At 72.9% G+C, this 112,768-nt stretch carries 102 protein-coding genes, 2 tRNA genes and 4 pseudogenes (1 of these 108 cut by a window edge); 60 read left to right on the forward strand and 48 right to left on the reverse strand.

The features are described from left to right. Positions 1-689, forward strand: a pseudogene (locus ABD363_RS13585) (hypothetical protein); the annotation flags it as partial. A gap of 135 nt (positions 690-824) precedes the next feature. On the opposite strand, the gene ABD363_RS13590 reads toward ABD363_RS13585, so the two are convergent. Further along, positions 825-2,135 carry an ABC transporter substrate-binding protein gene (locus tag ABD363_RS13590; RefSeq protein ID WP_344603011.1) on the reverse strand — a complete coding sequence of 437 codons (1,311 nt, stop codon included), beginning with the start codon at positions 2,133-2,135 and terminating at the stop codon, positions 825-827. A gap of 117 nt (positions 2,136-2,252) precedes the next feature. On the opposite strand from ABD363_RS13590, the gene ABD363_RS13595 reads away from it, so the two are divergent. Together ABD363_RS13595 and purU are read left to right on the forward strand one after the other, a co-directional pair. Beyond that, positions 2,253-2,753 (forward strand): SCO4402 family protein, encoded by a 501-nt coding sequence (locus ABD363_RS13595; RefSeq protein WP_344603012.1) that lies wholly within the window; start codon positions 2,253-2,255, stop codon positions 2,751-2,753. Between the two features lie 57 nt (positions 2,754-2,810). After that, positions 2,811-3,692: a formyltetrahydrofolate deformylase gene (gene purU, locus ABD363_RS13600; protein ID WP_344603014.1), complete on the forward strand. Its 882-nt coding sequence runs from the start codon at positions 2,811-2,813 to the stop codon at positions 3,690-3,692. Positions 3,693-3,786: 94 nt separating this feature from the next. On the opposite strand, the gene ABD363_RS13605 is transcribed toward purU, so the two are convergent. Together ABD363_RS13605 and ABD363_RS13610 are read right to left on the reverse strand one after the other, a co-directional pair. After that, a complete protein-coding gene (locus ABD363_RS13605) occupies positions 3,787-5,247 on the reverse strand; it encodes a maleylpyruvate isomerase N-terminal domain-containing protein (RefSeq protein ID WP_344603231.1) in 1,461 nt (486 codons plus the stop codon). 38 nt (positions 5,248-5,285) lie between these two features. Further along, positions 5,286-5,867, reverse strand: coding sequence for a sigma-70 family RNA polymerase sigma factor (locus ABD363_RS13610; RefSeq protein ID WP_344603016.1), 582 nt, complete (start codon positions 5,865-5,867; stop codon positions 5,286-5,288). A gap of 296 nt (positions 5,868-6,163) precedes the next feature. Here ABD363_RS13610 and ABD363_RS13615 point away from each other — a divergent pair, with 296 nt between their 5' ends. The 3 genes from ABD363_RS13615 (at position 6,164) to ABD363_RS13625 (ending at position 8,497) form a co-directional block, all read left to right on the forward strand. Further along, positions 6,164-6,538, forward strand: a complete 375-nt coding sequence (locus ABD363_RS13615; protein ID WP_344603233.1) for an STAS domain-containing protein — start codon at positions 6,164-6,166, stop codon at positions 6,536-6,538. A gap of 179 nt (positions 6,539-6,717) precedes the next feature. After that, a complete protein-coding gene (locus ABD363_RS13620) occupies positions 6,718-7,230 on the forward strand; it encodes an EF-hand domain-containing protein (protein ID WP_344603018.1) in 513 nt (170 codons plus the stop codon). A 784-nt stretch (positions 7,231-8,014) separates the two neighbouring features. Then, the gene (locus ABD363_RS13625; RefSeq protein ID WP_344603235.1) at positions 8,015-8,497 is read left to right on the forward strand and encodes an ATP-binding protein; all 483 of its coding nucleotides are present in this window, start codon (positions 8,015-8,017) and stop codon (positions 8,495-8,497) included. Positions 8,498-8,936: 439 nt separating this feature from the next. Here ABD363_RS13625 and ABD363_RS13630 read toward each other — a convergent pair whose 3' ends face one another. After that, a complete protein-coding gene (locus ABD363_RS13630; RefSeq protein WP_344603020.1) occupies positions 8,937-10,004 on the reverse strand; it encodes a GlxA family transcriptional regulator in 1,068 nt (355 codons plus the stop codon). Between the two features lie 71 nt (positions 10,005-10,075). Here ABD363_RS13630 and ABD363_RS13635 point away from each other — a divergent pair, with 71 nt between their 5' ends. After that, complete coding sequence (locus ABD363_RS13635) at positions 10,076-11,563, forward strand: MFS transporter (protein ID WP_425577983.1); 1,488 nt, start codon at positions 10,076-10,078, stop codon at positions 11,561-11,563. On the opposite strand, the gene ABD363_RS13640 is transcribed toward ABD363_RS13635, so the two are convergent. Continuing rightward, on the reverse strand, positions 11,466-12,677 hold the full coding sequence (locus ABD363_RS13640) for a flavin-containing monooxygenase (protein WP_344603023.1): 1,212 nt from the start codon (positions 12,675-12,677) through the stop codon (positions 11,466-11,468). The genes ABD363_RS13635 and ABD363_RS13640 overlap by 98 nt on opposite strands. Before the next feature lie 217 nt (positions 12,678-12,894). Here ABD363_RS13640 and ABD363_RS13645 point away from each other — a divergent pair, with 217 nt between their 5' ends. Further along, a complete protein-coding gene (locus ABD363_RS13645; RefSeq protein ID WP_344603025.1) occupies positions 12,895-13,518 on the forward strand; it encodes a GNAT family N-acetyltransferase in 624 nt (207 codons plus the stop codon). A 160-nt stretch (positions 13,519-13,678) separates the two neighbouring features. On the opposite strand, the gene ABD363_RS13650 is transcribed toward ABD363_RS13645, so the two are convergent. The 3 genes from ABD363_RS13650 to ABD363_RS13660 all read right to left on the reverse strand — a co-directional run bounded on the left by ABD363_RS13650 (position 13,679) and on the right by ABD363_RS13660 (position 15,919). Continuing rightward, positions 13,679-14,344 carry a pyridoxine/pyridoxamine 5'-phosphate oxidase gene (locus tag ABD363_RS13650; protein WP_344603027.1) on the reverse strand — a complete coding sequence of 222 codons (666 nt, stop codon included), beginning with the start codon at positions 14,342-14,344 and terminating at the stop codon, positions 13,679-13,681. Positions 14,345-14,373: 29 nt separating this feature from the next. Continuing rightward, entirely contained in the window at positions 14,374-14,832 is a 459-nt protein-coding gene (locus tag ABD363_RS13655; protein WP_344603029.1) for a pyridoxamine 5'-phosphate oxidase family protein, read from the reverse strand. A 451-nt stretch (positions 14,833-15,283) separates the two neighbouring features. Beyond that, positions 15,284-15,919 carry a TetR family transcriptional regulator gene (locus tag ABD363_RS13660; protein ID WP_344603237.1) on the reverse strand — a complete coding sequence of 212 codons (636 nt, stop codon included), beginning with the start codon at positions 15,917-15,919 and terminating at the stop codon, positions 15,284-15,286. A 134-nt stretch (positions 15,920-16,053) separates the two neighbouring features. On the opposite strand from ABD363_RS13660, the gene kbpA reads away from it, so the two are divergent. Together kbpA and afsK are read left to right on the forward strand one after the other, a co-directional pair. Then, a complete protein-coding gene (kbpA, locus tag ABD363_RS13665) occupies positions 16,054-16,776 on the forward strand; it encodes an AfsK-binding protein KbpA (protein ID WP_344603031.1) in 723 nt (240 codons plus the stop codon). 220 nt (positions 16,777-16,996) lie between these two features. Beyond that, positions 16,997-19,379: pseudogene (gene afsK / locus ABD363_RS13670) on the forward strand (protein serine/threonine kinase AfsK). 127 nt (positions 19,380-19,506) lie between these two features. Here the strand turns inward: afsK and ABD363_RS13675 are convergent. Together ABD363_RS13675 and afsR are read right to left on the reverse strand one after the other, a co-directional pair. Further along, positions 19,507-19,695 (reverse strand): hypothetical protein, encoded by a 189-nt coding sequence (locus ABD363_RS13675; RefSeq protein WP_344603033.1) that lies wholly within the window; start codon positions 19,693-19,695, stop codon positions 19,507-19,509. A 211-nt stretch (positions 19,696-19,906) separates the two neighbouring features. Then, positions 19,907-22,861: an SARP-family global regulator AfsR gene (afsR, locus tag ABD363_RS13680; protein WP_344603035.1), complete on the reverse strand. Its 2,955-nt coding sequence runs from the start codon at positions 22,859-22,861 to the stop codon at positions 19,907-19,909. Positions 22,862-23,189: 328 nt separating this feature from the next. Here afsR and ABD363_RS13685 point away from each other — a divergent pair, with 328 nt between their 5' ends. Continuing rightward, entirely contained in the window at positions 23,190-24,008 is an 819-nt protein-coding gene (locus ABD363_RS13685) for an endonuclease/exonuclease/phosphatase family protein (RefSeq protein ID WP_344603037.1), read from the forward strand. Positions 24,009-24,099: 91 nt separating this feature from the next. Here ABD363_RS13685 and ABD363_RS13690 read toward each other — a convergent pair whose 3' ends face one another. Further along, entirely contained in the window at positions 24,100-25,623 is a 1,524-nt protein-coding gene (locus tag ABD363_RS13690; protein ID WP_344603039.1) for a CehA/McbA family metallohydrolase, read from the reverse strand. A gap of 255 nt (positions 25,624-25,878) precedes the next feature. Here ABD363_RS13690 and ABD363_RS13695 point away from each other — a divergent pair, with 255 nt between their 5' ends. Together ABD363_RS13695 and ABD363_RS13700 are read left to right on the forward strand one after the other, a co-directional pair. Then, positions 25,879-28,464, forward strand: a complete 2,586-nt coding sequence (locus ABD363_RS13695; RefSeq protein ID WP_344603041.1) for a bifunctional FO biosynthesis protein CofGH — start codon at positions 25,879-25,881, stop codon at positions 28,462-28,464. Positions 28,465-28,531: 67 nt separating this feature from the next. Beyond that, positions 28,532-29,095: a hypothetical protein gene (locus tag ABD363_RS13700; protein WP_344603043.1), complete on the forward strand. Its 564-nt coding sequence runs from the start codon at positions 28,532-28,534 to the stop codon at positions 29,093-29,095. Here the strand turns inward: ABD363_RS13700 and ABD363_RS13705 are convergent. From ABD363_RS13705 to ABD363_RS13720, 4 genes are all read right to left on the reverse strand, one after another. Further along, positions 29,088-29,606 (reverse strand): DUF2165 domain-containing protein, encoded by a 519-nt coding sequence (locus ABD363_RS13705; protein WP_344603045.1) that lies wholly within the window; start codon positions 29,604-29,606, stop codon positions 29,088-29,090. The two genes, ABD363_RS13700 and ABD363_RS13705, sit on opposite strands and share 8 nt — an antisense overlap. Positions 29,607-29,739: 133 nt before the next feature. After that, positions 29,740-29,871 (reverse strand): hypothetical protein, encoded by a 132-nt coding sequence (locus tag ABD363_RS13710; protein WP_344603047.1) that lies wholly within the window; start codon positions 29,869-29,871, stop codon positions 29,740-29,742. A 190-nt stretch (positions 29,872-30,061) separates the two neighbouring features. Further along, complete coding sequence (locus ABD363_RS13715) at positions 30,062-30,250, reverse strand: DUF397 domain-containing protein (RefSeq protein ID WP_344603049.1); 189 nt, start codon at positions 30,248-30,250, stop codon at positions 30,062-30,064. Further along, positions 30,247-31,059: a helix-turn-helix domain-containing protein gene (locus ABD363_RS13720; protein WP_344603051.1), complete on the reverse strand. Its 813-nt coding sequence runs from the start codon at positions 31,057-31,059 to the stop codon at positions 30,247-30,249. Before ABD363_RS13720 ends, ABD363_RS13715 begins: the two co-directional genes overlap by 4 nt. A 110-nt stretch (positions 31,060-31,169) precedes the next feature. Here ABD363_RS13720 and ABD363_RS13725 point away from each other — a divergent pair, with 110 nt between their 5' ends. The 3 genes from ABD363_RS13725 to ABD363_RS13735 all read left to right on the forward strand — a co-directional run bounded on the left by ABD363_RS13725 (position 31,170) and on the right by ABD363_RS13735 (position 33,505). Next, on the forward strand, positions 31,170-31,604 hold the full coding sequence (locus ABD363_RS13725) for an ATP-binding protein (RefSeq protein ID WP_344603053.1): 435 nt from the start codon (positions 31,170-31,172) through the stop codon (positions 31,602-31,604). 226 nt (positions 31,605-31,830) lie between these two features. Beyond that, positions 31,831-32,124: a hypothetical protein gene (locus tag ABD363_RS13730; RefSeq protein ID WP_425577984.1), complete on the forward strand. Its 294-nt coding sequence runs from the start codon at positions 31,831-31,833 to the stop codon at positions 32,122-32,124. 265 nt (positions 32,125-32,389) lie between these two features. After that, the gene (locus tag ABD363_RS13735) at positions 32,390-33,505 is read left to right on the forward strand and encodes an ADP-ribosylglycohydrolase family protein (RefSeq protein WP_344603055.1); all 1,116 of its coding nucleotides are present in this window, start codon (positions 32,390-32,392) and stop codon (positions 33,503-33,505) included. A 123-nt stretch (positions 33,506-33,628) separates the two neighbouring features. On the opposite strand, the gene ABD363_RS13740 is transcribed toward ABD363_RS13735, so the two are convergent. The 3 genes from ABD363_RS13740 to ABD363_RS13750 form a co-directional block, all read right to left on the reverse strand. Continuing rightward, positions 33,629-35,200: a sodium:solute symporter family protein gene (locus ABD363_RS13740; RefSeq protein ID WP_344603057.1), complete on the reverse strand. Its 1,572-nt coding sequence runs from the start codon at positions 35,198-35,200 to the stop codon at positions 33,629-33,631. A 222-nt stretch (positions 35,201-35,422) separates the two neighbouring features. Then, positions 35,423-37,408: an MFS transporter gene (locus ABD363_RS13745; protein WP_344603059.1), complete on the reverse strand. Its 1,986-nt coding sequence runs from the start codon at positions 37,406-37,408 to the stop codon at positions 35,423-35,425. Between the two features lie 241 nt (positions 37,409-37,649). Beyond that, positions 37,650-40,196 (reverse strand): D-alanyl-D-alanine carboxypeptidase, encoded by a 2,547-nt coding sequence (locus ABD363_RS13750; protein WP_344603060.1) that lies wholly within the window; start codon positions 40,194-40,196, stop codon positions 37,650-37,652. Positions 40,197-40,425: 229 nt separating this feature from the next. On the opposite strand from ABD363_RS13750, the gene ABD363_RS13755 reads away from it, so the two are divergent. From ABD363_RS13755 to ABD363_RS13765, 3 genes are all read left to right on the forward strand, one after another. Next, entirely contained in the window at positions 40,426-41,181 is a 756-nt protein-coding gene (locus ABD363_RS13755) for a GOLPH3/VPS74 family protein (protein ID WP_344603062.1), read from the forward strand. 347 nt (positions 41,182-41,528) lie between these two features. Continuing rightward, positions 41,529-42,386 carry a helix-turn-helix domain-containing protein gene (locus ABD363_RS13760; RefSeq protein WP_344603064.1) on the forward strand — a complete coding sequence of 286 codons (858 nt, stop codon included), beginning with the start codon at positions 41,529-41,531 and terminating at the stop codon, positions 42,384-42,386. Positions 42,387-42,633: 247 nt separating this feature from the next. Next, positions 42,634-42,825: a DUF397 domain-containing protein gene (locus ABD363_RS13765; RefSeq protein ID WP_344603065.1), complete on the forward strand. Its 192-nt coding sequence runs from the start codon at positions 42,634-42,636 to the stop codon at positions 42,823-42,825. Positions 42,826-43,428: 603 nt separating this feature from the next. On the opposite strand, the gene ABD363_RS13770 is transcribed toward ABD363_RS13765, so the two are convergent. Next, on the reverse strand, positions 43,429-43,938 hold the full coding sequence (locus ABD363_RS13770) for a glutathione peroxidase (RefSeq protein ID WP_344603067.1): 510 nt from the start codon (positions 43,936-43,938) through the stop codon (positions 43,429-43,431). Positions 43,939-44,051: 113 nt separating this feature from the next. Then, positions 44,052-45,098 (reverse strand): winged helix-turn-helix domain-containing protein, encoded by a 1,047-nt coding sequence (locus ABD363_RS13775; RefSeq protein ID WP_344603069.1) that lies wholly within the window; start codon positions 45,096-45,098, stop codon positions 44,052-44,054. Positions 45,099-45,172: 74 nt separating this feature from the next. Between ABD363_RS13775 and ABD363_RS13780 the strand changes: the two genes are divergently transcribed. The 4 genes from ABD363_RS13780 (at position 45,173) to ABD363_RS13795 (ending at position 48,061) form a co-directional block, all read left to right on the forward strand. Further along, complete coding sequence (locus ABD363_RS13780; protein WP_344603071.1) at positions 45,173-46,411, forward strand: MFS transporter; 1,239 nt, start codon at positions 45,173-45,175, stop codon at positions 46,409-46,411. An 80-nt stretch (positions 46,412-46,491) separates the two neighbouring features. Continuing rightward, on the forward strand, positions 46,492-47,031 hold the full coding sequence (locus tag ABD363_RS13785; RefSeq protein WP_344603073.1) for a phosphatase PAP2 family protein: 540 nt from the start codon (positions 46,492-46,494) through the stop codon (positions 47,029-47,031). A 179-nt stretch (positions 47,032-47,210) separates the two neighbouring features. After that, a complete protein-coding gene (locus ABD363_RS13790; RefSeq protein ID WP_344603075.1) occupies positions 47,211-47,582 on the forward strand; it encodes a phage holin family protein in 372 nt (123 codons plus the stop codon). Further along, on the forward strand, positions 47,579-48,061 hold the full coding sequence (locus ABD363_RS13795) for a DUF3618 domain-containing protein (RefSeq protein WP_344603076.1): 483 nt from the start codon (positions 47,579-47,581) through the stop codon (positions 48,059-48,061). Before ABD363_RS13790 ends, ABD363_RS13795 begins: the two co-directional genes overlap by 4 nt. Before the next feature lie 159 nt (positions 48,062-48,220). Here ABD363_RS13795 and ABD363_RS13800 read toward each other — a convergent pair whose 3' ends face one another. The 3 genes from ABD363_RS13800 to ABD363_RS13810 form a co-directional block, all read right to left on the reverse strand. Continuing rightward, entirely contained in the window at positions 48,221-50,647 is a 2,427-nt protein-coding gene (locus tag ABD363_RS13800; RefSeq protein ID WP_344603078.1) for an excinuclease ABC subunit UvrA, read from the reverse strand. A gap of 324 nt (positions 50,648-50,971) precedes the next feature. Continuing rightward, the gene (locus ABD363_RS13805; RefSeq protein ID WP_344603080.1) at positions 50,972-51,388 is read right to left on the reverse strand and encodes a VOC family protein; all 417 of its coding nucleotides are present in this window, start codon (positions 51,386-51,388) and stop codon (positions 50,972-50,974) included. A gap of 5 nt (positions 51,389-51,393) precedes the next feature. After that, positions 51,394-51,816, reverse strand: a complete 423-nt coding sequence (locus tag ABD363_RS13810; protein ID WP_344603082.1) for a helix-turn-helix transcriptional regulator — start codon at positions 51,814-51,816, stop codon at positions 51,394-51,396. Positions 51,817-51,991: 175 nt separating this feature from the next. Between ABD363_RS13810 and ABD363_RS13815 the strand changes: the two genes are divergently transcribed. Then, entirely contained in the window at positions 51,992-52,396 is a 405-nt protein-coding gene (locus ABD363_RS13815) for a hypothetical protein (RefSeq protein WP_344603084.1), read from the forward strand. A gap of 94 nt (positions 52,397-52,490) precedes the next feature. Next, positions 52,491-52,805, forward strand: a complete 315-nt coding sequence (locus tag ABD363_RS13820) for a hypothetical protein (RefSeq protein ID WP_344603085.1) — start codon at positions 52,491-52,493, stop codon at positions 52,803-52,805. Positions 52,806-53,117: 312 nt separating this feature from the next. Here the strand turns inward: ABD363_RS13820 and ABD363_RS13825 are convergent, their stop codons facing one another. Further along, positions 53,118-53,576 carry a nuclear transport factor 2 family protein gene (locus tag ABD363_RS13825; RefSeq protein ID WP_344603087.1) on the reverse strand — a complete coding sequence of 153 codons (459 nt, stop codon included), beginning with the start codon at positions 53,574-53,576 and terminating at the stop codon, positions 53,118-53,120. Between the two features lie 1,723 nt (positions 53,577-55,299). On the opposite strand from ABD363_RS13825, the gene ABD363_RS13830 reads away from it, so the two are divergent. Next, positions 55,300-56,274, forward strand: coding sequence for a GNAT family N-acetyltransferase (locus ABD363_RS13830; RefSeq protein WP_344603089.1), 975 nt, complete (start codon positions 55,300-55,302; stop codon positions 56,272-56,274). An 89-nt stretch (positions 56,275-56,363) separates the two neighbouring features. After that, on the forward strand, positions 56,364-56,639 hold the full coding sequence (locus ABD363_RS13835; RefSeq protein ID WP_344603091.1) for a helix-turn-helix domain-containing protein: 276 nt from the start codon (positions 56,364-56,366) through the stop codon (positions 56,637-56,639). Between the two features lie 89 nt (positions 56,640-56,728). Here the strand turns inward: ABD363_RS13835 and ABD363_RS13840 are convergent, their stop codons facing one another. Next, positions 56,729-57,034 carry a hypothetical protein gene (locus ABD363_RS13840; protein WP_344603093.1) on the reverse strand — a complete coding sequence of 102 codons (306 nt, stop codon included), beginning with the start codon at positions 57,032-57,034 and terminating at the stop codon, positions 56,729-56,731. A gap of 158 nt (positions 57,035-57,192) precedes the next feature. Between ABD363_RS13840 and ABD363_RS13845 the strand changes: the two genes are divergently transcribed. Next, positions 57,193-57,660, forward strand: a complete 468-nt coding sequence (locus ABD363_RS13845) for an SUKH-3 domain-containing protein (RefSeq protein ID WP_344603094.1) — start codon at positions 57,193-57,195, stop codon at positions 57,658-57,660. 251 nt (positions 57,661-57,911) lie between these two features. Here ABD363_RS13845 and ABD363_RS13855 read toward each other — a convergent pair whose 3' ends face one another. Next, entirely contained in the window at positions 57,912-59,132 is a 1,221-nt protein-coding gene (locus ABD363_RS13855) for a lipase family protein (RefSeq protein WP_344603096.1), read from the reverse strand. Positions 59,133-60,214: 1,082 nt separating this feature from the next. Between ABD363_RS13855 and ABD363_RS13860 the strand changes: the two are divergent. After that, positions 60,215-60,651 (forward strand): annotated as a pseudogene (locus ABD363_RS13860) (ATP-binding protein). Between the two features lie 1,303 nt (positions 60,652-61,954). On the opposite strand, the pseudogene ABD363_RS13865 reads toward ABD363_RS13860, so the two are convergent. Both ABD363_RS13865 and ABD363_RS13870 read right to left on the reverse strand, forming a co-directional pair. Further along, positions 61,955-62,752: pseudogene (locus ABD363_RS13865) on the reverse strand (transposase); the annotation flags it as partial. A gap of 198 nt (positions 62,753-62,950) precedes the next feature. Further along, positions 62,951-63,370 carry a spore-associated protein gene (locus tag ABD363_RS13870; RefSeq protein ID WP_344603098.1) on the reverse strand — a complete coding sequence of 140 codons (420 nt, stop codon included), beginning with the start codon at positions 63,368-63,370 and terminating at the stop codon, positions 62,951-62,953. 83 nt (positions 63,371-63,453) lie between these two features. Between ABD363_RS13870 and ABD363_RS13875 the strand changes: the two genes are divergently transcribed. Then, positions 63,454-63,705: a helix-turn-helix domain-containing protein gene (locus ABD363_RS13875; protein ID WP_344603100.1), complete on the forward strand. Its 252-nt coding sequence runs from the start codon at positions 63,454-63,456 to the stop codon at positions 63,703-63,705. Beyond that, on the forward strand, positions 63,671-64,042 hold the full coding sequence (locus ABD363_RS32635) for a winged helix-turn-helix domain-containing protein (protein WP_425577985.1): 372 nt from the start codon (positions 63,671-63,673) through the stop codon (positions 64,040-64,042). Before ABD363_RS13875 ends, ABD363_RS32635 begins: the two co-directional genes overlap by 35 nt. Before the next feature lie 108 nt (positions 64,043-64,150). Here the strand turns inward: ABD363_RS32635 and ABD363_RS13885 are convergent. Continuing rightward, positions 64,151-64,959 (reverse strand): IS5 family transposase gene (locus ABD363_RS13885; RefSeq protein WP_344603104.1). Its coding sequence is split into 2 segments (ribosomal slippage): positions 64,151-64,603 and positions 64,606-64,959, totalling 807 coding nucleotides; the frame shifts between segments, so codons are not numbered across the junction. A gap of 659 nt (positions 64,960-65,618) precedes the next feature. Here ABD363_RS13885 and ABD363_RS13890 point away from each other — a divergent pair. From ABD363_RS13890 to ABD363_RS13900, 3 genes are all read left to right on the forward strand, one after another. Further along, positions 65,619-65,933 carry a hypothetical protein gene (locus ABD363_RS13890; protein WP_344603105.1) on the forward strand — a complete coding sequence of 105 codons (315 nt, stop codon included), beginning with the start codon at positions 65,619-65,621 and terminating at the stop codon, positions 65,931-65,933. Between the two features lie 581 nt (positions 65,934-66,514). Beyond that, positions 66,515-67,732, forward strand: coding sequence for a DUF262 domain-containing protein (locus ABD363_RS13895; protein ID WP_344603106.1), 1,218 nt, complete (start codon positions 66,515-66,517; stop codon positions 67,730-67,732). 29 nt (positions 67,733-67,761) lie between these two features. After that, positions 67,762-68,790: a HEPN domain-containing protein gene (locus ABD363_RS13900; protein WP_344603107.1), complete on the forward strand. Its 1,029-nt coding sequence runs from the start codon at positions 67,762-67,764 to the stop codon at positions 68,788-68,790. Positions 68,791-69,154: 364 nt separating this feature from the next. On the opposite strand, the gene ABD363_RS13905 is transcribed toward ABD363_RS13900, so the two are convergent. The 4 genes from ABD363_RS13905 to ABD363_RS13920 are packed head-to-tail and all read right to left on the reverse strand — an operon-like array spanning position 69,155 to position 70,743. Then, positions 69,155-69,520 carry a hypothetical protein gene (locus tag ABD363_RS13905; protein WP_344603109.1) on the reverse strand — a complete coding sequence of 122 codons (366 nt, stop codon included), beginning with the start codon at positions 69,518-69,520 and terminating at the stop codon, positions 69,155-69,157. Further along, the gene (locus ABD363_RS13910; protein WP_344603110.1) at positions 69,517-69,864 is read right to left on the reverse strand and encodes a hypothetical protein; all 348 of its coding nucleotides are present in this window, start codon (positions 69,862-69,864) and stop codon (positions 69,517-69,519) included. The genes ABD363_RS13905 and ABD363_RS13910 overlap by 4 nt, the downstream gene beginning before the upstream one ends. Further along, complete coding sequence (locus tag ABD363_RS13915) at positions 69,858-70,289, reverse strand: ATP-binding protein (protein ID WP_344603112.1); 432 nt, start codon at positions 70,287-70,289, stop codon at positions 69,858-69,860. The genes ABD363_RS13910 and ABD363_RS13915 overlap by 7 nt, the downstream gene beginning before the upstream one ends. A 46-nt stretch (positions 70,290-70,335) precedes the next feature. Continuing rightward, entirely contained in the window at positions 70,336-70,743 is a 408-nt protein-coding gene (locus ABD363_RS13920) for an NUDIX hydrolase (RefSeq protein ID WP_344603239.1), read from the reverse strand. A 107-nt stretch (positions 70,744-70,850) separates the two neighbouring features. Here ABD363_RS13920 and ABD363_RS13925 point away from each other — a divergent pair, with 107 nt between their 5' ends. The 10 genes from ABD363_RS13925 to ABD363_RS13970 all read left to right on the forward strand — a co-directional run bounded on the left by ABD363_RS13925 (position 70,851) and on the right by ABD363_RS13970 (position 77,777). After that, a complete protein-coding gene (locus ABD363_RS13925; RefSeq protein ID WP_344603114.1) occupies positions 70,851-71,639 on the forward strand; it encodes a GntR family transcriptional regulator in 789 nt (262 codons plus the stop codon). A 167-nt stretch (positions 71,640-71,806) separates the two neighbouring features. Further along, positions 71,807-72,163: an SCO3933 family regulatory protein gene (locus tag ABD363_RS13930; protein WP_344603116.1), complete on the forward strand. Its 357-nt coding sequence runs from the start codon at positions 71,807-71,809 to the stop codon at positions 72,161-72,163. Beyond that, complete coding sequence (locus ABD363_RS13935; protein ID WP_344603117.1) at positions 72,163-73,539, forward strand: FtsK/SpoIIIE domain-containing protein; 1,377 nt, start codon at positions 72,163-72,165, stop codon at positions 73,537-73,539. The genes ABD363_RS13930 and ABD363_RS13935 overlap by 1 nt, the downstream gene beginning before the upstream one ends. A gap of 86 nt (positions 73,540-73,625) precedes the next feature. After that, positions 73,626-74,273: a DUF2637 domain-containing protein gene (locus ABD363_RS13940; protein ID WP_344603119.1), complete on the forward strand. Its 648-nt coding sequence runs from the start codon at positions 73,626-73,628 to the stop codon at positions 74,271-74,273. A gap of 43 nt (positions 74,274-74,316) precedes the next feature. Further along, complete coding sequence (locus ABD363_RS13945) at positions 74,317-74,508, forward strand: mobile element transfer protein (protein ID WP_344603121.1); 192 nt, start codon at positions 74,317-74,319, stop codon at positions 74,506-74,508. Positions 74,509-74,523: 15 nt separating this feature from the next. Further along, on the forward strand, positions 74,524-74,718 hold the full coding sequence (locus ABD363_RS13950) for a hypothetical protein (RefSeq protein ID WP_344603123.1): 195 nt from the start codon (positions 74,524-74,526) through the stop codon (positions 74,716-74,718). A gap of 25 nt (positions 74,719-74,743) precedes the next feature. Next, positions 74,744-74,989 (forward strand): SpdD protein, encoded by a 246-nt coding sequence (locus ABD363_RS13955; RefSeq protein WP_344603125.1) that lies wholly within the window; start codon positions 74,744-74,746, stop codon positions 74,987-74,989. Positions 74,990-75,149: 160 nt separating this feature from the next. After that, entirely contained in the window at positions 75,150-76,451 is a 1,302-nt protein-coding gene (locus ABD363_RS13960) for a replication initiator (protein WP_344603241.1), read from the forward strand. Beyond that, positions 76,444-76,626, forward strand: a complete 183-nt coding sequence (locus tag ABD363_RS13965) for a helix-turn-helix domain-containing protein (RefSeq protein WP_030642747.1) — start codon at positions 76,444-76,446, stop codon at positions 76,624-76,626. The genes ABD363_RS13960 and ABD363_RS13965 overlap by 8 nt, the downstream gene beginning before the upstream one ends. Beyond that, positions 76,626-77,777, forward strand: coding sequence for a tyrosine-type recombinase/integrase (locus tag ABD363_RS13970; protein ID WP_344603128.1), 1,152 nt, complete (start codon positions 76,626-76,628; stop codon positions 77,775-77,777). The genes ABD363_RS13965 and ABD363_RS13970 overlap by 1 nt, the downstream gene beginning before the upstream one ends. 68 nt (positions 77,778-77,845) lie before the next feature. Here the strand turns inward: ABD363_RS13970 and ABD363_RS13975 are convergent. The 3 genes from ABD363_RS13975 to ABD363_RS13985 form a co-directional block, all read right to left on the reverse strand. Next, positions 77,846-77,921: transfer RNA gene (locus tag ABD363_RS13975), tRNA-Arg, on the reverse strand. Positions 77,922-78,387: 466 nt separating this feature from the next. Further along, positions 78,388-80,073 carry an IclR family transcriptional regulator domain-containing protein gene (locus ABD363_RS13980; RefSeq protein ID WP_344603130.1) on the reverse strand — a complete coding sequence of 562 codons (1,686 nt, stop codon included), beginning with the start codon at positions 80,071-80,073 and terminating at the stop codon, positions 78,388-78,390. Between the two features lie 119 nt (positions 80,074-80,192). Continuing rightward, positions 80,193-81,467, reverse strand: coding sequence for a M6 family metalloprotease domain-containing protein (locus tag ABD363_RS13985; RefSeq protein ID WP_344603132.1), 1,275 nt, complete (start codon positions 81,465-81,467; stop codon positions 80,193-80,195). Positions 81,468-81,740: 273 nt separating this feature from the next. Between ABD363_RS13985 and ABD363_RS13990 the strand changes: the two genes are divergently transcribed. Further along, positions 81,741-82,421 carry a TetR/AcrR family transcriptional regulator gene (locus tag ABD363_RS13990; RefSeq protein ID WP_344603134.1) on the forward strand — a complete coding sequence of 227 codons (681 nt, stop codon included), beginning with the start codon at positions 81,741-81,743 and terminating at the stop codon, positions 82,419-82,421. 245 nt (positions 82,422-82,666) lie between these two features. Further along, entirely contained in the window at positions 82,667-84,196 is a 1,530-nt protein-coding gene (locus ABD363_RS13995; protein WP_344603135.1) for an MFS transporter, read from the forward strand. A 214-nt stretch (positions 84,197-84,410) separates the two neighbouring features. On the opposite strand, the gene ABD363_RS14000 is transcribed toward ABD363_RS13995, so the two are convergent. After that, entirely contained in the window at positions 84,411-84,929 is a 519-nt protein-coding gene (locus ABD363_RS14000) for a MarR family winged helix-turn-helix transcriptional regulator (RefSeq protein WP_344603137.1), read from the reverse strand. A 146-nt stretch (positions 84,930-85,075) separates the two neighbouring features. On the opposite strand from ABD363_RS14000, the gene ABD363_RS14005 reads away from it, so the two are divergent. Further along, entirely contained in the window at positions 85,076-85,837 is a 762-nt protein-coding gene (locus tag ABD363_RS14005; protein ID WP_344603243.1) for a dioxygenase family protein, read from the forward strand. A 471-nt stretch (positions 85,838-86,308) separates the two neighbouring features. Continuing rightward, positions 86,309-87,307, forward strand: coding sequence for a sigma-70 family RNA polymerase sigma factor (locus tag ABD363_RS14010; protein ID WP_344603139.1), 999 nt, complete (start codon positions 86,309-86,311; stop codon positions 87,305-87,307). Between the two features lie 486 nt (positions 87,308-87,793). Here ABD363_RS14010 and ABD363_RS14015 read toward each other — a convergent pair whose 3' ends face one another. Next, complete coding sequence (locus ABD363_RS14015; protein ID WP_344603141.1) at positions 87,794-88,759, reverse strand: helix-turn-helix transcriptional regulator; 966 nt, start codon at positions 88,757-88,759, stop codon at positions 87,794-87,796. Between the two features lie 241 nt (positions 88,760-89,000). On the opposite strand from ABD363_RS14015, the gene ABD363_RS14020 reads away from it, so the two are divergent. From ABD363_RS14020 to ABD363_RS14030, 3 genes are all read left to right on the forward strand, one after another. After that, a complete protein-coding gene (locus tag ABD363_RS14020) occupies positions 89,001-89,762 on the forward strand; it encodes a DeoR/GlpR family DNA-binding transcription regulator (protein ID WP_344603143.1) in 762 nt (253 codons plus the stop codon). After that, the gene (gene pfkB, locus ABD363_RS14025; RefSeq protein WP_344603145.1) at positions 89,759-90,706 is read left to right on the forward strand and encodes a 1-phosphofructokinase; all 948 of its coding nucleotides are present in this window, start codon (positions 89,759-89,761) and stop codon (positions 90,704-90,706) included. Before ABD363_RS14020 ends, pfkB begins: the two co-directional genes overlap by 4 nt. 220 nt (positions 90,707-90,926) lie before the next feature. After that, entirely contained in the window at positions 90,927-93,059 is a 2,133-nt protein-coding gene (locus ABD363_RS14030) for a PTS fructose transporter subunit IIABC (RefSeq protein ID WP_344603147.1), read from the forward strand. Between the two features lie 62 nt (positions 93,060-93,121). Here ABD363_RS14030 and ABD363_RS14035 read toward each other — a convergent pair whose 3' ends face one another. Then, a complete protein-coding gene (locus ABD363_RS14035) occupies positions 93,122-93,868 on the reverse strand; it encodes a DUF6227 family protein (RefSeq protein WP_344603149.1) in 747 nt (248 codons plus the stop codon). Between the two features lie 504 nt (positions 93,869-94,372). Further along, positions 94,373-95,416, reverse strand: a complete 1,044-nt coding sequence (locus tag ABD363_RS14040; RefSeq protein WP_344603151.1) for a P1 family peptidase — start codon at positions 95,414-95,416, stop codon at positions 94,373-94,375. A 373-nt stretch (positions 95,417-95,789) separates the two neighbouring features. Here ABD363_RS14040 and ABD363_RS14045 point away from each other — a divergent pair, with 373 nt between their 5' ends. Next, entirely contained in the window at positions 95,790-95,966 is a 177-nt protein-coding gene (locus ABD363_RS14045) for a hypothetical protein (RefSeq protein WP_344603153.1), read from the forward strand. A 143-nt stretch (positions 95,967-96,109) separates the two neighbouring features. Here the strand turns inward: ABD363_RS14045 and mscL are convergent, their stop codons facing one another. From mscL to ABD363_RS14075, 6 genes are all read right to left on the reverse strand, one after another. Continuing rightward, positions 96,110-96,586 (reverse strand): large conductance mechanosensitive channel protein MscL, encoded by a 477-nt coding sequence (gene mscL, locus ABD363_RS14050; protein ID WP_344603155.1) that lies wholly within the window; start codon positions 96,584-96,586, stop codon positions 96,110-96,112. 105 nt (positions 96,587-96,691) lie between these two features. After that, positions 96,692-97,168 carry a CpaB family protein gene (locus ABD363_RS14055; RefSeq protein ID WP_344603157.1) on the reverse strand — a complete coding sequence of 159 codons (477 nt, stop codon included), beginning with the start codon at positions 97,166-97,168 and terminating at the stop codon, positions 96,692-96,694. A 336-nt stretch (positions 97,169-97,504) separates the two neighbouring features. Beyond that, positions 97,505-98,347 (reverse strand): S-methyl-5'-thioadenosine phosphorylase, encoded by an 843-nt coding sequence (locus tag ABD363_RS14060; protein ID WP_344603159.1) that lies wholly within the window; start codon positions 98,345-98,347, stop codon positions 97,505-97,507. A 94-nt stretch (positions 98,348-98,441) separates the two neighbouring features. Further along, on the reverse strand, positions 98,442-98,744 hold the full coding sequence (locus tag ABD363_RS14065) for an FmdB family zinc ribbon protein (RefSeq protein WP_344603161.1): 303 nt from the start codon (positions 98,742-98,744) through the stop codon (positions 98,442-98,444). Positions 98,745-98,811: 67 nt separating this feature from the next. Then, on the reverse strand, positions 98,812-100,038 hold the full coding sequence (locus tag ABD363_RS14070; protein WP_344603245.1) for an MFS transporter: 1,227 nt from the start codon (positions 100,036-100,038) through the stop codon (positions 98,812-98,814). Positions 100,039-100,539: 501 nt separating this feature from the next. Beyond that, on the reverse strand, positions 100,540-102,051 hold the full coding sequence (locus tag ABD363_RS14075; protein WP_344603247.1) for a potassium/proton antiporter: 1,512 nt from the start codon (positions 102,049-102,051) through the stop codon (positions 100,540-100,542). A gap of 268 nt (positions 102,052-102,319) precedes the next feature. Between ABD363_RS14075 and ABD363_RS14080 the strand changes: the two genes are divergently transcribed. Beyond that, on the forward strand, positions 102,320-105,139 hold the full coding sequence (locus ABD363_RS14080; RefSeq protein WP_344603163.1) for a penicillin acylase family protein: 2,820 nt from the start codon (positions 102,320-102,322) through the stop codon (positions 105,137-105,139). 71 nt (positions 105,140-105,210) lie between these two features. On the opposite strand, the gene ABD363_RS14085 is transcribed toward ABD363_RS14080, so the two are convergent. Beyond that, positions 105,211-105,837: a 5-formyltetrahydrofolate cyclo-ligase gene (locus ABD363_RS14085; protein ID WP_344603165.1), complete on the reverse strand. Its 627-nt coding sequence runs from the start codon at positions 105,835-105,837 to the stop codon at positions 105,211-105,213. Between the two features lie 93 nt (positions 105,838-105,930). Here ABD363_RS14085 and galU point away from each other — a divergent pair, with 93 nt between their 5' ends. The 7 genes from galU (at position 105,931) to ABD363_RS14120 (ending at position 111,530) form a co-directional block, all read left to right on the forward strand. Beyond that, positions 105,931-106,842, forward strand: coding sequence for a UTP--glucose-1-phosphate uridylyltransferase GalU (gene galU, locus ABD363_RS14090; RefSeq protein ID WP_344603167.1), 912 nt, complete (start codon positions 105,931-105,933; stop codon positions 106,840-106,842). Further along, positions 106,839-108,176 (forward strand): molybdotransferase-like divisome protein Glp, encoded by a 1,338-nt coding sequence (gene glp / locus ABD363_RS14095; RefSeq protein WP_344603169.1) that lies wholly within the window; start codon positions 106,839-106,841, stop codon positions 108,174-108,176. Before galU ends, glp begins: the two co-directional genes overlap by 4 nt. Positions 108,177-108,289: 113 nt before the next feature. Then, entirely contained in the window at positions 108,290-108,769 is a 480-nt protein-coding gene (moaC, locus tag ABD363_RS14100) for a cyclic pyranopterin monophosphate synthase MoaC (RefSeq protein WP_344603171.1), read from the forward strand. Beyond that, complete coding sequence (locus ABD363_RS14105; RefSeq protein WP_344603173.1) at positions 108,766-109,296, forward strand: MogA/MoaB family molybdenum cofactor biosynthesis protein; 531 nt, start codon at positions 108,766-108,768, stop codon at positions 109,294-109,296. Before moaC ends, ABD363_RS14105 begins: the two co-directional genes overlap by 4 nt. A gap of 23 nt (positions 109,297-109,319) precedes the next feature. Next, complete coding sequence (locus ABD363_RS14110; RefSeq protein ID WP_344603249.1) at positions 109,320-109,952, forward strand: GNAT family N-acetyltransferase; 633 nt, start codon at positions 109,320-109,322, stop codon at positions 109,950-109,952. Between the two features lie 172 nt (positions 109,953-110,124). Next, on the forward strand, positions 110,125-111,372 hold the full coding sequence (sepX, locus tag ABD363_RS14115; protein WP_344603175.1) for a divisome protein SepX/GlpR: 1,248 nt from the start codon (positions 110,125-110,127) through the stop codon (positions 111,370-111,372). A gap of 84 nt (positions 111,373-111,456) precedes the next feature. Beyond that, positions 111,457-111,530, forward strand: a tRNA-Ala gene (locus ABD363_RS14120). Positions 111,531-111,669: 139 nt separating this feature from the next. Here ABD363_RS14120 and ABD363_RS14125 read toward each other — a convergent pair. Beyond that, positions 111,670-112,768, reverse strand: the 3' end of a protein-coding gene (locus ABD363_RS14125; protein ID WP_344603177.1) for an FtsX-like permease family protein. The gene runs 1,343 nt beyond the window's last position; the window shows 1,099 of its 2,442 coding nt (coding positions 1,344-2,442); the start codon falls outside the window, past its right edge; the stop codon is at positions 111,670-111,672.

Genomic DNA, 112,768 nt, shown 5'->3' on the forward strand with positions numbered 1-112,768 from the left:
GTCCGGAGCCGGCGATTACGATCGGCTCAGGCCGGGGCGCGGCCCGCGGTGACGGCGGGCGGGGCGGATCGCGCGTGCCGCTCATCGCGGCCGCCGGGGTCGGCATCGTCGTCCTCGGCGTCGGGGCCGGTGCGCTGCTGGCGGGCGGGGACGGCGACGACCAGGGCGCGCGGAACCAGCCCGTCTCCGCCACGGCTCCCGCGACCGGCGGCTCGGCCTCGCCGTCCGTCGACCCGGTGCGCCGGCAGGCCGTCGAGCTGGACAAGCTGCTGGCCGACAGCGGCGACAGCCGGGCCGCGGTGATCAACGCGGTGGCCGACGTGAAGTCCTGCGACAACCTGGCCCAGGCGGCGCAGGACCTGCGCGACGCGGCCGAGCAGCGCACCGAGCTGGTGACCCGCCTGGAGGGCCTCGCGGTGGACCGGCTGCCCGACCACGAGGCGCTGACCACCCACCTCACCAAGGCGTGGCAGGCGTCGGCCTCGGCCGACAACCACTACGCGGCGTGGGCCGACCAGGTCGCCGGCAAGAAGGGCTGCCACAAGGGGCAGGCCCGCGTCACCGGCCAGACGCAGGCCGGCAACCGGGCGAGCGGCACCGCCACCGCCGAGAAGGCCAAGGCCGCCGCCCTGTGGAACGCGATCGCGAAGACGTACGGCCTGACCGAGCGCCAGCCGACCCAGCTGTGACGGGCGCGGGGCGGCACCGCCGCGGCGCGCCCGCCCCGCCCTCGCCCGCCGCGCCCCGCCCCCCGCTCGGCCCGCGTCCCGTCCCCGGCCACCGGCGCCTGGCTTCCGGCCCCGGTCCGCGTCCCCGTCCCCGGCTCAGCTCATGTCGGCGCTCTCCAGCGTCTTCGTCGTGTCGACGAACCCCTTGCGGGCCGAGACCAGGCGGCCCTCCCGGACCACCTGCAGGGTGACGTTGGCGTTGACCAGGCGGGGGAAGCCGATCGAGGCCAGCTTGTCCTGGAACTTCCACCGGAGCGTCGGCGTGAGCCCGTCCGTGCCGACCTTCAGCCCGCCGTCCAGGGCCCGCGTGATGGCGTCGGCGGTCACCTCGCGGTCCCCGAGCGACTCCACGATCCGCTTGAACACCGTGTAGGCGATCCAGGTGGTCTGCACTCCGGCGTCCGCGGGGTCGATGTGGTTGTCGCCGAAGGCCGCCTCCCGGATCACCTTCCGCATCGGGTCCCAGCGCGCGTCGCCCGCCACCGGGTACCAGCCGGTGACGTACGACCCCTCGTAGGGGCCCGACGCCCCGCCGGTGGCGTTGATCGTCGTCTGGTCGACGCTGCCCAGCACGGTCGCGGTCCGCACCTCGGGGTAGTCCTCGCGGGCGCGCCGGAAGGAGTCCATGAAGGTGTCGGTGCGGTCCCCCAGCGCGGGCACCACGCACCCCGTGCCCGACGGGTCGGCGGTCGCCCGCTGCAGCGCCCGCTCCGCCTGCCCGCCGTACTCGGTGGCGTCCTCCCGCGCGAGCTGGTCGTGCGCGGCGGCGTGCCCGCCCGCCTCCAGACCCGAGTCGAGCAGCACGGGCAGCTGGTCGCCGGCGATGGTGTCGGGCCGGACCAGCGTGACCGGCCCGCAGGACGGGGCGAGCGCGCTGCCGAGACCGGCCAGCAGCGCGGGCTGCCCGCCGTTGACCGGGTAGGAGAGGGGGCTGGTGAACTCGGCGTTCGTGATGCCGTAGCCGCCGATGTAGGGGATGCCCGCGCCCTCCAGCGGCGGGAAGAAGGAGTCGGCGTGCTGACTGTAGGATCCGACGACCGCGACGGCGTTCTCCTTGACCGCGCGCCGGGCGCACTTGGCGGCGGACACGCTGTCGTTGTGCTCGTTGCAGGTCAGGACGTTGAGCTTGCGTCCGTTGATGCCGCCCTGGCCGTTGATCCAGCGGGCGTAGGCGCGGGCGAAGGCGGGCATGCCGGGCTTGTTGGTGGCGGCCGTGTCCTGCGGCGCCCACGTCATGACGGTGATCGCGTCGTCCCCGGAGCCCCCCGTGGCCCCGGGGACGACGCCGCACCCGGCGGCGAGCGAGGCGCAGGCCGCCAGCGCGCCGGCGATCAGGACGCGGGCCCTGCGGGGGCGGGTGAGGAGGCCGGGGAGGAAGGTGCTGGGGGTGCGTCGCCTGCCGGTCATGAATCCACACGATTCCCTTACACGGAGAACCCGGGAGCGACCGGCGGTCAATGCGGGGTGACACGGAGGTGAATTGCGGGGGCCGGCGAGGTCCCCGAGAAAGGGAACGTACGATCGATGACCGTGCAAGGTTCGGAGAACTCTTCCCGCCGTGGCCGCCGCTCCTCCACCATGGGCGGCATGCCACTCAACGACATGCCGTGGTGGCGCTGGCGCAGCAATGTGCGTTCCGCGCTGCACATGCTCTCCGACCCCGTGTTCCAGCGGGACGTCTGGCTGGCCGGCGTGGACGGCTACGGCGACGTCACGGACGCGGTGTACCGGCTGGTCGAGGACACCTGGCTGGACCACTGGTCCGCGGAGAAGTACGTCGGCACGATCTTCCGCGACTCGCAGGAGGCGGCCCTCGTCGACACCGCCGTGCTGCGCGTGCTGCGGATCATGCACCAGGTCGGGCCGGACGCGCCGGTCGCCGCCTACCTGGAGCACCACGCCTGGCCCGAGGCGGTGCGGGCCGCGCGGGACGCCCACGTGCGGATGGCCGTGAGCGACGGCGAGGACCCCGACGCGCCGCCGAGCACCCTGGAGGTGCTGCGCATCCTGACGCGGTCCGCCTAGCGGGACGTCCCCGCCGGCGTTTCCCGGCGCCGCGCCGCGTGTGGGACCCTGTGCTGCATGAACGAGCAGTCCACCCGAGCCGAGGCCCCGGCCGACCAGTACGTCCTCACGCTCTCCTGCCCCGACAAGCAGGGCATCGTGCACGCCGTGTCGAGCTACCTGTTCATGACCGGCTGCAACATCGAGGACAGCCAGCAGTTCGGCGACCACGACACGGGTCTGTTCTTCATGCGCGTCCACTTCTCGGCCGAGGCCCCGGTGACGGTGGACAAGCTGCGCGCCAGCTTCGCGGCGATCGGCGACTCCTTCCAGATGGACTGGCAGATCCACCGGGCCGACGAGAAGATGCGCGTCCTGCTGATGGTCAGCAGGTTCGGGCACTGCCTGAACGACCTGCTCTTCCGCGCCCGGATCGGCGCGCTGCCGGTGGAGATCGCGGCCGTGGTGTCCAACCACACCGACTTCGCCGAACTGGCGGCCTCCTACGACGTCCCCTTCCACCACATCCCGGTGACGAAGGACACCAAGGCGCAGGCCGAGGCGCGGCTGCTGGAGATCGTGCGCGAGGAGCACGTCGAGCTGGTCGTGCTGGCCCGCTACATGCAGGTGCTCTCGGACGACCTGTGCAAGCAGCTCGCCGGGCGGATCATCAACATCCACCACTCCTTCCTGCCGAGCTTCAAGGGCGCGAAGCCGTACCACCAGGCGCACGCCCGCGGGGTGAAGCTGATCGGCGCCACCGCGCACTACGTGACGGCCGACCTCGACGAGGGGCCGATCATCGAGCAGGAGGTCGAGCGGGTCGGCCACGACGTCACCCCCGAGGGCCTGGTCGCGATCGGGCGGGACGTGGAGTGCCAGGCGCTGGCGCGGGCCGTGAAGTGGCACGCCGAGCGGCGGATCCTGCTCAACGGGCGGCGGACGGTCGTGTTCGCCTGACGCGCCCCGGCACGTGCCGCGCGGCTTCGCGTGAGGCGCGGCCGCGGCGGTCGGCGCGCCTCCCCGCCCGTGCGGCCGCCGCCGCGGGCGGCCGCTACATGCGGCTCAGCGACGCGGTGGCGAACAGCACGTCCCTGATCGCCTCCCGGTCCCCGACCTGCCCGGCGGCGGCCTCCTCCGGCGGCAGATGGCCCGCGGCCAGCCGGCAGAAGTCCGCGCTGTCCAGGGCGACGTGGGCCACCTGGTGGCCGGCGGAGCCCACCGCGCCGGGGGAGTCCAGCGGGATGAGCCAGTCGCCTCCGCCGGAGCCCTCGATCTCCAGCCGCAGACTGCGTCCCGCCGTGCCCGCCGGGACCAGGTGCCGGTGCCGGCCGGGTGCGGCGAGCCCGCTGCGGCGGCGCTCCGCCAGCACGAGCGGCAGCATGCGGGCGGCCAGGTCGAACATGGCGTGCCGGTGGCGCGGAGCGGGCGGGTCGTACGGGTAGTCCACCGCCTCGGCGATGTCCTCCGCGTGCACCCAGCACTCGAAGGCGCGGTCCAGCATCGCGTCGCGCAGCGGCAGCTCGAAGTCGCCGTACGGGACCGGCGTCCTGCCCGCGGCTCCGGTGAGGGACACCGTCCGCACCAGGCTGTGGCTCTGCTCCCGCCACGGTGTCCGCACCGTGCGGGTGGGCGGGAGGCGCGAGGCGTGCCAGTAGGCCTCGGTGCGGGCGCCCGGGGTCGGGGCCGGGGCGGTGATGTCGCCGAGCGGGTCGTCCAGCCCGAGGGCGACCGCGACCAGGCCGTCCACGCTCAGCAGATGCGCGATGACCCCGGCGACGGTGGTGCGGCGGCTCGTCGCCGCCCTGCCCTCGAACCAGCGCAGCCGCACGGGCGCGTGCCACTCGGCGTCGCCGATGTCCTGCAGCAGCGCGTCCAGGCGCGCGGTCTCGGCGTCGTAGGGCGCGGCCCATTCGGGCACCGGGACGCGCGGCGGGCGCCGCTGCAGGCAGGTGTCCAGCACGCGGGTGCGCAGGGCCGGGTCCAGGTCGAGGCTGTCCGGCCACTGCAGCAGCCCGACGGCGTCCCGCAGCCGCAGCGCCTCGTCGGCGCAGGCCCCGCACTCCCCGAGGTGCGCCTCGACGGCCGCCGCCTCCTCCCCGGAACAGGCGGCCAGCGCCCAGGCGCCGAGCAACGACTTCAGCACGGGGTGTTCCAGGGGGAGGGGCGGGGGCGGCGGGGTCCGGCCCGGGCGTTCCCCCGGCGCCGGCGGGAGCGGGCCGCCGTCCTCGACGGGGACGCGGGGCAGCGGGACGCGCGGGGGCCGCTCCCGGCGCCACCCGCCGCCGGGTCCGGGGCCGCCCGGCCGCGCCGGCCCGTCCGGGCCGCCGGTTCCGCCGGCGCGCTCCGGGGCGTCCGCGTCCCCGGTCCCGCCGCGGCCGCCCGGTCCGCCGGCTCCCCCGGGGTCTTCCGGCCCGTCCGGCCGCCCCGGTCCGCCGGGCCCGTTCCGGCTCCCGGCCCCGCCGTACGCCTCGTACCCGCCGGCCTCCTCCGGCTCCCCGCGCGTCCCGCGCATCCGGTACGTCCGGCACTCCTCGGACTGCCCCGTGCCCTTCACGCCGCGCCCCCGTGGCCGGGCCGCGGCGCGGCCCGGCCGGCGTGGTGGGCCGTGGACAGGAGCTGCAGGCCCAGGCGGAGGCGGCGGCGGGCCTCGTCCTCGGTGACGCCGAGGTCGGCGGCGGTCCGGCGGTAGTCGCGGCGCTGGAAGTAGGCCAGTTCCAGCGCGGCCCGCAACGGAGCCGGCATGGCCTGGACGATGTAGTCGGCGCGGGCGGCGACCGCGGCGTGCCGCACCTTGCGCTCCAGTTCCTCGGCGCTGCCGGGGCCGCCGCGGGCGAGGGCGGCGGTCCCGGTGGTGCGCAGCCGTTCCACGGCCAGGCGGTGGGCCAGCGCGGCGACCCAGGTGCGCAGGGGGCCCTGCCCGGGGTCGTAGGCGTCCGGATGCTGCCAGACGTGCGCGAAGACCTCGCGGGTGATCCCGTCGGCGGCGGGCTCGTCACCGAGCACCCGGTACGCGAGGCCGTGCACCAGCGAGGCGAACCGGTCGTAGAGTTCGCCGAGGGCCGCCGCCTCCCCGTGCGCGAGCCGCTGCTGCATCCCGAGGTCCCAGCGCGGCGGTACGTCCTGCTTCGCCATGCGGCCTCCTCACCCCTCGTCCGTGCCGGCGGCCGGCCCGGTGCCGCCGTCCTCTCGAATGTAATCGGCACGTCCGAGGCCGCACGCCCCTTTGCGGCAATGCGCGCCCCCGGGGGACCACAGGTGGTAAAGGGCCGTCCGGCACCCGATCGAACAGGATCGAATCGGGCAGGAACAAGCCTGTTTTGCAGGATTGCCGTTTGCCCTACGGCGTTTCAGGGAACGGCCGGTGGGCAGCCGCGCTCACAAGAAGCGTGAGGACTGCTTCCACTTGGGGGTTCCAGCGAGCGAAGGGCATGGTGGTGGCGCTCAACGTGACCGATGACGAGCATGGCGGATGGGCCGTGCTCCGGGTGTCCGGCGAGCTGGACCTGATGACGTCGCCGGTGCTGCGTCAACGGGTGCACGACGTGGTGGCCGCCGGCCGTCACCGTCTCGTCCTCGACCTCTCCGAGGTCCTGTTCTGCGACTCCAGCGGCGTCGGCGTCCTGATCGCCACCCGCCGCCTCATACGCTCCTGTCAGGGCAGGCTGTGCCTGATCCTGCCGGCCCGGGGCGCGGTCGACGGCTCGCACGTCAACCGGGTCCTGGGGGCGCTGGGGGTCCGCCGCCTGTTCGACGTCCGTCCCGACCTCGCCGCGGCGGTCGGCGAGGAGCCGCTGTCGGCCTAGTCGCCCGGGCCGGGCGGTACCCCGGCCCGCCGGAAGCTCACATCACGGTTCCGCCACGCCGTTGTCCCGGAATTCACCCGGTCCCGGCCCCGGCGTCGCTTCGCCGTGCCCGCACGTCCCCCGGCGTCGTACGCTCCGTGCGAGAAGCACCCACCCGACGTAAGGCGGCCGGAAAAGAGATGGTCAGCAGCGAGTACGAGCGCAGGATCGCGGCCAGGTTCGCCACCTTCGACCAGGACGGCAACGGCTACATCGACCGCGAGGACTTCAGCGGGGCGGCCAAGGCGCTGCTCGCGGAGTTCGGCACCGCGGCCCGCTCCGACAAGGGGCAGGCCCTGTACGGCGGTGCCGAGGCGTTCTGGCAGGGCATGGCGGGGATGGCGGACCGGGACGGGGACCAGCGCGTCACCCGCGAGGAGTTCGTCACCGGAGCGGTCAAGCGCCTGCGGGACAACCCGGACCGGTTCGCCGAGATCGCCCGTCCCTTCCTGCACGCGGCCCTGGCCGTCGCCGACGCCGACGACGACGGCGCGGCCACCCTCGAGGACGCCGCGCGGGCGCTGGAGGCGCTGGGCGTGCCCGGGGACGCCGCCCGCGCCGCGGCCGCCGCGCTCGACGCGGACGGCGACGGCAAGGTGGGCGAGGCGGACGCCGTGTCGGCCTTCGCCCGCTACTTCACCGTGTCCGAGTAGCCTCGCGCGCCCCGGCGGAGGACCGCGGGCGTCACCCTGCGGGTGCCGGCGCCCGCGTCCGGGGCGGCCGTCGGGCGAGGGCCGCGACGGTCCGCCGGCGCCGGGTCCGGATCCGGCGGAGGGTCCCGCGCTCCGTCGGCGGACCGCCCGGCGCCGGGCCCGCGGGACGGTGGCCGCCCCCCGCCGCCGGGCGGGCGGACCGGTGCCCGTCACGGAGGCGATGTGACGGCCGGTGACGAGCCTTCCGAGGCCGGCCTCTTGGCCGTGGCGGCCCGGTGGGCCGCTGTCCTGCGGCGTCGCCACCGCTCCTGAGCCGGTGTCACGGAGCGTGGCGCAGGATGGTTACGGAGCGTTGATATCGGGTTGTGTCCCGTGTACGGCTCGTCACGGCCCGGAGTCGGCGTTCCGCTCGGGTACCGTGAGGCAGATGCGAGTGGTTCCGAGCGCGAGCCGAGCCGGCGCCGCCCCCGGGGCGGCCCCGGATCCGGCGGTGCACGCCGATGATCGCAGGTCGGCGGGGTGGCTGACCGCCGCCTGTTCGGATCGCCGCGACGAGCGTCGCACAGTATGCCGTACGGGTACTCCTTCGCGCTGGAATATGCCCGAAGCGCTTGTTGGGGTGACTGTACGTCAACCATGCTGTCGCACAAGGGGGTCACGTTCCGTGATCCCTGCCTCGGTCGTCGTCCCGGCCGTGCAGAAGACGGCCACGACCGTGGCTCCCGTGAGGCGCGAGCCTCTGTGTCCACCGGTTCGGATGGTGTGAGCGGTGCAGGTGCTTCAAGTGCAGCTGGAGATCCGGCCCGACCCCGCGGAGGTCGGACGAGCCCGGAGATGGGCCCGCTCGCGGCTCGCCGGGACCGGGATAGGGGCCGACGAACCGCTCGCCGAGACGCTGGTCCTGCTCGTCTCCGAGCTGGTCACCAACGCGGTGGTGCACACCGGGTGTCCCGCCGTGCTGCGGCTGTCCCTGCCGGGGACGGCCGCCGAGGGGACCACCGTCCGCCTCGAGGTCGCCGACGCCAGCGACCGGGCGCCGGAGCCCCGGTACGCGGACGGCGACGCGACCGGCGGCCGGGGCCTCGCCCTCGTCGACGGGCTCGCCGACCGCTGGGGCTGGGTCCCCGAGGGCGCCGGCAAGCGCATCTGGTGCGAACTGGACCACTGCGCGCAGCGCCGGGCGGACGCGGCGGCCTGCGGCGGCGATGCCGCGGTGTGCGGGGACGGGGCGCCGGCGTACGACGGGCTGGCCTACGAGGTGGTCTGAGCCCCGTCGCCGGTCCCGTTGCCCGTGCGGCGGGCGGGAGTTCGGCGCCGGGGCGCGGGGCGCGGGCGCACGGAGTCCGGGTCCGCCGGGAAGGGGACGGTGCGGTGCGCCGGTCGTGCTTCCGTGCGCGGCCGTATGAAAGGGATGTAACGGACGAATCGCCAAACCGCTGTTGACGCCTCGTGACGGGGTGATCACCCTTGAGGGCAGCGATTCGCCGTGAGGGGACGGCGAGGACTCCGGTGACAGGAGCCCTCGTCGAGTGCGGGTCGTGATTCGGCGTCGGTTCCGTCGGGGGCCGTGGGGGTGGGAGCGCCGGAGTCGGATGGCGGCGCGCGGTGCCGTGCTCGGGGCGGGCACCGAGGCGCCGCCACCCGGCCTCTTCCGGGGACGCCCGGCGTGACGGCCGCCCGGCCGGCCGCGCCCGTCCGACCGGGCGTCAGCGCACGGCGGTCCCGGCGCCGCCGCGGTTCCCGCCGCCTTCGACCCCGCCGCCTCCCGTCCGGAAGGTCCGGCGGTACGCGGTCGGCGTGACGCCGAGCGCCGCCTGGAGGTGCTGGCGCATCGACTGGGCCGTGCCGAAACCCGCCTCCCGGGCCACCTGGTCGACGGACAGGTCGGTGGACTCCAGCAGGTGCCGGGCCCGTTCGACGCGCTGCCGGGTGAGCCACTGCCCGGGGCTGACGCCGACCTCCTCGCGGAAGCGGCGCGTGAAGGTGCGTACCGACATGGCCTCCTGCTCGGCCAGGTCGCGCAGCTGGATCGGCTCGTGGAGGCGGCCGAGCGCCCAGGCGCGGGCGGTGGCCGTGGACGCCTGCTGCGGATCGGGCACCGGCCGCTCGACGTACTGCGCCTGCCCGCCGTCGCGGTGGGGCGGTACGACCGTCCGGCGGGCCACCTCGTTGGCGACGGCCGTCCCGTGGTCGCGGCGCACGATGTGCAGGCACAGGTCGATCCCGGCGGCGACCCCCGCGGAGGTCAGGACGTCGCCGTCGTCGATGAACAGCACGTCCGGGTCGACCCTGATCCGCGGGAACAGGCGCTGGAGGCGTTCGGCCTCCGCCCAGTGGGTGGTGGCGGGGCGGCCGTCGAGGTAACCGGCGGCGGCGAGGACGTAGACGCCGGTGCAGATGGACGCGAGGCGCGTGCCCGGCCGGATGCGGGCGAGCGCGGCGGCCAGTTCGCCGGTCAGCACGCCCTCGGTGAACACCGGGCCGAGTTCGTAGGAGGCCGGGACGACCACGGTGTCGGCGGTGGCGAGGGCCTCCGGGCCGTGGTCGACGTGGATGGTGAAGTCGGCGTCGGTCACGACCGGGCCCGGCGGTCGGACGGAGCAGGTGACGACCTCGTACAGCGGCCGGCCCCGGTCGTCCCGGGGGCGGCCGAAGATCCGGTGCGGGATGCCCAGTTCGAAGGGGAGCAGCCCGTCGAGGGCGAGGACGACGACGCGGTGCGGACGGTGGGCGGGGCCGTCGGCCGCGGGGGCCGGGCCCGATCCTTCGGTCATGGCCCGATCCTAGCGAGTGCTGTCCTTCGGGCCACTCGATGAAGACGGGCCCGTACCGGAAGCTCTACGGCGTGACCCAGACGACCGGAACAGAGAACACCGCACCGACGTCCGGACCGGACCGGACCCGCGCGCGGCGGGGCCGCCTGACGACACCGCACCGCGCCTGGTTCGTCGCCGCCGTCACCTTCGTGACGATCATCGGCGCCGCCGCCTTCCGCTCCCTGCCCGGACTGCTCATCGACCCGCTGCACCAGGAGTACGGCTGGTCCCGCGGCACGATCGGCGCCGCGGTCTCCGTCAACCTCGCGCTGTACGGGCTGACCGCGCCGTTCGCGGCGGCGCTGATGGACCGCTTCGGCATCCGGCGGGTCGTCGCGGTCGCCCTGACCGTGATCGCGGCCGGCGCGGGCGCCACGGTGTGGATGACCTCGGCCTGGCAGCTGATGCTCTGCTGGGGCCTGCTGGTCGGCCTCGGCTCCGGCTCGATGGCGCTGGCGTTCGCGGCGACGGTCACCAACCGCTGGTTCACCGAGCGGCGCGGCCTGGTCAGCGGCATCCTCACCGCCGCCTCGGCCTCCGGGCAGCTGATCTTCCTCCCCCTGCTGTCCTGGATCGTCGAGACCCACCACTGGCGTCCGGCGGCCGTCACGGTCGCGCTCGCCGCCCTCGCGGTCGTGCCGTTCGTCTGGCTCCTGCTGCACGACCACCCGGCGGACGTGGGGCTGAAGCCGTACGGCGCGAAGGAGTTCGTCGCCAAGCCCGCGCCCGTGCCCGGCGCGGCGCGGCGCGCGGTCGCCGTGCTGTTCTCGGCGCTGCGCACCGGCCCGTTCTGGCTGCTGGCCGGCACCTTCGCGATCTGCGGCGCCTCGACGAACGGCCTGATCCAGACCCACTTCGTGCCCGCCGCGCACGACCACGGCATGCCGCTGACGGCCGCCGCCTCCCTGCTCGCGGTCATCGGCGTGTTCGACGTGATCGGCACGATCGCCTCCGGCTGGTTCACCGACCGCTTCGAACCGCGCCGCCTGCTCGCGGTCTACTACGCCCTGCGCGGCGTCTCGCTGCTCTTCCTGCCGATCCTGCTGGCGCCCGCCGTGCACCCGCCGATGATCTTCTTCATCGTCTTCTACGGCCTCGACTGGGTCGCCACCGTCCCGCCCACCCTGGCCCTGTGCCGGGAGCAGTACGGCGACGACAGCGCGATCGTCTTCGGCTGGGTCCTCGCCTCCCACCAGGTCGGCGCCGCCCTCGTCGCCTTCCTCGGCGGCGTGGCCCGGGACGCGTTCGGCTCCTACGACGTGGTCTGGTACGCCTCCGGCGCCCTGTGCGCGGCGGCGGCCCTGATGGCGCTGGTGATCCGGCGCCGCCCGGCCGCACCGGCGCCGGGGCTCGCGGCGGCGGCCCAGGGCTCGCCCGGCGCGGCGGCGGGCCCCTCGCCCGGCGGCGGCGCCGTGCGGGTCAGCGGGGGATCCGGGACGCCGTCGCCCCGTGCTCCCGGGCGACGGCCTTCGCGATCCGCCGCGCGTCGCGGGCCAGCTCGCGGAGCATCCCGCTGATCGGGTTGGTGAAGCCGGTGAAGTACAGGCCGGGGGCGTTCCTCGGGGAGCGGGGGCCGTGGACGACCGGGCGGCCGCGTGCGTCGAGCACGCCGAGGTGGCCGACGAGTCCCTCCAGCGCGCGGACGTAGCCGGTGGCCGCGATCACGGCGTCCGGTTCGGCGCGGGTGCCGTCGGCGAGGACCACCGCGCCGTCCTCGAAGCCGTCCACGGCGGCCACGATCTCCACCCGTCCCCGGCGCACGGCGTCGACCAGGCCGACGTCCTGCACCGGGACGGCCCCCTCGGTCACCCGGCTGTAGAGGCCGGTGGCGGGCCGGTGCAGGCCGTGGGCCGACAGGTCGGGCACGCTGAGCCGGGCCACCGGGCGGGCGAGCCGGTCGACGAGGCGGACCGGCAGCCGCCGCACCAGGACGGCCGTGTACTGGGCGGCCCACCCGGCGGTGGAGCGGCGGACGATGTGCGGGGCGGTGCGGACCGACAGCCGCACCCGGGAGGCGCCGCCCTCCGCGAGGTCGACGGCGATCTCGGCGCCGGTGTTGCCGGCCCCGACGACCAGGACGTCCCGCCCGGCGTAGGGGGCGGGGCCGCGGTACTCCGAGGCGTGCAGGAACGCGCCGGTGTAGGTGGCGCGGCCGGGCCAGTCGGGTATGCGCGGGGTGTGGTTGTGGCCGGTGGCGACGACCACCGCGGCGGCGGCCAGCTCGCGGCCGCCGGTGGCGCGCAGCAGCCAGCCGGCGCCGTCGGGGGCGCGCTGGACGCGGGTGACCTCGACGCCGGTGACGATCTCCAGGCCGTGGTGCTCGGCGTACTTCTCCAGGTAGCGCACCATGTCGTCGCGGGACACCCACCGCCCGAACCGGCGCGGCATCGGCAGCCCGGGCAGGGCCGACAGCCGCCGGGTGGTGTGCAGGCGCAGCCGGTCGTAGTGGCGCCGCCAGGACGCGCCGACGCGGTCGGACCGCTCCAGGACGACGGCGCGGACGCCCCGGGCGCGCAGCGCGTGGGCGGCGGCGAGACCGCCCGGACCGCCGCCGATGACGTACACCGGGCGGTCCGCGGGGTGTGCGGACGCCGTCCCGTAGGGGGATGCGGACGCTGTGGAGTCGGCCATGGGCGGGAGCGTAATCCCGCGCCCGGTTGATGGGTCTCGGTCAAGACCGGAATTGGTTGCGGATCGGTCACGGATGTGGGCCGGCCGGACGGATCCGGTGACGCGCAGGGGGCGTTCGTGGCGGTGGTGTGTGCGGTGCGCCGCCGGGACCGGACCGCGGCGGCCGCGGGACGCGGGAGGCGAACTCGCGGAGCGCCCGGTGTTGTTGAATGGATCAATGGCCCGTGCACACGAGCGGTACCCGACCCCCGCCCTCCCCGAGGTGTCCGGCCACGGCCTGCGCCTGCGCCCCTGGGACGCCGCCTCCGACGCCGACGCCGAGGCGTGGCTGCGCGGAAACCGGGACCCCGAGTTCCGGCGCTGGAACACCCCCGTCCGGCCGGTCACGGACCTGCGCGGCGCGCGCGAGTCGCTGCGCGCGCGGATCCGGGCCGCCGCGGAGGGCCGGGGCGCGTCGTTCCGGATCACGGACGCGCACGACGGCACCACGCTGGGGCACATCGGCGTCAACGAGATCAACCGCGCCCTGCGCCTGGCCCGCGTCGGCTACTGGGTGCTCCCCGAGGCCCGCGGCCGGCACGTCGCCACCCGGGCCCTGCTGCTGGCCGCGCGCTGGGCGTTCACGGAACTCGGCCTGCACCGCCTGGAACTGGACCACGCGGTCGGCCACGAGGTCTCCTGCCGGATCGCCGAACGCTGCGGATTCCGGTACGAGGGCACCCTGCGCGGCGCCGTCTTCGCGCCGGAGCGGCACGACGCGTTCCGCGACGCGCACCTGCACGCCCGCCTGGCGACGGATCCGGAGCCGGAACCGTCGCCGGGGGAGGGCGGGGGGCCGTGAACCGGAGGCGGACCCCCCGGGGGCCGGCGGGACCATGGGACATGCGCTTCGACGACTGGCCGACCCGATCGGCAACGGCCTGTACCAGCGGATCGGGTACCGCCCGGTCGCCGACTTCGACGTCCACGTCCTCCACCACGGGCCGTCGCCCGCGCGGCCGTCAGGGCCACAGCAGGTCCCGGCGCCAGCCGTCCCGCGCGCGCCGGTAGGCGAGCCGCACATGCCGCCGCCGGGCGTCCCCCTGGAAGAACTCCACCTCGTCCGGCCGGACCCGGTACAGCGTCCAGGTCGGCACGGGGGCGTCCGGCTCGCGCCGCGCGCGTTCCCAGGCCGCCGCCGAGGCGCGCGCCAGCTCGCCGGGGGAGCCCAGGACCTCGCTCTGGCGGCCGGTCAGGGCGGCGGCCAGGGCGCCGGTCGAGCGGACGCCCAGATCCGCCCGGGACTCCTCGGGCGGGGCGGCGGCGACCGGGCCGCGCAGCCGGACCTGGCGGCCCAGGACCGGCCAGTAGAAGGCGAGGGCGGCGTACGGGCGGGCGGCGAGCTGCCGGCCCTTGCGGCTGGTGGCGTGGGTCGCGAAGGACCAGCCGTCCGCGTCCGCGCCGTGCAGCATCACGATCCGTACGTCGGGCAGGCCCGCCTCGTCCGCCGTCGCCAGCGACACGGTGTGCGGCTCGGTCTGCCCGGCCGCCACCGCCGCCGCGAACCACTCGGTGAACAGGGGCAGCGGGTCGGCGGGCGCGGCGGCCGGGTCGAAGGGCGGCAGCTCGGTGACGGCCGGGTCCCACACCCGCAGGGACCTCAGCAGCTCGGGAAGATCCGTACTCACTCCCCGATTGTCGCGTGCGGCGCCGCTCGTCACGCGGACGCGGCGCCCTCCGGGGCGTAGTCCGAGACGCCGCCGAGGTCGGACGACACCCACCGCTCGGGCCGCATGTGGACGACGACCTGCTCGCCGTGGCCGGTCCAGGCGAAGTCGACATAGGCGTCGACCCGGTCGGCCGGCAGGTAGCGGGCCGCGAGCTCCCTCAGCTGTTCGAGCGTGGCGGGGGCGGTGTCGACGACCGGGCCCTCGACCGACACGTACCGGATGGTGGGCTCCAGCCGGTCGACCATCAGCGAGAACCGGCCCGCCGCGCTGATCAGCTCGTACTTGCGGGAGTCCCGCCCGGTCATGATCCATACGGTGCCGCCGGGCGCGTACTGGTACCAGATCGGCACGGTGAGCGGGGCGCGTCCGGCACCCCCGTCGACCGAGAGGGCGGCGACGTGCGGCTCGGCCAGGAACCGGGCACGCTCTTCGCGGGTCAGGGGCATGTCGGGTCTCCTCCTGCGGCGCGATGTCCGTTCACCACGTCACAACACCGCCCGCGCGGCGATGTGTTCCCCGCGGGGGCCGCGCCGTCGGAGCACCGCGACCCGCCGCACCCGCGGCACCGCCCCGATGCCGGGCATCGCCGCCCCGGAGGTGCCCCGGAGGTGCGCGCCGGGCGGGACCGCGTGACAGGGGTGCGGTGGGACCGCGTGACAGGAGGTGCGCAACAGGAGTGGGTGACAGGAGGTGCGAGACGAGAGTGCGTGGCCGGGGGTGCGCGGCGGGGCCGTGTGACAGGAGGTGCGGGACGGGCTCGCGTGACAGGGGTGCGAGGCGGGATCGCGTGACAGGGGGTGCGCGACGGGGCCGTGTGACAGAAGTGCGGGACAGGAGGGGCGAGAGGGGACCGCGGGACAGGAGGTGCGGTCCAGGCGGCTGGTGCGCCGGCCGGGGCTACTTCGTCGGCTTCCTGCCGGTGATGCCCAGGTACACCAGCAGCGCCAGGTGGGGCCTGAGTTCGGCCTGCTTGACGCCCCAGGAGGAGAAGCCCTTCTGGTGCGAGGCCACCGACGCGAGCATCGTGACGATCGAACCGGCGATCGCCGCCGGGTTCACGTCCTTGTCGACCTTGCCCTTGGACTGCAACTCGGCGACGGCGTCGGACAGGGGGCCGTTCACCGAGTTCAGGACCTTCATGCGGAGCTTGTAGAAACGCTTGTCGCCCTCGGCGGCGCCGAGGTCGACGACCCGGAGGATCGCGTCGTTGCGGCGCCAGAACTCCAGAAACCCGTCGACGAGTTCCTGAGCGGTCTGCCAGCCGGCCTTGCCGACCCAGGAACGGCCCCGGACCAGCTCGGTCAACCCGGTGCCCTCCGCGGCCGTTTGCTCGGCGATCTCCAGGACGGCGCCCTCGACGTCCGGGAAGTACTGGTAGAAGGTCGCGGGCGAGGTGCCGGCCTTCCGGGCGACGTCGATGACCTTGACATCCCGGTAGGGAGAGGAGCTGAGCATCTCGCTGAGGCAGTCGAGCAGCTTCTGCCGGGTCGCCTGCCCGCGCCGGCCGGCCACCCGGCCGTCGACGGTCCGCACTTGTCCTGTCATGTCGTCAGCTTACCGAGGGGTGGGGGGAGCGCGATTCGGCCGACTGCAAATGGGGTGCGCGGGCGCGCGGAGGAAGGTGTGCCTGGTCTGCGCGGTGCGGAAGACCCGGTTACTTTGACAGCATGGCCGAAAACAGGGCATCCGGGTATGGAGAGGGCGTCCCCTGCTGGGTGGACGCGCAACTGCCCGACGTCGAGGCGGGCAAGCGGTTCTACGGGGAGCTCTTCGGATGGGTCTTCGAGGACCGCGCGGGCCCGGTCGCCTGGGCGCTGAAGGACGGTGCGCCCGTCGCCGCGCTCACGCGGAAGACGGACGGCCGGCTGCCCACCGTCTGGACGGTGTACTTCGCCACCCCGGACGCCGGGGCGCTGGCCGGGCGGATCCGGGCCGCCGGCGGCCAGGTCGTCTCGGCGCCGCGGCCGGTCGGCGAGCTCGGGGTCACCGCTCTCGTCACCGACCCCGAGGGCGCGGTCTTCGCGCTCTGGCAGCCGGGCGGCCACCCCGGCTTCGGCCGCCGCCACGAGCCGGGCACCTTCGCCTGGGCCGAGCTGTACACCCGGGACACCGACGCCGCCAACGCCTTCTACGGCGCTCTCTTCCACGAGGCCCTCTTCGGCCCGGGCGCCGACCCGGACTTCGGCCGGGCCCCGGTCGAGGACGTCTTCCCCGCCGAGATGCCGCCCCACTTCCTCGTCCACTTCGGCGTCGCCGACTGCGCCGCCGCCGCGGAGACCGTCGGCCGGCTCGGCGGGCGGGTGCGGACGCCGCCGTTCGACACCTCGTACGGCCGCGTGGCCGTCGTCGCCGACGACCAGGGGGCTCCCTTCGCGCTGCTTCAGCGCTGAACGGTTCCCGCCCCGCGCGGAACGACCCTTTTTGCGCCACGGAACGGCCGCGTTCCGCCCGGGATGACACGAGACACCCCGATTGTCCCCGGGTTCGCAACCAGCGCCTCGGCCAGGAAGAATCAGGGGGCGTGCCGCCATGGCGGTGCGGTGGTGAGACGCTGCACGGGGCCGCGTACATATGGCGGTGACGCGGCTCGTACGGGGAGGTGGCAGGCAAGTGGTGGAGCAGCTGACGCAGCACGATCCGCGGCGGATCGGGCCGTTCGAGGTGCTGGGACGGCTGGGGGCCGGCGGGATGGGGCTCGTCTATCTCGCGCGTTCGGCGTCCGGCCGGCGCGTGGCGATCAAGACGGTCCGGACGGAGCTCGCCGAGGACCAGCTGTTCCGTGTCCGCTTCACGCGCGAGGTCGAGGCCGCGCGGGCGGTCTCCGGCTTCTACACGGCCGCGGTCGTCGACGCCGACCCGCGCGCGGCCGTGCCGTGGCTGGCCACCGCGTACGTCCCCGCGCCCTCCCTCGAGGAGATAGTGAACGAGTGCGGGCCGCTGCCGGCCCAGGCGGTGCGCTGGCTGGCGGCGGGCGTCGCGGAGGCGCTGCAGTCCATCCACGGCGCCGGGCTGGTCCACCGGGACCTCAAGCCCTCCAACGTCCTCGTCGTCGAGGACGGCCCCCGGGTGATCGACTTCGGTATCGCGTCGGGCGTCTCGAACACCCGCCTGACGATGACGAACGTCGCCGTGGGCACCCCCGCCTACATGTCCCCGGAGCAGGCGAAGGACTCCCGCAGCGTCACCGGCGCCAGCGACGTGTTCTCCCTCGGCTCCACCCTCGTCTTCGCCGCCACCGGGCACGCCCCCTTCCACGGCGCCAACCCGGTCGAGACGGTCTTCATGCTGCTGCGCGAGGGCCCGGACCTGGACGGCCTGCCGGAGGAGCTGCGCCCGCTGATCGAGTCCTGCATGCAGCTGGACCCGGCGGCCCGCCCCACCCCCGCCGACCTCCAGGCCCAGCTCGCCCCGCACCTGTTCGGCTCGGGCTCCGACGACAGCGGCACGGCGTCGGCGTGGCTGCCGGAGCGGGCGGTGAGCCTGATCGAGGCGCGCCGCAACGGCCGCCCGCCCGTCACGGGCACCCGCGGCGGCGGACGCCCCACCGCACCCCCGGTGCCGCCGCCGCCCCCGCACGACCCCGTCGTCCCCGCCGCCCCGCCGGTGCCCGCCGCTCCTCCGGTGCCCGCCGTCCCGCCGGCGCCCGCGTCCGTCGGCGCCTCCGGCACCGGCACGGTCCGGCGGGCCGGCGCGGCGGTGCCCAGGTCCCGGCCCGCGCGTCGCCGACCTGCGCGCCGCCGTCAAGGCGCCCCCGCCGGAGGCCGCCCTCGCCGCCTCCTGGGCCAAGCCCCGCCCCGGCCTGGGCACCGCCGACCCCGCCGTGCCCGCGCCGCCGGTCCCGGCCGCGCCGCCGGAGCAGGCGAGCGGCTGGCGCCCGTGGCGGTTCCGCATGTCCAACGACGTCTGGGGCACCCCGGCGGTCGCCGACGACCTCGTCTACGTCACCTCCTTCGAGGTGCACGCCCTGGACGTGGCGACCGGCCGCCGCCGTTTCAAGACGCGGGACGTGGCCTGGTCGATGGCGGTCGCGGACGGCCGGATCCACGCCTCCGACGGCCCCACCCTGTTCGCCCTCGACGCCCGCGCGGGCACGGACCTGTGGCGTCTGCACACGGACGCCTGGGTGTACTCGCTCAAGGCCGGCCTGGGCACGGTCGTCACCGGCACGCGCGGCGGCGGCGTCCAGGGCTGGGAGGCCGCCACCGGCCGGAAGCTGTGGGAGATCACCGGCGCCCAGACCGACTTCGAGTCCCCGGAGGCCGGCCCGGTCCTGCACGAGGGCACGGTGTACGTCTGGCAGGACGCCCGCCTGCGCGCCCTGGACGCCCGCACCGGCGACGAGCGCTGGTCGTACCCGATCGGCGACGCGGCCTCCTGCGGCGGCGTCCCGGTCCGCGTGACGCACGCCCCGGACGGCTGCGTGTACGTCTGCGCCGGTACCCGGGTCCTGGCGCTGGAGGCCGCCGGCGGCCGCGTGCGCTGGCACTTCGAGGCCCCCGCGGTCTTCCTCTCCCCGCCCGCCTTCGTCCCCGGCCCGGCGGTCACCGGCGGCGGCGTCTACCTGGCCGACTACCTCGGCACGGTGTACGCGCTGGACGCCGCCGACGGCCGCGACCGCTGGCGCATCGCCACGGAGGCCCGGGCGTCGGTCGAGCCGGTGCTGGTGGCCGCGGGCCACGTCCACGTCGGCAGCGGCAAGGGCCTCTACACCCTGGACGCCGTCACCGGCACCCCCAAGTGGCGCTTCCAGGCGGGCGGCGACATCGTGGGCGCCCCGGCCGTGGCGGAGGGCCGTATCCACTTCGGCTCCACCGACCACCTCCTCTACACCCTGAAGGCCGACGACGGCCGTCTGCGCTGGAAGCTGGCGACGGGCGGCGAGATCACCGGCTCCCCGGTGGTCAGGGACGGCGTCGTCTACGCGTGCAGCAAGGACCGCTGCGTCTACGCGCTGGACGCGGAGAAGGGCACGGGCACGGCCCGGACCGCCTGAAGCGGGGCACGCGTCCCGCCGCCCCGGGACGGCCGTCGCGCGGAGGCGCGCAAGGGGCGCCGGACGCACGACGGCCGCGGCGGCTCCCCCTCCGCGCCGCCGCGGCCGAAATCGGTGAGGTGCGGGCTTACCGCGTCGGCTTGAACGGCTCCGACGTGGCGTGCATGTCCTTGGTCGTGAGGGGCTCACCGGTGGCGTGCATGTCCTCCGTCGTCAGACCGCCGTCGGCGGCCTGGGCGTCGTCGGCCGCGGCCACGCCGTCCGTCGTGCCGGTGGCGTGCATGTCCTGCGGCTTGGTGACCGGCTTGTCGCTCATGGTGCTGGCTCCGCTCGGTGTGTTCGTCCGTGGGTCGGCGGGCCCGCCCGGTCGCTCCCCCGAAGCCGGCCGGGCGGGCCCCGCCGGGCCGTGCCCCGGTTCGCCGGAGCACGGCCCTGTGCCGCGACCCGTCTGCCCCCCGACGCGACGGATCGACGGAGACAAGGATGGCGTGCGGTGATAAACGAACGATGAACGGGCCGGCGGCGCCTCAGGCGGCCCGGACCGGGCTCAGCAGTTCGCGCACCGCCGCCGCCTCGGGGGAGCCCAGTTCCTCGTAGATGCGCAGGGCCTCGCGCCAGCACACCTGCGCGCGGTCCGTCTGCCCGATGCCGGTGAGCGCGTGGCCGAGCATCGTCAGGACGTTGCCGCGCCGCCACGCGCCGCCGATCCCGCGCAGCACGGTGAGGGCCGTCTCCGCCTTGACGGCCGCCTGGGCGGGGCGCCGCGCGGCGAGGTCGACCTCGGCCAGGCGGAACAGGGTCATGCCCTCCCACAGCCGCTGCCGGCTGTCGCGGAAGACCTCCAGCGCTTCGCGGAGCCGGTCCGCCGCCGCGGTGAGCAGGCCGCTCTGGGTGAGGGCCATGCCCAGGGCGTAGCGGCCGTTCGCGCCCCGCATGGAGTTGCCCATGGCGTCGTAGATGCCGATGCCCCGCCGGGCCAGGGCCACCGCGCTCTGGGTCCGGCCGGTCGCCAGGTGGATGCGGGAGAGGTTGCACAGGGCGCTGGCCTCGCCCGGCCGGTCCCCCAGCGCGCGGAAGTGCTCGATGGCCCGGGAGAGGTGTTCCTCGCCGTCCGCGTGGCGGTTCTGGTAGAGCGCGATGATGCCGCGGGCGTTGCGGGCCCAGCAGACGGGCAGCAGGTCGTCCGCCGCGTGGGCCAGGCGGATCACCTGCTCCGCTTCCTGGTCCGCGAGGTCGAAGCGCCCGCCGTCGACGTGCGCGTGGGCCAGGGTCATCAGCGCGCGGGCCTCGGCCCGGGGCTCGCCGAACCGGCGTGCGGCTTCCAGGAGGGCCCGGGCCGTCGCCTCGTACTCCCTGGGGTTGGCGCCGGACTCCGACAGGTCCAGCGCGGCCCACAGCAGGTCGATGGCCCGCCGGAGGGTTCCGGGGCGGCCGGCGGACTGGCGGGCGAGGGCCAGCAGGCAGTTCGCCTCGGTGTAGAGCCAGTCCCGCGCGGCCCCACGGTCCGCGAACGCCAGCCCGGGGTGCCCGGTCGGCTGCAGGTGGTCCACCAGCCGGTCCCCGGGCCGTTCGATCGCGTACACCGCCGAGGCCGTGGCCAGGCAGAAGTCCAGCAGCCGCGACAGCGCCGCCGCCCGCTCGCCCGGCGGCCGCTCGTCCCGCTCCGCGCAGGCCCGCGCGTACAGCCGGACGAGGTCGTGGAAGCGGTAGCGGCCGGGGGCCGCCGACTCCAGCAGGGACGTGTCGACCAGGGACTCCAGCAGCTCCTCCGTGTCCGCCACGGGGAGGTCCAGCACCGCCGCCGCGGCCGCCAGGGAGATGTCCGGGCCGTCGGCCAGGCCCAGCAGCCGGAAGGCGCGGGCCTGGGCGGGTTCGAGCTGGCCGTAGCCCAGTTCGAAGGTGGCCTTGACCGCGAGGTCGCCGGCCCGGAGCTCGTCCAGGCGCCGGCGTTCGTCCGCCAGCTTCGCCGCCAGGACCGAGACCGTCCAGGTGCGGCGGGACGCCAGGCGGGAGGCGGCGATGCGGATCGCCAGCGGCAGGAAGCCGCAGGCCGCGACCACGTCCAGGGCCGCCTCCCGCTCCGCGGCGACCCGTTCCTCGCCGACGATCCTGGTGAACAGCGCCAGCGCCTCGTCCGGGGCCATCACGTCCAGGTCCACCAGGTGCGCCCCGGCCAGGTCCACCATCCGCACCCGGGACGTGACCAGGGCCGCGCAGCCCTCGGTGCCGGGCAGCAGCGGGCGCACCTGGGCGGCGTCCCGGGCGTTGTCCAGCAGCACCAGGACCCGCCGGCCGGCCAGGACCGACCGGTACAGCGCCGCCCGTTCCTCCAGGGAGTCCGGGACGGCCGCCTCCGGCGTGCCCAGGGCCCGCAGGAATGCGCCGAGCACCGTCTGGGGCTCCGCCGCCCGGGACCCCGCGCCCTGCAGGTCCACGTACAGCTGCCCGTCGGGGAAGGCCGCCCGCGCCTGGTGGGCCACGTGCACCGCCAGTGTCGTCTTGCCCACGCCGCCGATGCCCGCCACGGCCGACACCGCCATCACCCGGCCGTCCGCGGCGGCCAGGATCCCGCTCAGCTCGCGGACGAGGGCGGCCCGGCCGGTGAAGTCGGGCACGGTGGCGGGGAGCTGGGCCGGGCGGACCGGGCCCGCCGCCGGTTCGGCGACCGGGGAGGAGGGCTCCGCCAGGCCCGGGTCGGCGCGCAGGATGCGCTGCTGGAGCTCCGTCAGGCCCGGGCGCGGGTCGACGCCCAGCTCGTCCGCGAGCAGGCGGCGCGTGTCCGCGTACACCGCCAGCGCCTCCGCCTGCCGGCCGCTGCGGTACAGCGCCAGCATCAGCAGTTCGCGCAGCCGTTCGCGGAGCGGGTGGGCCGCCGTCAGGGCCGTCAGCTCCGAGACGGCCTCCGCGTGGCAGCCCTGTTCCAGGTCCATGTCCAGGCGGGTCTCCAGGAGTTGCAGGCGCCACTCCGCGAGGCGGACCCGCTGCGTCTGCGCGTACGGGCCCGGTACGCCCGCCAGCGGCTCCCCGTCCCACAGGGCCAGTGCCCGGCCCAGCACCTCCCGGGCGTGGCACAGGTCCCCGGCGGTGCGCGCCTTCTCCGCCTCGGCCGCCAGGTCCTGGGCGACCGCCAGGTCGAGGGCCCCTTCGGCCAGTCCGCGGATCGCGTAGCCGCCGGACTCGCTCACCAGCACGCCGGGGTCCAGGATCTTGCGCAGCCGGGAGGCGTACGTCCGCAGCGCCGCCAGCGCCCGCGAGGGCGGCTCCTCGCCCCACAGGGCGTCGATCAGCTCCGCCGCGGTGGCCGTGCGGCCCTCGCGCAGCAGCAGGGCGGCCAGCAGGGCGCGCTGCTGGGGGGAGCCGGTGTGCAGCGGTTCGTCGCCGCGCCAGGCGCGCACCGGACCGAGGACGCCGAAGCGCAGCACCGCCGACTCCGCCGAGGAGCCGGGCCGCCTCTGCTCCGGCACGCGCGGTCCACCGTCCATCGCCGTCCCCCTAGGCATCCTGAGCAACCCTGTCAGTTTGCCTTGTCGGCACGGACCCCGTCAGCCGCCCGAGCCACCGATCACAGCCGGTGCACGCGGGGCCACGGGTCCCTCACGTCTTCTCCTCGTGCCGTCGTGCGCCGGCGTGCCGACGACCCGTCAGGCGGGGCGGGCGGCCCGCCGTCCGGCGGCACGGCGCGCGGGCGGCGGGGCGCGCGGGGAGCCGGGACTCGTCCGGCGCGGAATCCGGGGTATCCGTTTCCCGGTGCCGCCAAGGTTGTTGCTGTTTCAATGGGTGCGGGAGCGGATCGGTGAGGACGGTGCGGTCATGCGGATCGTGACCTGGAATCTGTGGTGGCGGTTCGGGCCGTGGGAGGCGCGGCAGAAGGCGATCCTCGCCGTGCTGCGGGACCTCGGGCCGGACGTGGTCGGCCTGCAGGAGGTGTGGTCCGCCGACGGGGAGAACCTCGCGGAGTGGCTGGCCGGAGCGCTCGGCATGCACTGGACCTGGGCCGCCTCGCCGGTGCCCGGGCCGTGGCGGCGGCGGATCGGGGACCCGGCCGTGGACATCGGCAACGCGGTGCTGAGCCGCTGGCCCGTCGTCGAGCGGGACGTGCTGCGGCTGCCCGCGCCCCGGGAGCTCGACGACGGCCGGCTCGCCCTGTACGCCCGGCTGGCCGCCCCCGGCCACCAGGTGCCGTTCTTCACCGCCCACCTCGCCTCCGCCCTGCACGCCTCCGCCGTCCGCCGCGACCAGGCCGCCGCCCTCGCCCGCTTCGTGGCCCGGCACCGCGGGGACACCGGCTTCCCGCCCGTCGTCACCGGGGACTTCAACGCCTGGCCGGACTCCGACGAGATCCGGTTGCTCGGCGGGTACCGGACGGCGCCCGCCGTGCCGGGCCAGGTGCTGTTCGACGCCTGGCAGTACGCCGAGCCGGGCGCCCCCGACGCCACCTGGGACGCGGCCAACCCGTACGTCGCGGCCGGGCACGAGCCGAGCGCGCGGATCGACTACATCCACGTGGGGCCGCCCGGCCCCGGCGGCCTCGGCCACGTCCGCGCGGTCCGCCGGGCGGGCGACGGCCCGGTGGACGGCGTATGGCCGTCCGACCACGCCGCGGTCGTCGCCGACCTGGCGGAGACCTGACCCGGCGGGGGCCTGACCCGGCGGAGGCCCGAGCGGCCGAGCCGGTCCGGGCGGCGCCCCGGCGGCCCCGGCCCCCGGCCCCGGGCGGGTGTCAGCGGCGGCCCAGGAAGATCGGATTGGTGAAGGCGGCCAGGGCCCCCGGCACCGGCCCCGCCGCCGTCTCGTGCCGCACCTCCGCCCGGACGTAGGCCGCGTACGACGCCGTGGTCCGCCACTCGACCACGCCCGACCCGGCCACCGGCAGCGGGGAACTCGTGTACAGCACGCCCTGGTCGGTGACGAGGCGGACCGTGCAGCGGGGCGCGCCCGACACCTCCAGGCGGACCGTGACCGGGTCGTCGCGGTCCACCTCCAGCCGCTCCCCGACGCCCGCGTGCCGGCCGCGCCCGCCGCTCGCGGTGAACGCCAGCGTCACGTTCTTCGACTCGGCGACGTACGACCGTCCCGCCCGGATGCCCTCCTGGATCGCCCGCCGGGTCAGGTCGTCGGCCAGGACCACCGTCTGCGGGTGCCCGACGGCGTCCGGGTCGCGGTGGGCGTCGCTGCTGCCCATCGCCGGGATCCAGTCCCGGCCCTCCCGCACGGCGGCGACCAGCATGCCGTCCCAGTCCGCGAGCGCCACCTCGTCGTCGGGCGTCCAGGGGCCGTTCCACACCTCGACGGCGTCCGCCTCGCCGAAGCCGAACTTCCAGTTGCAGCCGATGCAGGTGGCGTGCGGGTGGGCGGGGACGACGAGTCCGCCGGCCCGGCGGATCTGCCGGGCGAAGCGGCCGAAGCGGTTGTCGCGGGCCCGGTAGCGCCAGTCGACGAAGGTCCCCGGGTCGGTGCCGAGCGCCACCAGGTGGCCGTTGCGGGTGGTGACCTCCTCGCCCAGCAGCACCAGCAGGTCGTCGCCGGCCACGTCGGCCCAGTGCGCGTGCCCCGCGTGCGTGTTGTGCTCCGAGGTGTTGACGAAGTCCAGCCCGGCCGCCCGGGCCAGCGCCCCGATCTCGGCGGGGGTGCGGCGGCCGTCGGAGAACCAGGAGTGCAGGTGGCAGTCGCCCCGGTACCAGGCCCGGCCCCGCCCCTTCGCCCGCTCCGGCGGGTACACCGGCTTCGCGGCCGCGCCGGGTTCGCCGTACGTCAGGGTGATCGTGACCTCGTACGCCAGGCCCTGCGGGGCCACCGTGTACGGGCCGAGCGCGATGTGCCAGGTGCCCTCGCGCACCGGGCCCGGGAGGTAGCCGGGCGTCGCCTCGTCCGCGCGCAGGAAGAACTCCGTGCGGGCCCCGCCCGACCAGCCGCGGAAGCCCCGGCCGCCCAGGTCGGTGCCGCGTTCGTCGAAGATGCCGATGTCCAGGGCGTTGCCGGGGGTGCCGGCCGGGACGGACGGCCGGTCGTAGGTGTAGGAGACCCTGATCTCCCGGACGCCGGAGGGGACCTCGACCGGCAGGTACACGAAGTCCGGCGAGCCGGGCGGCAGGGTGCCGCGCACGGTCCGCGTCGCGTGGCCGCCGCCGGCCCGGGCGGCGCCGTTCGCGAAGGTCACGCTTCCCAAGGTAAGGGCGGCCGCGGCGCCCGTCACGAACAGGGCGCGTCTGGCCGGGCCGGCGCCGTCGCGGTGGTCCTCGCACATGCTGCTGCTCCCAGGGGTCGTCGCGGGACAGGGCGGGGTGGTGCGGGGTGGTACGGGGCGGTGCGGGATGGTGCGGTGCCACTCTCGTACGCGGCGGTGAACCGCCGTACAAGACAGGGGAATCTGCGGTTGGCGAAGGACCGGCGCGCCGATGGTCCCGGCCGGCCGGTGCGGCGGGTGGCGCCCGGGCCGGCCCGCGCGGCGTCCCCCCGGGGCTGGGCCCGGCGGTGATCGACCCGACCGTATCCTCGAAGGATGACGACTTCCGCGACCCCCGGAACCGGCCCCACCGAGAACTCCATGCGTCGCGCCCTCAAACGCGCCCGGGACGGCGTCGCCCTCGACGTGGCCGAGGCGGCGGTGCTGCTCCAGGCCCGCGGGGCGCACCTGGACGACCTCGCCGCGTCCGCCGCCCGGGTGCGGGACGCCGGCTTGGCGGCGGCGGGCCGCCCCGGCGTCATCACCTACTCGAAGAGCGTCTTCATTCCGCTGACCCGGCTGTGCCGGGACAAGTGCCACTACTGCACGTTCGCCACCGTGCCCGGCAGGCTGCGCCGCGCCGGGCACGGGATGTTCATGTCGCCGGACGAGGTCCTGGACATCGCCCGCAAGGGCGCCGCCCTCGGCTGCAAGGAAGCCCTGATCACCCTCGGCGACAAGCCCGAGGACCGCTGGCCCGAGGCGCGCGAGTGGCTCGACGCGCACGGCTACGACGACACCATCGCCTACGTCCGGGCGATCTCCATCCGCATCCTGGAGGAGACGGGCCTGCTGCCCCACCTCAACCCGGGCGTGCTGACCTGGACCGACTTCCAGCGCCTGAAGCCGGTCGCCCCGAGCATGGGCATGATGCTGGAGACGACCGCGACCCGCCTGTGGTCCGAGCCCGGCGGCCCGCACCACGGCTCCCCGGACAAGGAACCCGCCGTGCGCCTGCGGGTCCTCCAGGACGCCGGCCGCTCCTCCGTGCCCTTCACCTCCGGCATCCTCATCGGCATCGGCGAGACGTACGAGGAGCGCGCCGAGTCCCTGTTCGCGCTCCGCAAGGTCTCCCGCGCCTACCACGGCATCCAGGAACTGATCATCCAGAACTTCCGCGCCAAGCCCGACACGGCGATGCGCGGCATGCCGGACGCCGAACTCGACGAACTGGTCGCCACGGTGGCCGTGGCCCGGCACATCATGGGCCCGGCGGCCTGCCTCCAGGCCCCGCCCAACCTCGTCGACGCCGAGTACGAACGCCTGATCGGCGCCGGCATCGACGACTGGGGCGGCGTCTCCCCGCTCACCATCGACCACGTCAACCCCGAGCGCCCCTGGCCGCAGATCGAGGAACTGGCGGAGAGGTCCCGGGCGGCCGGTTTCGAGCTGCGCGAACGCCTGTGCGTCTACCCGGAGTTCGTCCGGCGCGGCGAGCCCTGGCTGGACCCGCGGCTGCGCCCGCACGTGGCGGCCCTGGCCGACCCGGCCACCGGGCTCGCCCGCGAGGACGCCGTCGTCGAGGGCCGCCCCTGGCAGGAGCCGGAGGAGGTGTTCACCGCGTCCGGCCGCACCGACCTGCACGCGTCCATCGACACCGAGGGCCGCACCGCCGACCGCCGCGACGACTTCGACGAGGTGTACGGCGACTGGGACGCCCTGCGCGAGGCCGCGGCGCCCGGCATGGTCCCCGAGCGCATCGACACCGACGTGCGCTCCGCGCTGCGCACGGCGGCCGACGACCCGACCAGGCTGACCGACGCCGAGGCGCTCGCCCTGCTGCACGCCGACGGCCCGGCGCTGGACGCCCTGTGCCGTGTCGCGGACGACGTGCGCCGGTCGGCGGTCGGCGACGACGTGACGTACATCGTCACCCGGAACATCAACTTCACCAACGTCTGCTACACCGGCTGCCGTTTCTGCGCCTTCGCCCAGCGCCGCACCGACGCCGACGCCTACACGCTCTCCCTGGAGCAGGTCGCGGACCGCGCCCAGCAGGCCTGGGAAGTGGGCGCGGTGGAGGTGTGCATGCAGGGCGGCATCCACCCGGACCTGCCGGGCACCGCGTACTTCGACATCGCGAAGGCGGTCAAGGAACGCGTCCCCGGCATGCACGTGCACGCCTTCTCCCCGATGGAGGTCGTCAACGGCGCGACCCGCACCGGCATGTCGATCCGCGAGTGGCTGACGGCGGCCAAGGAGGCGGGCCTGGACTCCATCCCGGGCACGGCCGCCGAGATCCTCGACGACGAGGTCCGCTGGGTCCTCACCAAGGGCAAGCTCCCCACGGCCACCTGGATCGAGGTGATCGAGACCGCGCACGAGCTGGGCATCCGGTCCAGCTCGACCATGATGTACGGCCACGTCGACCAGCCCCGGCACTGGCTGGGACACCTGCGCACCCTGGCCGGCATCCAGCAGCGCACGGGCGGCTTCACGGAGTTCGTCACCCTCCCCTTCATCCACACCAACGCCCCCGTCTACCTCGCGGGCATCGCCCGCCCCGGCCCGACCATGCGGGACAACCGCGCGGTGACGGCGATGGCGCGCCTCCTGCTCCACCCCTGGATCCCCAACATCCAGACCAGCTGGGTGAAGCTGGGCACCGAGGGCGCGGCCGAGATGCTCCGCTCCGGCGCGAACGACCTGGGCGGCACGCTGATGGAGGAGACGATCTCGCGGATGGCGGGCTCCTCGTACGGCTCGTACAAGTCGGTCCGGGACCTGGTGGCGGTGGCCGAGGCCGCCGGCCGCCCGGCGCGCCCGCGCACCACGTTGTACGGGGAGGTGCCCGAGGAGCGGCAGCGGGCGGCGGCGGCGTCGGACGGGCACCTGCCGGAACTGCTGCCGGTGCTGGACTGACCGGCGGAGGACGCACAGTACGATGATCGGACCCCACGGTGAGGGGGGTCTGTAGCTGAGGAGATGCGTGCCCGTGATTCCCTCGTGGGCCTGGGTGACCGGTCTGACCGTGGGAGCGGTTGCGGCGGTGGCCGTCCTTGCCGTCCAGGCGGACCAGGGGCCGCGCCCCGCCGCCGCGACGGCCCGGCCGAGCGCCTCGCCGTCCCCGAGCGCGAGCGCGAGGCCCAGCCCCGCCGCGTCCGCCCCGGTGCGGGTACCGGACGGTTCCGGCACCGGGCGGCGCATCGTCTACTCCCTCGGGCAGAAGCGGGTGTGGCTGATAGACGCCAGCGACGCCCCGCGCCGCACCTTCCCGGTGTGGCCCGGCACGGTCAGCCCGGACCCGGGCACCTACACGGTCGGCACCCGCAACGAGGCCACGACCGGCAGCGACGGCGTGCAGATCGAGCACATCGTCTACTTCACCGCCAAGTCCGGCGTCTCGATCGCCTTCTCCAACGCGGTGGACGGCGCGTCGCCCCCGCCGCCCGCCGCGGGCGCCCGGACCGGCGGCATACGGATGCGCAAGGCGGACGGGGCGGCGCTGTGGACGTTCGGCACGGCGGGGACGACGGTGGCGGTCGTCAAGTAGCGTCGCCGGCCTGCTCGCTCGCCCCGGACGGCAGATGGTTCACGAGCAGCACGACCCCGCTGAACACGAACACCCGCGTCGCCGCGTCCAGCCCGTTCCAGTCCTCCGACTGCCACATCGCGAACCACTCCCCGCCGATCGCGATGAACCCGGCGCCGAACAGCAGCATCACCATGAGCAGGCCGTAGGTGGAGAAGCGGCGGGCCCGCGGCTGATCCCGCCGGGCCCACAGCCACGTCCCGTACCCGAGCACCAGCGCGGCGACGGTCTCCCACACGATGATCGCGACATAGGCGGCGTCCTGCAGACCCTCGTTCGTGATCGCCCGCCACATCAGGTCCTCGTCCCTGAACGTGGTGTCCATGGCCAGCACATGCCGGACGAACTGCTGGTTGGTGCCGAAGTCCGTGATGTTCCCGAGGGCGACGAGCGCCATGTAGAGGGCGACGGACGCGGTGAGGAGGGTCGCGGTCAGGGGGAGGGCGCGGGACGCGCGTGCGGTGGTGGCCATGCCGGGAGTCTTCCCGGCATGGCTGGATATTGCCCGTATGTATTGAGCCAGAGATGAGGCCTCGGTTCATCGCACGCCGTAGGCGCCGGCCGCGCCCGTTGGTGTCGGTCCGGCGTCGTTGACCACGTCGAGCTCACGGCGCGGTCACCTCACCGTGGTCCCCGCCCGGCAACTGGCGGGTGAGCCGCGCGGCCAGTTCGGGGTCGGCGAGGATGCGTGCCGTCGCGCCGTTCGACGACGACTCGGTGAAGGCGGGCATGGGCATCCGGTTGGTCCACGTCCTGCGTGGCGTCGAGCAGTTCGGCTGAGAACCGCTTCGGTTCGTCCGTCGACAGGTGACGGGCCCACGGGGAGACCGAGGGGAGCGACGCCCACGGCCGCTTCACGCTGTGGGTCACGGCTGACCGGACCCCTCTGCCGGGCGGGACGCCCTCCGCGATGTCCGCGAGCGGCGTTCAGCGCCGTGCCGCGAATCCGAGAAATTCTGTCCATGCGCCGCCGGTGAAGGCGAGCCGTGCGCCGTTCCTGTCCTTGGAGTCGCGGACGTGGACGGTGGTGCGGGCGGGGGATATGGCGACTTCGACGCAGTCGGCGTCGTCGTTGCCGCTGTAGCTGCTCTTGAACCACGTCAGCGCGGAGGTCATGTCACTTCTCCCAACACTTTTTCGATGAAGGCCCGTGATTCACGGGGTGTGAGAGCCTGCGCCCGGATCATTCCATAGCGCATCTCCAAGATCTGGGCTTGTCGAGGATCAGTAATCACTCGGTCGTGCAACTGGCCCACGGAGTGCCCCAGTGTCTTGCCGTCCCTGAGCTTCAGGAGCCGGAACGAGCCCATCATGCCTGCGTGGTCCTCTCGGCTCGTTGGCATGACTTGGATCTCGACGTGCCGCAACTCGCTGATTTCCAAAAGGCGTTGAAGCTGCCGGCGCAGCACCATTCTGCCCCCGACGGGCCTCCGCAGTGTCGCCTCTTCTTGGACAAACGTGACCAACGGTCGGGGTGTGCGCTCGAAGACTGCCGCCCGTGCCATGCGTGCGGCGACAAGGCGCTCGATCTCGTCCTCCGTGTATGCGGGCAGCCGCATCTCATACAACGCCTGTGCGTACTCCGGTGTCTGCAACAGGCCGTGAACGGTGAGAGCGGCGTAGGCCCCCATCTCGACGGCTTCTTCCTCCAATTTCGTCAGGTCCCGGACGCTCTTCGGATACCGGGCCTTCTCCACGTCCTCCTTCATCGCGGACAGCTTCCCGCCCGCCCCCAGCACCTCGTCGGCCTTGTCCAGGAACTCCGGTTTGGGGATCCGCCTGCCCCGTTCCACGGACGAGACCATGTCCTCGCCGTACCCGATCGCCGCGCCGAGTTCCGCCTGCTTCAGTCCGGCGGCCTCGCGCCACAGCTTGATCTGCCGTGCGACCGTCCTGACGACGGCCGCGGCCTCCTCGTCCTCCACGTCTTCCCCTCCCGACGGAGCCGTACGATCCCGGCGCGCGACCGAACAGTCACGCTCCGTACCAGGGTCGTTGCTGTTCAGGGTAGGGACGGATGGCCACGCTGGGTGACATGAGCCAGAAATCCCTCCCCCGGATCACCCGCCCCGCCCGCCACTTCACGGTTCGGTTGTCCGCGACCCGAAGGGGTGCTCGACTCGCCCGGCTGCTCACCGAACGCCAACTCGACGACTGGGGCGACCCGTTCGGGTCCGCCGCGCAGGTCGTGGCCGAACTGGCGTCGAACGCCGTGCTCCACGGGCGCGTACCGGGACGGGACTTCCGGCTCGGTCTCGAGCTGCGCCCCGACGGCACCCTCCGCATCGAGGTCACCGACGCCCGGGGCGACCGGATGCCGCGCGTCCCCGGCCCGGCGGCGCCGGACGCGGAGTCGGGCCGGGGCCTGCTGCTGGTGGCGGCGTACGCGGACCGGTGGGGCGTCGACGCGGCGGCCGCCGGGTGCAAGACCGTGTGGGCCGAGCTGGCACCGGACCGCGCGGACCCGTGACCCGGTGCGGCGCCGCGCCGAGGACCGAAGGGCCGGGAAAGGCGGGGACCGCTTCACTGCCCCCGCCGACCACCCGCAAGGGTGAACATCGCCGACCCGGCTGGCGGGCGAGGCGTTCCGTGGGGGAGCGTCGGCCACGGCAACCGTGCCCGTACATCGGCCCCGCCGGATCCGGACCGGCATCCCGGCGGGAGGCCCGATCAGCGAGGAAGACGAGACCTCCCCTATGACCGACCAGCACCTCGACGTGTTCCAGCACACCTCGTCCGGCCGCTCCGACGGCGGCGTCGAGCACGTCGGCGAACCCCTGCGCGGCGATTTCATCGTGGTCGCGAACGACCTCCTCCAGCACCCGGAGCTGTCCCTGGCGGCGATCGGCCTCGCGGTCCACATCCAGTCGCTGCCCGCCGGCACCCCGATCGAGGTCGAGGCGCTGGCCGCGAGGTTCCCCGAGGGGGAGGACCTGATCGCCGACGCCCTGCGGGAACTGGAGGCGCACGGGTACCTGGCGTCCGCCTAGGAGCGCCCGCACCGGCCCCGGACGCGCCGCGGGACGCGGCCGCCCGGGCCGCGCCCGGCCGGTTCCCGGCCCCGGCGGGCCGTGGGGCGGAGGCGGGACCGTGACCGGCTGCTCCCGGAATCCCGTACCTCGTCCGGCCGGTGACCGGCCGGCCACGATCACACCAGTCACACCCCGCGTTCACTTGCGCCCCCTGACCCCCCGTCCTCGTTCGATTACAGTGCTGGGCGTCGTACGGACGGACGGTTCCCCCGGGGAGGACTAGGTGAGTGCGACCGCTGGTGCCGTCTGGGGGCGTACCGAGCAGCAGGACTTCCGCAGCCGGGTGCGCGGGACCCTGCTCGGGGTGGCCGTCGGGGACGCGCTGGGGGCACCCGTGAACGGGCTGGACCTCGGGGGGATCCGGGCGGCGTACGGCGGTGAGGGGCTGCTCGACCTGGCCCCCGCGTACGGCAGGCGCGGTGCCGTCACCCACCTCACGCAGCTCACCCTGTTCTCCACGGACGGGCTGATCCGCGCCCAGGTGCGGCGCGACACCGGCGCCTGGCACCCGCCGACCGACCTGCACCGGGCGTACCGGCGCTGGGCCGCCACCCAGCGGGACTGGGGCCCGGACGAGCGGCGCGAGGAGGACGGCTGGCTCGCCCGCGAGGAGTGGCTGTACGCCCGGCGCGGCCCCACCCGCGCCCTGCTGCTCGGACTCGGCGACGACACCATGGGCACCCCGGGCGCGCCCAAGAACCCCGCCGAGCCCGGGCCCGAGGCCGCCGCCCGCTCCGCGCCCTTCGGACTGCTGGTCGGCTGGGACCCGCACCTGGTCGCCCAGCTCGCCGTGGAGTGCGCGGCGCAGACCCACGGCCACCCCGTCGCCTGCCTCGCGGCGGGCGCGTACGCCGTGATCGTGCACGCGCTGGCCCGCGGCGACGACCTCGACGGCGCGGTGCGGCGGGCGCTCGCCCTGCTGGCCTCCCGACCGGGGCACGAGCCGGTGTCCGAGGCGCTGCGGCACGCGCTCGGCGCCGTGCGGCAGGGGGCGCCGACACCGGAGCGGGTGGCCCGGCTGACGGGGGAGGGGACGGCGGAGGCGCTGGTGGCCACCGCCGTGTACTGCGCCCTCGTCGGCGAGGACGTCCGGCACGGGCTGTGCCTGGCCGTCAACCAGGACGGGCCCTCCGCCGTGGCGGGCGCGCTGACCGGCGGCCTCCTCGGCGCGCTGCACGGCGAGACGGCCCTCCCGCCCGCCTGGGTGGTCGAACTGGAGGGCCGCCCCACGATCCTGGAACTGGCCGACGACTTCGCCATGGAGATGACCCAGGGACCGGCCCTGCACGGCCCGTCGGGAGCCTCGCCGGGGTGGCTCGCCCGGTATCCCCGGGGCTGAGCCCGCGCCCGGCCGGGGCTCCGGGACCGTGACCGTGACCACGGCAGGGGCCCGGGCCCGGGAACCGCCATGGCCGTTCCGGCCCGTCGTCCTCGTCGGCGGTTCCGGTTCGCGCCGGCTGTCTCAGTCCTTCGCCCGGGTCCCCACCGGGTTCTCCCGTCCGCCGGCCGGCGACGGGACCGCCGCCGCGGCGGCGCCGTCCCCGTCCGTGTTGACCTGCTCGATGATCGCCAGCCGCTCCGGGGTGTCCTCCGGCTTCAGGTAGCCGATGAGGACGTAGAGGACCAGCGACACCGCCAGCGGGATCGACACCTGGTACTGGAGCGGGACGCCGCCGTCGACGTTCCAGCTGATCGGGTAGTTGACCAGCCAGAAGGTGAGCAGACCCATCGACCAGCTCACCAGCGCCGCCGTCGGGCCGGAGCGGCGGAACGGGCGCAGCAGGCCCAGCATCATCGGGATCGCCATCGGGCCCATCAGCCCGGCCACCCACTTGATGACGACCGTGATGATGTCCTTGAAGGCGGGGGAGTTGACCTGGGTCGCCGCCGCCATGGACAGGCCGAGGAAGACGACGGTGGCGATCCGCGCCACGCGCAGGCCCTGGCCCTCGCTCCACGTCCGCGCCCGGGCCCACACCACCGGCATGCAGTCGCGGGTGAACACGGCCGCGATGGCGTTGGCGTCGGAGGAGCACATGGCCATCGTGTGGGAGAAGAAGCCGACGATGACCAGGCCCAGCAGGCCGTGCGGCAGGAGCTGCTCGGTCATCAGGGCGTACGAGTCCGAGCCGTCCGGCTTCTGCGACTCCACCAGCAGCGGCGACATCCACATCGGGAAGAACAGCACCAGCGGCCAGACCAGCCACAGCACCGCCGACAGCCGCGCCGAGCGCTCGGCCTCCTTCGCGGTGGGCGTGGCCATGTAGCGCTGGGCCTGGTTGAGCATGCCGCCGTTGTACTCGAAGAGCTTGATGAACAGGAAGGCCAGCAGGAACACCGTGCCGTACGGGCCGACCAGGGGTTTCTCGTGGCCGTGCAGCTCCGGCTGGTCCCACACGCCGAAGAAGCCGCCGTGGTCGTCGAGCCGCACCACGACGGCGAGGAACATGGCGACGCCGGCCAGCAACTGGATGACGAACTGGCCGAGTTCGGTCAGGGCGTCCGCCCACAGGCCGCCGATGGTGCAGTAGACGGCGGTGATGGTGCCGGTGATGAGGATGCCCTGGTTGAGCGAGATGCCGGTGAAGACGGACAGCAGCGTGGCGATCGCCGCCCACTTGGCGCCCACGTCCACGATCTTCAGCAGCATCCCGGACCAGGCGAGCGCCTGCTGGGTCTTCAGGTCGTAACGGTTCTTCAGGTACTCCAGCGGGGAGGCCACACGGAGCCGGGAGCGCAGCCGGTTGATGCGCGGCGCGAACAGCTTCGACCCGATGGCGATGCCCAGCGCGATCGGGAAGGACCAGGTGACGAAGGAGGTGACACCGTAGGTGTAGGCGATGCCCGCGTACCCGGTGAACATCACCGCGCTGTAGCCCGACATGTGGTGCGAGATGCCGGAGAGCCACCAGGGCATCTTGCCGCCGGCCGTGAAGAAGTCGCTGACGTTGTCCACGCGCTTGTGCGACCAGACGCCGATGGCGACCATCACGGCGAAGTAGCCGATGAGCACGGCCCAGTCGAGACTGTTCATGTGCCCCCTTCCAGGGTCCGCCTTGTGAACGGCTCGCTCATCGTGGGTGCGGTGAAGCGGGCACGACAAGCGCACGTCAGGTCAAGGGGAAGTAAAATAGTTCCACTTGATGACTTGCGTTCACGAGTCTGAACCGAAGAAGGGGGGTTCGGCGTGGTGCCGGACCCCGGCGCGGACCGGCGGGCCCGGCCGCCCGACTCGACTCCTCAGCTCCTGAGTTCCTCAGTTCCTCAGTTCCTCCGGGCACGGCGTCCCGCGCGGCAGCTGGTAGGGCGCCGCCAGCCGGTAGGTGCCGGGCCTCGGCGCGAGCAGCTCCGTCCACCGGTCGCCGTGCTCGTCCTCCTCCGCCGGCATCAGGCAGCCGTTGACGTTCTCGTACGTCTTCGGGGAGCCGTCGGGACGGTTCCGGGAGGCCTCCGTCTCCCGCGGGGCCTCCAGACTCCGGCCCTCCGCGTCGACGACGCTCAGCCACGGCGAGTACGGGATGCGGACGAGGACGCGGCCCGCCCGCCGCACGTCGAGCGTCATCCCGCCCTGTTCGGCCCGCTGCACGACCGCGTGCGGCCCGGCCAGCGGGGTGGGGTCGGTCACCTTGAACAGCTGCCAGTTCGCGTCGCCCCAGACCTGCTTCAGGTACGGCAGGCCCCGCTGCACCAGCTCCCGCTCCCGCTCGGCGCCGTCCCCGTCCGGATCGTCCTTCGGCACCACCACGAAGTGCACCGCCCAGCGCCGCAGCCACTCGTGGTAGTTGGCCGAGTTGAGGGTGCCGTCGTAGAAGAGCGGGTTGCGCTCCATGTCGGCCTGGCGGTTCCAGCCGCGGGCCAGGTTGACGTACGGGGCGAGCGCCGAGGCCTCGCGGTGGGAGCGGGCCGGGACCACCTCCACCCGGCCCTTCTCCGCGCCGACCTCCTGCAGTTCGTTGACCAGGGGCGCCAGCTCGCGCGCCCAGGCGGCGGCGGGCGTGGTGTGCACGACGTCGTCGACCGACTTGTAACCGATCCAGACGGTGAAGCCGGCGAAGGCGACGACGATCGCGTACCACCTGCGCGAGCGCGGCACCGCGAACGGCAGCGCGGCCGCCAGCGCCACCCCGGCGAACAGCATCGCCAGCCGGGTGATGTTCGAGCCGATCTGCGAGCTGATCAGCCACACCAGCACCACGCCCAGCCCGTACACGGCGGCCGTGAGCCGGACCGTCCGCCACGCGCGGGGCACGAGCAGGAGGACGAGCACCGAGTACGCCAGCGGCAGGATCGCCGAGGCGAACGTCATCGGCTGCGTCCCCGAGAACGGGAACAGCCACGCCGACACCGCCACCACGGCCGCCGGGGCGAGCCCCAGCGCCCAGGCGCCCGGAAGGCGCTTCTGCAGGAACAGGGCCACGGCCACCAGGCCGACGAACAGACCCGCCACCGGCGACGCCATGGTGGCCAGCGCGGCCAGCGGCGCCGCGCACAGCGCCTTCGCCCAGCGCCGGTACCGCCACCGGTACGGCCAGCAGAACACGACGGCGACCGCGCCCAGCGCGAACACGGTGCCGAGCCCGAACGTCACCCGCCCCGACACGGCGTTGCAGAACAGCGCGTACACGCCGGCCAGCGCGGGCCGCATCGGCCGCTCGACGGCCCCCCGGCTGCGCGTCAGGATCAGCGTCAGCAGCCCGGCCGACAGCGTGCCCGCGATCATCATCGTCGTACGGACCCCGAGCACCGACATCAGATACGGCGACACCACGCTGTACGACACCGGGTGCATCCCGCCGTACCAGGCCAGGTTGTACGCCGAGTCGGGGTGCCGGCCGACGAACTCCGCCCAGGCGTCCTGCGCCGCGAGATCGCCGCCGCTGTTGGCGAACGTGAAGAACCAGACCACGTGCAGCGCCCCGGCGAGCCCGGTGACGGTGAGCACCGGATGGCGCAGGAGACGGTCCCGGAGGCCCAGGAGAGCGGCCCTGGCACGGGAGGCCGGGGCGGCCGGCGCGGGACGGCCGCGATCCGCGTCGCGGCCGGGGGAGCGGTCCGGCGCGTCGTGGTCGTGGTCGTGGTCCGGGCCGCCGGTGGTGCGGTCCCGGTCCGGGCCGCCGGTGCGCAGGGGGACGCGGCTCATGGCGTCGTGGTCGGCGGCGCGCGGGACGCGCGGCTGTATTCGCGGGCCGCTCACCGGGCCCGGATCGGCGTCGTCGGCGCGTGTCGGTTCCGCAGTGGCCACCTGAAGGCACTCCCCGTGTCCCGCATTCCGTTCTCGGCCGCATCCCGTTCCCGTGCGGTTCACAGCCGCGTCCGTGCGACCGGCGACCTGTCCCGGTCCGGGACGCTAGCACGCGGGACGGGCCCCGCCGTGCCCGGTTCCGGCCGACCCGGCGGCCCGGAGCCGGGCCCCGCCCGGACACGCGGCGGCCGCCGCCCCCTCGGGGGCGACGGCCGCCGTACCGTTTCCCGCCGGCTTCCGGTCAGCCCAGACGGGTCAGCTTGTCCGTCCAGCCCGGTTCGGCCAGATCCCTCTGCAGGGCGACCGGGACCCGCACCGCGCCGCTGTCGCCGCCGTCGCCCACGGTCAGGGTGCCCACCTTGGTGCCGGCCCCGGCCGTGTGCGGCAGATCGTCCGCGGCGAACGTCAGCTCGACCTTCAGTCCGGCCCAGCCGACGGCCGTGACGTCCTCGGCGGCGACGACCGGCGTGTGGTTGCCGAGGCCGTCGTCGACGTAGCCGACCACGTCGCCCTTCTTCAGGATCGTCGCCGTGGCGAGCGCGTCCTGCGCGGCGCGGATCAGCTTGTCGCCCGCGTCCAGCGCGCCGCCGAGGATGGTGTTGTCCGCGCCGCCCTCCGGCTGCCGCACCACGGCGCCGACGATCCGGCGCGTCTCGCCGCCGATCTCCTTCTTCGCGGCGAAGACGAGGTTGCCGAGCGCCGAGGTGGTGGTGCCGGTCTTGATGCCGACGACGTCGTTGGAGCCGACCAGACGGTTCCAGTTGTCGTGCGGCTCGCCCTTGTAGTCGACGTACGACATCATCGCGGCGACCTCGCGGAACACGGGCTGCTCCATCGCCGCCTTGGCCAGCTTCACCTGGTCCACGGCCGTGCTCACCGTCGTGTTGTTCAGCCCCGACGGGTCGGTGTACGTCGTGTTGGTCATGCCGAGGTCCTCGGCGGCGTCGTTCATCTTCTGCACGAACGCCTTCTCGGACCCCGCGTCCCAACGGGCCAGCAGCCGCGCCACGTTGTTCGCGGACGCGATCAGGATGCCCTCCAGCGCCTCCCGCTGGGTGATCGAGTCGCCGGCGAACACGTTGACGGTCGACTCCTGCCCGGCGTCCGACTGGTCCTCGGCGGCCTGGTCGATCTTGATCTTCGGGCCCTCGGCGCCGCTCTTCAGCGGGTGGTCCCGCAGGATCAGATAGGCCGTCATGACCTTGGCGACACTGGCGATCGGCACGGGCTTCTGCGCACCCGACGAGCCGAACGAACCGATGCCCTGCACATCCAGCGCGGCCTGCCCGTCGGACGGCCACGGGATGTCGACCGCGCCGCCCTCGAAGGTGTAGGTGGAGTCGGCGGTGAGCTGGAGCGTGGGCTCCGGCAGCGGACGCACGGTCTGTACGACCGCGAAGACGATCAGCAGCAGCAGGACCAGCGGCGTCCAGATCTTGACCCGCCGCGCCAGCGTCCGCAGCGGGGTGGGCGGGGGCGGCGGAGTGTTCGTCAGCTCGGCCAGCAGGTCCAGCGGCGGCTTCGGCGGCAACGGCTGCTGCGTGGTGCGCTCCGGCCCGACCTGCGGCACGGGCGCGGTGGCGTCCGCCGGGGGCACCGCGGACGGCGCCGTGGTGGCATCGCCCGGCCTCGGCCTCCGCGTCGAGGGGTCGTCGAGCGGCTTGAGCGCGACGAACCTGCTGGTCCGCTCGGCCTCCTGCTCGGCCGTCTTCCCGGCCTCCTGCCCGGCCGTCTTCCCGGGGGCCTTCTCCGCGGGCTTCCCGGGGGTTTTGCCGGTGCCCTCGGCGGGGGCCTTGCGGGCGTCCTCGGCGGCGCCACCGGCGGGCTTCCCGCCGGAGGTCCTGCCCGCGTTCCCGGCCGCGCCACCCACCTTGAGCATGGTGGTGGGCTGGTCGACGCCGGAACCGGAAGGCCGTACGGCCTTGAAGACGGTGGTCGGCTGGTCGACGGCCGTCTCGTCGGCCCCGGACGCGCCGGAGGACTTCGCCGCGGGGCCCCCGTCGCCGTCCTCGCCGTCCGCTCCGGCTCCGGTCCCGGGCGCGTCGTCCGGCTCGGGCGTGTCGTCCGGCTCGGGTGCGCCACCCCGCTCGGGCGTGTCGTGCGAGCCGTCCCGGTCGTCGTCCCCGGCTCCGGGCGTGTCGTCCGCCCGGGTCCCCGAGCCGGCGCCGCTCCTGCCGGACTCGCCGGCCTTCCGGGCGGCGTCGGCCTTCCGGGCGGCGTCGGCCCCGGGCGCGGCCTCGTCGGCCGCGTCGCCCGCGGCCGCGTCGCCCGCGGCCGCCTCGTCCGCGGCCGCGTCGCCGTTCTCGGCCTCCGTGCGGCCCGTACGGCCCGTGACGTCCTCAGAGCCCTCCGCCCCGCCGTCCCGGGCCTGCCGGGCCTCCTGCGCGGCCTCAGCGGCCTTCTCGCCGCCCCGGGCGGTCTCCTCGCGGCCGCCGGGCGCCTCGGGCGCCTTCGAGCCGGGGGAACCGGAGCCCTCCGCCTGCCCGGAACCGGAACCCGCGTCCTCTACGCCCCCGTTCGTCCCGGCGTCCCGCGTGTCCTCGTCCTCCCCGGCCTCCGGGGCCACTTCACGCACCGACAGCACCCGGGTGGCCGTGTCGACGCCCCCGTGCGCCGTGGTCGCCGTCTCCCGGGCCACCGCCAGCCGCGGGTCGCGCCGCTCCGCCGTACCGCTCTCCTCGGTCCTCGCCTCGGGAACCGGACCCGCGCTCCCCGACGTCGGTTGTGCCGACGACTCGCGCTGCTTCGAACTGTCGGGGGACTCGCCCGCCACCGATGCCTCCTCCATGCGCCGCACGCACCGCGTGCGCCTACCGAACCCGAACGGTGTACCGCCCGCCCGGACAACAGCTCCACCGCGCTGTCCGAACCATGTACCAGTGTCCTGTGTGCGGACCTGACCGAGGCGGTAGACGAGAACGACATACCTGCCGGTTCCCTCACAAACAGGTCACGTGCCCTCGACAGACCAATGTGAGAGGGGTCACCCTGTCATTCATCCACGCGGGGAGGCATGGATGGGCAGGAGCCGCAGAACACTTCCGGAGGAGCTTCTGCTGCTGGCACTGGACCCGGCCACGGGTACCACTGCGCAGCCGCAGTCGCTCGACCTCGGTCTGGCCGGAGCGCAGCTAGTGGAGCTGGCGCTGGCCGGACGGATAGCCCCAGACGGGGATCGTATCGCCGTGGTGGTGCCACGGCCGACAGGAGATCCAACTCTGGACAGCGCGTTGGAGCTGCTGCGCAGGCGCGGCGCTCCGGTACGGGCCGTCCACTGGATCGGCGGGCCCCGTCTCGGGCTCCGCCAGACCTACCTCTCGCATCTGGAGCGGTGCGGCATGGTGCACGCCGTGGAAGGCCAGATGTGCGGGGTGCTGCCGACGACTCGCTACCAGGCGACGGACAACGCCATCAGCCGGGAGATCAGGGCCCGGCTGGATTCCGCGATCCGCACCGGCGTACCGCCGGACCCGCGGACGGCGGCGCTCGCCGCGCTGGCGCACGCGGTCGGCCTCGGCAAGCACCTGTATCCGGGCAACGAGGGCCGCTCGTCGCGTTCCCGGCTACGGGACCTGATCCGGCACGACCCGATGGGCGGCCTCGTGGCGCACGCCGTGATGGACGTCCAGAACGGCGCGGCGGCCCAGCCGCGCCGCGGTTCGGCCTCGGCCGGCCGGCCGGCCGCCGGCGGGGCCGGGCCCGCGGCGGAACCCGCACGCGGCGTTCCGATGCAGCCGCGCCGCGGATCCATGGCGCGTGCCGTGGCCCACTGAGCCGCGGCCCACTGAGCCGCGACCCGCGGCAGGGCGCCGCCCCCGGCACCACAGCACCACCACAGCACCACCCCCACGCACCACCAGCGCACGGCAGAGAGCCGCACCGCAAGTCCCCGGGACCCGGTACGGGAGCCGCTGGTCCGCGCGGGGCGACGCGACCGTACGTCCGGACGACGACTCGGTCCGCCGCCCCGCGCGGCCGTATGCGCGGGGGCCCCGAACTGGCGTGTACGCGGCGCTTGTCGCTCATTTTCCAGCGGTAGCAAGCCCCTTGGTGGCAGTCTGCTGAACAGCAGATACGCAAAGCGGCAAGTTCGAGGCACGCAGCCGGAGGTGCACGTCCCGTGGCGTCCAACGTCAATCCCACCGTCAGGCGGCGCCGGCTGGGCCAGGAGCTGCGCAGGCTCCGCGAGCTCAAGGGCATGACCGCCGAGGAGGTGGCGGAGCGACTGCTGGTGTCGCAGTCGAAGATCAGCCGTCTGGAGAACGGCCGGCGCAGCATCAGCCAGCGTGACGTCCGCGACCTGTGCGGGGTCTACGAGGTCGAGGACCAGCGGATCGTCGAGTCGCTGATGCAGATGGCCAAGGACTCCCGCCAGCAGGGCTGGTGGCACGCCTTCGGGGACATCCCGTACAGCGTGTACATCGGCCTGGAGACGGACGCGGAGTCGCTGCGGGTCTACGAACCCCAGATCATCACCGGCCTGCTGCAGACCCGCCCGTACGCCGAGGCGCTCATCCAGGGGGCCCTGCCGGAGACCCCGCCCGCCGACATCGAGAAGCGGGTCCAGGTGCGGATACGGCGGCAGGAACGCATCACCGCCGAAACCGGTCCGCTGCGGCTGTGGGTGGTCCTGGACGAGGCCGCGCTGCGCCGGGTGGTGGGCAGCCGCCAGGTGATGCGCGAGCAGTTGGAGCACGTCGCCGAGATGTCGCAGCTGCCGCACATCACCGTGCAGGTGCTGCCCTTCGACGTCGGGGCGCACCCCGGCATCAACGGCCAGTACTCCATCCTGGAGTTCGCCGACGCGGCCGATTCGAGCGTGGTGTACATCGAGGGCGTGACCAGCGACCTCTACCTGGAGAAGGCGCACGACGTGCAGAAGTACACGGTGATGTACGAGCACCTGCGGGCACAGGCCCTGAACGTGGACCAGTCGCGCCAGCTCATCGAGGACGTGGCGAAGGAATACGCGCGCTGAGACACCGCCGATTCCCCGGCTTTTCCAGCGGCCGGCGCGGGATGGTACACCCGCGGATCATCACGCTGGAAGGCTCGTCTGGAATATGGCATCCGGTCGAGTGAATGGCTGCTCCGGTGGAGGAAATCAGCGAGTAGCGTCGATTGCGCCAACGAGTCAGACGACCTTGGCGCACTCCGCACCGCGGTCCCGGACAGGGATCCGTGGCGCGACGACAGCAATTCAGCAACTCGCCACCGGAGCAAACATGGCAATTCTTCAGGGCGCCACGGAAACCTGGACGAAGTCCTCCTACTCGGGAGGCAACGGCGCGTGCGTCGAGGTCAAGTCCCCCGCCGTGACGGCACTGGTCGTCCGCGACTCCAAGGTTCCCGAGGGTCCGACCCTGGCCTTCCCCGCCGCCGCGTGGAAGGCCTTCGTTACCTCGGTCAAGGCCTGACGACCCCTCGGCAAACAGCGACAAGCGACACCGCGGAGCCCTCTCGACCAGTTCGCCGTCCTAGCCGAGAGGGCTCGGCCACCACCCCGGCCGCCCCACCGGAAATCCCCGCCGCGCACCGGGTCCTCCACCCCCGGCCGCCGCGCACTCCGCCCGATCCGCCCGATCCGCGCAGTGCACCTCCCCGCACGATCCGCTCGGCGTCGACCTCCGAGCGGCGACCCGCTCCTCCACCGCCCCGAACGCGCCCGCACCCCGCCGACAGGCTCCCGCGCCCCGCTGATCCGCGGATGAGCCGACCACCGGCCGACCCCACCCGCCGCCGTCCGCCAGATCCGCCCGTCCTGGGCCCACGCCCGCGCCGCCGTCCGCCGGGGTTGCCCGTGCTCGGCCCGCGCCCCCGCCGCCGGCTCCTCGGCCCGCGCCGGGCCGGCGTCCGAGCCGGTCGTACCGCTGCAGCGCCGTGGCCGGAATCCGGGCCCGTGCGGCGGACGCCCCGACGGCGCGCAGGCCGTCGACCCCGACGGCGCCCCGGCACCGGACGGCCCGTTCCGCCCGGTGCCGAGGACGTTCCGCCCCCTGGGGGGCGAGGCCGACGCCCGCCTAGGCGAGCGCGCCCTCGACGGCGGCCACGACCTCGGGCGCCTCCGGCTCGGTCTGCGGCGAGAACCGCGCCACCACGGCCCCGTCCCGGCCGATCAGGAACTTCTCGAAGTTCCAGCGGATGTCCCCGCTGTGCCCCTCCGCGTCCGCGAACCCGACCAGACGCTCGTACAGCGGATGCCGCCCCGCCCCGTTGACCTCGATCTTCTCGGTCATCGGGAAGGTCACGCCGTACGTCGCCGAGCAGAACTCCGCGATCTCCTCGGCGCTGCCGGGCTCCTGCCCGAGGAACTGGTTGCAGGGCACGCCGAGCACGGTGAAACCGCGCTCCGCGTACCGCTCGTGCAGCCGCTCCAGACCGGCGTACTGCGGGGTCAGCCCGCACTTGGAGGCCACGTTCACGACGAGCACGACCTTGCCCGCGTACCGGCCGAGGTCCGCCGGACCGCCCTGGAGGGAGCCGATCTCGACGTCGAGGGGAGAGGAACCGGTGTTCTCTGCAGTCGTCATGCGCGGATGCTAGCCCCGCGACCCGGCGCTCCCGTGCCCGGGCCGCAGGACGAGCCGCCCCGAGGCCCGGCCCGTACGGTCGCCGCGCCCGGCCCGCGGCCCGTACGAGCACCTCACCGGCCGCCCGCGGCCCCATCTGCGGTCGCCTCGCCCTCGCCCGCGCCCGCGGCCCGTACGGACGTCCCGCCCCCGCCCCCGGCCGCGGCCCGTACGAGCACCTCCCCGGCCGCCGTCCGCGAGTACAGCACCGACCGTCCGGCGCGCCGCCGCTCCACCAGCCCGGCGTCCAGCAGCACCCGCAGATGGCGGCCGACCGAACCGAGCCCCTGACCGGTCACCGCGACCAGCTGACTGGTGCTTATGGGGGAGGCGAGCAGCACCAGCACGCGTGCGCGCGCCGCGCCGAGCAGCGCGCCCAGGCTCGCCGGGACGGGCCGGGCCCCGTCGTCGGCGAGCACGCCGGCGCACGGGTAGACGACCGCGTACCGCTCGTCCCCCTCCCACGACACCCAGCCGTGCCGCTGCGGGGTGACCGGGACGAAGGCCAGCTCGGCGCCGGAGATCTCGCGCGGCGGATACGCGTGCCGGTTGACCTGGAACCGGTTCCCGCCGAGCCAGCGCGTGCCCGGCCGCAGCGCGTCCAGCACGGCCGCCCAGCCGTCCCGGCTCACCCGCGTGGCCCGCGCGACGACGTCCGCCTCCAGGACGCGGCGGCGCCGGGGCCAGGTGGGCCGTACGGCCTCGGCCCAGACGTACTCCAGGAGCGCGGCGGCCCGCTCGGGCAGGTCGTCGCGGTCCAGCTCGGCGGGGAGCGGCCCGGCCAGGGAGACGGTGAGATGGGCGCGGGCCCGGTCGGGGCAGGCCGCGCGGACCCGCGCGACCTCCTCCTCGAAGGTCTCCCGGGCGGCGCGCGGAGTGGGGGTGAGGAAGTCGGCGATCCAGTCCCGGCCGAGTCCGCAGCGCACCAGCAGCGCCGTCACCGGGTCGGCGGCCAGCCGGCGCCGGTAGCCGGGCAGATGGGCCTCCAGCCAGGCCCGCTCCCCGGGATGCGCGGCCACACCCGCGTGCAGCAGCTTCAGACAGGCGAAGGTCTCGGCGAACGGCGAGAGCACGAACCGGCTGCGCGCGAGCGTGTCGGCGCTGACCTGCCACCAGCCCATGGACCCCCCGAAGACCTTTCGCGCCCGCGCGAAACACTAACGGCCCGCTCCCGGGCCGCCACAGACTCCGGCGCATGCGCAGTTACCGCCACCTGTTCCGCACCCCCGAGTTCACCCCGCTCTTCCTCGCCTCGGCCGCCCAGACCGTGGCACAGACGGTCGGCGGCCTGGCCCTGGGCACACTGGTGTACCGGGCGACCGACTCGCCGCTGCTGTCCGCGCTGAGCATGTTCGGCCCCTCGCTCGCGCAGGCGCTCGGTGCGGCCCTCCTCCTCTCGGGCGCCGACCGCCTCCCCCCACGGGCCACGACGACGGGCATCGCCCTCGCCTTCGCCGGCACCACGGCGCTGCTCGCCCTGCCCGGCCTGCCGCTGTGGGCGGCCTTCGCCGTCCTCCTCGCCCAGGGCCTGACCGCCTCGCTCGGCGGCGGCGTCCGCTGGGGACTGCTGAACGAGATCCTCCCCGCGGACGGCTACCTCCTGGGCCGTTCCGTCTTCAACATCATGAGCGGGGTCATGCAGGTCGCCGGCTACGCCACGGGCGGCGTCCTGGTGGCGGCCCTGACCCCGCGCCGGTGCCTGCTGCTCGCGGCGGCCCTGTACGGCGCGGCGGCGGCCGTCCACCGCCTCGGCCTCACCCGCCGCCCACCGCGCGCCTCCGACCGCCCCTCCGTCGCGGCGACCTGGCGCACGAACGCCCTGCTCTGGTCGTCCCCGCCCCGCCGCCGCGTCTACCTGGCCCTGTGGATCCCCAACGGCCTCGTCGTCGGCTGCGAGGCGCTCTACGTCTCCTACGCCCCCGAGGCCGCCGGCACGCTGTTCGCCTGCGCCGCGGCCGGGATGCTCGCCGGGGACGTCGCGGTGGGCCGCCTGGTCCCGGCCCGGCTGCGCCCACGCCTGGGCACACCGCTGCTCCTGCTGCTGGCGACGCCGTACGTGTTCTTCGCCCTGCACCCGCCGCTGCCGCTGGCCGCGGTCCTCGTCACGGTGGCGTCCACCGGCTTCGGCGCGAGCCTCGTCCAGCAGGAACGCCTGATGTCCCTGACACCCGCCGAACTCTCCGGCCACACCCTCGGACTGCACTCCGCGGGCATGATCACCCTGCAGGGCGTGGCCGCGGCCGCGGCGGGCACGGTGGCCCAACTGACGTCACCAGCGACGGCGATGACGGTGATGGCGCTCGGATCGGCGGGGGTGACGACGGCACTGGCGGCAGCGGACCGGCGGTACGCGCGGCGGCGTACGGCGGCGGCCGGGGCGTGGCGGGCCGGTGGCGCTCGAGGGGCCGCCCGGGGCGCGCGCCGGAGGGTGTGAGTCCGGGTGTGGGGTGGTGGGGCGCGGGATACCTGCGGTTCGTGCGGTTGTCGACGAGAGTGCGTGATGTTGATCGGGCGGTGACCACCCGAGTGGCCTCCCGGGTTCCGGACGATGTCGGCAGGGTGCTGTCGGCAGTGGAGGAGGCGGCGCAGGGCACCAAGCTGTGGTGCGGCGCGGCGGCGGCGATGGCCTGGTTCGGGGGGCGGCGCGGCCGGAAGGCCGCGGTCACCGGGCTGGCCGCCGTCGCGGTGGCGCAACTGCTGGCCAACGGCCTGGGCAAGCAGCTCACCGACCGCCCCCGGCCGCCCCGGGAGTGGATCCCCCACGACGGGGTCGACGACCGTCCCGACTCCTCCTCCTTCCCGTCCGGGCACACCGCCGCCGCGGTGGCCTTCACCGCGGCGGTCGCGCGGTCCTGGCCGCAGGCCGGCGGCGTCTGCGCCGTACCGGCGGCGATGGTGGCCGTCGAGCGGGTGCAGAGCGGCGCCCACCATCCCAGCGACGTCGTCACCGGCGCCGCCGTGGGCCTGGCCGGTGCCTGGCTGGTCCGGCGCGCTCCTCGCCTGTGGCTGCGGCAGCGGCTGTGGCGGCGCCGTGCCCGCGCCTTTCCCGGGTGAAGGACTTGTGCGAGCTGCCCTGAACCGGGTCGTTCGGGGTACCCGTGGGTCCACCAGGTGCGACGGGCCCGGGTACGGCCCGGGTGGCACGGACCAGAAGACGGGAGGTGATCGTCGTGTCGAGTGCGCAGACGCACACCGGGACCGGGCGAGACCGGCATGACTCCGGTGCGGAGCCGGTGAGCGAGCTGGTGCAGCGGGCCTCGCAGCAGCTGACGGAGCTGGTGCGCGGCGAACTCAGGCTCGCGCAGGCGGAGATGAAGGAGAAGGGCAAGCACTACGGCAAGGGCGGCGGCCTGTTCGGCGGCGCCGGCGTCGTCGGCTTCCTGACCCTCCAGGCGCTGGTGGCCACCGCCATCGCCGCTCTGGCGGTGCCGCTGCCCGTATGGGCCGCCGCGCTGATCATGACGGCCGTACTGGGCGTGATCACCGCGGTCCTGGCCCTCACCGGCAAGAAGCAGATCGGCCAGGGCACCCCGCCCGCCCCCGAGCAGACCATCGACAGCGTCAAGGCCGACGTGGCCGAGATCAAGGAGAGTGCACAGCGATGACCCAGCCCCCTCACGACGAACGGACCGCCGCCGGCCCCGAGGAACTGCGGGAGCAGGTCGAGCAGACCCGTCAGGAGCTCGGTCGGACGGTGGAGGCGCTGGCGGGGAAGACGGACGTCAAGGCCCGGCTCCAGGAGAAGAAGACCCTGGCTCAGGAGAAGGCGGCCCAGGTCAGGCAGCAGGCCGGCGTCAAGGCCGGAGAGCTGAGGACCAGGGCCACCGACGTCGCGCACCAGGTGCAGGGCAAGGTGCAGGACAAGGTGCCCGACCCGGTGAAGGCCAAGGCGGCGCAGGCCGCCGAGCAGGCGCGGATCAAGGCCGCCCAGGCCGGGCAGGCGATCCAGGAGAAGGCCCCGGAGCCGGTGCGGCAGCAGGCGGCCCGGACCGCCGAGGCGGCCCGCGGCAACCGCACCTGGCTGCTGGCCGCGGCCGGCACCGCGGTCGTCGTGTGGCTGGCCTGCCGCCGCGGGAAGAAGTGAGCCGGCGGCACCGGTGAGGGCGCCGGGAGCGCCCCCGGACGCACCGGACGGCCCCTCGGGCGACGATCGCCCGGGGGGGGGCCGTCCGGCGCCCTCCCCGCTCCCGGCGGGCCCGGCCCGCGCTCACCCCGGGGCGGCCGCACCGGCCTCGGCCGGGTGTCAGGCGCCGACGTAGGCCGCGAGGTGTTCGCCGGTGAGGGTGGAGCGGGCGGCGACGAGGTCGGCGGGGGTGCCCTCGAAGACGATCCGGCCGCCGTCGTGGCCCGCGCCGGGACCGAGGTCGATGATCCAGTCGGCGTGCGCCATGACCGCCTGGTGGTGCTCGACGACGATGACCGACCGGCCGGAGTCGACGAGCCGGTCGAGCAGGCCCAGCAACTGCTCGACGTCGGCGAGGTGGAGACCGGTGGTCGGCTCGTCGAGCACGTGGACGAGCCGGTCGCCGCCCTTGTCCGCCATGTGGGCGGCCAGTTTGAGCCGCTGCCGCTCACCGCCGGACAGCGTGGTGAGCGGCTGGCCGAGGGTGAGGTAGCCGAGCCCGACGTCGGCGAGCCGGCCGAGGATGGTGTGCGCGGCCGGTATGCGCGCCTCGCCGGCGCCGAAGAACTCCTCGGCCTCCGCCACCGGCATCGCCAGCACCTCGCTGATGTCCTTGCCGCCGAGGCGGTACTCCAGCACCGACGCCTGGAACCGCCTGCCCTCGCACTCCTCGCAGGGGACGGCGACACCGGCCATCATCGCCAGGTCGGTGTAGACGACGCCGACGCCGTTGCAGGTGGGGCAGGCGCCCTCGGAGTTGGCGCTGAACAGCGCCGGTTTCACGCCGTTGGCCTTCGCGAACGCCTTGCGGACCGGGTCGAGCAGTCCGGTGTACGTCGCCGGGTTGCTCCGCCGGGAGCCGCGGATCGGCGACTGGTCCACCGACAGCACGTCCGCCGAGGCCGGGAGGGAGCCGTGGACGAGCGAGCTCTTGCCGGAACCGGCGACGCCGGTGACGGCCACCAGCACCCCGAGCGGGATGTCGACGTCGACGTTTCGCAGGTTGTGCGTCGTCGCGCCGCGGATCTCCAGCGTGCCGGTGGGCTCGCGCACCGTCTTCTTCAGGGCGGCCCGGTAGCCGAGGTGACGGCCGGTGAGGGTGCCGCTGGCCCGCAGCCCCTCGACGGTGCCCTCGAAGCAGACGGTGCCGCCCGCCGTGCCGGCGCCGGGGCCGAGGTCGACGACGTGGTCGGCGATCGCGATCGTCTCCGGCTTGTGCTCCACCACGAGCACCGTGTTGCCCTTGTCCCGCAGCCGCAGCAGCAGGCTGTTCATCCGCTGGATGTCGTGCGGGTGCAGGCCGATGGTCGGCTCGTCGAAGACGTAGGTGACGTCGGTCAGCGAGGAGCCGAGGTGGCGGATCATCTTGACGCGCTGCGCCTCGCCGCCCGAGAGCGTGCCGGACGGCCGGTCCAGCGAGAGGTAGCCGAGGCCGATCTCCGTGAACGAGTCGAGGGTCTGCCGCAGCGCGGCGAGCAGCGGCGCCATCGTCGGATGCCTGCGGCTCGCGGAGTCCGGGGAGGGGGCGTCCAGGCCGCGGACCCACTCGGCCAGGTCACTGATCTGCAGGGCGCACGCGTCGGCGATGCTGATCCCGTCGATCTTCGACGACCGGGCCGCCTCGCTGAGCCGGGTCCCGTCGCACTCGGGACAGGTGGTGAAGGTGACCGCCCGGTCCACGAACTCCCGGATGTGCGGCTGCATCGCCTCCCGGTCCTTGGCCAGGAACGACTTCCGGATCTTGGGGATCAGCCCCTCGTAGGTCAGGTTGATGCCCTCGACCTTGATCTTGGTCGGTTCCTTGTGGAGCAGGTCGTGCAGCTCCTGCCCGGTGAACTCGCGGATCGGCTTGTCCGGGTCGAAGAAGCCGCAGCCGCTGAAGATGCGGCCGTACCAGCCGTCGACGCTGTAGCCGGGGATCGTGAGCGCGCCCTCGTTGAGCGACTTGCCGTCGTCGTACAGCTGCGACAGGTCGAAGTCGGTGACCGAGCCCCGGCCCTCGCAGCGCGTGCACATGCCGCCGGTGCGCTGGTAGGTCGCCTTCACCGCCTTCTTGGCGCCGCGCTCGACGGTGATCGCGCCGCTGGCCCGGACCGAGGCGGTGTTGAAGGAGTACGCGCTGGGCGGGCCGATGTGCGGCTGCCCGAGCCGGCTGAAGAGGATGCGCAGCATGGCGTGGGCGTCGGTGACGGTGCCGACCGTGGAACGGGGGTCGGCGCCCATCCGCTGCTGGTCCACGCTGATCACGGTCGTCAGCCCGTCGAGCACGTCGACCTCGGGCCGGGCCGGCGTCGGCATGAAGCCCTGCACGAAGGCGCTGTACGTCTCGTTGATCAGCCGCTGCGACTCCGCCGCGATCGTGTCGAACACCAGCGAGCTCTTGCCCGATCCGGAGACGCCGGTGAACACCGTCAGCCGGCGCTTCGGAATCTCGACGCTGACGTCCTTGAGGTTGTTCTCGCGCGCGCCGTGCACGCGGATCAGATCGTGGCTGTCGGCGACGTGCGGCGCGGACGACCGCGCCTCCGCCCTCGGGGCCATGCTCATCGTGTCTCCATCCGTGGGGCGGAGCCGCCTTCACGGCCTCCGCCGGCGCCGCCCGATCCGGTCCGGTCCGGCCCGGACCCGAGCAGCACGTCCGGTGCTCCTGCGTCTGTTCCGCTGTGTCCGTCTCTCTCCGTCCGGTCCCCCCCGCGGCGGCACGGCCTCCCGGCGGACGCCCCGACGCCACCGGCCGGGGCCGGTCGGGGCGATGCGACGCCCCAGCCGGCTGACCATGGCCGGAAGCCGTGCCCCGGTGCAAGAAGCGGACCATCCGGGCCGGGGAATTCCAGCCACGGCCTCCGGGCCCGGACCATCCGGGCCCGGAGCTCACCGCTTGCGGGACTGGGTGAAGCGCAGCATGTTGCCGGAGGGGTCGCGGAAGGCGCAGTCACGGACGCCGTACGGCTGGTCCATCGGCTCCTGCAGCACCTCGCCGCCCGCGGCGCGGATGCGTTCGAAGGTGGCGTCGCAGTCGTCGGTCTGGAAGATGACACCGCGCAGCAGGCCCTTGGCCAGCAGTTCCGCCACGGCCTGCCGGTCGGCCGGCGAGGCGTTCGGGTCCGCGAGGGGCGGTTCGAGGACGATGTCCACATCGGGCTGCGACGGCGACCCGACGGTCACCCAGCGCATCCCCTCGAACCCGACGTCGTTGCGCACCTCCATGCCGAGAACGTCCCGGTAGAAGGCGAGCGCCTGGTCGTGGTCGTCGACGGCGACGAAACACTGCGAAAGCTTGATGTCCATGCGCGTCACGCTACGGGCGGGGAGACGGCCGCGGCTTCTCCATTCCTGACCGGTCGCGTGTAGATCTTGGCGATGCAGGCCGGGACGGCGGCGCCCTCGTCATGACGGCGGGCCCGGTACGCGCTCGGGCTCTCGCCGACCAGCTCGGTGAACCGCGAGCTGAACGACCCCAGCGAGGTGCAGCCGACCGCGAAGCAGACCTCCGTCACCGTCAGGTCGCCCCGCCGCAGCAGCGCCTTGGCCCGTTCGATCCGGCGCGTCATCAGATAGCTGTACGGCGTCTCCCCGAAGGCGGCGCGAAAGCTGCGGGAGAAGTGGCCCGGCGACATCAGGGCGACACGCGCCAGCGCCGGAACGTCGAGCGGCTTGGCGTAGTCGCGGTCCATCACGTCACGGGCCCGGCGTAGCCGGACGAGGTCCTCCAGCATCACCCGACCACCTTCCCACGGCACCGGGCGCTCCGGGGGCGCTCGGCAGTACCGGGGGCGCCCGGCCGGGCGCCCCCGGCCGCCGGGGGCGCGATCCGCCCCTGCCTCATGTACTCGGCCGTACCTGAGTACTCCCGCTCTGGCCGGTGACCGGGTGAGCCGAAACGCTGGCGGCATGAGCCAAGGAATGCAGAAGCCCGTTCGACGACTGCTGCCGGTACTCGTGCCGGCCGGGGTGTCACTGGTGGCGTGGGCCGCCTGGCTGGGCTGGGACCAGCATCGCGACGTGCACCCCGACGGCACGACGACCGGCCCGTACGAGGCGTGGCAGGTGATCGGACTGGTGCTGACCCTGCTGATACCGGTGTACTGGGCGGCCTCCCGGCGCCACGTCATCGGCGCCGCGTTCGGCACCGCGGCCGGCCTGACCGTTGCCACCTGCTACGACTGGTCGGACGATGCCAGCGGCCTCTTCGCGATCGGCGTGCTGATGGTCATGGTGGGGAGCTTCGCCGCGACCGCCGCGGTCGCCGCCGTGATCGCCTCCGTGAAACGAGACGTGCGGTGGACCGGCGCCTGACGCCACACCGTCCGGGAGGGCCGGCGTCCGGCGCCGTCGATGCCGCCCGTGGACGTCGGCACGGCGCACCCGCGCTCGCCGGCACGATGGACCCGTGATCGATCCGGAACGCGTCAAAGCGGAGAGCAGGGCCTACTTCCGAGCACTCGACGAGAACGCCACCCTGCGGCACCACTTCCGCCACGCCGACGAGGAGGGCGGTTCGTGGTACCTCGAGGCCGTACCCGACGGCGGCGAGCTGATCGTCGTCAAGCAGGCCGAGCTGACTCCGGCCGGCCGGTGCCACCGGTACAGCTGGGAGCACCTGGAGGACGACCACGGCTTCCTGACGGACCAGGCGATCGACCCCGAGGCCGACCCGCTGGAGAGCATCTCGGCCGAGGAGTTCCAGCGGGTGTGGACTCGGTGAGCGGCCCCGTCCCGGACTTCCGGCTGCGGGCTCGCCGCGCTCCGGAACGCCGGTCACGGGACCGCCGGTGGCCACCGGCGGTCGGCCGCGGCCCTGACGGGGGACGGTGCTCCGCTGCCGTACGGAAACGGCCGCCGCCCGCCCGCGTGGTTCGGGGCCGGGAACGATCGCTGCCGACGCAGGGGGAGGGGGCCCGCCGGATCGGTCCCGCGCAGGTGTTCCTCGCGGGACCGGACCGCGGGGCGGTGCCCCGGCCGCCGCTCCGCGCGACGCGGCCGGCGTTCGTTCACCCGGCCCGGCCGGTCCGTGCCCTCACGGGGTGCAGGCCTCCGCGATCGACAGGCTGTTCTCGTAGAGGTGGTGCCGGGTGATCCGGCCGTCCTCGACGGTGAGGCGCAGCGCGAACGGGCCCGCGAAGGACTTCCCCGTCGCACGTACGGTCCCCGACACGTGCCCCGTCAGGACGGCGTCGGTGCCGTCGACGAGGAAGGCGTCGACGGAGGCGCGCGCGTCCTCGGGCACGGTGTGCTCCATCAGGTCCGTGACCTGGGCGGCGCATTCGGCGGCGGTGGACCGCGGGCGGATCCACGGGACGGCGGGGTTCTCGGCGAGCAGCCAGTCGACCTCGTCGGCGAAGAGTTCGACGAGCCGCCCGGTGTCCCCGGCCATCCGGGCGGCGAGGAACTCCCGCACGACGGCCCGGGTGGCCTCGGCGACGGAACCCGCGGGGACGTCCGGACTCACCCCGGCGGCGACGGGCTTGGTGGACATGGCGCTCTCCTCACGGCTGCGACCGGCTCCCGGCGGGGACTCCCGCCGGTGTGCTCGACCCTGCCAGGGAAGGCAGCAGCGGTCGATTACCCACGGGGTAATGAGCAGCCGGCAGCGACAGGGCGGGACGGCGGCCGGAGAACGGCGGCGGTCGCACCGGGAGCGGCCCGCGGCACCACGCCGACACCGCCGCGGGCACCGCTTCCGCGGGGCGCCCGCGGCGGGCAGGAACCCCGGGTCCGGCAGGAACCGCGGCCTTTCCACGCCGTCCACCGTGCGTCCCCTCGACCGGCGACCGCGGGAGTCCCCGCGCCGTCCGACGGCTCACCGGGGACGTCGGACCCGCCGCCCACACGTTCCTCCGGCCGGCCGCCGGCTCCTCGCGCCCCCGTTCCTCGAGGAGCTGCCCGTCCGCGACAGGCTGCCCACGGCAGGGCGCGACACGCTGCCCACGGCAGGATGTGACACGCTGCCCACGGCAGGGCGCCGGGGCCCGTCCCATGGGCGAACTCCGCGCCGTCGCCGCCACGGTGGCCCGGACACAGCCGTATGGAGCGGCTGACCGACAGGGACCATCAGGGGCACGGGCCTTCCACGAGTCACTCGGATTCGCCGAGTCCGACGGGAAGGTCGTCCGCCGGGCCGGATCCGGCACCGCGTGAAGGGGGTAGGGGACCAGTGGAAGCAGAACGCTGCGACGAGTGCGGCGGCAGGATCGTCATCGGGCTCGGCTGCGAATGCCCGCCGGGCTCGTCCGCGCCGGCGTCGGCGGCCCCGCGTTCGGTGGGCGCGTCCGTGCGGACACAGTGGCGTACTCACCCGGAGGACACGATCCTGATCTCCCCGGCCCAGGTCGCGCACCGGCCCGGATGGTGCGACCACATGACCGAGGACGACGTACAGCCGCCGCGCTGGGGATGGATCCCCGATCCTCCGCCCGGCCTCTGGGAGCGGTTGAGCAGTGCTTCTCCGGCGACCGCCACCGCGGGCAATCCGAGGCGGCATGCCGTGCGAAGGTGCGCCACCTGTGAGGCGAACCTCGCGCAGAGCTGACCACCGCGCTGCGGCACCGCCCCGCTCCCGCTGCGGCGGGCGCGGCCCCGCACGTCGAAGGCCGCGCCCGCCCGCGTCGGGACCGGCAGGCGACGACGAGCCGCACGGAGGGCCGGCCGAACACGGCTCCGTCGGCGAGGGCGCTGTCCGGCGCGTCCACGGGACGGTCCGTGACCAGGGGTTCCCGGCCCGGGCCGGCCCCCGGGCGCGGATCCCCGGGGGCGGGTGCGCCTTCCGCCCGGTGTGGTCGATGTCAGCTGCGGACGCCGGGAACCGCCTGATCCGCGGCTCCTTCCGGACCGGTCGCCACCACGGGCACCGGCACCGGACGGGAACCGCCGGCCAGTGACTCCGCGCCGGCCACCACGACGACATCACCCAGTCGAGGCCGAGCGGCCATGGCGGACTCCAGCAGTCCGCTGGGCGAACTCGCCGACGACGGTGACGGCCGTGGCGGGGCGAGGCGGTGGAGCGGGCGCAGCCGGCGCTCCGCCGGCACCTCGGAAGCCCCGGCGAACGGAGCCCGGCGGGGCGTCGATCGGCCGGAGGACGGCCGCCCGGTCGTCGGGGAACGCGGCCGCTCGGTCCTTGAGCCGCCGCCGGACCCGTCGTTTCGCCCGCGGCGCGGGTCCGTGGTGCGATGGAACCGGGGGCGGAAAGGAGAACGACCATGCCCGCAGCGAAGCGAACGAGTGTCGCCGCCCCGGTGTCGGTCCGCCCGCTGGCCGAGCCGGACCTGGACCGGGCCGACGAGATCTTCAGGGTCGCCTTCGGGACCTTCCTCGGGGCCCCCGAGCCGGAGACCTTCTTCGGGACCGCCGACTATGTCCGCACCCGCTGGGCGGCGGATCCGCACGCGGCCTTCGCAGCGACCGTCGAGGGCGAGGTCGTCGGAACGAACTTCGCCACCGACTGGGGCAGCGTCGGGTTCTTCGGCCCGCTGACCGTACGCCCGGACCTGTGGGACCAGGGCATCGGCAGGCGCCTCATGGAACCGGTCATGGCCTGCTTCGACACCTGGGGAAACCGCCACCTCGGCCTGTTCACCTTCTCGCACAGCCCCAAGCACCTCGAGCTCTACCGCCGGTACGGTTTCTGGCCCCGATTCCTCACCGCCATCATGAAGAAGCAGGTCACCGCCGGTGCCGCGGTCCCCGGCCGGGTGCTGTACGGCGAGCTGACCGCCGCCGAGCGGCCCGCCGCGCTGAGCCTCGGCCGCGCGCTGACGGGGACCGTGTACGAGGGCCTGAGCCTGGAACGCGAGATCACGGCCGTACAGGCGCAAGGGCTCGGTGACACCCTCCTCCTCGAAGGCGCCGACGCCGGCCTCGACGGTCTGGCCGTCTGCCACTGCGGAGCGGGATCGGAGGCCGGTGAGGACGTGTGCTTCGTCAAGTTCGGAGCCGTACGCCCTGGCCCGGACGCCGCGGACCGGTTCGACCGACTGCTGGACGCGTGCGAGCAGCTGGCCACCGAGAAAGGACTGGGACAACTGGACGCCGGAATGAACCTGGCCCGCCAGGACGCCTACCGGCGCATGGCCGACCGCGGCTTCCGTACCTGGCTGCAAGGCGTGGCCATGCACAAGCCCAACGAACCCGGCTACAGCCACCCGGACGCCTACGTGATCGACGACTGGCGCTGAGACCACCGCCACCCCGGCTCCGGGGAAGACCCGATGCCGTCAGGAGACGACCGACACCAGGACTCCACGCCGGACGACCTGCCGCCGAGGTGGAGACAGGGCCTCGCCGGCTTCCCGCCGGGGCACGTGGCCACCGGCTCGCCGAGGCGCGCAAGCAGTCAGGGCTGACCCAGCGGGACGTGGCGACCCGGATGGGAGTCGGCGTCGCCAGGATCTCCCAGATCGAACACGGTGAGGGGGCCACCCCGGACGTCGTCGCCCACTACCTGGAGAGGCTCGGCGGGAGGCTGGATCCGGTCGCGGACTTCGGCGGCCACACCCTACGCATACCGGCCGGCGGCCATCAGGGCAGCGCGGCGGCGTGATCCTCTCCGGGGACGGCTCCGGGACGCGTCCGAACGGCCGTGAGTGAGACTGAACGAGACGGAAAGCGATACGGCCCGGCCGTGGGGCATCAGTAGCGGAAACGGGCGGTGTCGCCTTCGACGTGGATCAAGAAGTCGTCGATGCGCTCCGAGCCAGCGACCGCCACCAGGGCCAGCTGCAGCGCATCGACGGCTTCCAGGGCCTCGTCCACCGCAAGCTCGTTGCTGTCATCGCTCTCCACGGCTTGCGTCCACGCCGCCAAGACGGGGCGCACGGAATCCCAAGCCGCTGTGGCTGTGAAGCGGCAGTGAAGCCACGGCTGGTCGATGTGGTCGAGCAAGAGGGTTCCCACATGGGTGTCTCCCTGCATCAACCGCCAGGACCGATCAGTCACGGCTCCTCCCTCTCCCCGCGTCGTGGGCACCGTACACGCCGGCTGTGTCCACGCGAACGGGGTCCGGCCCGCTTTCCGTGAAGCGGTCGCACACTGTTCAGTGACGTCGGCCGCTGAGATGATCAATGCTCACCCATGGCTGAGGAGTCCGGGCCCAGATGAGTAGCTGGTCGCCAGAGGTGGACGAGGTGTTGAAGGCATCGGGATGGACGCCTGGACGGAAGGTGGACACGACCCGCTGGCGATCCATGTTCGAAGCAGTCGGCCTCGCCATGCACGACGCTGCGGAAGCCTTCCTGCAAGAGTTCGGCGGCTTGACCGTGAACGTCAGCGGGCCAGGGATCAGTTGTGCGCGCACGCCGTTCGAGCTGAACCCCGAACTGGCCTGGGGCGAGGATGACCGATTCACGGAGTGGGGCGAAGCGATCGGGCGCCATCTGTACCCGCTCGGCGAGCTGGACCACGGCCGATTCTTCCTGGGCATCGATGAAGCAGGCGTGATCTATCTCGTCGAGACCTGGGTCGCCTGCTTCGGACCGATGCCTCACGCCCTGGAGAACTTGGTTCTCGGCGTGGCTCCTCGCCGAATCGACGAGAGGTACGAGCCAGCGGGACAGCCGCCCTGACGCGTCGGTCGCCTGTAGAGCAGGACTCGCTCCCGGAGCAGCGGGAATCCGGCTCGGCCGAACATCTGCCGTTCGAGCATCTTGATCCGGTTGACGTGTCCCTCCACGACGCCCGAGTTCCAGGGCAGGGTGAGACCGGCGAGGACAGCGTCACGGTCGCGGTCGACGCCGGCGGCGAGGGTGTGAAGGCCGGGCAGCCTGTCGTTGCGGACGGCGTCGAGCCGCTCGGGCAGCCGCTGGCGGTGGCGCGCTCAGCCGGTCTTCGCCGACTCGTCGAAGAACCTGACGATCCGAGGCAGGGCTTGCCGCACCGATCCGTTGTGGTCGTACTCGCCGATGTCGGTCAGCCGGTGTGTGGCACCGTTCCTCGTCAACTGGTCGGCGCAGTACGCCGCGTGACTGATGTCGACGTCCTTGTCGCCCCGGCCGTGGAAGATCTCCACCGGTACGTTCGGCCGCCAGTCGCACGTGTTGTCCATCGGACGCAGTTTGTCCTTCAGGACACCGTCGGGCTTGCGGATCCTGTTCAGGAAGTCCTCGGTGAACAGGTCCTCGGAAGCCGCCGGGAGTTCGCTGACGATCTGCCCAGCGGTGTGATGGCCGTCGAAGAGACCCTCCACCTTGCTGTCGTAGGGGGAGCGGAAGACGTCGCCGGGCGACGTGTAGAGGCCGTACATCTTGTTCCAGGCGGTGACGAAGTAGGCGAGGTAGATGCCGGATTTGGCGATCTTGTCGTCGGCCGCGGCGGCCTCGAAGGCCGAAAGGTGGTAGGGACCGCTGACCGGGGCGAGTGCCCCCAGCCGGAAGGAGCGGTCGGCGCCCTCCTGCTGAAGCGCCCGGCCTACCAGCATGGTCGCGGGGCCGCCCTGCGAGAACCCGCTGACCTGGACCTTCCGCTTCAGCTCCCGGCCGTTCCGGTGGGCGAGGGTCCGGGCTGCGCGCAGGCCGTCCACCGAGGCCGCGACGGTGGCCCGAGGGTCACCGTAGGGGTGGAAGCCTTCGCCCGAGCCGAGGCCCACGTAGTCGGGTGCCGAAACGGCCCGCCCGGTCGAGGCGAACAGCAGGGCGACGAGCCGGTCGTTCGACTTCGGATTCTCCGAGGCGACGTCCTTGCGGTAGACGGTGGTGCCGTGCAGCCAGGAGACGGTGGACAGGTGGCGCGCCCCGTTCTTGGGGAGGACGACGAGCTGGCTCGCGGTCGTGGGGGCGCCCGCGCTGTCAGTGGTGCGGTAGATGACCCGATAGGCGGTCACGCCGTAGCGGACCTGGGAGGAGTCGATCTTTCCCCGGAGTTCCCCGGCCACTTCCTCCGCTGTGAGATCGGCCGCTTGCTCGACGGAGACGACGGCCCCGCCTCGTGCCCGCTCGCTGTGGGAGCCGGCCGCCGCCGAGACCGGAGCCACCAGGGCGGACACACTGCCGAGGACCGCCGCACCAGCCAGAATCCGGATACTTGTGCGTCGTAAAATCATGGATGGATCATGCCCGTCGGCCGCTCCGCCGGGACATGGAGCGATCCCCCGGACCTCAGAGGGGGAAACCCCCTCGGGGGCCCGTAGGGGATCCCGAGGGGTGTGGGGAGCGGACCGTACAGTTCGGCAGCGGACGGGTCGGGCCGAGGGCGGGGGCCACCAGGGCTTCGTCCGGGACGTCGATGGGCGGTGCTGTGTCACGCGACCCGTCGGACACGCCCTGAGAGATGGGGCTCCAGACCTGGTAGCGCGTAGTGGCACGGGTGTGGCACGGGTGCGGCACGACCCCCGGAACGTCGAAGGGTCGGCCTCGGAGGAAACTTCTCCCGAGTCGGCTCTTCCCTCCGTGCCCCCGGCACGAGTCGGACCTGCGACACCCGCTTCAGGACCCGTGGGCCAGGCGTACTCGGCCATCAGTGGATCATGACGTCCTGGGGCTGGCGCCTGGAGGAGGCGGGCAAACCTTGACGGGACGAACCGATCGGCCCGTCCCTGGCACGGTGTGACCACCGTGCCAGGGACGAGCCGGGCTTCTTGCCGGGTGGCCTTCCAAGGTGCTGACGACCGCCAAGGGGCGAGCCGCCTCGCAGAGCGAGGAACGATTCGGAGGTGGCTCCGAACTACCGGTTCTGTGCCTTGAGCCAGCGGACCGCAGCGATGCCGAGTCCCAGGACAGCGACGATCGTGAGAACCATGCCGATCACCGCTCCGGCATCCATCGTTCCGAACATGTACGTCTCCCTCGTCAACGCCCGCAGTCGCCTGCGGACACCTCGCTCGCGTGCTCGCGTGGGATGACCATGACACGATCTCCTGCTTCTTGGCGTACGAAGTGGAAGTCCTGAGGCTCTTCTGAGCAAACCCACGTCATACCCGGCCGGCGCCTCACGTAGGTGGAGCCGACCGTCCCGGCCACGACGAGGTTCTGACCCCGGCATCGCCCTCTTACCCCAGCCCCGGCTTGGTCTTCGCCCCCCTTACGGGCGCGGGCGGACGACGGCGCGCGGCCCCGGTGACGAAGTAAAGAAGGGACACGGCCCCGCTGCCTCGACTGCGACGGCAGCGGCAGGGAGTGAGTACGGATGGCCTGCACGATCGACCGCCACCCTGCGGGGACTCGCCGAGGCTCGGCGCGATGACCCTGCACCCCGTCGCGGAGTCCGTGCCGCGGGCCCGGCGCTGGTTCCGGAAGTTCATCGCTCCGTACGCGCCGGCCTGCTCGGTCGACGACTGCGCGCCGATGATCCCGGAGCTGGTGACCGACGCCGTCCTCCACGGCCGGTCGGACGACCCGTGGCTCGTCCGGGTGGAGTGGTTCCGCGAGGGGACTTCGCTCCGGGTCGAGGTGCACAACCCGGGCTTCCCGGCGAACGTGCGGCTGCGGCGCCCCGACGCCGACGACGCGCACGGGCGCGGGCTGCTCCTGGTCGACTCCATCGCCGCGTCGTGGCATGCCGGGCCCAGCCGCTTCGGCGGAACGGTGGTCTCCTTCGAGATGGCCGATGCCTGGCCGTCCTGAGGCAGCCGGAAGGGTTCCCGCGGGGTACCCATGGCCGGCCGGATGTGGTGCGGCACCGCCGTGCCGGTCTGGGCAACAAAGAACCCCCGGGCCGCTGGCCCGGGGGTTTGCTTGGAGCGGGTGACGAGAATCGAACTCGCGCTCTCAGCTTGAGAAGCTGCGGTCATTCGGGGCCGATTCGAGCGCTGACCTGGGCGCTGACCTGAGCGGTTGGCTGCTTCGGCGGCTCGGTGGGAGGGGGCGTCTTCACCGTGGTTCCTCGCTGCTCCCCGCTGCTCCCCGCTCGATCCGGTGCGGTTGCGGGTACGACTTGGACTCTCGTCCTTCCGGCACTGCTTCCTCCGCGCGACCTCACATCCCCCCATGCGCCGCCTGAGATAGGACACGTGCCCTCCGACTGCCAGTGGCGGCTGTAAGACTCCGCGCTGCGTGTTGAGCTACGGCTGGTCAGGAGGCGCCATGTCCGAGCCGGACGAACACAAGTTCCTTTCAGGCAAGACCCTGGATGTGCTCGAAGGAATGTCGCACACCGGCCTTTACGCCGACGAAGAGACGGAGCGCAAAAAGTTCGACTTCACGTGCGATTTGGTGCGTGACTGGTCGCGCCTGATCAGTGGCCGGACCCTGTGGAAGCATTCCGAGGGAATCGATAAGGATTTGAGGATCCTGCTCTCGGGCGATGAATCCAAGATCGCTCTACATGTCGCCCGAGACGCCATTTCTGGCCGCCGAACGGTGCATGAGGTCGTTTCGGGCGTCAAGGGCACGCCGAGGAGGGATCAGCTCCCTGATCTTGGGTGGAGTTTCGGTGAAGGATATCGAGGCGGTTGGTCCGCAAGAGGGATTGCTGGGTCGAGTCTGGCTACGGTCGAGTCAACGCAAGGAAAAGGTTCGTCAATGTGCCGGGCCTGTCTGAGCGCCTTTCCGTGCCCGCTACAACGGTCCGAAACCACATCCAGCTCCTGGCGGCTTCTGGGCTCCTGGACCCCCCGAACCCTATGGCCCTCGCATATCGCCCCTCTGTCAAGGGCGAGGTTGTCCTTGACATCTGCCGCATCTTGACTGAGACGGCAAAGCCGGATGGAGATGTGACATCGGAATTTCTGTATGTCCTTGAGGTCCTCGGGTTGCGCTGTGCAAGTGAGCCGATTTCAATGACTTGGCTCCCCGGGCTGACGGGTCATTCACTGCCCTTACGCCAGAGGCGCTTTTAAGGGATCGGCGGTCCAGTCGCTGCGTGCAATTAACGCTTTCGGGGCTGATTGGGGTGAACCCTTTTTCCGATCCCAGTGAGCCTTCTTGATCCTCTGGATGCGTGGATCAGGAGCGTGTGGACGGCGGCGACGATGTGTCCGTTGCGGTTGGTCGAGCATCGGGCTCGACGAAGTCGACGCCAGGTTCTCGACTGTGCGAAGGCGCGTTCGCCGGGGGCGCGCAGTCGGGCGTGGTCCTGGTCGTACCGCTGGTGGTGCTCGGGCAGTTCGCGGTGGTGGTAGGGGTGCGGACGGTGGCGCCGGCGCCCTGGTGGGCACGGTCGGCCAGAACGAGGATCTGCCGGGTGAGGCAGTTCTCGATCACGCCATGGGCGCGGGCGGCGGTCAGGTGGTGGGTGCGCCCGGGCAGGGCCCATGAGAACCACAGGGGTGTGCCGTCGGGTGCGGCGACGACCTGCGCGTTCATGCCGTGCTTCTGGTGTTTCTGCGAGGAGTACGGTTCGTCCGCGGCGACCCGGTCGGTGGGGATCGGAGTGCCGTCCAGGATCACGAAGTCGTCCTTGCCCCGGCCTGTCAGGGCCTCGCGCAGGCCGGACGTCCAGGCGGCAAGGACGTCGACCGTCTCGTCCACGTACCGCCAGGCCGTCGCCTCGGAGACGCCGAACCCTGCGCTGGGCTGGGCAAGCCTTTCCTTCTTGCGCAGGTGGGCAAGGGCGAGCTGTGCCCGACGGAAACAGCTCACCTTGCGCCAGGGCGCGCGGCGTTCACGCCTTCGGGCGCAGATGAGCCATGGGACGTGCTCGACCAGCTCGTGCGGGACATCGAGCGCGGAAGGACACGAAACCAACGAAGCCCCCGGCCGTCGGCGTGTTGAGTGAGATCAGCACACCGACGACGAGGGGCTTCGCCGCGTCACCGCCTCCGGCCAGCCCGGTTCACCTGACAATCCAGGATGGAAGAGGTTCACTGACTGTCGGCCTACGCACCGCCATGACGTCCTTGACGGTTTCCTGACCGGCACCGGCCTCCGATGCCGACCGCCTTGACGACATCAGCGCATGCAAGGTCAGTAACTGCAGGGTAGGTCACCCGCAGTGGTCATCGTAATTGATTCGCGTGTAGTTGGAGGCGACTCTCCCACCCCAGTCGATGCAGGAGTTCGGAGCGTACTTGTAGAGGGGTCCCGCGTAATACGAGTAAGTGCCGGAGTCCTCTTCGGTGGACGTCCACACATTGTCATTTCTGGAGAGGCGCAGGTTGGCGCCCATTACATCTGGAGTGCCCGGAGTGTTCGTGACGGTCACTACACAGTTGTAGCCATTGGACGCATTGTACGTAAGGTACACAGTCCCGTCGACGACATTCATGGAATCGATAACGCTGTAGCCGGAGCCGCAGGCGCCATTATAGGAAGCTGCTTGGGCAGTGCCGGCGCTCAGGGCCATCCCGGCGGCCGTGAGGCCAAGGACGGCCGCAACGGAACCAAGTCGCTTGTAATTCTTCATAATTGATCTCCCGTCAGTTGTATGGAGATCATGCCGGTTGTGGCAGGGGCGCGGCAACACCTGGCAACACCTCCTCGCATGACATGCGTCACGCGACCTGCCCCGTTTCCCCGGGTTGCACCCGCGTTGTGATAACGGCTGACGACTGGCCACCCACCGGGTATCGCTCGAACAGGCGGTATGCACAAGGGACGGGCTGGCCGCCCAACTGGCAGTGGGATGAGCAACTTCGGCTCCGGGCGGCGGAGCGGCTCGCCCAGGGCGAGTCGTGCTCGGTGATCGTCAAAGGCCTGCGGGTGAGTGCCCGGTCGGTGCAGCGGTGGCGGCGATTGTAGGAGGAGGAGGGCGACTGGAGGCCGCGTCGACCAAGGGCCCGCCGCGCACAGCCGGGAAGACTGGCGCTGGCCCCTGAGCCATGCGAAGACGGTGCTAGGACGGCGTTTCCGCATGACCTCCACGGCCCAGGGTGGGCCCAAGCTGCTGGTCACTATCGGTTGGTCCCGCCAGGTTCCGGCCAGTCGGGCGATGGAGCGGAACGACGAGACGGTGGCCGGGTGGGCCGAAGAGGGGTCGTCTTGCGTGGAGGACTCGCGGCGGCGTGGAGGGTGGCTCGTCCGGGAGGACAAAACCGGAATCTCCAAGACGCCGACGCAGGCGAAGACCTGGTCGTAGCACGGCGGCCTCGGTGGTTCGAGTCCACGGCCGCTCCCACAGATGCATATCCACAATCGTCACGGTCAGTACAGGGGAGCTGACGAATTGCTCCTGTTGGACGTCGTTTCAGTTGGTGAGTCGGCGGTAGCTGATGAGGGCTGCGGCGATGCCGACGAAGGCCAGGAAGTGCTCGGCCTTTCGTTCGTGACGTCGGTGCAGCCTTCGGTAGCCGGCCGGCCGGGAGACCGTTCGCCCGACGAGCCGGCGGCGCCGGCCGAGCCGCGTGGAGGACTCGATGCCCTTGCGGGCGATGCGGTGGCGGATGCGACGCTCGCGAAGCCATGTCCGCCGGTGGTCGTAGTCGTATCCCCTGTCGGCGTGGAGCTTGGCCGGACGCCGGCGGCGGGGTCCGCGGCGGGAGCGGATGGGCGCGGTCCCCCGTACGAGCGGCGGCAGGCCGAGGCTGTCGTGCAGGCCGGCGCCGGATGTCCCCAGCGACAGCGGCACGCCGGTGCGGTCGGTGATCAGGTGAAGCTTCGATCCGCTCTTGCCACGGTCGGTCGGATCCGGTCCGGTCAAGGGCTCCCTTTTGCCGCCCGGACACTGACGGAGTCGAGCGCGCACCGGGACCAGTCCAGCTCACCCCGCGCGCCGAGTTCGTCGAGGATGACCCGGTGCAGCCGGGCCCAGACCCGGTCCCGGCTCCACCGGCCGAAGCACCGGTGGACCCTGGGCCGGGCCGGGCCGAACACCGGCGGCAACTGTCGCCATGTGCAGCCCGAGGTGGCCACGAAGATGATCGCCGCCAGGCATGCGCGGTCCCCGACCCGTCGGCGCCCGCCGTCCTGCGGGCGTATGACCTCCGGCGGCGGGACCACCCGCCGCAGCAGCGTCCACAACTTGTCCGGCACCAACCGCTCGATCAGATCTGTCATATACCGCTCAACAAGCGATCAGCCATTGGAAACGACGTCTGAAACGACGTCTTAGGGACGGGTAATGGCCTTGCTGTCACGGTCGAAGCCGACGATGCTGGGCCAATGCCAGGGCAGCGCAAAAGAAGGCGTCAGCAGCAGAACGAAGCGCAGCGGTCCGCTCCTCGCTTCGCACCTGACACGGGCTGCTGGGAGGTGCTCTTCGAAACCCAGGACGAGGCGGAGTGGCATGCTCATATCCGCCGTCTCCGAGCGTCGGACACGCAGATCGACTGGACGGCGGTGCGAGTCGACAGGCTCTGTGGACGCCAGACGCAACCGACCACCTTTCGGCTGAGCCTCTTCGTACCGAAGGCCCTGCCCCACCCGGACCAGAACTTCTCCACGTAGTGACACGCGTGTGGCACAGTCCATGGGACGCCGAAGGGCCAGCCTGGGAGGGAACCCCTCCTGAGCTGGCCCTTTGCTCTGTGCCCCCGGCAGGATTCGAACCTGCGACACCCGCTTTAGGAGTTCGATCACTGCGTGGCACTGCCGGGGAGCCGCCTGGCCGCGCTGGCCGTGCCAAACCGCCTGGGAGTGCTGGCGTCCGGCGCCGTTGATGTCACTAGTGGATGTCAGAACGGGGCACCGCGTGCGCTCGCTGACACGATGGTCTCGTGGTTGACCTGGAGCGCATCAAAGCAGAGACCGTGGCGTACTTCCGAGCACTCGATGAAGCCGCCACCCAGCGGCACCACTTCCGTCACGCTGACGAGGAGGGCGGCTTGTGGTACATCGAGGCCGTACCTGACCGCGGTGAGTTGATCGTCATCAAGCAAGCTGAGCTGACTTCGGCCGGCCAGCTCCACCGGTACAGCTGGCAGCACCTGGAGGACGAGCACGGCTTCCTGACAGACCAGGCGATCGACCTTGAAGAGGATCCACTGGAGGCCATCCCCGCCGAAGAGTTCCAACGGGTGTGGACGCGCTGAGCGCGCTGGACAACCACTTTAGGAGAGAGGCTGGGGGACCTCACGCCTGACCTGCGGCTTCGCAGGCCGAGGCAGCGGGCGGCTACTCGACCGCGAGGCACCGGCGTTGACCGTGGCTGACCCCTGCATCTGGCACGGTTGTGGCACGAACCTCAGCCGACGACAGCCAGCCACGATGGCGGGGGGCTGACCGACCAGGTGCGCGTGTGTCTCGCGGCACCACCACCGGCCTCCACCATGCTGCCAGTGCCGTCGACCGGAGCAAGCCAGGACGGCCGGCACGGGATGATGGTGCCTGAGCCCTCAGCTTGGAAAGCTGCGCCAGGTGTACGCGGGCGCACGCCTACAGCCATGATCTAGCGCGGCCCTGACGTCGCCGGGCCATGCTGACGATTTACCTGCAGCGGAGCAGTGCGTTGGGGCATCCTGTTTCTCCATGACCGTACTGGGGGAGAGGACTGACTACCACAGTCCCGGATCGCGCTTGCTCCGGATTGACAACCACCTTTTAGGAGAGGGCAGTCAGAGACAAATGTCTTTTGCGTACGTTTCAACCGCCAACTGCGACTGAGGAAAAAAATATGTTGACCCGCGGCCTCCTTGCAAATGAAAGTCTGGATCTAGTTGTCCCAGTCGAGCGCGACAGGAAAGCCGTCACGCAAGAAGATATTGTAAAAAAGTACACTAGCGGTGACGTTCGAATTGTAACTGAGCAGGCTAGAACGCAACTGCCCGAATTGCCTTCGATTATTAGCTCGGGGCGGTATGAATTGCAACCCGAGTATCAGCGTCGGCGAAGGTGGTCCAAGGAAAAGCAATCTCGCTTGATCGAATCGTTTATTATGAACGTCCCTGTGCCTCCTATTTTTCTTTATGAATTCGAGTATGCAAGATACGAAGTGATGGACGGCTTGCAGCGCCTGACGGCGTTGGCCGACTTCTATTCAGATGACCTCGTTCTTACCGGTTTGGAATATTGGAGCGAATTGGATGGGATGACTTACTCGTCGCTTCCGCTGCAGATCCGTCAAGGAATTGACCGGCGCTACCTGTCAAGCATCGTGTTGCTGTACGAGACAGCGCGAGATGACGCCCAAGCGCAGCGACTGAAAGAGCTAGTGTTTGAGAGAATTAACACAGGAGGCATTTCGCTCTCCTCTCAAGAGCAACGCAATGCTGCCTCCCGTGGCCCTCTCAATAAAAAGCTTGCCGAGTTGGCCAGAACTCCCAGCTTTTGTCAAGCCTGGGGAATCCCCGAGCCGGACGAGAGGGAACTAAGCTCGGGTCGAGTCCGGGAGGAGGTGCTCGATGATGCGCGTTATCAGAGCATGGAAGACATTGAAACAGTGCTCCGCTTCTTTGCCCACCGTCAGCGGACCAGTGTTGGCGCGCTGCGGAATATGAGAATCTTTCTCGACAGGTACTGGCAAAAAGCGAACTCCACGTTTTCGGAGGAACTTGTAGACGAGTTGGGTCGCATTTTTGTTGCGACCATGGATTTGGCCTATGACGTACTCGGCGAGCGGGTCTTCTACATCAGGCGAGATCGTCCGAGAGGGCGGGTATGGGTTCCGCGTCCCACTCTCCTGGCTTACGACTGCGTCATGTCGGCCTTTAGCCAGCATCTTGACGACGCCGAGAAGCTGCGAGGTTCGCGGGAAGAGGTGAATCAGCGGCTAGAAAAACTTTACGATGATCATAAAGAGGATTTCGATGGTCGCCGTACCGATCCTCAAGATGTGCAGCGCAGGGACGAGCTGATCAGCGACATGCTGAAAAGCGTCGTTTCGCAAGGCTAGCGCGAGTTTCCCTAGAAGCAGGAGTAATCGTGAGAGAGGCGCTGGCAGCATTTCGCGCGGACTGTGCGGCTCTGCGGGCCGAATTGGATCTGGGCCCCGTTCTCCTTGCAGCCTTGTCGGCGGCTCACGCCGACGACAAGAGGACACTGGCGACTTTGGCTGCTCGATCTAAGCGGCAGAGTTATGTGAACGGGATAATTTCCCTCTATGGCCTACTTGAAGAAAGTGTTGATAAGGTCGTCATAGAGGTTGCCGAGGCCTATTCCGGAATTTTCTCGCGTTACTCGCATGTTCCCGAGCGAACTCGTGTGGCGTACAAAGAATTCTCCCTCAGGTCGCTTCTAGAGGCTGAACGCGTGCGCCTGAGGGAACCGATTGATGAAGCCGCTGCCATTCATGCACTGACTTCGAGTGTGAATAACATGCAACCGCAGTGGCTGCCCGTGGTCTTCACGTATGCTACGGCCAATTACAGATTTCCCTATATTGCAGAATTGCTCCACAGGGTCGATATCGATGTTCGGTCGAATATCAACGAGTCGGCAATCCGAGGGATGTTGACGGATTCTGGATTGGACTTCAGGAGCACGGAAGGCTTTCTGGCCGATCTTGTGGCGCGGCGTAATGAGGTCGCCCACTCTTATCAGGCGCTCAACCTTCTAGACGTCGACACGTTGAGGGCTTACCTGGACGTCACCGAGTTTTTCATTGAAGATCTGCAAAGGGTCGCATCTGAGAGAGTTTTGCGTTGCCTGACAGAGCAGCAGTTGCAGCCTATGGGCAAAGTCGCTCATGTGTGGAGACAGGCAATTGGTGTCGATATGACATCGGGGGTCATCCAGACACCGTGCAAAGTAGTGCTGGTGCGCGGGTCATCTCTTTCGGTGATCGATGCACAGTCACTGCAATCAGATGGCATTCCGTTGGAAGGGCGAGTGCAAGCGGATGCCGGCACCCTCCCTTTGGGTATCTCCTTCTCAGGGCAGTTGTTGGGGAACTTTGAAGGCGGAGATGCGTTCGTACTTCCTGAAAAGTGGTCGTACTTAAGCATATTCTGAGGCGAGTCCAGGTCGGCGGAGCGGCTTTGGGCTGGAGCTGCTTTGGCGCGAGTGATCATGGCCCCGTAAGCTTGTGGCGCGTCGGGCAGTCTGTGGACCTGCCCGGTAAAGCACGACGTTGGGGCCATGATCTTCGAGGCTCGCGCCAAAGTGGCTGCCTAAAGCCGTGGAGCTGGCCGCCCCAGCCACGACGTACCCCGTCTCTGGCGCCAGGCGACTAATTGCTGTGCGCGCGGCACGGACGCCGGCCGGGCTGGAGCGGGGCGGAGATAGGAGCGCAGGCCCGGCCGGGGGCCGGGCCACGCGCGGGGAGCGGAGCGAGCCGCCTTGAACCCGTAGAGAAATTTGTAACTCAGTCTGTGGTCTAGGGCTCGAAGTATCGGGCGCACGCGGGAAGTTCGAAGCCCTCTCGGTGCGCGAGGGGAAGGAAGATCACGGGGCGGATCGTCCATGTGATGTGGGCGTCGGCGTGCTTGATGGTCACGGTGCAGGGCTCGGAGCGCAGGAGGGCTCTTCGCGTCTCGATGCGTTCCTCGTAGAGCCACTCCCATGCTGCGTCCGAGGCGTCGGAGTCGAGGGCCGGTGAGATCGTGCGCAGGGTGATGGAGACCCACCGGTCTGCCTGGGGTGCCGAGTGGGCGGCGAAGGATGCCCGGAGTGCCGGCCCTTCTGTGGTGGTGGTGTCCTCGGTCCAGTATTCGCACCAGTAGCCGCGGTTGGGCCTGTTCATGCGGTTGCTCCGGTGGGGTAGGCAGCGAGGACGTAGCGGGTGGTGTCGTCGTAGAGGGTGAGTTGGTAGCCCGTGCCTGCGGTCAGGTAGGCGAGGGCTCGCTCGTGCTCGGGCTCGTCCGTCAGCCAGTGCAGGCCCGGCTGCGCGTATGCGGCGTCGAGCTGGTCCGTGATGTGGCGCGTGCGTTCTCGTAACCAGCGCAGGGCCAGGCGCGGGCTTGCGGCGTTGTGTGATCCCAGAGGGATGGCGCGGATGTCGTGCAGGGGGTAGGCGGCGGCCTCGCAGTGGCAGGGGAGGGGCTGGCTGCCCGTGGCCGGCGCTTCGGGGGGAGTGGACGTCAGCACGGGCGGCCTCCTGTCGCGCCGGCCTCGGTGAGGAGTTCCGCGGTGACGGTGTGGCCGCCGTGGTTGTCGTGGACGACGACCCGGTGAGCGATGGCGCTGACCATGCCCAGGCCGCGGCCGTGTTCGGCCTGCTCGTCCTGGTGCTCGACCTTCGGGGCGGTGCCGGTGCCTCCCTCGTCCGTGACTGACAGGGCGACCACTCGCGGGGAGACCGCGAGGGCCAGGTGGAAGCTGCCCGATCGCGTGCCGCTGGCGGTGTGGAGGATCGCGTTCGCGCTCAGTTCGCTCACGATCAGCTCGGCGTCGTCGACCAGGGGGGATCCGCGCAGGATGTCGCGCGTCCAGCGGCGGGCCCGGCTGACCTCTTCCGGGAAACCTGGGCAAGACAGTCCCCAGACCCGGGCTGTACTCGTATACTCGTGCATACAAGTTCCTTCGTGCTGGTAGGCCGCCATGTGCAGCGGGTTCGGGCTAGACGAGTTTCACGCCGTCGTGGGCGCGGACGGCCGGCGGGGCTGCTGCGTCGAGTGCGTCCAGGACGCGGATCGCGTACGCCTCGTCGGCGAGTTCGATGACTTCCTCACGGGTGGCCCAGCGCAGTGCGCGGGTCTCGTCCCCGGTGGTGGGCGTGCCGTCGGCGGCCTCGCAGCGGAAGACCAGGGAGACGATCAGGCCCTTCATGTTCTTGTAGACGCCGGTCAGGGTCGCGGGAAGCGCGATCTTGATTCCGGTCTCTTCGAGGACTTCGCGCTGGAGGGCTTCGGGGATGGTCTCCTCGCGTTCGAGGACTCCGCCCGGGGGTTCCCAGTGGCCGTTGTCGCGGCGCTTGATCAGGAGGGCCCGGCCCTGGTCGTCGACGATGACTCCGGCGACGCTCACGGAGTGCGGGCGTTCTGTGCTCACGGTCCTCGGCCCTCTCGGCTGGCTAGGCTCTCCACCGTAGCAACAACACTCGCTCACTCGTCTAGATACCTAAAGGAGTACAGATGCCCTCTCTCCCGTCCGGCCTGCTCGGTGATCTCGACCCCACGAGCGATCGCGCGGTCTTCCGGCAGATCGCCGACCAGCTGCGCGAGGCCATCGACCGTGGGCGTTTCAAGGAGGGCGAGAAGCTGCCCTCCGAAGCCGAGCTGGTCGAGCACTACGGCGTCTCCCGGATGACGGTCCGCAACTCCTTCTCCATCCTCCAGGGGGAAGGGCTCGTGCACGCCGAGCACGGCAAGGGCGTCTTCGTGCGACCACGGCCGCCCGTACGGCGGCTCGCCTCCGACCGGTTCGCCCGACGCCACCGTGAGCAGGGGAAATCCGCGTTCATCGTGGAGGCGGACGCGGCCGGCAGTCACCCCCAGGTGGACAGTCTGGAGGTCAAGGAGGAGAAGGCCGGCCAGGACGTGTCCGCCCGGCTCGGGTCCGTGCGGCGGGTGCTCGCCCGGCGGCGCCGGTATCTGCTGGACGGTCGGCCGGTGGAGTTCGCCACCTCGTACCTGCCGCTCGACATCGCGCGGGGCACACAGATCGCCGAGCCCAACCCCGGTCCCGGCGGCATCTACGCCCGGCTGGAAGAGCTGGGTCACCGCCTGGACCACTTCGAGGAGGAGATCCGCGCCCGGATGCCCTCGCCGGCCGAGGTCAAGACGCTCCGGCTGGCTTCCGGCGTGCCCGTGATCCATCTGATCCGGACCGCCTACGACACCGAGGGGCGGGCCGTGGAGGTCTGTGACACGGTGATGGCGGCGGATGCGTACGTGCTGTCGTACCAGCTTCCGGCGACCTGATGGCGTGAGCAGCGGTGGTGCGCGGGGACGCTTCTCCGAACTCGTACACCCCAACACGCTTACTCGTATAGACGAGTGAGCAAGTTGTGTGGCAAGGTGGTCCGCGCGAACCCGGAGATCGGGTTCGCAGGCTGCATCTTGTCTAGACGAGTAGATGGGAAGAGAACTTGCGCACCATCCGTGTGGAGACCTCGGCCGCGACGATCCTGCTCACCGAGGCGCCCGAGCCCAAGGTCCGCGACCGGCAGACGGGGGAGGTCGCCAAGGACGCCGTCAGCGGTGAGGCGCTGATGACGATCGGCGTCGTCTACATCGAGGACGGGGAATCGTCGCTAATCAAGGTCACGGTTCCGGAGAGCGGCGTGTCCGAGGGGCTCGTCCTCGGCTCGCCGGTCTCGCTGCCGGGGCTGGTGGCCCGCCCGTGGGAGAGCGTGTTCAACGGGCAGCAGCGGCACGGCATCGCCTTCCGTGCCGCCGCCGTGACCCCGGCCGCCTTCCCGGCCGCCGCGGGGGCCGCCGCCTGATGGCCGACCTGACGACGCTCCTGGAGGTGGGTGGCCCCCTCGTCGCGCTCGGCGGCGGGGCCGCCTACGCCCGGGCCAAGCATCCGGCGGTCTACTGGTCCGCGGTCGGCCTGCCGATATCCACGGCCCGGCTGCTCGGCTCGTACGGCTCGGTCATGGAGGCGTGCGGCCTGACCGTGGCCCCGTCCCGGCTGCGGGTCCTGGCGGTCAGGGCCACCACCCGCCGCGAGGTCCGGCCCGTGCCGCCCCGCCGGGGCATCATCCGGCCCACCTCGACCGGGCTGCGGCTCCGGCTGCGGCTCGCTCCGGGGCAGGAACCCGCCGACATCGCCGCCTCCGCCGAACGGCTGCGGCACGCCTGGGGCGTCCATGCCGTGTACGTGAAGACGGTCAAGCCGGGTGTCGTCGAACTGCGGCTCGTCGGCTTCGACGTGCTGCGGCGGGTGCGGATGCCCCGCAAGGTCGACGCGGGGCTGTTGAAGGTGCCGGTGGCGCTGCGCGAGGACGCGACTCCCTTCGTGCGCGACTACCGGACCATTCCGCATCAGCTCACCCTCGGCGCGACGCTGTCCGGCAAGTCCATGTATCTGCGGCACCTGATCACGGGGTTGGCCCGTCAGCCGGTCGCCCTGGTCGGCATCGACTGCAAGCGGGGCGTGGAGCTGGCGCCGTTCGCCGCCCGGCTGTCGGCTCTGGCGACCGACCCGGAACAGGCGGCCGAGCTGCTGCCCGTGCTCGTCAAGGAAATGGAGGACCGATACGACCTGATCAAGGCCCGGCAGGGCGTCGCCCCCGACACCCCGGCGGAGGACATCACCTCCGACATCTGGGGCCTGCCCGAGCAGGAACGCCCGGTGCCCGTCGTGCTGTTCGTCGACGAGGTGGCCGAACTCTTCCTCGTCGCCACGAAGAAGGACGAGGAACGGCGCGACGAGATGGTCACCCAGCTCATCCGCCTCGCCCAGCTCGGCCGCGCGGCCGGCATCTACCTGGAAGTCTGCGGGCAGCGCTTCGGCGCCGAGCTGGGCAAGGGGGCGACCATGCTGCGGGCCCAGTTGACCGGCCGCGTCTGCCACCGCGTCAACGACGAAGCCTCCGCCAAGATGGCGCTCGGCGACATCGCACCCGAGGCGGTCACGGCCGCCTGCGCCATCGCCCCCGAACGGCCCGGCCTGGCCGTGGCCGGTGACACCTCCGGCGGCTGGTCCCGCATCCGCACCCCGTACCTCTCCCTCGGAGAGGCCGCCGAAATCTGCCGGGAGTCGGCGCACCTGGCGCCCGACCTGCCCGCGCTCAAGCCCTTCCGGCCCGAGGTGCCCGTACGGCCGGTCGAAACCCCGGTGCCGGTCGTCCAGCCGCGCCCGGTGACCGATTGACCGGCCCTTTCCCCGCCCGGTCGGCGTGACCGCCTCGCGCCAAGTCCCTACCCCTCCCATGCCCGAATCCGAAAAGGAGCCGCAGCATGCGCGCCCACCTGGCCCGCGTCGACGCGGTGCTCGTCCAAGCGGTCATCGCCGCCGCGCTGTCCTTCGCCCACCTGCACGACCTCGCCGCGGCGGCCGGACAGGACGGATGGAAAGCGTGGGCCTACCCCGTCTCGGTCGACCTGCTGCTCGTCGCCGCCTGGTGCCGACTGCGGTCCGGCGACGCGAAAGCGGCCGGGTGGTGCTGGTTCGTGATCGCGCTCGCCGCCTCCCTCGGCGCGAACGTCGCAACCGCCGGCCTGCTCGACATGAACCAGGTCCCCACCTGGCTGCGCATCCTCGTCGCCGGCTGGCCCGCGGTCGCCTTCCTCGGCGGAACGCTCCTCGCCCACTCCACGCCACTGGGGGCAGACAAGGGAACCGAGCCTGCCGAACTCGGTGAGGACATCGAGGGCCAGGAGGACGACCCCGAACCCTCACCCGAGGAGCCGCCCACGCGACCGACCGCCGTGGAAGCCCCACCCGTGCGCCCTGCCGTCGCCGTCCCGGCCGCCCTGGTCGAGCACGCCCGCAAGGTCGCCGCCGAGCACCACACCCGCACCGGAACACCCATCGACACCCCGACCCTGCGCGCCCGCCTCGGCGTCCCCGCGCCCATGGCCGAAGCCATCGCCGCCCACCTCTGAGCCCCTGAGCCCCTGAGCCCCTGAGCCTCTGAAGGGAGACCACATGACCGCCCACCGCCGCTTCCGCTCCGTCACCCGCATCGGCCCGGTACAGGTCGGCACGGCGTACGACGGCCGCGGCCGGGAGAAGCACACCGCCGCCTGCACGGCTCCGCGCTGCGGCTTCTCCGCCGACTACGACAGCCGCGCCGCCGCCGAGCTGGCCGCCCGCACCCACCGCTGTCCCGTCCGCTGAAAGGACCCGCACACCGTGACCGTCAGCCTGCCGCTGGTCGTCGTCCTCGGCTTCTTCGCCTGGGGAGCGGTCAAGTTCCTCGGCATCCGCGTCTGGATCGTCGTCCTGATCGCCCTGTTCGGCTTCTGGCTCTCGCGCACCTTCCTCGCGCCCGCCATCGAGTCCGGCACGCGCTCCGGAGTGGACGTCATCAACGGCTCACATGCCTAGACGAGTAGATGAGGAGAGTTCCGCCGTGTTCCTGCCCAAGTACCCCGACAGCCCCACGCCGCCGCCCGCCCACTCCCACACGCCCGCCGGCCCGGCGCCCGTACGGCGCTCGCTTCCGCCGGTCCCGATCGGTACCGGCACGGTCGCGGCCGTGGTCGTGGGCGGGGTGGTCCTCACCGCGCTCCTGGCCGCCGTCGCCGTCTCGGCCGTCTCCGTGGCCGTAGCCGCCGTGGTCCTGCGCTCTCTGCTCCGAGATCAGCGGCGGCGCTGATACGGCGCACGACTCCCGGGGCGGCCCGACACCGCCAAGCATCCGCCGCCCCGGGAGCCCGTTCCTCCTGACCGATCCAGCCAGAAGGAGAGAAGCCATCTTCACCCGCACCACCCCGCCCCCGCTCCCGGAACTCGCAAGGCTCGCCCAGCACGGCACCCTGCCGGGTATCCTCCGCCAGCTTTCGGGACTGGGCGGCTGCACCACCCCCATCCGCCTCGACGGCCACCGCACCGAGTACGCCGTCGACACCCGCACCGGCGAGATCGGCCGCGTCCTGCACCACCTCGACTCGGCCGACCTCCCGGCCGGACAACTCCTCGTGCGCTGCAACAACCGGCGCACCACCCGCTGCGCGGCCTGCGCCGAGGTCTACCGCCGCGACACCTTCCACCTGATCACCTCCGGGCTGCGCGGCGGCAAGGGCGTCCCCGAACACGTCGCCGCCCACCCGCGCGTCTTCGCCACCTTCACCGCCCCGAGCTTCGGCCCCGTCCACAACCGCCCCACCGGCCCGGCCGGCACCGTCCGCCCCTGTCGCTGCGGCATCCGCCACGACCAGGACGACCCCGCACTCGGCACCCCACTGGACCCGGACGCCTACGACTACGAAGCGGCCGTCCTCTGGAACGCGCACGCCGGTCCGCTCTGGCGGCGCTTCTCCACCTACCTGCGCCGGGAGGTCGCCAAGCGCGCCGGACTCACCCAACGCACCTTCCGCGACCACGCCCGCATCTCCTTCGCCAAGGTCGCCGAGTACCAGAAGAGGGGCGCCGTCCACTTCCACGCCGTGATCCGCCTCGACGGCCCCGGCGGCGGCGACACCCCGCCCCCGGCCTGGGCCACGGCCGAGCTGCTGACCGACGCCATCCGCGCCGCGGCCGCCGCCGCCCGCGTCGACGGCCCGGCCATCGACGGCCGGCCGCACACCTTCACCTTCGGCCGCCAGCTCGACGTCCGCACCATCCGCTCCGCCGACTTCGACGACGGCCAGGAGCTGACCGAACGGGCCGTGGCCGCCTACATCGCCAAGTACGCCACCAAGGGAGCCGAGACCGCGACAGGTGCCCTCGACCGGCCGCTGAAATTCGCCGCCGAACTGGCCCAGCTCGACATCAGCGACCACGCCCGCCGCCTCATCCGCACCGCCTGGACCCTCGGCGCGCGCAAGGACCTCGAACACCTCCGCCTGCGCGCCTGGGCCCACATGCTCGGCTTCCGCGGCCACTTCTCCACCAAGTCCCGTCGCTACTCCACCACCCTCGGCGCCCTCCGCGACGCCCGCGCCGCATGGCGCCGCGCACAGGCCACCGCAGCGGCGGCGAACGGCCCCGAGCCCGACACGACGTACGTCCTCGCCCACTGGGTCTTCGCCGGCACCGGCCTGTCCGACACCGAAGCCTGGCTGGCCGCATCCCTCGAACCCGCCCCCGGAACGGAAGGAGAGCCCACCCGTGCGTGACGACGAGCTGCTGACGGTGCCGGACGTGATGGAGCGGCTGAAGGTCGGCCGGTCCACGGTCTACGACCTGATCCGTTCCCGTCGCCTGCCCTCGATCACCATCGGCCGGTGCCGCCGCATCCCGGCGCGGGCCGTCCGCGAGTACATCACCAACGAACTGGAGGCGGCCGCCTGATGGCCCAGCAACGCAAGCGGAACCCCAACGGCGCCGGCACCATCACCAAGCGCAAGGACGGCCGTTTCCAGTGCGCGGTCTACGTCCTCCAGCCGGACGGCACCCGTGCCCGCAAGTTCGCCTACGGCAAGACCTGGGCCGAGTGCGACGCCAAACGCCGGGAACTGCTCGCCAAGGCCGACCAGGGCGTGCCCGTGCCGACCCGGTCGGCCAAGCTCGCCGAGTGGCTGCCGTACTGGCTGGACAACGTCGTCAAGCCCCGGCGCAAGCTCAGCACGTACGACAAGTACGAGGCGCACGTCCGGCTCTACCTGGTGCCGCTCCTCGGTGCCAAGCGGCTCGAATCGCTGGGCGTCGCCGACGTGCGCCGCTTCCTCGTCCGCCTGGAGGAGAAGACCACCGCGGCGACGGCCAAGGAGGCGCACCGCGTGCTGCGTTCGGCGCTGTCCTCGGCGTGCCGCGAGGAGCTGATCACGCGGAACGTCGCCAAGCTCGTCGAGCCTCCCCGCACCGACAACCGGGAGTTGAAGCCGTGGAGCCTGGACGAGACGCTGGACTTCCTCGCCGCGTCGCGCAAGGACCCGCTCTATGCGGCCTTCGTGCTCGCCATCGCCATGGGCCTGCGGCGGGGTGAGATCGTCGGGCTGCGCTGGTCGGACCTCGACCTCGACAACCGTGTCCTGTACGTCCGCCAGCAGACGCAGCGCCGCCGGGGCGTCCTGTACGACGACGATCCCAAGAGCCGTCGCCGCCGCGCCGTCCCGCTCCCGGCCCTGTGCATCGCGCCCCTGCGCTGGCACCGGATGCGGCAGGCGGCTGCCCGTGCCAAGGCGGGGGAGAAGTGGCAGGAGTCGGACTACGTCTTCACCACCCGCACCGGCCGCCCGGTCGAGCCGCGGAACGTCTACCGCTCCTTCACCCGCGTCGCCCGGTCCGCCGGCCTCCGCGTGATCCGGCTGCACGACGCCCGGCACGGCACGGCCACGCTCCTCACGGCGGCCGGGGTCGCGCCCCGCGTGGTGATGGAGATCCTGGGGCACTCCCAGATCAGCATCACCATGGATGTCTACACGCACGTCGTGCAGGACACGCAGCGAGAGGCCATGAGCCACATGGACCGGCTGCTCAGGCGGCGTCCCGGTCGTCAGTGACCACCAGCGTTGATGTCAGAAGTGGATGTCAAAGGCCCCGGACCATGATCGGTCCGGGGCCTTTCGCCTGGTGCCCCCGGCAGGATTCGAACCTGCGACACCCGCTTTAGGAGAGCGGTGCTCTATCCCCTGAGCTACGAAGGCGAGGGCTCGCGGAAGGCCTTGCCGAGGGCCCACCGGGTGGGTCTTCGGCGCGGTCGTGCAAGCCCGCTGGTCAGACGGTCTCTGCGGCACCTGCCGGGAAGCACCGGGCAAGGACGCCGCCGGAAACCCGGCTGACTCATGACAGGGTAGCGGATGCGTCCGCTCGGGGGATGGATCACGGTGCCCGTGCCTTGCCGAAGCCGGGGAAACGTGCGGTGACGTGCGGTTTCCTGCGCGTCCCGCCGTCGGTCGGGGCGGGGGGCTCGGCGCGGGCGCGGGCCGGATGCCTGTTCCGGGCGGGCCGGATGCCTCTTCTGGGCGGGCCGGCGCCCATGTCCCGGGGTGATCGCGGACGGCTGGGACGTCCTGCGCGGACCGCGGCCCGAGTGGGGCGGCGGTGGGGCCGGCGGGCGATGCCCCACCGCGGGGCCCGCCGCGGGGCCCGCCGTGGGGCTGGCCGGGCGCGTCAGGTCACCAGTACCCGCCTGAACCGCCCCGCCACGTGCAGGTCCGCCTCGATGCGGGCGGCCGTCGTCCTCAGTTCGGGAAGGACGTCCTCCACGCACTCCCGTACCGTGCGGCGGGTCGCGTGCATCGCGGTGTTCACGGCGGCGACCACTCTGCCCGCGCGGTCGCGGACCGGGACCGCGATCGAGCGCAGGCCCTCCTCCAGTTCCTCGTCGACGAGGGCGTAGCCCTGGGCGCGGACCTGGTCCAGGACGCGGGTCAGGGCCGTGGGGTCCGTGAGTGTGCGGGGGGTCAGCGGGCGCAGGTCGCCCAGGGTGCGGCCGGGTTCCGGGAGGTCCGCCAGGAGGACCCGGCCGAGGGCGGTCGCGTGGGCCGGCAGGCGGGTGCCGACCGTGATGTTGACGCTCATCACGCGGGTCGTCGCCACCCGGGCCGTGTACTGGATCTCCCTGCCCGACTCCGACAGGACCGCCAGTGACGTCGACTCGTGGAGGCGGGCGGCGAGGTCGGTCAGGTGCGGGTGGGCGATCTGGGGGAGGGAGGTGCGGGACAGGGGCGGGAAGCCCAGGGACAGCACCCGCGGGGTGAGGGTGAACCGGCGGTGCTCGTCCTGGGCCACCAGGCCCTCGTGCTCGTAGGTGATCAGCGCCCGGCGGGCCGTCGCCCGGGCCAGGCCCGTCGCCTTCGCCACCTCCGTGAGGGTCAGGGCCGGCCGGTCCTCGCCGAAGGCCGTCAGGACCGTCAGGCCGCGCGCCAGCGACTCGATGAACTCCCGGCCCAGTTCCAGCTTCGACGCGCCCGTCCAGGTCGCCAGGCCCGAGGGCGGTGGTCCGGCGGCCGGGGGCGGAGCCTGGCGCAGGTCGTGTTCCATGCCCGCCACCGCCGACCGCAGACGCGGCAGCAGGGTGTCGCGCAGGTCCTCGGCGGTGTGCCGGCTGGTGTGGCTCACCACGCTCGCCACGCACGCCACCCGGTCCGTGGCCGGGTCCCGCACCGGTACGGCGACGGCGACCAGCCCCGGTTCGATCAGCTGGTCGTCCAGCGCCCAGCCGGCCGTCGCGGCCCGTGCGGTCCGGAGCTCGAACTCCTCGTCGGGGACGGCGTGTTCGCGGGGCGGCAGGGCCGGGAAGCCCTGGTCCCGGGGGTCCGCGGCGCGGCGTTCCCGCCAGCGGCGCCAGTCCTGTTCCGTCCACTCGGCGGCGAACAGCGGGCCCGGCGCGGTGCGTTCGGCCGGCAGCAGGTCGCCGATGCGGAAGCTCAGGGACATCGCGCGGCGGCGGGTGGCCTGGTGGATGAAGCGGATGCCGTCGCGGTCGCCGACCGCCAGCGAGACCGACTCGTCCAGTTCGTCGGCGAGGGCGTCCGCGCGCGCGTCCAGCAGCGCGGGCAGGCGCAGGGCCGCCAGGTAGGCGTTGCCCAGCTCCATCAGGCGGGGGGCGAGGAACACGTCGCGGCCGTCGAGGCGGACGTATCCCATGCGGGCGAGCGTCGCCGTGATGCGGTCGACCGTGGAGCGGGCGAGGCCGGTGGCCCGTTCGAGCCCGCTGAGGCTGAGCGTCCCGTCCGCCTCGGTCAGCCGGCGCAGCACGGCGATCCCGCGGATCAGCGGCGTGACGGCCTCCGCCGGTACGTCCGCCGGCACGGCGGGCCCGGCCTGGGCGTCGTTCATGGTCTTCGCGGGCATCGGTTCTCCGGTACGGCGGTCGCGGCAGGCCTACGGTAGTCCGCCGGGCCCTTCCCGCACCGCCGTGACCGGGGAAGGAGTGCCTCCCGGGGCCGCGGCGCGTCCCCCGCCCCGCTCCCTCACCTGCGGGTGACCCGCACCCGGTGGTTCCCCGCCGGGTCCGTCCCCGTCACGGTGATCACCACTTTCCGCTCGGGGTCCTCGAAGGTCTCCCCGGGCGTGAACGTCGCGTCCGACAGTTCCGCGTGCACGTTCGGGCTGCGGGTGCAGCCGCCGCTGTCCCGGCGGGAGTCGTGCACCGTCACCGGGCCCATCCCGGTGTCCACCCCCGCGTCGACCCGGTAGACCAGCACCCCCGGCCGGCACACCGCCTCGTCGTTGCCGGCGCGGGTGCGCAGCTCGACGGCGTACCCGGTCCGTTCGTCCAGCGGGACGAAGACCAGTTTGGGGCCGCCCGCGCGGGCCAGCGGCGTCAGCTCGTACTCGGCCGTCCCGGGCGCCGACACGCAGTGCACCTGCGCGGGGTCCAGCCAGCCCAGCTTCCACTTGTGCCAGCCCAGCAGGTCGTTGTTGGCCCCCCAGTCCTCGCTCATGATGTCCCAGTGGCCGACCGCGCCCCCGCCCTCGGCGGTGTACAGGTCGGGCAGGCCGAAGACGTGGCCGTTCTCGTGCGGCAGGACGCGGTAGCCGGTGCGGTGGTAGGAGCCGGAGCCGTCGTCCTGGCGGGAGTAGACGAAGGAGGCGTTGGCCACCGGCACTCCGTCGGCGACCGGGGCCTGCGTGTTGCCGGCGAAGGTGACGGACAGGACCGTGTCCAGCGCCGAGGGGCCCGCGTTCGGCGTCACCAGCACGTTCACGAGGTCGTACGCGCGGAAGTCCACCGTCGCGTCGGCCGCCGCCACGATGTCGTGCACCAGTTCCCGGTAGGCGGGGTCGAAGGGGGCGCCGCGTTCTATGCCGTACGCGTGGAACGGCTTCGGCAGGCGCAGCCAGTCGCGGATCGGCGTCTCGGGGCGGTAGTCGAGGCGGCCGTAGGAGCTGGTGCGGAACCACTGCCGGGTCTGCGGGAAGAACTCGGCGAAACGGTCGAGCGCGCTGCCCTCGCCGGGTGCGTCGGAGAAGTCGACCATCAGGGTGAGGGCGCGGACGGTGCCGGTGGGGCGGGCGTAGCCGTCGGGGGTCGGGATGCCCTCGGACAGCTGGACGCCGCGGTCGCCGCGGATCATGCAGGGGGCGAGCGCGGCGGAGCGGGACGGCGGGACGGGCGCCGCTCCGGCCGTCGTGGTGCCCGGGGCGAGGTGGCCGGTGCCCGCCGAGGTGCTGACGGCGAGGGTCAGGGTGGTGACGGACGCCAGGGCGGCCAGGCGGCGGGGGCGTATCCGGCGGCTCCTCATGCGACCTCCCGCGCCACGGCAGCCGCAGGTGACGGGCTGCACCCTTGCCCTCACCCTCCGTCGGGGGGTGGGGCGACGCGCGCTGGGGGAGACCGATCGTGGGTTTCTCGCGGGTAGGGCGGTGCGTCCTCCATGATGGTGTGAGCCAGGTCACTGAAAATTCCTCACCGCCTGGAAATAACCGGGGACCGTTTCCCCGTTTAGTCAGGTGTCCGAGCGAAACGGGGAGTGCGTCCCCGGATCGCGTCAGCCGACTCATCCCAGGAGTACGCCGTGCAGACCGCGACCCCCGCGCAGCGCAAGGCGAGCAGGCCGCGCGCCGACGCCCTGCGCAACCGGGAGCGGATCGTCACCGCCGCCCGGGAGATGTTCGTCGAGCACGGCCCCGACGTGCCGCTCGACGAGATCGCCCGCCGGGCCGGCGTCGGCAACGCCACGGTGTACCGCAACTTCCCGGACCGCGACGCCCTGGTCCGGGAGGTCGTCTGCTCGGTCATGGACCGCACGGCGCGCGCGGCCGAGCAGGCGCTCGCGGAGTCCGGCGACGCCTTCGGGGCGCTGGAGCACTTCGTGCACGTCGCCGCGGACGAGCGGATCAGCGCGCTGTGCCCGATGATCTCCAGCGCCTTCGAGCGGTCCCACCCGGATCTGGAGGCCGCGCGGGAACGGGTCGAGCGGCTCGTCGCCGGGATCATGGACCGCGCGAAGGCGGCCGGGCAGCTGCGCGCCGACGTGGGCGTCGGCGACCTGATGGTCGCCGTGGGCCAGCTCAGCCGACCCCCGGCCGGTACGGAGTGCCTCAGCTCCGACCGCTTCGTCCACCGCCACCTCCAGCTGTTCCTGGACGGGCTGCGGGCCCCGGCCCGCTCCGCCCTGCCGGGTGCGGCCGTGACCCTGGAGGACCTTCGCCGGGGCTGTCCCGGCGAACGGGCGAACGGCGGTGGCGGCCGATGAACCACCCGTGAACACCGACTAGTCCAGCGCGTCCCGGCGGACCCCACCCGCACTGACAGCCCTGCTCGCACCGGTCGCCGGCACCGTCGCCGCCGACCCGTCCCTCACGACGTCCTCTTTCCGGCCCCCATATCCCTCTACGACCTCTCCATCGGCCTTTTCCGGTTTTTCATCAAAAAGTCACGAAGTCCCGAAGTCACGAAGTCCTGAAGTCTCCGTCACGAAGTCCCGAAGTGGGTACCTCCATGTCTGCAACAGCCGTAAAGGCACGCGAAGCCGCCGATCCGGGCCGTTGGAAAGCGCTCGTCTTCATCGCGCTCGCCCAGCTGATGGTCGTCCTCGACGCCACCATCGTGAACATCGCCCTGCCCTCCGCCCAGCAGGACCTGGGCATCTCCGACGGCAACCGGCAGTGGGTCGTCACGGCCTACGCCCTCGCCTTCGGCGGTCTGCTGCTGTTCGGCGGCCGGATCGCCGACCTGTGGGGCCGCAAGCGCGCCTTCGTCGTCGGCCTGGCCGGCTTCGCCGCCGCCTCCGCGCTGGGCGGCGCGGCCACCAACGAGGCGATGATGTTCGGCGCCCGCGCCCTGCAGGGCGTCTTCGGCGCCCTCCTGGCGCCCGCCGCGCTCTCGCTGCTCGCCGTGATGTTCACCGACGCCAAGGAGCGCGCCAAGGCGTTCGGCATCTACGGCGCGATCGCCGGCGGCGGCGGCGCCGTCGGCCTGATCCTCGGCGGTTTCCTCACCGAATACCTGGACTGGCGCTGGACGTTCTACGTGAACATCCCGTTCGCCGTGGTCGCCGCGGCCGGCGCCTGGCTCGTCGTCCGTGAGCCGGAGGGCGGCCGCAACCGCTCGACGCTCGACATCCCCGGCGTGGTCCTGTCCACGCTCGGCCTGGTCGCGCTCGTCTACGGCTTCACCCGCGCCGAGTCCGAGGGCTGGAGCGACTCCGTGACGGTCGGCATGTTCGTCGCCTCCGCGGTCCTGCTCGCCGCCTTCGTCGCCGTCGAGGCGAGGGTCAAGGCCCCGCTGCTGCCGCTGCGCGTGATCACCGAGCGCAACCGCGGCGGCGTCTACCTCTCCCTGGGTCTCGCGATCATCGCGATGTTCGGCCTGTTCCTCTTCCTGACCTACTACCTTCAAGTCGTGAAGGGCTACTCGCCGGTCAAGACCGGCTTCGCCTTCCTGCCGATGATCGCCGGCATGATCACGGGCTCCACCCAGATCGGCACCCGGCTGATGACCCGGGTCGCGCCCCGGCTGCTGATGGGCCCCGGCTTCCTGGTCGCCGCCCTCGGCATGCTGCTGCTGACCCGGATGGAGATCGACTCCTCCTACGCCGCCCTGCTGCTGCCCGCGATGCTGCTGCTCGGCCTCGGCATGGGCACGGCCTTCATGCCGGCCATGTCGCTGTCCACCCAGGGCGTCGAGCCGCGGGACTCCGGGGTGGCCTCGGCGATGGTCAACACCTCGCAGCAGGTGGGCGGCGCGATCGGCACGGCCCTGCTGAACACCATCGCCGCCTCGGCCACCGCGTCCTACATCACGGACCACCTCGCCGGCGCGGCCGGCCGGTCCCAGCAGCAGCTCGTCCAGCTGCAGGGCCAGGTGCAGGGCTACACCAGCGCGATCTGGTTCGCCGTCGGCATCCTCGTCGTGGCCGCGGCCATCGCACTGACCCTGGTCAACGCCGGCCGCCCGGACGTCACCGCGGTGACCGGCTCCGGCCAGGGGGCGGAGGAGGCGCCGGCGGTGCCGGTCGTCGTCCACTGACGGCGCGGCCCGGCCGCATCCTCCGGGCCGCCCGTACGGGCCGCACCACTTCGGACCGGTCGTCCGGGCCGCGCTGCTTCGGAGTGTTCGTCCGGGCCGTGCCGCTTCGGAACGTTCGTCCGGGCCGTGCCGCTTCGGGCCGTTCGTGATCCCGTGCGGACGAGGAGGGGACGCCTCGTCCGCACGGTTCCGGGACCCGCCCCGGCCCGCCGCTTCAGCGGAGCCAGGGCAGGTCCGCACCCGCTTCGTCGGGCTGGAGTCCCTCGGCGATGATCCGCATGATCTCGCCGAGGGACTCCTGCTGTTCCGGGGAGAGCCGCTCGAAGACCGCCTGGCGCACGGCGGCCACATGGCCGGGCGCGGTGCGCCGCAGCACCTCGTAGCCCTCCTCCGTCAGGACGGCGAACTGGCCCCGCTTGTCGGAGGGGCAGTCCTCGCGGCGCACCCAGCCGTTCTTCTCCAGGCGCGCTATGGCGTGCGAGAGCCGCGACCGGGTGATCTTCGCCTGCATGGCCAGCTCGGTCATCCGCAGCCGGCGGTGCGGGGACTCGGCGAGCTTCACCAGCAGCCCGTAGTAGATGTGCGGCATGCCCGCGTCGCGCTGGAGCTGACGGTCGAGGTGGTCCTCCAGAAGGGTGCTGGCCTCGATGTACGAGCGCCAGACGCGCTGCTCCTCGCGGGTCAGCCAGCGAGGCTCTTCGGTGCGTGGTGCGGATGCGGGTGCCGTCTTCATGCATTCCACTCTACGAGACCACTTCTTGAACATTAAACAAACGGAGCGTAGGCTCGCGGAGGAGGTTGAGACTTAAAGCAATCGGTGCGTGGTCGAGCGCCCGGTCCCCGGAAGGAGCCGCCGTCATGTCCGCCGTCCAGGAGCGCATGCCCGTCCTGTACCTCAGCCACGGCGCGCCGCCGCTGGCGGACGACCCCGTCTGGCCCGGCGAGCTCGCCGCCTGGTCCGCCGCCCTGCCCCGGCCGAAGGCGATCCTCGTCGTCTCCGCGCACTGGGAGGAGGCCCCGCTCGCCCTCGGCGCCACCGGGACCGTCCCCCTCGTCCACGACTTCTGGGGCTTCCCCGAGCGCTACTACCGGGTGACGTACGAGGCCCCCGGCGCCCCCGCGCTGGCCGAGTCGGTGCGGAAGCTGCTGCGCGCCCCGGGCACGCCCGTGCAGGACGTCCCGGACCGCGGCCTCGACCACGGCGCGTACGTGCCGCTGGTCGAGATGTACCCCGAGGCCGACGTCCCCGTCCTGCAGGTCTCCATGCCGACCCTCGACCCGGTACGGCTGATGGAGACCGGGCGCAGGCTGGCGCCGCTGCGCGACGAGGGCGTGCTGATCGTCGGCTCCGGCTTCTTCACCCACAACCTGGCCGCGCTGCGGCACGGAGGCGTCCCCGCCTGGTCGGCGGAGTTCGACGACTGGGGCCGGCGCGCGCTGGAGTCCGGCGACGTCGACGCGCTGCTGGACTTCACGCGCAAGTCCCCGGCGGGCCCGCTCGCCCACCCGCGCACCGAGCACTTCGCGCCCCTGTTCGTGACGATGGGCGCGGCGGACGCGGCCGGGGACCTGCGCCTGGGGAAGTCGGTGATCGACGGGTTCTGGATGGGGCTGGCGAAGCGGTCGGTGCAGTTCGGGTGAGTCCCGGCCGGCCGGGCCGGCCGGCGGCCGCGTCCGGCCCGCCACCGCGTCGGCGGCGGCCCGGGGCCGGCCGCGCGGAACCTTCCGCCGGCGCCGTCCGTCTTCCGGGTGGGAGAACGGCCGGGGGTGGTACTCCATCCGGGTGAAGCCCGTGGTGCGGCATGTGACGGCCGTCTCGAGCGCGCGGGGGGAGCGGGGGCCGGTGAGGGGGTGACCGCCCTTCTCGGCGTCCGGCCTGACCTGGGCTTCCACGCGTTCCGCGGACAGTGCGCCGCGAGGTGTGGCGGGACAGGGTACTGCATGATCAGAAAGTTTGATGGGTGGGTTGGGAATTCTGTCCTGATTCCAGTCGTTGTTTCCATCAGATGCAGGGCACTCGGGCAGAGTCCGGAGGCAAGACCGGAGAGACCCGGAGACGGTGCCAGGCATCCGAAGGACCACCCGCTGACCCACCATCGCAAGGGAGCACGCATGGCAACCCGTGCCGTCGCCCGTCGTCAGTCCGCCACCGGCGAGACGGTCGACGCGGCAAGCAGTGTTCGCGCCACCGGCGGCGAGCTCGCCGACCGCGATCTGGTCGGCATGTACCTCGACGAGATCGCGCGTACACCGCTGCTCGACGCCGCAAAGGAGGTCGAGCTGTCCCAGATCATCGAAGCGGGTGTGTTCGCGCGGCAGGTCCTCGACGGCTACGAGGAGACCAAGGCGGACGCCACCCGTGAGGAGCTGGAGGCCCTGGTCGCCGAGGGCGAGCGGGCGAAGGACGTCTTCATCCGCTCCAACCTCCGGCTGGTCGTCGCCGTCGCCCGGCGCTACCCGCGCAGCGGCCTGCCCCTGCTCGACCTGATCCAGGAGGGCAACGCCGGCCTGGTGCGCGCGGTCGAGAAGTTCGACTACCGCAAGGGCTTCAAGTTCTCGACGTACGCGACCTGGTGGATCCGCCAGGCGATCACGCGGTCCATAGCCGACCAGTCGCGCACCATCCGCCTGCCCGTCCACCTGGTGGAGGAGCTGGGCCGGATCCGGCGCGTGCAGCGCGAGTTCAACCGGGAGCACGGCCGGGAGCCGGAGCCCGCGGAGATCGCCGCCGAGCTCGGTTCGACGCCGGAGCGCGTCGTCGACGTCCTCGACTGGGCCCGCGACCCGGTCTCGCTGAACATGTCGGTGGACGACGAGGGCGAGACCCAGTTCGGCGACCTGCTGGAGGACACCTCGGCGGTGTCCCCGGAGCAGTCGGTGCTGACGCTGCTGCGCAGCGAGGAGCTCGACGGCCTCATCGGCCGCCTCGACCCGCGCACGGCCTCCATCATCAAGATGCGGTACGGCATCGAGGACGGCCGGGAGCGCACGCTGACCGAGGTCGGCAAGGAGCACGGCCTGACGCGCGAACGCATTCGCCAGATCGAGAAGCACGCGCTGCTGGAGCTGAAGAAGCTGGCCCGCGACACCGGCTTCGAGGCGGTGGCGTGACACCGGCTTCGGGGCGGTGGCGTGACACCGGCTTCGGGGCGGTGCCGCGACGGCGGCGTGTACCGAGGCCCGCGACGCGTCGGTGTCCGTGACGCGCCGGAGCCGGCGGCGCCGCCGAGCCGGGCGGTACCGAGAAAGCCGGGCGGCGACGCGCTGCCGGCGGTGTGCGCCGGCGAGGGGTGCGCACGCCGGGTGGCGAAAGACCGCGCAAACCTGGCGCTGTAACGCCGCTTCAACCGGCAGGGGGCCGGGAACAAACCCTCAGGACCCACCAGTTCGGGCCGGGGCCACCGCCCCGCCCGTACCCCACCGAGCCAAGTCCCGACGCACTCCCCCCGGCGCCGGGACTCTCCCAGAGCCGGGCTTCGGCGCCTCCCCCCCGGGCGCCGGGCCCGGCTCCCTCTGTACGGCGGGGCAGCGGGGCCCCGCGTGCCTCCGGCGCCGCGGCGGGAGCGGGGGCGCCCGGCCGCCCGCCCCCGCCCTCCGTCAGCGCCCCGCCGCCCGGCTCAGTCGCGCTCCCAGCTCGCCCACGCACCGCACCAGTTCCTCCGGCTCGTGCACCCGGAACTCCACCCCGAGCAGCGCCAGCCGTGCCGCCGTCCACTCCACCGGGTCCTCGACGGTGGCCCGCAGGCGGCAGCTCGCCCCGTCGAGCGGCTCGGGCGCCCCCATCCAGGCCGGCAGCCGGGCGGCCACGGCCTCGGCGGACGCGGCGAACGTGACGGTGACGTCGTAGGCGTCCTGGTGCCGTCGTATCGACTGCCGCAGGTACGCGGCGGCGCTCTCCGCCGGCAGTTCCCGCGGGGCGAACCGCGCCCCCGTGGCGAACGGCTCGCTCACCCGGTCGACCCGGAAGGTGCGCCAGTCGGCGCGGTCGAGGTCGTACGCGACGAGATACCAGCGGAGCCCCGTCGACATCAGGCGGTACGGCTCGGTCAGGCGCCGCGACCCGGTGCCGTCCCCGGCGCGGTAGGCGAACCGCAGCCGCTCCCGCCCGGCCACCGCCGAGGCCATCACGGTCAGCGTCTCGGGCGCGATGCCCGGCCCGTCCCCGTTGGTCAGCGGGGTCGTGGCGGCCTGGAGCGTGGCGACGTGACGGCGCAGCCGGCCGGGCAGCACCTGCTCCAGCTTGGCCAGGGCGCGCACCGACGCCTCGTCCACTCCCTCGACCGCGTGCCCGGCCCCGGCGCGCAGTCCGACCGCGATCGCCACCGCCTCCTCGTCGTCGAGGACCAGGGGCGGCATCGCCTTGCCCGCGACGAGCCGGTAACCGCCGTCCGCGCCCTTGGTCGCCTGCACCGGGTACCCGAGTCCGCGCAGCCGGTCGATGTCCCGCCGGACCGTGCGGCGGGAGACCCCGAGCCGCTCGGCGAGTTCTCCGCCGGGCCACTCGCGGGGCGTCTGGAGGAGGGAGAGCAGGCGCAGCAGCCGGGCCGGGGTGTCCGTCGTCATGGACCCGAGGATGCCGGACCACTGGGACAGGTGCTGTCCTGATCCGGCCGTGGCCGCCTTCCCCGTCCCCTTCGGTCCCCGCTTCCGCTTCTCCTCCTTCTCGCCCGGTTTCAGACGGACGAAGGTCCGATCGTGCCCGGTTGGGGTTTGTTTAAGCCCGAAACTGTTTACTTTCCGGAAAGCCCGGCGTAGCGTTCCCGGTGAAACCACAGATTCGGGCATTGGTCGGAGGCGAGCAGGCATGTACGCGCCGGAACGGCAGCAGGAGATCCTCCGTCTCGCCCGGGACAGCGGGCGAGTGGACGTGGTGTCGCTGGCCGAGGAGTTCCAGGTGACGGCGGAGACCATCCGCCGCGACCTGAAGGCCCTCGACCGCGCCGGCCTGATCCGCCGGGTGCACGGCGGCGCCATCCCGGCCGGCCGCCTCGACTTCGAGCCGGACCTCGCCGAACGCGAGTCGACGGCGGCCGACGAGAAGGACCGCATCGCCAAGGCCGCACTCGCCGAACTGCCGGCCGAGGGCACGGTGATCCTCGACGCCGGCACGACGGTGGCGCGCCTGGCCGCCGCGCTCCCGCTGGAGGCCTCCCTCACCGTCGTCACGCACAGCCTGCCCATCGCGGCCCGCCTCGCGGACCATCCCGGCATCCAGCTCCACCTGGTCGGCGGGCGCGTACGGCACCGTACGCGCGCCGCCGTCGACGCCTGGGCGCTGCGCGCGTACGGCGAGATCCGCGCCGACGTGCTGTTCGTGGCGGCCAACGGCTTCTCCGCCCGGCACGGGCTGACCACCCCCGACCTCGCCGAGGCGGCGGTCAAGCGCGCGGCGGTGGCCGCGGCCCGCCGCGTCGTGCTGCTCGCCGACTCCACCAAGCACGGCCAGGAGCACTTCGCCCGCTTCGGCGCCCTGAGCGACGTGGACCTGCTGATCACCGACAGCGGGCTGAGCCCCGAAGACGCCGTCGCGATCGGGCGCGGCGGCACGGAAGTAGTGCGCGCATGATCCTCACCGTCACCCCCAACCCGTCCCTGGACCGTACGTACGAGGTCCCCTCGCTGGACCGCGGCGAGGTCGTCCGGGCCACCGGCGAACGCATGGACCCCGGCGGCAAGGGGGTCAACGTCTCGCGCGCGGTCGCGGCGGCCGGGCGGCGCACGGTCGCCGTCCTGCCGCTGGGCGGGGCGCCGGGCGCGGTCGTCGCCGATCTGCTGCACGCGCAGGGCATCGAGGTCGCGCCGGTCCCGGTCGCCGGAGCCACCCGCTCGAACATCGCGCTCGCGGAGGCGGACGGGATCCTGACGAAGATCAACGCGCCGGGTCCGGAACTGTCGCCGGCGGAGCAGGACCTGCTGCTGGAGACGGTGCGGCAGCAGTCGCGGGACGCCGACTGGATCGCCTGCTGCGGCAGCCTGCCGCGCGGTCTCGCGCCCTCCTGGTACGCCGAGCTGGTCGCGCGGGCGCACGCCGCCGGCGTGCGCATCGCGCTGGACACCTCCGGGCCCGCCCTGCGCCAGGCGCTGCGCGAACGGCCCGACGTGGTGAAGCCCAACGCCGAGGAGCTCGCGGAGGCCGTCGGGCGGCCCCTGGCCACCGTGGGCGACGCGCTGAAGGCGGCCGAGGAACTGCGGGAGTCGGGCGCGCGGGCCGTCCTCGCGAGCCTGGGCGCCGACGGGCAACTGCTCGTGGACGACGCGGGCGCCTGGTTCGGCAGCGCGCACGTGGACGTCGTCCGCAGCAACGTCGGCGCCGGCGACTCCTCCCTCGCCGGTTTCCTCATCGCCGGCGGCAGCGGGCCGGAGGCGCTGGCCTCGGCGGTCGCGCACGGCGCGGCGGCCGTCCGGCTGCCCGGCAGCGTGATGCCGGCGCCGGACGACCTGGACCCGGCCGCGGTGACGGTGACCGGTGAGGTTCCGGTGGGCCGTGCGCTGAAGGAGCCGGTGACATGACGCATCCCCTGCGGGCCCCGGTCCCGCTCCGCGCCGCGCTCGACCCGTTTCCGCCTGTTCTTCCCTTTCTTCCGATTCTTGTGGAATCGGTCCGTCAGGGGCGAGGCTCGGTCTTACTCGCCCCCTCCGCCCCGACCCCCCACCGCGTCCCCGTCCCCACCCTCGTCCCCACCCCCGCCCACCCCACCCCCCGGGCGATACGCGTGCGAAGGAGCTCGCGATGAGCGACATGATCACCGCGGATCTGGTCGATCTCGACCTGTCCGCCGACACCAAGGAAGCGGCGGCGCGCGCCCTCGCCGAGCGCATGGTGGCCCTGGGCCGGGTGACCGACCTGGAGGGTTTCCTCGCCGACGTGGCCGCCCGTGAGGCGCAGATGCCGACCGGCCTCGACGGCGGCATCGGCATCCCGCACTGCCGCAGCGCGCACGTCACCGAGCCGACGCTGGCCTTCGGCCGCAGCGCGCGGGGCATCGACTTCGGCGCGGCGGACGGCCCCGCCGACCTGATCTTCCTGATCGCCGCGCCCGCCGGTGCCGACGACGCCCATCTGACGATCCTGTCGTCGCTGGCCCGGCAGCTGATGAACGCCGAGTTCACCGACGCGCTGCGGGCGGTGGGCGACACGGCGGCAGCGGCGGCGCTGATCCGCGGGGACGAGCCCCCGGCGGCCGGCTCCGAGGACTCCGCAACGGCCGGTTCCGGAGCGACCGCGGCGGCCGGCGGCGGGGAAAGCACGGCGGCCGGTACCGGAGCGACCGCGGCGGCCGGTTCCCAGGACACCGTGGCGTCGGCGGGAGCGGCCTCTTCCGCCGCCGCCACGGGCACCACGCCGGCCGCGGACGGAGACGAACGCCCGTTCCGGGTCGTCGCCGTCACCTCCTGCCCCACCGGTATCGCCCACACCTACATGGCGGCCGAGTCCCTGGAGAACGCGGGCCGCGAGGCGGGTGTCGACGTCGTCGTCGAGACGCAGGGCTCGGCCGGCTTCACCCGGCTCGACCCGGCCGTCGTCGCGGCGGCGGACGCAGTGATCTTCGCCCACGACGTGCCCGTGCGGGAGAAGGACCGCTTCGCCGGGAAGCCGACCGTCGACACCGGCGTCAAGGCGGCCATCAACCGGCCCGCCGAACTGATCGCCGAGGCACGGCGGAAGGCCGCACGCGGCGAGGTGACGTCCGGACCGGCGCCCACGCCCGTCGAGCGCACCGGCGAATCCGGCGAGGGCTACGGCACCAAGCTGCGCAAGTGGCTGATGTCCGGCGTCAGTTACATGGTCCCGTTCGTCGCGGCGGGCGGTCTGCTGATCGCCCTCGGCTTCGCGATCGGCGGCTACGAGGTCAACAAGGCGCCGTCGGTCATGGACCACTTCGCCTGGGCGCAGGCCGACAGCTGGGGCGCGCTGTTCTTCCAGATCGGCGGAGCCGCCTTCGGCTTCCTCGTCCCGGTCCTGGCCGGCTACATCGCGTACGGCATGGCGGACCGGCCCGGTCTGGTGCCCGGCTTCGTCGGCGGCGCGATCTCGCTGACCATCGGCGCGGGCTTCCTGGGTGGTCTGGCGGCCGGCCTGATCGCCGGTGGCGTGGTGCTGGCGATCCAGAAGGTGAACATCCCGGCGGCGCTGCGCGGCATCATGCCGGTGGTGGTGATCCCGCTGATCTCCTCGGCGGTCGTCGGCTTCCTGATGTTCGTCGTCATCGGCAAGCCCATCGCCTCCGCGCAGAAGGGCATGACCGACTGGCTGAACGGCCTGACCGGCACCAACGCCGTCCTGCTCGGCGCCCTGCTCGGCCTGATGATGTGCTTCGACCTCGGCGGCCCGGTCAACAAGGTCGCGTACACCTTCGCCACGGCCGGTATCGCGGTCGCCTCCCCGAGCGACTCCGCGATGAAGATCATGGCCGCCGCGATGGCGGCCGGCATGGTCCCGCCGCTGGCGATGGCCCTGGCGACGACCGTGCGCGGCAAGCTCTTCACCCGGACCGAGCGGGAGAACGGCAAGGCCGCCTGGGTGCTGGGCGCCTCGTTCATCTCCGAGGGCGCGATCCCGTTCGCCGCGGCGGACCCGCTGCGGGTCATCCCGGCCTCGATGGCGGGCGGCGCGGTCACCGGCGCCCTGTCGATGGCCTTCGGCGCCACCCTGCGCGCCCCGCACGGCGGCATCTTCGTGGTCCCGCTGATCGGCAACCCGCTGCTGTACCTGGTCGCCATCGCGGCGGGCGTCTGCGTCACCACCGCCCTGGTGGTCGTCCTCAAGGGCCTGCGCAAGCAGGCTCCGGGCGGCGCGCCCCGGGGGACCGGTGAGGGCACGGCGGCCGAGGCGGCGGGGACGAAGCAGCCGGTGGCGGCGTAGGGACGACCACCGCGCCGCGCCGGGCCGGGTCCGCACGGGACCCGGCCCGGCGTCGCGCTGTCTCAGGGGACCTGTGCCGCCCGCCGCTCCATCGCCTCGCGGGCCGCGTCCTCGGTGGCGTACACCTCGCACATGTGCCGCCCGTCGGGCGTGACCGTGTGCTCGACCTCCCAGAGGGAGATCTCCTTGCCGTCGCGCAGCAGGAACGCGTGCTCGTAGAGCGAGAAGCTCAGCCCGGCGCGGCCCGCGCGGGTGGGCCGGCCGAAGACCTGCGTGATCTGGTGCGCGAACGCCGTGGTCAGTAACGCGGCCGTGTCCGCGCCCGGCCGGTCGGCGTTCTCCGCGCGGCGCAGCAGCCGGCGCGCGTGGTCCGCCGAGTCGTCGGGGACGTAGGCGTGCCGCCGGGCGGGTATCGGCGACAGCTCCACCAGCACCGGCAGTTCGAAGTCCGGCGTGTCCGGCGGCAGCGGCAGCCGCGTGGTGGCGGCGCGCAGCTCCTCCTCGTCGAGGTACACCTCGGCCTGCGGTTCGCTGCCCGGGGCGGTGTTGTGGACGAGTTCCCAGAGCGTGAGCGCGGAGCCGTCGGCGAGCAGCCAGGTGTGCCGGTACGTCTCGCGGTGCAGGCCCGCGCTGTGGTGCGCGGAGTGCAGCGAACTGTCGTGCGCCAGCGCGCAGTCCAGTCGCCGTATCGTCTCGTCGGGCAGCTCGAACGAGTTCAGGGCGCGACCGAGGAGCCGCGCGAGGTGCTCCTCCGGAGACCCGGGCGACTCGGGTGGTTCGTACGCTGCCGTCTCGTACGGAACGCTCAAGGCTTCTCCCGGCGTTGCTGCATGTCACCTTGTGGGTGCATACCGTAGCCCCTCGGCCGGACATCATGTCCGGGAACCGAGAAAACGTACGCCCGGAAAACGCGCCGGCCGCGCGAAAAGTTCCCGTGCTGCCCGACACACCGTCAAATTCTGCTGTATAGACGGCACTTTCGCGGATCCGGCCGTTCGGCGGCGTGTTCCGGCCGTTGTCCGGTGCGGCCGTCCGGTCGGGGGCTCCACGGTCACGAAGCCCCGGCGAGCGGGCTGTCGCGGACCCCTGCCGACGCAGCACCGGCCGGTGCCCCGGCCGCCGAGGGGCGCATCGCCCCGCCTCACCGGTGGCCGCCCGGCCGCCGTGGACGAGGACCCCGTACCTCTTCGGACGCAGCGGGCACGGTACAACCGGAATGCCGTACTCGCTGTCGGAGCCGGCCGCCGTACGTCCGCCCGCGTCCCCGCGGGCCTCCCGGGGACCATCCGTCCGCCCGTGGTGCGCGGGCCTCGTCACCGGCCGCCGTACAGCTCCCCGTACGACGGCCACTCCCCGCCCGGCCCGGCCACCGGCTCGGCCGCGCGCACCGCCCGTACGATCGCCCGCGTCACCACGTCCGCGCCCGCCGCGAGAACCTCGTTCAGCGCGAGGGGGTCGACGGCGTCGAGCCGCCGTCTCCCGGTCGCCAGCGCGAACACCGTGTCCCCGTCGTTGAGCAGATGCACCGGCCGTACGGCGCGCGCGATGCCGTCGTGCGCCGTGCCGGCCAGCTTCTGCGCCTGCGCCCTGGACAGGTTCGCGTCCGTGGCGACCACGGCCAGCGTGGTGTTGAGCGGGGGAGGCGGGCTCTTCGCCGCGGCCTCGGCGAGCCGCCGGCGCGCGGCCTCGTGCACCCGCCTCTGCGGACGCTCCACGCGCCGTCCCTGGAACAGCTCCTCGTACAGCTCCCCGTACAGCACCCCCGTTCCCGGATCCATCGCCGATCCCGCCGCGTTGGCCACCACCAGCGCGGCCACCGTGATCCCCGAGCCCAGGACGGTGCTCGCGGTGCCGACCCCGCCCTTCAGCGCCCCGACCGCGGCCCCCGTGCCGGCGCCCACGCAGCCCTCCCGCACGGGCGTGCCCGGCGCGCTCGCAGCGGCCTCCTCCACCGCGGCCCGCCCCGTGGCGGCGTCCGGCCTCGCCCGGAAGTCGCCGCCCCGGCCCAGGTCGAAGACGCAGGCGGCGGGCACCACCGGCACGACGTGCGCGGGGTCGGCCCCCACGCGCACCCCGCGCCCGCGCTCCTCCAGCCAGGCCATCACCCCGGACGCCGCGTCGAGCCCGTACGCGCTGCCGCCGGTCAGCACGATCGCCTCGACCTTCTGCACCACGTTGCGCGGGTCGAGCGCGTCGGTCTCCTTGGTGCCGGGGCCGCCACCGCGCACGTCCACGGCGGCGACCGCTCCGCCCTCCGGGGCGAGTACCACCGTGGTGCCGGTGAGCCATCCGTCGCCGCTGCGGGTGGCGTGCCCGACCCGCACACCGGTCACGTCCGTCAATGCGTCAAGTGTCATGGCGCCAGTGTGGTGCAGCGGTGGCGGGCGGCCGGGGTGGCGCCAGCCGGGGCGGCCAGGCGGCGGTCGAGGTGGCGGGGTGACCAGGTGGCGGTCGGGGCAGGGCCGCGAGCGGACAGCGGCGGCCGGGGGCAGAGCGGTGATCGGGGTGGCCGGGAGGACGGAGAAGGGACCGGGGTGGCCGGGCGGCGGCCGGGACGGCAGAGAAGTGATCGGGACGCCGGACGCCGGCCGGGAAGACGGGGAAGGAATCGGGATGGCCGAACGGAGGCTGTCGGAGCGGCCGGGCGGTGATCGCGTGGTCCGGCGGCCGGCAGGCACGCCCCGCCGGCCGTCCGCTCCATCGCCGGGGCGTGGGCCGTACCCTGGACGCATGAGTACCGCCCCGGACCCCGAGCCCCGCGCGCCGAAGCCCGCGCTGGTCTTCGACGACCCGCTGGACCAGCAGTCCTCGGACGACACCGACCGCGGGTGGGGCGAGCGGACCGAGAGCGACGCCGCGGCCGACCTGAAGCGCTTCCTCGACGAGAAGCCGCCCCACCACCTGTGAGCAGTCCGGGCGCCCCACGTCACCGCCGCGCGGACCGCCCGCCGTCGGCGGACCGCCTGCCGTCACCGGGCGCACTGCCCGCCCCGCCGCCGCGCGGACCGCGCACGTCCCCCTGAGCGGTCCGCCCGGCGGGCTGCCCCGCGTCACTGCCGGTCGTGGCCCGAGCCGCGCTGTGCGACCAGCGCGTCGCGGATCTCCTTCAGCACCTCCAGTTCGGTCACCTCGACCGTTTCGCGCGTGCCCTCCTTCGCCTTTCTGCGGGCCTCCTGCCGGGCCAGGTACTTCGACATGGGCAGGACCATCAGGAAGTAGACGACGGCCGCGGTGATCACGAAGCTGAGGGTGGCCCCGAGGACCGAGCCCCACAGGATCGGCACACCGCTCGTCACGGTGCCGTCCGGGGCCACCCTGCACGGGTCCTTCAGACAGGAGCTGTAGCCGTCGAGGTTCTTGGTGCCGATCGCGCCGACCAGCGGGTTGATGATCCCCTTCACCACCGAGTTGACGATGTTGGTGAAGGCCGCGCCGATGACCACCGCCACTGCCAGATCGACGACGTTCCCGCGCATCAGGAAGGTCTTGAAACCCTGCCAGACGCCCGGTCCCCTCTTCTCGCTCACCGGAAGACCCCTTTGTACAAGTCGCGGAACAAACCGCTCCGCAACCTACGTGAGCGCTGGACCGCCCGGCCCACCCCCCTCCCTCGAACGAGGGACTTGACAACATCAGCACACCGTCACCGCCAACTGTGCCGTGGCGCCCGCGCCGACCAGCCGGGGCGCGGTGGCACGCGGCACCGCGAGCACGACCAGAGCCCCGCTCCCGGCGGCTTCGCTCAGCGGCTCGGGCACCCTGGTCACCCGCACCCCGCGCGCCACCACCCGGGCGTCGCCGCCCGCGTCCCCGGCCACGACCACGTCGACCCGGTCACCGGGCCTGAGCAGCCGTACCGTGGCCGCGTCGGCGATCCGCACCGGCGCCGACACCAGCTCCGGGCCGCGCCGCTGCCCCGCCGGCCCGGTCACCGGATGGCCGCGCGCCCGCTCGGCGTCCCGCGCCCCCGCTCCCTGCTGCGGACCGGCCGCCACCAGGGCCGCCGCCGTCACGGCGAGCCCCGCGGCCACGGCTCGCCGCCGGTGCCGCACCAGCCGGTGCAGCTGATACCGACCGCCGCGCACCCGCACGGGAGCGAAGTGCGGCACCTCGCAGGGGGGCGGAGCGTCGCTGCCGAGGGGACGGGACGCGGAGGAGGAGGAAAGGGAGGACGGAGAGGAAGAAGAGGAAGGAACCGACGGCAGGGAAGAGGACGACGGCAGGGAAGAGGACGACGGCGGGGAAGAGGACGACGGCGGGGAGTAGGGCGACGGAAGGGACACGGTGATCACCACCTGCGACGGGGAGCCGGTTTGCGATCCCCACGATGGGGCTTTCCGCCGCCGCTCGCCGGGGCCTGTGGATCCGCAGCCGGGGTGTGGACAACTCCCTCACCCGAACGGGAGGCTCCGCCGGGAGGCCCCGTGCTGTCCCGCGTCCCGCGACTACGGCAGCGCGAACCCCGGATCCATCCCGCCCAGCGCCGTCGCGCACAGGCAGTCCCGCTCCGCGGTGGCCGGCAGCGCGGCCACCGCGTCGAACAGCACGCCCCGCAGCCGGTCCACGTTCGCGGCGAACACCCGCAGCACCTCGTCGTGGGAGACGCCCTCGCCGGTCTCGGCGCCGGCGTCGAGGTCGGTGACGAGGGTCAGCGAGGTGTAGCAGAGCTCCAGCTCACGGGCGAGCGCGGCCTCGGGGTGGCCGGTCATGCCCACCACCGACCAGCCCTGCGCCCGGTGCCACAGCGATTCGGCGCGGGTCGAGAAGCGGGGTCCCTCGACCACGACCAGGGTGCCGCCGTCCACCGGCTCCCAGTCCCGCCCGCGCGCCGCCTTCAGCGCGACCGCCCGCCCGGCGGGGCAGTAGGGGTCGGCCAGCGACACGTGCACCACCTTCGGCACCGAGCCGTCGGGCAGCGGCAGCCCGTCGAAGTACGTCGACGCCCGGGACTTCGTACGGTCGACCAGCTGGTCCGGCACCAGCAGGGTGCCCGGCCCGTACTCGGGGCGCAGGCCGCCCACCGCGCACGGGCCGAGCACCTGGCGCACGCCGACCGACCGCAGCGCCCACAGGTTGGCCCGGTAGTTGATCCGGTGCGGCGGCAGATGGTGGCCGCGTCCGTGCCGGGGGAGGAAGGCGACCCGCCGACCGGCGACCTCGCCGAGGAAGAGGGAGTCGCTGGGCGGTCCGTAGGGGGTGTCCACCCGGACCTCGGTCACGTGGTCCAGGAACGAGTAGAAACCGGAGCCGCCGATCACGCCGATCTCGGCGTTCGCCTTGTTCGCCATGTCCGCACCCTAGCCGCCGCCGGGGACGCGGAGGACCCCGCCGCCGGACGGCGGCAGGGTCCTGTGGGAAGGGGTCCTCCGGGGAGGGGGCGCCTCAGGCGGCGTTGCTGCCGGCCGAGCCGGCGGCCGAGGACGAGCTCGACGAGTCCGAGGAGGAGGACGCCGACGAGGACGACGAGGAAGAGGAGGACGACGACGCCGGCGAGCTGCTCGACGACGAGCCGCGGCTGTCGTTGCGGTAGAAACCGCTGCCCTTGAAGACGATGCCGACCGCGGAGAACACCTTCTTCAGGCGGCCCTTGCAGGCGGGGCACTCGGTCAGGGCGTCGTCGGTGAACTTTTGCACCGCCTCGAGGCCCTCGCCGCACTCGGTGCACTGGTACTGGTAGGTCGGCACTGTCTTCCTCCTGGCACTCTCACTCAATGAGTGCTAACGATGGTCCATAGTGACGCATTCCCCGGGATCAGTCCACCGAGAGCGGCGCGCGGTGACCGACGCCACGCGCGACGGTGCGGCCGCGGGGCGGTGTCACCAGCCGCGACCGCAGCGCCAGCAGGGTCACCAGGGCCAGCGCCGTGCCGCCCGCCGGCACCAGGAACCCGGCGCCGCCCCACAGACGGTCCTCCAGCTGCCCGGCGACGGTGACGGCGGCCGCCTGGCCGAGCGCCACGGCGCCGGTCAGCCAGGTGAAGGCCTCGGTGCGGGCGCCGGCCGGGACCAGGTCCTCGACGAGGGTGTAGCCGGTGACCAGCGCGGGCGCGATGCACATGCCGACCAGCAGGCCGAGACCGCCCAGCAGGAGCGCCGAGTGCGCGGCCCACAGGCCGGACGCGGTGAGCGCGAGGGCGGCGTACCCCACGACCAGGCGCCGGTGCGGGAGCACCCGCCAGGCGACGGCGCCGCAGACGAGGCCGGAGATCATGTTGCCCGCGGCGAAGACGCCGTACAGGACGCCGTTCAGCCCGGGCTCGCCGATCGCCTCGGTGAACGCGGCCAGCGAGACCTGCATGCCGCCGAAGACGGAACCGATGCCCAGGAAGGCCACGACCAGGACGCGCACCCCGGGGACGCGCAGCGCGGAGGCGCGCGCCGCGCGCGCGGGCCCGCCGGTGCCGCCGGCCGGGGGCTGGGTGCTCCTCCGCGCGGCGAACAGCAGACCGCCCAGCAGGGTCAGGGCGGCCTCGGTGACCAGGCCCGCGGCCGGGTCGACGGCCGTGCACAGGGCGGTGGCCAGCAGCGGGCCGACGACGAAGGTCAGCTCGTCGGTGACGGACTCGAAGGCCGCCGCGGTGGTCATCAGCGGCGAGTCCTTCAGCTTCACGCCCCAGCGGGCGCGCACCATGGGCCCGATCTGCGGCACCGAGGCGCCCGTGGGCACCGCCGCCGCGAACAGCGCCCACAGGGGCGCGTGGGCCAGCGCCAGGGCGGTCAGGGCCAGGCCCGAGACCGCGTGCACCAGGACGCCGGGGAGCAGCACGGCGCGCTGCCCGTAGCGGTCGGCGAGACGGCCGCTGTAGGGGGCGAACAGCGCCATGGAGACGCCGGTGACGGCCGCGGCGGCGCCCGCCGCGCCGTACGAGCCGGTGGTGTGCTGCACCAGCAGCACGATGGAGATCGTGAGCATCGCGAACGGCTGGCGCGCCGCGAAGCCGGGGAGCAGGAAGGTCCAGGCGCCGGGGGTGCGCAGCAGCCGGCCGTACCCCGGGCGGGAGGGCGGCGCCGGATCCCCCGGGTTCTCCGGCTCCCCGGATCCCCCCGGACCGCCGGACCGCTCCACCTGCCCGGGCCTCTCCCGCTTTCCGGAACGCTCCGAGGGTCCTGCGGTCTCCGCGGCTCCTGCGGTCTCTGTGACCTCCGTGGGCTCCGCGGCCCCTGTGACCTCCGCGGGCCCTGAGTTCTTCGAGCTCATCGAGTCCATCGACGTGGTGACCGTGGATTCCACGGCCGTGCCTTTCCGCCGCCTGGTAGCGCGGGCCCTTCGGAAGAGGGCGCGGGCGCCGAGAGCTGTCCTCTTGCGCGGACTGCGGTAGATACCGGGGCCCGCCCGCGGTCCCAGCGGTGACGGGAGCCTTCCGGCCGCCATACGGTCGCGCCAGCTCTGCGTCAGGCAGAGTTGGTTCGATCAGGTGACGCCTTTATCGTACAGGGATCACGGCTGCTGTCCCTGTGAAAACGAGCACCACACGCGCGTTCACCTGTGATTGTCCTCCGCGTCGTTCACCCCGAGCCAGCCGGCCAGCTTGCCGCCGCGGCCCACCGCGAGCAGCCGCCGTTCCGCGGCGTCCCGGACCGGGTCGGTGGCGACCACGAGCAGCTCGTCCCCGCGTTGCAGCACCGTCGTCGGCAGCGGGACGAAGGACTCGCCCGCGCGCACGACGAGGGTGACGGCGGCACCGGGCGGCAGCCGCAGCTCGTTGATCTCGACGCCGTGCATCCGCGACCCCTCCGGGATCACCACGGACAGCAGATGCCCGCGCAGCCGTTCCAGGGGCGCCGACTCGATGCCCAGGTCCGCGGCGGCCTCGGCGCCCCGGCCCAGGTGCAGCTTGCGGGCCAGCCACGGCAGCGTCGGCCCCTGGACCAGCGTGTAGACGACGACCAGGACGAAGACGATGTTGAAGATCCGGCGGCTGGCCTCGACGCCCTCGACCATGGGGATGGTCGCCAGGATGATGGGCACGGCGCCGCGCAGCCCGGCCCAGGACATCAGCGTCTGCTCCTGCCACGGCACCCGGAACGGCAGCAGGCACAGCACCACGCTCAGCGGGCGGGCCACCATGGTCAGCACCAGTCCGATGACGAGCGCGGGCACGATGTCGTCGCCCAGCTCGTGCGGGGTGACCAGCAGGCCGAGCAGGACGAACATGCCGATCTGGGCGATCCAGCCGAGCCCGTCGGCGAACCCGCGCGTGGCGGGCCAGTGCGGCAGCTTGGCGTTGCCCAGCACCATGGCGGCGAGGTACACGCCGAGGAAGCCGCTGCCGTGCGCGAGGGCGCCCGCCGCGTACGCCATGACCGCGATCGCCATGACCGCGATCGGGTAGAGGCCGGAGGCCGGCAGCGCCACGTGCCGCAGCCCCCAGGCGCCCAGCCAGCCCACCGCGAGCCCGATGGCGGCGCCGATGGCCAGCTCCAGCGCGATCTCGCCCAGCAGTACGTACCAGTGGTCCACCGGGCCGGCCGTGGAGAAGGCGACCACGAGGATGACCACCGGGGCGTCGTTGAAGCCGGACTCGGCCTCCAGGGTGCCCGTCACGCGCGCGGGCAGGGGGATCCTGCGCAGCACCGAGAAGACGGCCGCCGCGTCCGTCGAGGAGACCACCGCCCCGATGATCAGGGCCTGGCGCCACTCCAGCCCGGTCAGGTAGTGCGCGCCCGCGGCCGTCACGCCGACGCTCACCGCGACCCCGGCCAGCGCCAGCGTGGAGGCGGCCGGCAGGGCGGGCCTGATCTCCCCCCACTTCGTGCCGAGACCGCCCTCGGCCAGGATCACGACCAGGGCCGCGTACCCGATGACCTGGGTCAGTCCGGCGTTGTCGAACTGGATGCCGCCGATGCCGTCCTGGCCCATGGCGATGCCGATGCCCAGGTAGACGAGCAGGCTGGGGAGCCCGCTGCGCGAGGAGATCCGGACCGCTGCGACGGCGACGAGCAGGACGAGCGAGCAGACGAGCAGGAGCTGGTTGAGGTGATGGACAGTCAGCGGCCGTTCCCTTCCCTGGCAGCGCGCACCGTGCGCGCGTGCTCACGGACATCGCACACGAAGCCACGGCGTCCCGCGGCCGACCACTTCGTTACCTTACCTAACTCTTGACGATTTCTTGACGTTCGTCCTGGCAGGATCGAACGCTCGCCCGCCCCGGTTGCGGACTCCGCGTCAAGGGGCGCCGGGCCCTACGCCTATGGTTGCTCCAGCGCTCAGTTAAAAGCACAGCCCGTCTGCCGCTCGTGTTAGGACAGCAAGGACAGCGATGCCCCCCACCAACACCGCCTCTTCGGGTCAGCAGCCCGGCAAGTCCGGCAGGAAGAAGGGGCGCAAAGCCCGCTTGATCGTGCTCGTGCTGGTGCTGGCCATCATCGGTGGTCTCGCCTACGGGGCGTACTGGTCGATCAGCACCGTCCGCGCCTCCTTCCCGCAGACCAAGGGCTCGATCACGCTGCAGGGCCTGTCGGGCCCCGTCGACGTCAGGCGCGACGGCTACGGCATCCCGCAGATCTACGCCTCCTCCGACGAGGACCTGTTCATGGCGCAGGGCTACGTCCAGGCGCAGGACCGGTTCTACGAGATGGACGTCCGCCGGCACATGACCTCCGGACGCCTGTCGGAGATGTTCGGCGAGAGCCAGGTCGACAACGACGAGTTCCTGCGCACCCTGGGCTGGAACCGGATCGCGCAGCGGGAGTACGACACCGAGCTGTCGGCCTCGACGAAGAAGTACCTCCAGGCGTACGCCAAGGGCGTCAACGCCTACCTCGACGGCAGGGCCGGCCAGGACATCTCCCTGGAGTACGCCGCCCTGGGGTTCACCAACGACTACGCGCCCGAGAAGTGGACCCCGGTCGACTCGCTCTCCTGGCTGAAGGCGATGGCCTGGGACCTGCGCGGCAACATGCAGGACGAGATAGACCGCGCCCTGATGACCAGCCGCCTGGACGCGAAGCAGATCGCCGACCTGTACCCGCAGTACCCGTACAGCCGGAACAAGGCGGTCGTGCAGCAGGGCGAGTACGACCAGCTCACCGGGACGTTCGGGAGCCAGAGCAGCAGCGGCGGCACCGGCACCGGGACGGGCGTCGGTACCGGGACGGGCACCGGCACCGGGACGGGCACCGGCGTCGGGACCGGCACCGGCACGGCCGGCGCCTCCGCGGGGACGGCCACCGGCACCTCCGCCCTGGAGAGCCAGCTCTCGGGCCTCCAGGACGTCCTGGACGACCTCCCCACGGCCGTCGGCGTGAACGGCAACGGCATCGGCTCCAACGCCTGGGTGGTGCGGGGGAAGCACACCATCACCGGCAAGCCGCTGCTGGCCAACGACCCGCACCTGTCGGCCTCGCTGCCGTCCGTCTGGTACCAGATGGGCCTGCACTGCCGCAGCGTCTCCGACAAGTGCCGGTACGACGTCACCGGTTACACCTTCGCGGGCATGCCCGGCGTGATCATCGGCCACAACCGGGACATCGCCTGGGGCATGACCAACTCCGGCGTCGACGTCACCGACCTGTACCTGGAGAAGATCACCGACGACGGCTACCTGTACGACGGCAAGGTGGTGCCCTTCAAGACGCGCGAGGAGACCATCGAGGTCGCCGGCGGCTCGCCCAAGAAGATCGTCGTCCGGGAGACCAACAACGGCCCGCTGCTGTCCGACCGCGCCGACGAACTCGTGAAGGTCGGCAAGAAGGCCGCCGTGGACACCGCGGCCCCCGACCGCGGCGACGGCTACGGCGTCGCGCTGCGCTGGACCGCCCTGGAGCCGGGCACCACCATGGACGCCGTCTTCGCCATGAACCGGGCGGCGGACTGGAACGACTTCCGCGAGGCGGCCGCGCTGTTCGAGGTGCCCTCGCAGAACCTGGTCTACGCCGACACCAAGGACAACATCGGCTACACGCTGCCCGGACGGATCCCCACCCGCGCGGAGGGCGTCGACGGCTCGGTCCCGGTGCCGGGCTGGGACTCCGACTACCGCTGGAAGGGCTACATAGAGCAGGACGAGCTGCCGTACGAGTACAACCCCGCGCGCGGCTACATCGTCACCGCCAACCAGGCCGTGGTCGACCAGGACGCGTACCCCTACACGCTCACCACCGACTGGGGGTACGGCACCCGCAGCCAGCGGATCACCGACCTGATCCAGCAGAAGATCGACGACGGCGGCAAGATCTCCACCGACGACATGCGCCAGATGCAGATGGACAACAGCAGCGAGATCGCCAAGCTGCTCGTGCCCGCGCTGCTGAAGATCGACACCAAGGACAAGGACGTCCGCGAGGCGCAGAAGCTGCTGGAGGGCTGGGACTACACCCAGGACGCCGACTCGGCGGCGGCCGCCTACTTCAACGCCGTCTGGCGCAACGTCCTCAAGCTCGCCTTCGGCAACAAGCTGCCCAAGGAGCTGCGGGTCAAGGGCCAGTGCCTGTGGGTCGAGCCGGTCAACACCACCGGGCCCGCGGACGAGGCCGGCAAGGTGCGCGAGTGCGGCCAGCGCGAGGCCGGCCAGGCGCAGCCCGACGGCGGCGACCGCTGGTTCGAGGTGGTCCGCAACCTGATGGACGACGAGAACAGCGCCTGGTGGACGACGCCCAAGGCGGGCACCCGCCCGGCCGCGGACAACCGCGACGAGCTGTTCAGGCGCGCCCTGATCGACGCCCGCTGGGAGCTGACCGCCAAGCTCGGCAAGGACATCGACTCCTGGAGCTGGGGCCGGCTGCACCGCCTGTTCCTGAAGAACCAGACCCTGGGCACCGAGGGTCCCGGCTTCCTGCAGTACGCCCTCAACCGCGGCCCGTGGGAGCTCGGCGGCGGCGAGGCGACGGTCAACGCGACCGGCTGGAACGCCGCCGGCGGCTACGGCGTCGTCTGGGTGCCGTCGATGCGGATGGTGGTCAACCTCGGCGACCTCGACAAGTCCCGGTGGATCAACCTCACCGGCGCCTCCGGACACGCCTACAACAGCCACTACACCGACCAGACGGACAAGTGGGTCAAGGGCGAACTGCTGACGTGGTCGTACTCGAAGAAGGCGGTCGAGGACGACACGAGCGACACGCTGGTGCTCAAGCCGTGAGCCGCTGAGCCGTGAACCACCGGGAAGGGCCCTTCGCGTGCGCGCGAAGGGCCCTTCCGCTCGTGCGGTGCTCAGCGGGAGGCGTCCCGGAAGCGCCGCACCCCCGACGGCGTCACCACCGCGTCCACCGGCCGGTCGTGCTCCTGAGCGGGCACCCGCTCGACGACCTCCGCGTCGTACAGCAGCACCACCAGCGCGGGACGGGCGCCCGCGCGCTCCAGACGGGCCAGCACACGGTCGTACGACCCGCCGCCGCGCCCCAGCCGCACACCGCGCGCGTCGACCGCCAGGCCCGGCAGCAGCACGACGTCGGCGGCGGTCACCGCGTCCGCTCCGAGGCGCTCGCCGGCGGGCTCGAACAGGGCCGTCCGCCCGCCGTGCCGCACGCGCGCCAGGGAGTCCGCCCCCTCGTACACGCCCCAGTCCAGGTCGTTGTCGGGCAGCAGCACCGGCAGCAGGACGCGCGTCCCCCGCGCGCGCAGCGCGTCGAGCAGCGCGCGCGTGCCGGGCTCGGCGCCCACGGAGACGTACGCCGCCACCGTGCGCGCCCCCGCGACCTCGGGCAGCTCCAGCGCCCGCCCGGCCAGCGCCGCCGCGGTCTCCCGCAGGTCATCCGCCGGCAACCGGTTCCTCACCGCGAGGAGTTCTCGCCGCAACGTCCGCTTGTCAGGCTCTGCCGAACCTCCGCTGTGGTCCACTACCGCTCCCGTATTGTCCCCAAAGAGCTCATATGAGCGTCAACTGGCCGGAGCCTCAGAATCCCTGCAAAGGCACCGGATAAGGTGGCGGGCATGACTCAGTCGCACCCTCGGATCAGCAAGGCTGTCATCCCCGCGGCCGGCCTCGGCACCCGGTTCCTGCCGGCCACCAAAGCCACTCCCAAGGAGATGCTGCCGGTCGTGGACAAGCCGGCGATCCAGTACGTGGTCGAAGAGGCGGTCTCCGCCGGCCTCGACGACGTCCTCATGGTGACGGGCCGCAACAAGCGCCCCCTGGAGGACCACTTCGACCGCAACTACGAACTGGAGTCCGCCCTGGAGAAGAAGGGCGACACCGAGCGGCTGGCGAAGGTCCAGGAGTCCAGCGACCTCGCGATGATCCACTACGTCCGCCAGGGCGACCCCAGGGGCCTCGGCCACGCCGTGCTGTGCGCCGCCCCGCACGTCGGCGACGAGCCCTTCGCGGTCCTCCTCGGCGACGACCTGATCGACCCGCGCGACCCGCTCCTCAAGCGCATGATCGAGGTCCAGCAGCAGTACGGCGGCAGCGTCGTCGCCCTCATGGAGGTCGCCCCCGAGCAGATCCACCTCTACGGCTGCGCCGCCGTGGAGGAGACCGAGGACGGCGACGTCGTGAAGGTCGGCGGCCTGGTCGAGAAGCCCGACCCGGCCGACGCCCCCTCCAACTACGCCATCATCGGCCGGTACGTCCTCGACCCGCACGTCTTCGACGTGCTGCGCCGGACCGAGCCGGGCCGCGGCGGCGAGATCCAGCTCACCGACGCGCTCCAGCAGCTCGCGGCGGACGAGAAGGTGGGCGGCCCGGTGCACGGCGTCGTCTTCAAGGGCCGCCGCTATGACACCGGCGACCGCGGCGACTACCTGCGTGCCATCGTCCGACTCGCGTGCGAACGTGAGGACCTGGGCCCGGACTTCCGGACCTGGCTCCACCGTTTCGTAGCCGAGGAGATGCAGCGACCTTGAGCAGCCCCGCGCCCCGCACCACCGGCCAGGACCACCCGGACCAGGACCACCTGTGGTCGGTGGACGAGCACCTGGAGGACATCCTCGCCACCGTCCGCCCCCTGGAGCCCATCGAGCTGAACCTCCTCGACGCCCAGGGCTGCGTCCTGGTCGAGGACGTCACGGTGCCGGTGTCCCTGCCGCCGTTCGACAACAGCTCCATGGACGGGTACGCGGTGCGGGTCGCGGACGTCGCGGGCGCGAGCGAGGAGTTCCCGGCGGTCCTGGAGGTCGTCGGGGACGTGGCGGCGGGCCAGGACGAACCGCTCCCCGTGGGACCCGGCCAGGCCGCCCGCATCATGACCGGCGCCCCGCTGCCGCCCGGCGCCGAGACCGTCGTCCCCGTCGAGTGGACCGACGGCGGGCTCGGCGCGGGCCCGGTGCGCGGCATGCGCGCCCGCAGCCTCGCCCCCGAGGACGCCATGGGCCACGTCCACGTCCACCGGCCGGCCGGGCCCCGCGCGCACGTGCGCGCGGCGGGCAGCGACGTCAGGGCGGGCGACCGCGCCCTGACGGCCGGAACCGTCCTCGGCCCGCCGCAGATCGCGCTGCTCGCCGCGATCGGCCGCGGCACGGTCCGGGTGCACCCGCGCCCGCGCGTGGTCGTGCTCTCCACCGGCAGCGAACTCGTCCAGCCCGGCGAGGAGCTGGGCGGCGGACGGATCTACGACTCCAACAGCTTCGCCCTCACCGCCGCCGCCCGGGACGCCGGCGCCATCGCCTACCGCGTCGGCGCCGTCGCCGACGACGCCGAGACGCTCCGCTCCACCATCGAGGACCAGCTCGTCCGCGCCGACCTCGTGGTCACCACGGGCGGGGTGAGCGTCGGGGCGTACGACGTCGTCAAGGAGGCGCTGGCCCACGTCGGCGACGCGGACGAGCCGGGCGGCGGCGTGGAGTTCCGCCGGCTCGCCATGCAGCCCGGCAAGCCCCAGGGCTTCGGCTCCGTCGGCCCCGACCACACCCCGCTGCTGGCCCTGCCGGGCAACCCGGTCTCGTCGTACGTCTCCTTCGAGCTGTTCGCGCGCCCCGCGATCCGCACCCTCATGGGCCTGACGGACGTCCACCGGCCGCGGACCCGGGCCACCCTCACCGCGGACAAGGCGCTGACCTCCCCGAAGGGCCGCCGCCAGTTCCTGCGCGGCGCGTACGCCGACGGCAGGGTCACCCCGGTCGGCGGCGCCGGGTCGCACCTCGTCGCCGCCCTGGCGCACGCCGACGCGCTGATCGTCGTCCCCGAGGACACCGAGTCCGTCGCGCCCGGCACCGAGGTCGAGGTGGTCCTGCTCCGCTGAGCCCGCGCGGGCCGGTCCCGCCCGGCCGCGTGCCCCCGGTTGGCGGTACCGTGTCGCGCACAGCAGGCCCGCGCCGCACCGCGCCGGGCCCGGACCGGGAGCGCCACGAGAGCATGAGTACCGAGGACCGACTGACGCACCTCGACGAGGCGGGCGCCGCCCGCATGGTCGACGTATCGGAGAAGGACGTGACCGCGCGCACCGCCCGCGCCAGCGGCCGCGTCCTGGTCTCGCCCCGCGTGGTCGAGCTGCTGCGCGGCGCGGGGGTGCCCAAGGGCGACGCCCTGGCCACCGCGCGGATCGCGGGCATCATGGGCGCCAAGCGCACCCCCGACCTGATCCCGCTGTGCCACCCGTTGTCGGTGTCCGGTGTGACACTGGACCTGTCGGTCGCGGACGACGCCGTGGAGATCCGGGCCACCGTGCGGACCACGGACCGCACGGGCGTCGAGATGGAGGCCCTCACCGCGGTCTCCGTCGCCGCGCTCACCGTGATCGACATGGTCAAGGCGGTCGACAAGGGAGCGGTCATCACGGACGTGCGGGTGGAGGAGAAGACGGGCGGCAAGTCGGGCGACTGGAGCCGGTCATGACGTACCGCGCGCTGGTCGTGACCGCCTCGAACAGGGCCGCCGCCGGGGTCTACGAGGACCGGGGCGGTCCGCTGGTCGCCGACGGCCTCGAGGGCCTCGGCTTCGCCGTCGACGGGCCGCGGGTGGTCCCCGACGGCGACCCCGTGGAGGCCGCGCTGCGCGCCGGTGTGGCGGCGGGCTACGACGTGATCGTCACCACGGGCGGCACCGGCCTGTCGCCCACCGACCGCACCCCCGAGGCGACCCGGAAGGTGATCGACCACGAGGTGCCGGGCATCGCGGAGGCCATCCGGGCGTTCGGCCGGGACAAGGTGCCGACCGCGGCGCTCTCCCGCGGCCTGGCCGGAGTGGCACGCGGCACGCTGATCGTCAACCTGCCGGGCTCCACGGGCGGGGTGAGGGACGGGCTGGCCGTCCTGGAGCCCCTGCTGGCGCACGCCGTCGACCAGCTCCGCGGCGGCGACCATCCCGGACCTTCCCCCGGCGCCGCGACGGCCGGGGAGGCCTCCCCGGGGGGTGCGAGCTGAACAGCGCGTCCTGGCCGGTCGAGCTGGTGGACGGCGATGTCCGCCTCCGGCCGATAAAGCTGCGCGACCAGCAGGCCTGGCGCGAGGTCAACCGGCGCAACCGGGACTGGCTGCGCCCCTGGGAGGCGACGATCCCGCCGCCCGGGCCCGGCGGCCCGACGGCGCACCGGCCGACCTACCGGCAGATGGTCCGCCACCTCAGGCGGGAGGCGAGCGCGGGCAGGATGCTGCCGTTCGTCATCGAGTACCAGGGGCGGCTGGTCGGGCAGCTGACGGTGGCCGGGATCACCTGGGGCTCGATGTGCTCGGGCCACGTCGGCTACTGGGTGGACGAGGCGGTGGCCGGCCGCGGGGTGATGCCGACGGCCGTGGCGCTCGTCGTCGACCACTGTTTCCGCACGGTGGGACTGCACCGCATCGAGGTCTGCATTCGCCCGGAGAACGGCCCCAGCCGCCGCGTGGTGGAGAAACTCGGATTCCGGGAGGAAGGGCTCCGGCCGCGTTATCTCCACATCGACGGGGCGTGGCGGGACCACCTGGTCTTCGCGCTCACCGCGGAGGAGGTGCCCGAAGGGCTGCTCGGGCGCTGGCACCGGGCACGCTCCCGGAACGAGCCGCGCAGCAACCCGGGAATCCCGCACGGCCCCGGAAATTGAATAAATGTTCGAAATTGATCGGCCCGTGACCGGCTCCGGACGATGAATTCCCGGCTCCGACGGTCCGCCGAACGGACCAGTCGCAAAAAATTTTCGAAATATCAGCCAGATCGTGCGACACACCGGCGCAATTGGCGGATGGCTCCACACAATCCCCTCTACCGTGTGAGGCGTGAGCAGCAGCGGCCTCATCTACGCAGTCATCGTCGGGGCCTGGGCCGCCTACTTGGTGCCGATGTGGCTCCGTAGGCAGGACGAGCTGAACGAGGCCCGTCCGACGGAGCGCTTCAGCACCGCCATCCGGTTGCTGTCCGGACGGGCGGCGATGGAGCGCCGATACGCCAGGGACCTGCGGGCACGCTCCGCCGAAGAGGGGGAGCCGCCCGTCGGCGACCCGGACGCCGTCACCGAGTCGGTGGACGTCCGGGCCTTCGCCGTGTCCAGGACCCGCCCGCAGACGCGGGTGCCCGTGCCGTCGCCCGCCGAGCGGCCGGAACCGGCCCCCGGTGAGCCGGACCGGCCGGCCCGCGACCCGGCGGCCCGGCAGGCGCCCGAACCCGGCGCCGCCCCCGCCCGCAGGCGGGTGCCCGCCGCCCGGCGCGCCCCCACCGCCCAGGCGACGCAGACGGCCGCGGCCCGTGCCCGGCGCTCGAAGGTCCTCGCGCGCCGCCGGCGCACCACCATCGTGCTCTTCCTCGCCTTCACGCTCGGCGCGATCGTCGCGGCGGTCGGCGGATTCGCGTTCCTGTGGGCGCCCGGGGTGCCCGCCGTGCTGCTCAGCGCGTACATCGCGTATCTGCGCTCCCAGGAACGCCGCCGGTTCGCCTACCAGATGGACCGCCGCCGGGCCGAGGCCGCGGCGCAGCGGCTGCGGGAACGCGAGCGGCAGCCGCGCCGGCGCCCGTCCCCGTCCCCGTCCCCGGACGCGGACGCCGACGCCGAGGAGCCGGACGAAGAACCCGCACCCGAGCCGGACCCCGGCCTGTCGGCGCTGGCCGCGGACCGGCGGGCGCTGGTCGAGCAGACCGACCACGCCGAGTGGGTCGACCAGCAGCGCGAACGGCAGCGCCGGCCGGGACAGGGCGAGAGCTGGGAACCGGTCCCGGTGCCGCTGCCGACGTACGTGACCGCGCCGGTCGCCCCGCGGGCCACGGCCGACGTGGACCTGGGAGCGCCGGACGCCTGGAGCTCGGCGCGCTCCGGCCCCGTTCCCCGGGACCCCGAGGAGACGGCCGGCGGCGCCGACGGCGCCGGGGACGCCGCGCCGGACACCGGTCCCGGCGCGGAGGACGGGGCGGACGGCGACGGGCGCGGTGACGCCCGCCGGGCCGCCTCCGCCCGGCGGGCGCGGGAGCGGGGCCGCACCCCGCTGTTCGACCAGTACGAGGACGGCGACCGGCCGCGGGCCGCCAACGAGTAGGCCCCGGGGCACCCCTCGGGAGGCCGCCCGGGGAGCGGATTTCCAAGCACGCCGATCGGGGTGCTAAAGTTTCACTCGTTGCAAGGGCCTGTGGCGCAGTCCGGTAGCGCACCTCGTTCGCATCGAGGGGGCCAGGGGTTCAAATCCCCTCAGGTCCACCGCAACAACTGTCCGCGAGACAGTTGAAGAGATCCCGCCCGGTCGGTCGACCGGGCGGGATTCTTCTTTGTGCGGGGACGGGCCGCGGCGCACGGCGACTGCGGTGCCGCTCCGCGGTGCTGAGTCCCCGTCAGCCGGTCACTCCCGTACCCCCGCCCCCGCCACCACTGCCCGCCGCAGTGCGAGCGCCGCCGGGAGGACCGACGCGGCGACGGCGAGGACGGCGCAGGCCGCGGCCGCCGCGGCGAGCGCCGGCCAGGGGAACACGACCACCACCGGAGCCGACAGCAGGGCCAGGGCGCCGCCCATGCCGAGCAGGCCGAAGGCCGTGACCAGCAGGCCCAGCACGGTGCCGACGGCCACCACCGTCAAAGCCTCCGCGGCGACCAGGCGCAGCACCTGGGCGCCCGTGGCGCCCGCGAGCCGCAGGGCCGCCAGGTCGCGCAGGCGCCCGGAGGCCGCCGTCGCCAGGGTGCCCACGACGCAGATGCCGGTGTAGAGCAGGGAGATGCCGAGGACCAGCAGCAGGCCCGCGCGGGTCGTGCCGTCGGCCCGGGGCGAAGTCGCCCGCAGCCACGCCTCCTTGGGGAGCACCCGTCCTTCCGCGGCCACCGCCTTCCGCAGCGCCGCCGCCACCGTGGCCGCCCGCGCGTCCCGCGCCACCTTCACGTCCACCCGGTCCACCACGGCGCCCGGCGCGTTCGCCGGGGTGACGTACACGCCGTTGTCACCGGTGCCGACGGGCAGCACCGCGGCGATCCGCAGCGACCTGCGGGTGCCGTCGCCGAGCCAGACGGTCACGCGCTGCCCGACGGTGTGGTGCCGCCATTCCTCGTCGACGACGATCGAGTCGTCGTCGAGATCGGTGATCCGGCCGGCCGTCAGTGGCAGCCGCACGGTCCGGGCCAGCGCCCGCGGGTCGGCCGCGCGCGCCTCGGACCGGATCAGCGCCACGCCGTCCTCCAGGACGTGGACGGCGCTCGCCGCGGTGGCCGAGACCTCGGCGCCGGGCACCGCCCGCAGCCGCCGCACCGTCGCCGGGCCCAGGCCGCCGTCGGACGTCACCACGAAGTCGGCGGCGGTCCGCGCCCGGACCTCGGCCGCCCGCGCCCGGTCCAGGGTCGCCGTGGCCCCGAGCAGCGAACCCGTGAGCGCCACCATGACCAGCACGGGCGCCGCGACCGAGGCCGTACGGCGGGCCGCGGCGGCGGCGCTCTCCCGCACCAGCATCCCGCCC

The sequence above is a fragment of the Streptomyces glaucus genome (assembly GCF_039533365.1).
GTDB lineage: Bacteria > Actinomycetota > Actinomycetes > Streptomycetales > Streptomycetaceae > Streptomyces > Streptomyces glaucus.

What these genes read in the sequence shown, in the direction of transcription:
- ABD363_RS13590 (WP_344603011.1), bottom strand. Translation starts at nt 2,135, where the DNA reads ATGACCGGCAGGCGACGCACCCCCAGCACCTTCCTCCCCGGCCTCCTC.
- ABD363_RS13595 (WP_344603012.1), top strand. Translation starts at nt 2,253, where the DNA reads ATGACCGTGCAAGGTTCGGAGAACTCTTCCCGCCGTGGCCGCCGCTCC.
- purU (WP_344603014.1), top strand. Translation starts at nt 2,811, where the DNA reads ATGAACGAGCAGTCCACCCGAGCCGAGGCCCCGGCCGACCAGTACGTC.
- ABD363_RS13605 (WP_344603231.1), bottom strand. Translation starts at nt 5,247, where the DNA reads ATGCGCGGGACGCGCGGGGAGCCGGAGGAGGCCGGCGGGTACGAGGCG.
- ABD363_RS13610 (WP_344603016.1), bottom strand. Translation starts at nt 5,867, where the DNA reads ATGGCGAAGCAGGACGTACCGCCGCGCTGGGACCTCGGGATGCAGCAG.
- ABD363_RS13615 (WP_344603233.1), top strand. Translation starts at nt 6,164, where the DNA reads ATGGTGGTGGCGCTCAACGTGACCGATGACGAGCATGGCGGATGGGCC.
- ABD363_RS13620 (WP_344603018.1), top strand. Translation starts at nt 6,718, where the DNA reads ATGGTCAGCAGCGAGTACGAGCGCAGGATCGCGGCCAGGTTCGCCACC.
- ABD363_RS13630 (WP_344603020.1), bottom strand. Translation starts at nt 10,004, where the DNA reads ATGACCGAAGGATCGGGCCCGGCCCCCGCGGCCGACGGCCCCGCCCAC.
- ABD363_RS13640 (WP_344603023.1), bottom strand. Translation starts at nt 12,677, where the DNA reads ATGGCCGACTCCACAGCGTCCGCATCCCCCTACGGGACGGCGTCCGCA.
- ABD363_RS13645 (WP_344603025.1), top strand. Translation starts at nt 12,895, where the DNA reads ATGGCCCGTGCACACGAGCGGTACCCGACCCCCGCCCTCCCCGAGGTG.
- ABD363_RS13655 (WP_344603029.1), bottom strand. Translation starts at nt 14,832, where the DNA reads ATGCCCCTGACCCGCGAAGAGCGTGCCCGGTTCCTGGCCGAGCCGCAC.
- kbpA (WP_344603031.1), top strand. Translation starts at nt 16,054, where the DNA reads ATGGCCGAAAACAGGGCATCCGGGTATGGAGAGGGCGTCCCCTGCTGG.
- ABD363_RS13675 (WP_344603033.1), bottom strand. Translation starts at nt 19,695, where the DNA reads ATGAGCGACAAGCCGGTCACCAAGCCGCAGGACATGCACGCCACCGGC.
- afsR (WP_344603035.1), bottom strand. Translation starts at nt 22,861, where the DNA reads ATGGACGGTGGACCGCGCGTGCCGGAGCAGAGGCGGCCCGGCTCCTCG.
- ABD363_RS13685 (WP_344603037.1), top strand. Translation starts at nt 23,190, where the DNA reads ATGCGGATCGTGACCTGGAATCTGTGGTGGCGGTTCGGGCCGTGGGAG.
- ABD363_RS13690 (WP_344603039.1), bottom strand. Translation starts at nt 25,623, where the DNA reads ATGTGCGAGGACCACCGCGACGGCGCCGGCCCGGCCAGACGCGCCCTG.
- ABD363_RS13695 (WP_344603041.1), top strand. Translation starts at nt 25,879, where the DNA reads ATGACGACTTCCGCGACCCCCGGAACCGGCCCCACCGAGAACTCCATG.
- ABD363_RS13705 (WP_344603045.1), bottom strand. Translation starts at nt 29,606, where the DNA reads ATGGCCACCACCGCACGCGCGTCCCGCGCCCTCCCCCTGACCGCGACC.
- ABD363_RS13710 (WP_344603047.1), bottom strand. Translation starts at nt 29,871, where the DNA reads ATGCCCATGCCCGCCTTCACCGAGTCGTCGTCGAACGGCGCGACGGCA.
- ABD363_RS13715 (WP_344603049.1), bottom strand. Translation starts at nt 30,250, where the DNA reads ATGACCTCCGCGCTGACGTGGTTCAAGAGCAGCTACAGCGGCAACGAC.
- ABD363_RS13725 (WP_344603053.1), top strand. Translation starts at nt 31,170, where the DNA reads ATGAGCCAGAAATCCCTCCCCCGGATCACCCGCCCCGCCCGCCACTTC.
- ABD363_RS13730 (WP_425577984.1), top strand. Translation starts at nt 31,831, where the DNA reads ATGACCGACCAGCACCTCGACGTGTTCCAGCACACCTCGTCCGGCCGC.
- ABD363_RS13740 (WP_344603057.1), bottom strand. Translation starts at nt 35,200, where the DNA reads ATGAACAGTCTCGACTGGGCCGTGCTCATCGGCTACTTCGCCGTGATG.
- ABD363_RS13750 (WP_344603060.1), bottom strand. Translation starts at nt 40,196, where the DNA reads ATGGAGGAGGCATCGGTGGCGGGCGAGTCCCCCGACAGTTCGAAGCAG.
- ABD363_RS13755 (WP_344603062.1), top strand. Translation starts at nt 40,426, where the DNA reads ATGGGCAGGAGCCGCAGAACACTTCCGGAGGAGCTTCTGCTGCTGGCA.
- ABD363_RS13765 (WP_344603065.1), top strand. Translation starts at nt 42,634, where the DNA reads ATGGCAATTCTTCAGGGCGCCACGGAAACCTGGACGAAGTCCTCCTAC.
- ABD363_RS13770 (WP_344603067.1), bottom strand. Translation starts at nt 43,938, where the DNA reads ATGACGACTGCAGAGAACACCGGTTCCTCTCCCCTCGACGTCGAGATC.
- ABD363_RS13775 (WP_344603069.1), bottom strand. Translation starts at nt 45,098, where the DNA reads ATGGGCTGGTGGCAGGTCAGCGCCGACACGCTCGCGCGCAGCCGGTTC.
- ABD363_RS13780 (WP_344603071.1), top strand. Translation starts at nt 45,173, where the DNA reads ATGCGCAGTTACCGCCACCTGTTCCGCACCCCCGAGTTCACCCCGCTC.
- ABD363_RS13795 (WP_344603076.1), top strand. Translation starts at nt 47,579, where the DNA reads ATGACCCAGCCCCCTCACGACGAACGGACCGCCGCCGGCCCCGAGGAA.
- ABD363_RS13800 (WP_344603078.1), bottom strand. Translation starts at nt 50,647, where the DNA reads ATGAGCATGGCCCCGAGGGCGGAGGCGCGGTCGTCCGCGCCGCACGTC.
- ABD363_RS13805 (WP_344603080.1), bottom strand. Translation starts at nt 51,388, where the DNA reads ATGGACATCAAGCTTTCGCAGTGTTTCGTCGCCGTCGACGACCACGAC.
- ABD363_RS13810 (WP_344603082.1), bottom strand. Translation starts at nt 51,816, where the DNA reads ATGCTGGAGGACCTCGTCCGGCTACGCCGGGCCCGTGACGTGATGGAC.
- ABD363_RS13815 (WP_344603084.1), top strand. Translation starts at nt 51,992, where the DNA reads ATGAGCCAAGGAATGCAGAAGCCCGTTCGACGACTGCTGCCGGTACTC.
- ABD363_RS13825 (WP_344603087.1), bottom strand. Translation starts at nt 53,576, where the DNA reads ATGTCCACCAAGCCCGTCGCCGCCGGGGTGAGTCCGGACGTCCCCGCG.
- ABD363_RS13830 (WP_344603089.1), top strand. Translation starts at nt 55,300, where the DNA reads ATGCCCGCAGCGAAGCGAACGAGTGTCGCCGCCCCGGTGTCGGTCCGC.
- ABD363_RS13845 (WP_344603094.1), top strand. Translation starts at nt 57,193, where the DNA reads ATGAGTAGCTGGTCGCCAGAGGTGGACGAGGTGTTGAAGGCATCGGGA.
- ABD363_RS13855 (WP_344603096.1), bottom strand. Translation starts at nt 59,132, where the DNA reads ATGATTTTACGACGCACAAGTATCCGGATTCTGGCTGGTGCGGCGGTC.
- ABD363_RS13870 (WP_344603098.1), bottom strand. Translation starts at nt 63,370, where the DNA reads ATGAAGAATTACAAGCGACTTGGTTCCGTTGCGGCCGTCCTTGGCCTC.
- ABD363_RS13875 (WP_344603100.1), top strand. Translation starts at nt 63,454, where the DNA reads ATGCGTCACGCGACCTGCCCCGTTTCCCCGGGTTGCACCCGCGTTGTG.
- ABD363_RS13895 (WP_344603106.1), top strand. Translation starts at nt 66,515, where the DNA reads ATGTTGACCCGCGGCCTCCTTGCAAATGAAAGTCTGGATCTAGTTGTC.
- ABD363_RS13905 (WP_344603109.1), bottom strand. Translation starts at nt 69,520, where the DNA reads ATGAACAGGCCCAACCGCGGCTACTGGTGCGAATACTGGACCGAGGAC.
- ABD363_RS13915 (WP_344603112.1), bottom strand. Translation starts at nt 70,289, where the DNA reads ATGCACGAGTATACGAGTACAGCCCGGGTCTGGGGACTGTCTTGCCCA.
- ABD363_RS13925 (WP_344603114.1), top strand. Translation starts at nt 70,851, where the DNA reads ATGCCCTCTCTCCCGTCCGGCCTGCTCGGTGATCTCGACCCCACGAGC.
- ABD363_RS13935 (WP_344603117.1), top strand. Translation starts at nt 72,163, where the DNA reads ATGGCCGACCTGACGACGCTCCTGGAGGTGGGTGGCCCCCTCGTCGCG.
- ABD363_RS13940 (WP_344603119.1), top strand. Translation starts at nt 73,626, where the DNA reads ATGCGCGCCCACCTGGCCCGCGTCGACGCGGTGCTCGTCCAAGCGGTC.
- ABD363_RS13945 (WP_344603121.1), top strand. Translation starts at nt 74,317, where the DNA reads ATGACCGCCCACCGCCGCTTCCGCTCCGTCACCCGCATCGGCCCGGTA.
- ABD363_RS13970 (WP_344603128.1), top strand. Translation starts at nt 76,626, where the DNA reads ATGGCCCAGCAACGCAAGCGGAACCCCAACGGCGCCGGCACCATCACC.
- ABD363_RS13980 (WP_344603130.1), bottom strand. Translation starts at nt 80,073, where the DNA reads ATGCCCGCGAAGACCATGAACGACGCCCAGGCCGGGCCCGCCGTGCCG.
- ABD363_RS13985 (WP_344603132.1), bottom strand. Translation starts at nt 81,467, where the DNA reads ATGAGGAGCCGCCGGATACGCCCCCGCCGCCTGGCCGCCCTGGCGTCC.
- ABD363_RS13995 (WP_344603135.1), top strand. Translation starts at nt 82,667, where the DNA reads ATGTCTGCAACAGCCGTAAAGGCACGCGAAGCCGCCGATCCGGGCCGT.
- ABD363_RS14000 (WP_344603137.1), bottom strand. Translation starts at nt 84,929, where the DNA reads ATGAAGACGGCACCCGCATCCGCACCACGCACCGAAGAGCCTCGCTGG.
- ABD363_RS14005 (WP_344603243.1), top strand. Translation starts at nt 85,076, where the DNA reads ATGCCCGTCCTGTACCTCAGCCACGGCGCGCCGCCGCTGGCGGACGAC.
- ABD363_RS14010 (WP_344603139.1), top strand. Translation starts at nt 86,309, where the DNA reads ATGGCAACCCGTGCCGTCGCCCGTCGTCAGTCCGCCACCGGCGAGACG.
- ABD363_RS14015 (WP_344603141.1), bottom strand. Translation starts at nt 88,759, where the DNA reads ATGACGACGGACACCCCGGCCCGGCTGCTGCGCCTGCTCTCCCTCCTC.
- ABD363_RS14020 (WP_344603143.1), top strand. Translation starts at nt 89,001, where the DNA reads ATGTACGCGCCGGAACGGCAGCAGGAGATCCTCCGTCTCGCCCGGGAC.
- pfkB (WP_344603145.1), top strand. Translation starts at nt 89,759, where the DNA reads ATGATCCTCACCGTCACCCCCAACCCGTCCCTGGACCGTACGTACGAG.
- ABD363_RS14030 (WP_344603147.1), top strand. Translation starts at nt 90,927, where the DNA reads ATGAGCGACATGATCACCGCGGATCTGGTCGATCTCGACCTGTCCGCC.
- ABD363_RS14040 (WP_344603151.1), bottom strand. Translation starts at nt 95,416, where the DNA reads ATGACACTTGACGCATTGACGGACGTGACCGGTGTGCGGGTCGGGCAC.
- ABD363_RS14045 (WP_344603153.1), top strand. Translation starts at nt 95,790, where the DNA reads ATGAGTACCGCCCCGGACCCCGAGCCCCGCGCGCCGAAGCCCGCGCTG.
- ABD363_RS14060 (WP_344603159.1), bottom strand. Translation starts at nt 98,347, where the DNA reads ATGGCGAACAAGGCGAACGCCGAGATCGGCGTGATCGGCGGCTCCGGT.
- ABD363_RS14080 (WP_344603163.1), top strand. Translation starts at nt 102,320, where the DNA reads ATGCCCCCCACCAACACCGCCTCTTCGGGTCAGCAGCCCGGCAAGTCC.
- galU (WP_344603167.1), top strand. Translation starts at nt 105,931, where the DNA reads ATGACTCAGTCGCACCCTCGGATCAGCAAGGCTGTCATCCCCGCGGCC.
- moaC (WP_344603171.1), top strand. Translation starts at nt 108,290, where the DNA reads ATGAGTACCGAGGACCGACTGACGCACCTCGACGAGGCGGGCGCCGCC.
- ABD363_RS14105 (WP_344603173.1), top strand. Translation starts at nt 108,766, where the DNA reads ATGACGTACCGCGCGCTGGTCGTGACCGCCTCGAACAGGGCCGCCGCC.